Annotated in this window: 97 protein-coding genes and 2 pseudogenes (1 of these 99 only partly in view); 56 read left to right on the top strand and 43 right to left on the bottom strand. The window is 60.5% G+C overall.

The genetic code is table 11. The features are described 5' to 3' along the window. Both GWG67_RS07095 and GWG67_RS07090 read right to left on the bottom strand, forming a co-directional pair. The coding region (locus GWG67_RS07095; RefSeq protein ID WP_275168395.1) for a hypothetical protein at window positions 1–262 on the bottom strand (262 nt) is incomplete at its 3' end. A gap of 125 nt (window positions 263–387) precedes the next feature. Then, complete coding sequence (locus GWG67_RS07090; protein ID WP_275168394.1) at window positions 388–894, bottom strand: GNAT family N-acetyltransferase; 507 nt, start codon at window positions 892–894, stop codon at window positions 388–390. Between the two features lie 146 nt (window positions 895–1,040). Between GWG67_RS07090 and GWG67_RS07085 the strand changes: the two genes are divergently transcribed. Further along, complete coding sequence (locus GWG67_RS07085; protein WP_275168393.1) at window positions 1,041–1,427, top strand: hypothetical protein; 387 nt, start codon at window positions 1,041–1,043, stop codon at window positions 1,425–1,427. A gap of 13 nt (window positions 1,428–1,440) precedes the next feature. On the opposite strand, the gene GWG67_RS07080 is transcribed toward GWG67_RS07085, so the two are convergent. Next, the gene (locus tag GWG67_RS07080; RefSeq protein ID WP_275168392.1) at window positions 1,441–1,995 is read right to left on the bottom strand and encodes a PAS domain-containing protein; all 555 of its coding nucleotides are present in this window, start codon (window positions 1,993–1,995) and stop codon (window positions 1,441–1,443) included. A gap of 525 nt (window positions 1,996–2,520) precedes the next feature. On the opposite strand from GWG67_RS07080, the gene GWG67_RS07075 reads away from it, so the two are divergent. After that, complete coding sequence (locus GWG67_RS07075) at window positions 2,521–3,297, top strand: rhomboid family intramembrane serine protease (protein WP_275168391.1); 777 nt, start codon at window positions 2,521–2,523, stop codon at window positions 3,295–3,297. Window positions 3,298–3,486: 189 nt separating this feature from the next. Continuing rightward, window positions 3,487–3,915, top strand: coding sequence for a CBS domain-containing protein (locus GWG67_RS07070; protein WP_275168390.1), 429 nt, complete (start codon window positions 3,487–3,489; stop codon window positions 3,913–3,915). 17 nt (window positions 3,916–3,932) lie between these two features. On the opposite strand, the gene GWG67_RS07065 is transcribed toward GWG67_RS07070, so the two are convergent. Beyond that, window positions 3,933–4,976: a patatin-like phospholipase family protein gene (locus GWG67_RS07065; RefSeq protein WP_275168389.1), complete on the bottom strand. Its 1,044-nt coding sequence runs from the start codon at window positions 4,974–4,976 to the stop codon at window positions 3,933–3,935. A gap of 240 nt (window positions 4,977–5,216) precedes the next feature. Between GWG67_RS07065 and GWG67_RS07060 the strand changes: the two genes are divergently transcribed. Then, entirely contained in the window at window positions 5,217–6,290 is a 1,074-nt protein-coding gene (locus GWG67_RS07060; RefSeq protein ID WP_275168388.1) for a hypothetical protein, read from the top strand. A gap of 390 nt (window positions 6,291–6,680) precedes the next feature. Further along, complete coding sequence (locus GWG67_RS07055; RefSeq protein WP_275168387.1) at window positions 6,681–6,875, top strand: hypothetical protein; 195 nt, start codon at window positions 6,681–6,683, stop codon at window positions 6,873–6,875. A gap of 79 nt (window positions 6,876–6,954) precedes the next feature. On the opposite strand, the gene GWG67_RS07050 is transcribed toward GWG67_RS07055, so the two are convergent. Further along, on the bottom strand, window positions 6,955–7,947 hold the full coding sequence (locus GWG67_RS07050) for a zinc-dependent alcohol dehydrogenase family protein (protein WP_275168386.1): 993 nt from the start codon (window positions 7,945–7,947) through the stop codon (window positions 6,955–6,957). 104 nt (window positions 7,948–8,051) lie between these two features. Between GWG67_RS07050 and GWG67_RS07045 the strand changes: the two genes are divergently transcribed. After that, window positions 8,052–8,903 carry a LysR family transcriptional regulator gene (locus GWG67_RS07045; protein ID WP_275168385.1) on the top strand — a complete coding sequence of 284 codons (852 nt, stop codon included), beginning with the start codon at window positions 8,052–8,054 and terminating at the stop codon, window positions 8,901–8,903. 1,026 nt (window positions 8,904–9,929) lie between these two features. Then, a complete protein-coding gene (locus GWG67_RS07040) occupies window positions 9,930–12,392 on the top strand; it encodes a bifunctional diguanylate cyclase/phosphodiesterase (RefSeq protein ID WP_275168384.1) in 2,463 nt (820 codons plus the stop codon). Here the strand turns inward: GWG67_RS07040 and GWG67_RS07035 are convergent. The 3 genes from GWG67_RS07035 to thrS all read right to left on the bottom strand — a co-directional run bounded on the left by GWG67_RS07035 (window position 12,378) and on the right by thrS (window position 16,460). Further along, window positions 12,378–13,646, bottom strand: coding sequence for a serine hydrolase (locus GWG67_RS07035; protein ID WP_275168383.1), 1,269 nt, complete (start codon window positions 13,644–13,646; stop codon window positions 12,378–12,380). The two genes, GWG67_RS07040 and GWG67_RS07035, sit on opposite strands and share 15 nt — an antisense overlap. A 63-nt stretch (window positions 13,647–13,709) precedes the next feature. Beyond that, window positions 13,710–14,273: a nitroreductase gene (locus GWG67_RS07030; protein ID WP_275168382.1), complete on the bottom strand. Its 564-nt coding sequence runs from the start codon at window positions 14,271–14,273 to the stop codon at window positions 13,710–13,712. Window positions 14,274–14,366: 93 nt separating this feature from the next. Beyond that, entirely contained in the window at window positions 14,367–16,460 is a 2,094-nt protein-coding gene (thrS, locus tag GWG67_RS07025; RefSeq protein ID WP_275168381.1) for a threonine--tRNA ligase, read from the bottom strand. Window positions 16,461–16,646: 186 nt separating this feature from the next. Between thrS and GWG67_RS07020 the strand changes: the two genes are divergently transcribed. Then, on the top strand, window positions 16,647–17,819 hold the full coding sequence (locus GWG67_RS07020) for an MFS transporter (protein ID WP_275168380.1): 1,173 nt from the start codon (window positions 16,647–16,649) through the stop codon (window positions 17,817–17,819). A 92-nt stretch (window positions 17,820–17,911) separates the two neighbouring features. After that, window positions 17,912–18,289, top strand: coding sequence for a hypothetical protein (locus tag GWG67_RS07015; RefSeq protein ID WP_275168379.1), 378 nt, complete (start codon window positions 17,912–17,914; stop codon window positions 18,287–18,289). A 30-nt stretch (window positions 18,290–18,319) separates the two neighbouring features. On the opposite strand, the gene GWG67_RS07010 is transcribed toward GWG67_RS07015, so the two are convergent. Both GWG67_RS07010 and GWG67_RS07005 read right to left on the bottom strand, forming a co-directional pair. Continuing rightward, complete coding sequence (locus GWG67_RS07010) at window positions 18,320–18,646, bottom strand: GrlR family regulatory protein (protein ID WP_275168378.1); 327 nt, start codon at window positions 18,644–18,646, stop codon at window positions 18,320–18,322. A 170-nt stretch (window positions 18,647–18,816) separates the two neighbouring features. Beyond that, window positions 18,817–20,160: an alpha/beta hydrolase gene (locus GWG67_RS07005; protein WP_275168377.1), complete on the bottom strand. Its 1,344-nt coding sequence runs from the start codon at window positions 20,158–20,160 to the stop codon at window positions 18,817–18,819. A gap of 329 nt (window positions 20,161–20,489) precedes the next feature. Here GWG67_RS07005 and GWG67_RS07000 point away from each other — a divergent pair, with 329 nt between their 5' ends. Together GWG67_RS07000 and GWG67_RS06995 are read left to right on the top strand one after the other, a co-directional pair. Beyond that, window positions 20,490–21,857: an APC family permease gene (locus GWG67_RS07000; RefSeq protein WP_275168376.1), complete on the top strand. Its 1,368-nt coding sequence runs from the start codon at window positions 20,490–20,492 to the stop codon at window positions 21,855–21,857. Window positions 21,858–21,859: 2 nt separating this feature from the next. Beyond that, the gene (locus tag GWG67_RS06995) at window positions 21,860–23,074 is read left to right on the top strand and encodes a hypothetical protein (RefSeq protein ID WP_275168375.1); all 1,215 of its coding nucleotides are present in this window, start codon (window positions 21,860–21,862) and stop codon (window positions 23,072–23,074) included. A gap of 20 nt (window positions 23,075–23,094) precedes the next feature. Here GWG67_RS06995 and GWG67_RS06990 read toward each other — a convergent pair whose 3' ends face one another. Beyond that, complete coding sequence (locus tag GWG67_RS06990; RefSeq protein WP_275168374.1) at window positions 23,095–23,658, bottom strand: helix-turn-helix domain-containing protein; 564 nt, start codon at window positions 23,656–23,658, stop codon at window positions 23,095–23,097. Between the two features lie 355 nt (window positions 23,659–24,013). Here GWG67_RS06990 and GWG67_RS06985 point away from each other — a divergent pair, with 355 nt between their 5' ends. The 3 genes from GWG67_RS06985 to GWG67_RS06975 are packed head-to-tail and all read left to right on the top strand — an operon-like array spanning window position 24,014 to window position 26,857. Further along, window positions 24,014–25,327, top strand: a complete 1,314-nt coding sequence (locus GWG67_RS06985) for an MFS transporter (protein WP_275168373.1) — start codon at window positions 24,014–24,016, stop codon at window positions 25,325–25,327. Window positions 25,328–25,382: 55 nt separating this feature from the next. Next, window positions 25,383–25,904, top strand: a complete 522-nt coding sequence (locus GWG67_RS06980) for an MOSC domain-containing protein (RefSeq protein WP_275168372.1) — start codon at window positions 25,383–25,385, stop codon at window positions 25,902–25,904. After that, a complete protein-coding gene (locus tag GWG67_RS06975; protein WP_275168371.1) occupies window positions 25,901–26,857 on the top strand; it encodes a PDR/VanB family oxidoreductase in 957 nt (318 codons plus the stop codon). The genes GWG67_RS06980 and GWG67_RS06975 overlap by 4 nt, the downstream gene beginning before the upstream one ends. A gap of 9 nt (window positions 26,858–26,866) precedes the next feature. Here the strand turns inward: GWG67_RS06975 and GWG67_RS06970 are convergent, their stop codons facing one another. Continuing rightward, the gene (locus GWG67_RS06970; protein WP_275168370.1) at window positions 26,867–27,079 is read right to left on the bottom strand and encodes a hypothetical protein; all 213 of its coding nucleotides are present in this window, start codon (window positions 27,077–27,079) and stop codon (window positions 26,867–26,869) included. A gap of 85 nt (window positions 27,080–27,164) precedes the next feature. Beyond that, window positions 27,165–27,509 (bottom strand): membrane protein insertion efficiency factor YidD, encoded by a 345-nt coding sequence (yidD, locus tag GWG67_RS06965; protein WP_275168369.1) that lies wholly within the window; start codon window positions 27,507–27,509, stop codon window positions 27,165–27,167. Window positions 27,510–27,762: 253 nt separating this feature from the next. Between yidD and GWG67_RS06960 the strand changes: the two genes are divergently transcribed. After that, on the top strand, window positions 27,763–28,662 hold the full coding sequence (locus GWG67_RS06960; RefSeq protein ID WP_275168368.1) for a hypothetical protein: 900 nt from the start codon (window positions 27,763–27,765) through the stop codon (window positions 28,660–28,662). A 71-nt stretch (window positions 28,663–28,733) separates the two neighbouring features. Here GWG67_RS06960 and GWG67_RS06955 read toward each other — a convergent pair whose 3' ends face one another. Further along, window positions 28,734–29,189 (bottom strand): iron-sulfur cluster assembly scaffold protein, encoded by a 456-nt coding sequence (locus tag GWG67_RS06955; RefSeq protein ID WP_275168367.1) that lies wholly within the window; start codon window positions 29,187–29,189, stop codon window positions 28,734–28,736. A gap of 231 nt (window positions 29,190–29,420) precedes the next feature. Between GWG67_RS06955 and folE the strand changes: the two genes are divergently transcribed. From folE to GWG67_RS06935, 4 genes are all read left to right on the top strand, one after another. After that, window positions 29,421–30,113, top strand: a complete 693-nt coding sequence (gene folE, locus GWG67_RS06950; protein ID WP_007602630.1) for a GTP cyclohydrolase I FolE — start codon at window positions 29,421–29,423, stop codon at window positions 30,111–30,113. 27 nt (window positions 30,114–30,140) lie between these two features. Further along, a complete protein-coding gene (gene hisI, locus GWG67_RS06945) occupies window positions 30,141–30,563 on the top strand; it encodes a phosphoribosyl-AMP cyclohydrolase (protein WP_275168366.1) in 423 nt (140 codons plus the stop codon). An 83-nt stretch (window positions 30,564–30,646) separates the two neighbouring features. Next, window positions 30,647–31,720: a lytic transglycosylase domain-containing protein gene (locus GWG67_RS06940; RefSeq protein ID WP_275168365.1), complete on the top strand. Its 1,074-nt coding sequence runs from the start codon at window positions 30,647–30,649 to the stop codon at window positions 31,718–31,720. A gap of 204 nt (window positions 31,721–31,924) precedes the next feature. After that, window positions 31,925–33,100, top strand: a complete 1,176-nt coding sequence (locus GWG67_RS06935; protein ID WP_275168364.1) for a DUF2336 domain-containing protein — start codon at window positions 31,925–31,927, stop codon at window positions 33,098–33,100. 113 nt (window positions 33,101–33,213) lie between these two features. On the opposite strand, the gene GWG67_RS06930 is transcribed toward GWG67_RS06935, so the two are convergent. The 3 genes from GWG67_RS06930 to GWG67_RS06920 all read right to left on the bottom strand — a co-directional run bounded on the left by GWG67_RS06930 (window position 33,214) and on the right by GWG67_RS06920 (window position 35,237). Next, window positions 33,214–33,792, bottom strand: a complete 579-nt coding sequence (locus GWG67_RS06930; protein ID WP_275168363.1) for an Hpt domain-containing protein — start codon at window positions 33,790–33,792, stop codon at window positions 33,214–33,216. Between the two features lie 31 nt (window positions 33,793–33,823). Further along, complete coding sequence (locus GWG67_RS06925) at window positions 33,824–34,369, bottom strand: response regulator (RefSeq protein WP_007602647.1); 546 nt, start codon at window positions 34,367–34,369, stop codon at window positions 33,824–33,826. Window positions 34,370–34,457: 88 nt separating this feature from the next. Next, window positions 34,458–35,237 (bottom strand): NAD kinase, encoded by a 780-nt coding sequence (locus tag GWG67_RS06920; protein ID WP_007602648.1) that lies wholly within the window; start codon window positions 35,235–35,237, stop codon window positions 34,458–34,460. Between the two features lie 255 nt (window positions 35,238–35,492). Between GWG67_RS06920 and GWG67_RS06915 the strand changes: the two genes are divergently transcribed. After that, window positions 35,493–37,058, top strand: coding sequence for a S10 family peptidase (locus GWG67_RS06915; RefSeq protein WP_275168362.1), 1,566 nt, complete (start codon window positions 35,493–35,495; stop codon window positions 37,056–37,058). On the opposite strand, the gene GWG67_RS06910 is transcribed toward GWG67_RS06915, so the two are convergent. Then, window positions 37,045–38,433: a serine hydrolase gene (locus GWG67_RS06910; protein ID WP_275168361.1), complete on the bottom strand. Its 1,389-nt coding sequence runs from the start codon at window positions 38,431–38,433 to the stop codon at window positions 37,045–37,047. The genes GWG67_RS06915 and GWG67_RS06910 overlap by 14 nt on opposite strands. A 107-nt stretch (window positions 38,434–38,540) precedes the next feature. After that, entirely contained in the window at window positions 38,541–39,083 is a 543-nt protein-coding gene (locus GWG67_RS06905; protein ID WP_275168360.1) for a lipopolysaccharide assembly protein LapB, read from the bottom strand. A 252-nt stretch (window positions 39,084–39,335) separates the two neighbouring features. On the opposite strand from GWG67_RS06905, the gene GWG67_RS06900 reads away from it, so the two are divergent. The 4 genes from GWG67_RS06900 to GWG67_RS38930 all read left to right on the top strand — a co-directional run bounded on the left by GWG67_RS06900 (window position 39,336) and on the right by GWG67_RS38930 (window position 42,019). Then, window positions 39,336–39,746: a His-rich protein BRANT gene (locus GWG67_RS06900; RefSeq protein ID WP_275168359.1), complete on the top strand. Its 411-nt coding sequence runs from the start codon at window positions 39,336–39,338 to the stop codon at window positions 39,744–39,746. A gap of 389 nt (window positions 39,747–40,135) precedes the next feature. Beyond that, the gene (locus GWG67_RS06895; RefSeq protein ID WP_275168414.1) at window positions 40,136–40,531 is read left to right on the top strand and encodes a hypothetical protein; all 396 of its coding nucleotides are present in this window, start codon (window positions 40,136–40,138) and stop codon (window positions 40,529–40,531) included. Window positions 40,532–40,818: 287 nt separating this feature from the next. After that, entirely contained in the window at window positions 40,819–41,526 is a 708-nt protein-coding gene (locus GWG67_RS06890) for an outer membrane protein (RefSeq protein WP_275168358.1), read from the top strand. A 250-nt stretch (window positions 41,527–41,776) separates the two neighbouring features. After that, window positions 41,777–42,019: a hypothetical protein gene (locus GWG67_RS38930; RefSeq protein ID WP_342761025.1), complete on the top strand. Its 243-nt coding sequence runs from the start codon at window positions 41,777–41,779 to the stop codon at window positions 42,017–42,019. 39 nt (window positions 42,020–42,058) lie between these two features. On the opposite strand, the gene GWG67_RS06880 is transcribed toward GWG67_RS38930, so the two are convergent. Both GWG67_RS06880 and GWG67_RS06875 read right to left on the bottom strand, forming a co-directional pair. After that, entirely contained in the window at window positions 42,059–42,313 is a 255-nt protein-coding gene (locus GWG67_RS06880) for a hypothetical protein (protein WP_275168356.1), read from the bottom strand. 303 nt (window positions 42,314–42,616) lie between these two features. Beyond that, window positions 42,617–42,991, bottom strand: a complete 375-nt coding sequence (locus GWG67_RS06875; protein WP_275168355.1) for a hypothetical protein — start codon at window positions 42,989–42,991, stop codon at window positions 42,617–42,619. Window positions 42,992–43,093: 102 nt separating this feature from the next. On the opposite strand from GWG67_RS06875, the gene GWG67_RS06870 reads away from it, so the two are divergent. Together GWG67_RS06870 and GWG67_RS06860 are read left to right on the top strand one after the other, a co-directional pair. Then, window positions 43,094–43,258 carry a hypothetical protein gene (locus GWG67_RS06870; RefSeq protein ID WP_275168354.1) on the top strand — a complete coding sequence of 55 codons (165 nt, stop codon included), beginning with the start codon at window positions 43,094–43,096 and terminating at the stop codon, window positions 43,256–43,258. Window positions 43,259–43,685: 427 nt separating this feature from the next. Beyond that, a complete protein-coding gene (locus tag GWG67_RS06860) occupies window positions 43,686–45,383 on the top strand; it encodes a methyl-accepting chemotaxis protein (RefSeq protein WP_275168352.1) in 1,698 nt (565 codons plus the stop codon). Window positions 45,384–45,419: 36 nt separating this feature from the next. Here the strand turns inward: GWG67_RS06860 and GWG67_RS06855 are convergent, their stop codons facing one another. Continuing rightward, a complete protein-coding gene (locus GWG67_RS06855) occupies window positions 45,420–45,581 on the bottom strand; it encodes a hypothetical protein (protein ID WP_275168351.1) in 162 nt (53 codons plus the stop codon). A 57-nt stretch (window positions 45,582–45,638) separates the two neighbouring features. On the opposite strand from GWG67_RS06855, the gene GWG67_RS06850 reads away from it, so the two are divergent. The 7 genes from GWG67_RS06850 to GWG67_RS06820 all read left to right on the top strand — a co-directional run bounded on the left by GWG67_RS06850 (window position 45,639) and on the right by GWG67_RS06820 (window position 52,417). Further along, window positions 45,639–46,352, top strand: coding sequence for a class I SAM-dependent methyltransferase (locus tag GWG67_RS06850; RefSeq protein WP_275168350.1), 714 nt, complete (start codon window positions 45,639–45,641; stop codon window positions 46,350–46,352). A 99-nt stretch (window positions 46,353–46,451) separates the two neighbouring features. Beyond that, complete coding sequence (locus GWG67_RS06845; RefSeq protein WP_275168349.1) at window positions 46,452–48,290, top strand: PQQ-binding-like beta-propeller repeat protein; 1,839 nt, start codon at window positions 46,452–46,454, stop codon at window positions 48,288–48,290. A 74-nt stretch (window positions 48,291–48,364) separates the two neighbouring features. Further along, a complete protein-coding gene (locus GWG67_RS06840; RefSeq protein ID WP_275168348.1) occupies window positions 48,365–48,778 on the top strand; it encodes a GFA family protein in 414 nt (137 codons plus the stop codon). A gap of 181 nt (window positions 48,779–48,959) precedes the next feature. Next, the gene (locus GWG67_RS06835) at window positions 48,960–49,691 is read left to right on the top strand and encodes a Crp/Fnr family transcriptional regulator (protein WP_275168347.1); all 732 of its coding nucleotides are present in this window, start codon (window positions 48,960–48,962) and stop codon (window positions 49,689–49,691) included. 3 nt (window positions 49,692–49,694) lie between these two features. After that, window positions 49,695–49,922, top strand: coding sequence for a hypothetical protein (locus GWG67_RS06830; protein ID WP_275168346.1), 228 nt, complete (start codon window positions 49,695–49,697; stop codon window positions 49,920–49,922). A 318-nt stretch (window positions 49,923–50,240) separates the two neighbouring features. After that, window positions 50,241–50,435, top strand: a complete 195-nt coding sequence (locus GWG67_RS06825; RefSeq protein ID WP_275168345.1) for a hypothetical protein — start codon at window positions 50,241–50,243, stop codon at window positions 50,433–50,435. A gap of 353 nt (window positions 50,436–50,788) precedes the next feature. Then, window positions 50,789–52,417, top strand: coding sequence for a hypothetical protein (locus tag GWG67_RS06820; protein WP_275168344.1), 1,629 nt, complete (start codon window positions 50,789–50,791; stop codon window positions 52,415–52,417). Window positions 52,418–52,533: 116 nt separating this feature from the next. Here GWG67_RS06820 and GWG67_RS06815 read toward each other — a convergent pair whose 3' ends face one another. Next, window positions 52,534–54,549, bottom strand: a complete 2,016-nt coding sequence (locus GWG67_RS06815; protein ID WP_275168343.1) for a hypothetical protein — start codon at window positions 54,547–54,549, stop codon at window positions 52,534–52,536. 1,080 nt (window positions 54,550–55,629) lie between these two features. Between GWG67_RS06815 and GWG67_RS06810 the strand changes: the two genes are divergently transcribed. Beyond that, window positions 55,630–57,069, top strand: coding sequence for a DUF1254 domain-containing protein (locus GWG67_RS06810; RefSeq protein ID WP_275168342.1), 1,440 nt, complete (start codon window positions 55,630–55,632; stop codon window positions 57,067–57,069). A 560-nt stretch (window positions 57,070–57,629) separates the two neighbouring features. Here GWG67_RS06810 and GWG67_RS06800 read toward each other — a convergent pair. Continuing rightward, complete coding sequence (locus tag GWG67_RS06800; protein ID WP_275168340.1) at window positions 57,630–58,610, bottom strand: helix-turn-helix domain-containing protein; 981 nt, start codon at window positions 58,608–58,610, stop codon at window positions 57,630–57,632. A gap of 596 nt (window positions 58,611–59,206) precedes the next feature. Between GWG67_RS06800 and GWG67_RS06795 the strand changes: the two genes are divergently transcribed. The 3 genes from GWG67_RS06795 to GWG67_RS06785 all read left to right on the top strand — a co-directional run bounded on the left by GWG67_RS06795 (window position 59,207) and on the right by GWG67_RS06785 (window position 62,546). Beyond that, a complete protein-coding gene (locus GWG67_RS06795) occupies window positions 59,207–61,480 on the top strand; it encodes an ATP-binding protein (protein ID WP_275168339.1) in 2,274 nt (757 codons plus the stop codon). Continuing rightward, complete coding sequence (locus GWG67_RS06790; protein WP_275168338.1) at window positions 61,481–62,092, top strand: response regulator transcription factor; 612 nt, start codon at window positions 61,481–61,483, stop codon at window positions 62,090–62,092. A gap of 76 nt (window positions 62,093–62,168) precedes the next feature. Further along, on the top strand, window positions 62,169–62,546 hold the full coding sequence (locus tag GWG67_RS06785; protein ID WP_275168337.1) for a response regulator transcription factor: 378 nt from the start codon (window positions 62,169–62,171) through the stop codon (window positions 62,544–62,546). 1,126 nt (window positions 62,547–63,672) lie between these two features. Here GWG67_RS06785 and GWG67_RS06775 read toward each other — a convergent pair. Continuing rightward, window positions 63,673–64,044, bottom strand: coding sequence for a hypothetical protein (locus tag GWG67_RS06775; RefSeq protein ID WP_275168336.1), 372 nt, complete (start codon window positions 64,042–64,044; stop codon window positions 63,673–63,675). 358 nt (window positions 64,045–64,402) lie between these two features. Between GWG67_RS06775 and GWG67_RS06770 the strand changes: the two genes are divergently transcribed. Next, window positions 64,403–66,301: an adenylate/guanylate cyclase domain-containing protein gene (locus tag GWG67_RS06770; RefSeq protein WP_275168335.1), complete on the top strand. Its 1,899-nt coding sequence runs from the start codon at window positions 64,403–64,405 to the stop codon at window positions 66,299–66,301. Between the two features lie 35 nt (window positions 66,302–66,336). Next, window positions 66,337–67,578, top strand: a complete 1,242-nt coding sequence (urtA, locus tag GWG67_RS06765; protein WP_275168413.1) for an urea ABC transporter substrate-binding protein — start codon at window positions 66,337–66,339, stop codon at window positions 67,576–67,578. Between the two features lie 82 nt (window positions 67,579–67,660). On the opposite strand, the gene GWG67_RS06760 is transcribed toward urtA, so the two are convergent. Beyond that, window positions 67,661–68,680, bottom strand: a complete 1,020-nt coding sequence (locus tag GWG67_RS06760; RefSeq protein WP_275168334.1) for a helix-turn-helix domain-containing protein — start codon at window positions 68,678–68,680, stop codon at window positions 67,661–67,663. Between the two features lie 331 nt (window positions 68,681–69,011). On the opposite strand from GWG67_RS06760, the gene GWG67_RS06755 reads away from it, so the two are divergent. From GWG67_RS06755 to GWG67_RS06745, 3 genes are all read left to right on the top strand, one after another. Further along, a complete protein-coding gene (locus GWG67_RS06755) occupies window positions 69,012–69,254 on the top strand; it encodes a hypothetical protein (protein ID WP_275168333.1) in 243 nt (80 codons plus the stop codon). Window positions 69,255–69,764: 510 nt separating this feature from the next. Further along, a complete protein-coding gene (locus GWG67_RS06750; protein ID WP_275168332.1) occupies window positions 69,765–70,310 on the top strand; it encodes a helix-turn-helix domain-containing protein in 546 nt (181 codons plus the stop codon). Between the two features lie 532 nt (window positions 70,311–70,842). After that, on the top strand, window positions 70,843–71,553 hold the full coding sequence (locus tag GWG67_RS06745; protein ID WP_275168331.1) for a Bax inhibitor-1/YccA family protein: 711 nt from the start codon (window positions 70,843–70,845) through the stop codon (window positions 71,551–71,553). Window positions 71,554–71,622: 69 nt separating this feature from the next. Here GWG67_RS06745 and GWG67_RS06740 read toward each other — a convergent pair whose 3' ends face one another. The 3 genes from GWG67_RS06740 to GWG67_RS06730 all read right to left on the bottom strand — a co-directional run bounded on the left by GWG67_RS06740 (window position 71,623) and on the right by GWG67_RS06730 (window position 75,266). Continuing rightward, the gene (locus GWG67_RS06740; protein WP_275168330.1) at window positions 71,623–71,970 is read right to left on the bottom strand and encodes a hypothetical protein; all 348 of its coding nucleotides are present in this window, start codon (window positions 71,968–71,970) and stop codon (window positions 71,623–71,625) included. Window positions 71,971–72,441: 471 nt separating this feature from the next. Then, window positions 72,442–73,443, bottom strand: coding sequence for a phosphatidylserine/phosphatidylglycerophosphate/cardiolipin synthase family protein (locus GWG67_RS06735; RefSeq protein ID WP_275168329.1), 1,002 nt, complete (start codon window positions 73,441–73,443; stop codon window positions 72,442–72,444). Window positions 73,444–73,475: 32 nt separating this feature from the next. Continuing rightward, window positions 73,476–75,266 carry an ABC transporter ATP-binding protein gene (locus GWG67_RS06730; RefSeq protein ID WP_275168328.1) on the bottom strand — a complete coding sequence of 597 codons (1,791 nt, stop codon included), beginning with the start codon at window positions 75,264–75,266 and terminating at the stop codon, window positions 73,476–73,478. Between the two features lie 1,699 nt (window positions 75,267–76,965). Between GWG67_RS06730 and GWG67_RS06725 the strand changes: the two genes are divergently transcribed. Further along, window positions 76,966–78,480 carry an arylsulfatase gene (locus tag GWG67_RS06725; protein ID WP_275168327.1) on the top strand — a complete coding sequence of 505 codons (1,515 nt, stop codon included), beginning with the start codon at window positions 76,966–76,968 and terminating at the stop codon, window positions 78,478–78,480. A gap of 791 nt (window positions 78,481–79,271) precedes the next feature. On the opposite strand, the gene GWG67_RS06720 is transcribed toward GWG67_RS06725, so the two are convergent. From GWG67_RS06720 to GWG67_RS06700, 5 genes are all read right to left on the bottom strand, one after another. Next, the gene (locus GWG67_RS06720) at window positions 79,272–79,736 is read right to left on the bottom strand and encodes a cysteine rich repeat-containing protein (protein WP_275168326.1); all 465 of its coding nucleotides are present in this window, start codon (window positions 79,734–79,736) and stop codon (window positions 79,272–79,274) included. Between the two features lie 94 nt (window positions 79,737–79,830). Continuing rightward, window positions 79,831–80,316, bottom strand: coding sequence for a DUF992 domain-containing protein (locus tag GWG67_RS06715; RefSeq protein ID WP_275168325.1), 486 nt, complete (start codon window positions 80,314–80,316; stop codon window positions 79,831–79,833). A gap of 60 nt (window positions 80,317–80,376) precedes the next feature. Beyond that, complete coding sequence (locus tag GWG67_RS06710; protein WP_275168324.1) at window positions 80,377–81,099, bottom strand: outer membrane protein; 723 nt, start codon at window positions 81,097–81,099, stop codon at window positions 80,377–80,379. A 241-nt stretch (window positions 81,100–81,340) separates the two neighbouring features. After that, window positions 81,341–81,943 (bottom strand): hypothetical protein, encoded by a 603-nt coding sequence (locus tag GWG67_RS06705; RefSeq protein ID WP_342761024.1) that lies wholly within the window; start codon window positions 81,941–81,943, stop codon window positions 81,341–81,343. A 659-nt stretch (window positions 81,944–82,602) separates the two neighbouring features. Beyond that, window positions 82,603–82,830 (bottom strand): hypothetical protein, encoded by a 228-nt coding sequence (locus GWG67_RS06700; RefSeq protein WP_275168323.1) that lies wholly within the window; start codon window positions 82,828–82,830, stop codon window positions 82,603–82,605. A 401-nt stretch (window positions 82,831–83,231) separates the two neighbouring features. Between GWG67_RS06700 and GWG67_RS06695 the strand changes: the two genes are divergently transcribed. After that, window positions 83,232–84,197, top strand: coding sequence for an HAD family phosphatase (locus tag GWG67_RS06695; protein WP_275168322.1), 966 nt, complete (start codon window positions 83,232–83,234; stop codon window positions 84,195–84,197). A gap of 225 nt (window positions 84,198–84,422) precedes the next feature. Here the strand turns inward: GWG67_RS06695 and GWG67_RS06690 are convergent, their stop codons facing one another. Next, complete coding sequence (locus GWG67_RS06690) at window positions 84,423–85,424, bottom strand: transporter (RefSeq protein WP_275168412.1); 1,002 nt, start codon at window positions 85,422–85,424, stop codon at window positions 84,423–84,425. Window positions 85,425–85,757: 333 nt separating this feature from the next. Here GWG67_RS06690 and GWG67_RS06685 point away from each other — a divergent pair, with 333 nt between their 5' ends. The 7 genes from GWG67_RS06685 (at window position 85,758) to GWG67_RS06655 (ending at window position 96,833) form a co-directional block, all read left to right on the top strand. Beyond that, window positions 85,758–86,711: a helix-turn-helix domain-containing protein gene (locus GWG67_RS06685; protein ID WP_275168321.1), complete on the top strand. Its 954-nt coding sequence runs from the start codon at window positions 85,758–85,760 to the stop codon at window positions 86,709–86,711. A 167-nt stretch (window positions 86,712–86,878) separates the two neighbouring features. Next, window positions 86,879–88,612, top strand: a complete 1,734-nt coding sequence (locus tag GWG67_RS06680; protein ID WP_275168320.1) for an arylsulfatase — start codon at window positions 86,879–86,881, stop codon at window positions 88,610–88,612. A 93-nt stretch (window positions 88,613–88,705) separates the two neighbouring features. Continuing rightward, on the top strand, window positions 88,706–90,301 hold the full coding sequence (locus GWG67_RS06675; RefSeq protein WP_275168319.1) for an arylsulfatase: 1,596 nt from the start codon (window positions 88,706–88,708) through the stop codon (window positions 90,299–90,301). A 21-nt stretch (window positions 90,302–90,322) separates the two neighbouring features. Next, window positions 90,323–90,856 carry an HdeD family acid-resistance protein gene (locus GWG67_RS06670; protein WP_275168318.1) on the top strand — a complete coding sequence of 178 codons (534 nt, stop codon included), beginning with the start codon at window positions 90,323–90,325 and terminating at the stop codon, window positions 90,854–90,856. A gap of 106 nt (window positions 90,857–90,962) precedes the next feature. Continuing rightward, a complete protein-coding gene (locus tag GWG67_RS06665; RefSeq protein WP_275168317.1) occupies window positions 90,963–91,940 on the top strand; it encodes a formylglycine-generating enzyme family protein in 978 nt (325 codons plus the stop codon). A 457-nt stretch (window positions 91,941–92,397) separates the two neighbouring features. Then, entirely contained in the window at window positions 92,398–94,113 is a 1,716-nt protein-coding gene (locus GWG67_RS06660) for an arylsulfatase (protein WP_275168316.1), read from the top strand. Between the two features lie 1,136 nt (window positions 94,114–95,249). Beyond that, complete coding sequence (locus tag GWG67_RS06655) at window positions 95,250–96,833, top strand: porin (protein WP_275168315.1); 1,584 nt, start codon at window positions 95,250–95,252, stop codon at window positions 96,831–96,833. Window positions 96,834–98,243: 1,410 nt separating this feature from the next. Here the strand turns inward: GWG67_RS06655 and GWG67_RS06650 are convergent. After that, window positions 98,244–98,663, bottom strand: a complete 420-nt coding sequence (locus GWG67_RS06650) for a recombinase family protein (protein ID WP_275168314.1) — start codon at window positions 98,661–98,663, stop codon at window positions 98,244–98,246. A gap of 364 nt (window positions 98,664–99,027) precedes the next feature. Here GWG67_RS06650 and GWG67_RS06645 point away from each other — a divergent pair, with 364 nt between their 5' ends. Then, complete coding sequence (locus tag GWG67_RS06645) at window positions 99,028–100,062, top strand: calcium:proton antiporter (RefSeq protein WP_275168313.1); 1,035 nt, start codon at window positions 99,028–99,030, stop codon at window positions 100,060–100,062. A gap of 94 nt (window positions 100,063–100,156) precedes the next feature. Beyond that, window positions 100,157–101,344 (top strand): cation:proton antiporter, encoded by a 1,188-nt coding sequence (locus tag GWG67_RS06640; RefSeq protein WP_275168312.1) that lies wholly within the window; start codon window positions 100,157–100,159, stop codon window positions 101,342–101,344. Between the two features lie 1,579 nt (window positions 101,345–102,923). Here GWG67_RS06640 and GWG67_RS06635 read toward each other — a convergent pair. The 7 genes and pseudogenes from GWG67_RS06635 to GWG67_RS06605 form a co-directional block, all read right to left on the bottom strand. Further along, window positions 102,924–103,916: pseudogene (locus GWG67_RS06635) on the bottom strand (IS66 family transposase). A 248-nt stretch (window positions 103,917–104,164) separates the two neighbouring features. Further along, window positions 104,165–104,691, bottom strand: a pseudogene (locus GWG67_RS06630) (recombinase family protein). A 230-nt stretch (window positions 104,692–104,921) separates the two neighbouring features. Then, window positions 104,922–105,200, bottom strand: a complete 279-nt coding sequence (locus GWG67_RS06625) for a hypothetical protein (protein ID WP_275168311.1) — start codon at window positions 105,198–105,200, stop codon at window positions 104,922–104,924. 250 nt (window positions 105,201–105,450) lie between these two features. After that, complete coding sequence (locus tag GWG67_RS06620) at window positions 105,451–106,299, bottom strand: transporter (RefSeq protein WP_275168310.1); 849 nt, start codon at window positions 106,297–106,299, stop codon at window positions 105,451–105,453. A gap of 520 nt (window positions 106,300–106,819) precedes the next feature. After that, window positions 106,820–107,215: a hypothetical protein gene (locus GWG67_RS06615; RefSeq protein ID WP_275168309.1), complete on the bottom strand. Its 396-nt coding sequence runs from the start codon at window positions 107,213–107,215 to the stop codon at window positions 106,820–106,822. Window positions 107,216–107,408: 193 nt separating this feature from the next. Continuing rightward, window positions 107,409–107,831: a hypothetical protein gene (locus GWG67_RS06610; RefSeq protein WP_275168308.1), complete on the bottom strand. Its 423-nt coding sequence runs from the start codon at window positions 107,829–107,831 to the stop codon at window positions 107,409–107,411. Between the two features lie 174 nt (window positions 107,832–108,005). Next, window positions 108,006–109,889, bottom strand: coding sequence for a hypothetical protein (locus GWG67_RS06605; protein ID WP_275168307.1), 1,884 nt, complete (start codon window positions 109,887–109,889; stop codon window positions 108,006–108,008). A gap of 184 nt (window positions 109,890–110,073) precedes the next feature. On the opposite strand from GWG67_RS06605, the gene GWG67_RS06600 reads away from it, so the two are divergent. The 3 genes from GWG67_RS06600 to GWG67_RS06590 form a co-directional block, all read left to right on the top strand. Beyond that, on the top strand, window positions 110,074–110,313 hold the full coding sequence (locus GWG67_RS06600; protein ID WP_275168306.1) for a hypothetical protein: 240 nt from the start codon (window positions 110,074–110,076) through the stop codon (window positions 110,311–110,313). Window positions 110,314–110,873: 560 nt separating this feature from the next. Then, window positions 110,874–111,848: a formylglycine-generating enzyme family protein gene (locus tag GWG67_RS06595; protein ID WP_275168305.1), complete on the top strand. Its 975-nt coding sequence runs from the start codon at window positions 110,874–110,876 to the stop codon at window positions 111,846–111,848. Next, window positions 111,848–113,187, top strand: the 5' portion of a protein-coding gene (locus GWG67_RS06590; RefSeq protein ID WP_275168304.1) for an arylsulfatase. The gene runs 370 nt beyond the window's last position; only the first 1,340 of its 1,710 coding nucleotides appear in the window; the start codon lies at window positions 111,848–111,850; the stop codon falls past the right edge of the window. Before GWG67_RS06595 ends, GWG67_RS06590 begins: the two co-directional genes overlap by 1 nt.

The following is a 113,187-nucleotide window of genomic DNA, read 5'->3' as shown; positions in this document are numbered from 1 at the left end:
CGCCACCACCGCCGCCGGCATCACGCATCGACGAGCTGTAGCGGGGATCGGTCTGCTTCATGTAGGTGGGCGAGGTGTCGTGAGTGATGCTGACGCGGCTTCTGCCGCTCGGCGTTGGCTGCTCGATCGCGATGCCGCAGCCCTCGAAGAAAGCGGAATCGCAGCCATAGGTCCGGAATTGCGCCGCGTTGGCGCTGGTTGCGCTGAACGCGGCCGTCGTCGCCAATGCAAGCAAAGCAACTTTCGGCAATGTGAGTTTCATGGAAATTCTCCAGTCTCGTTTCGGCGAGACCAGATCGGCCCGCACAGTTCTTCGACGAGAGCTGATCGAACCCGGTTCGAGGGAATGGCTTCACGCCAGCGTGAACTGCGCCGGGGGGAGGGACGTTACGTCGCAGCGAGGTCGCGCAGCATGTAGGTTGCGTTGTCGCCGTAGGACGCGAGCTTTGCGCGTAGTTCCGCATCCGCATTGACGGGCCGAAAGCCCAGGCCTTGCCACAGCGGTTGCGTGGCATAGACCGAGACCAGTGCGAGGGTCGCAATGCCGGAGGCGCGCGCCAGCGCTTCGATATCGGCAACATAGTCGCGCGCGACCCCGCCGCGAAAGCCGGGCAGCACGGCGACGTCGTGCAAATAGAGGCAATCCGCATCGCCAGGCAGTTGCTCGAGGAAGCCGTCGAGCGGCGGAATCCGGTGCTGCATCCAGGGATGCGCGAGACCGTAGCCGACGATCCCGTCGTCCGCGACAAGCACGCGGCAGCCATCGGGATAGAGCCGCATCTTTTCCGCGAACACCTCAGGGCTTTCAGGCAGATCGGGATGAATCCGCGCTGCGATCTTGCTGATCGCCGGCAGATCGGAGGCGCGCGCGAGACGCCAATGCGGCTTGCTCATGTCGAGCCGTCGTTCCGTTTCCATCATCCCAGTTTATTCCGATGCGCCGATGCGTGCAGCGAAAAATATCTTTGCCGCCATCACAGGAATACGACGGCTCGCGCGGCGTCCTATCCATGCAAGCCCATTGCATGACAGGAGATACCATGACGTCCTCGATCCGCCTCGCGCTCACGCTCGCAATATCGCTCGCGATGGTTCCCGCTGCTTTCGCGGCGCCTCCGACCAAGACTGGCAAGACCGACAAGGGTAATGTGCTCACCGACGCCAAGGGCATGTCGCTCTATACTTTCGACAAGGATGCGGACGGCAAATCGGCCTGCAATGGTCCGTGTGCGACCAACTGGCCGGTGCTGAAAGCCGAGGCGAGCGATGCCGCCGCCGATGGCTACACCGTCATCACGCGCGACGACGGCTCGAAGCAATGGGCCTACAAGGGCAAGCCGCTCTACACCTTCGCCAAGGACACCAAGCCCGGCGACGTCACCGGCGACGGCTTTCTGAACGGCGCCTGGCATCTGGCGATGCCGTGAGCGGGGTGCACTGCTAGCGCAGCCCCTCATAGACCATCAGCCCGCGTGCGATCTGCAGCTTGCGGATCGCGCGCGGCAGCAGTTTTTCCGGCTGGTGCAGATAGCGCCAGGAGGTGAGGGCGAACGGACCAAGCGCGCCGCATTCGTCGTCGAACGGCGCTAGCACGCCTGTCACGCTGACCGGTGTATGCGGGCGGGCGTTGAACGGCAGCAGCAGCAGCTCGAGATACGCCTTGCTGCCGTCCTCGCGCGCGGCGGTGACGCCGGCAATTGCGCCGAGGCTCTCGTCGGCGACGATGGTCGTGATCTCCTCGATCTCGCGGCGGCTGGCCTCGTTGAACAGCGCCGCAAAGCTCGAATCCTTGAGGTCGCGCCCTGCGAGCGCGCAGACGCGCGTGCCGGCGACGCGGAACGGGAAGCCGAGATTGGGCTCGCAGGACAGCACGAAGATGTCGCCGAGCAGGCCGCGCACGGCGGCCGGATCGATATCGGCGCGGTCAGGGGCCCGCGCAGTGCCGCGCTTCTCGTTCCAATATGCGAAGAACTCGCGGCTCGACGGATGTTTCATGACTGAACGCTTACCCCGGGGCGCAACCTCGCGGGACAAACCTGTCCCGCTTCAGTGCAGCCGCGATCCCTGTGTTGTTGTGCAGGAGGGGCTTTGCAGCGTCCATGCCGCAGCGGCGTTTTCGGCGCCTCTGGCGCTGCCTTTGCGTCGTTAACGTTAAATTAACTATGCCCTTTCCGTGCGCCGCCCCGCTGCTATGGTGACCGCGGTCGCAAGCCTCGCCGCTTTGCTCCAGGTTCTCGGCGAGGCCTGTACACAGGCGTCAAACAGTTTGGTCACCGGCCGCGGGGAGGGGTGGGGATACTCCCGTCTCTCTGGGTACCGGAAGTCCGACACGGATAGGCAGGGCTTTCCCAGGGCCCTGCCTTTTCCTTTTGTGCACTTGCGCAGGGCGGGCAAAGACGACTATCTCGAAGGCCTGTCGTTAGGACTGTCGCTCCGATCGCGCCTGAAAGCGAAGCTGCCTTGGATTCCCCGCCAAATTCTCCGCCGCAAGGTCCTCCGTCGCAAGATGCTTCGCTGGGGGTGCCGGCCGTCGTTGAGGAGGCTCCGCGCGAGCCGATCCTGACGCTGCCCGTGGCGCTGACCGCCTATATCCTCCTGCTCGCGGTGATCCATCTGCGGGTGCTGCTGCCGCCGGAGCTCGAGAACTGGACCATCGACGTCTTCGGCTTCATCCCCAAGCGCTACGATTCCTCGCTACTCAATCTCGAGATTCCCGGCGGTGCCGGCGCCAAGGTCTGGACCTTCGTCACCTATTCGCTGCTGCACGCCAATCTCACCCATCTCGGCTTCAACGTGCTTTGGCTGTTGCCGTTCGGCAGCGCGCTGGCGCGGCGCTTTGGCGCGATCAGGTTCTTCCTGTTTCTCGCGGTGACGGCGGCGGCCGGCGCGCTCGCCCATCTCGTCACCCATGAGCACGCGGTGGCGCCGATGATCGGCGCCTCGGCCTCGGTGTCCGGCGCGATGGCAGCGGCGATCCGCTTCGCCTTCGTTCGCGGCAGCTTCCTGTCGTTCAGCCGATCGGATGCCGATACCGCCGCAAGAGTTCCGGCGCTGCCGCTGTCGCGCGCGTTGCGCGACGGGCGAGTGCTCGGCTTCCTCGCGGTTTGGTTTGGCGTCAACATCGTCTTTGGCGTCGGCGCGATCGGCGTCGATAGCGAGGCCACGAGTGTTGCCTGGCAGGCGCATATCGGCGGCTTCCTTGCCGGCCTCTTGCTGTTCACGCTGTTCGATCCCGTGCCGCGCGTGCGAAGCGATGCTGCGGATGCGTCATCACAGGACATTTCAGACCGTATTTGAAGCGGCGCTTGCGGCGCCGCCCGAATTCATCCATCATTCCCGAGAAGAATGTTCCGAAGCGACAGGCCGTTCGCGGCGATGCTTCGCAAAGCGCACGAGCGTGAAACCGGCGCTGAAACTGTTAGTTGAAGACTCGAAGAACAAGTCCGGACCGCGAACAGCGGACGGTTCCGATTCAGGGAGGCGACAATGACGGTACGTTCGATTCTCAACACCAAGGGCCACCAGATCATGAGCGTCGAGCCGGACGCGAAGCTGGCGGTCGCGGTCAAACTGCTCGGTGAGAAGAAGATCGGCGCTGTGCTGGTGATGAACCAGAGCCGGCTGGAAGGCATCCTGTCGGAGCGCGACATTGTGCGAGTGATCGGCGAACGCGGCGCCGGCGCGCTGGAGGAGCCGGTCTCTCAGGTCATGACCCGCAAGGTCGTCACCTGCAAGGAGACCGACACGGTCGCCGAGCTCATGGAGATGATGACCACCGGCAAGTTCCGCCATCTACCCGTGGTCGACAGCGGCAAGGTGGTCGGCTTGATCTCGATCGGCGACATCGTCAAGCGCCGGGTGCAGGAATACGAGTCCGAGCAGGAAGCCCTGCGCGACTACATCAAGACTGCCTGATCAGTAAGACGGCCTGATCAGTCCTGCTGCTGGTCGGCTTTGGGCGCGGTGCCCTCGGGCGCCGGCGCCAGCTCGTGGATTGCCTCCTGGATGGACTCCAGCGCGCGCTCGGCAGCGCGGGTGCCCAAGGCGATGAGGTCCTCGGAGCGGTGGAAATCGAACCAGCCGAATTGGCCGATCCGCGGAGTGATCAGCATATCGGGCGGATCGCCGGCGAGGCGGGCGCGGGTGATGCGGTCCTGCATGATGTTGAAGGCGTCGACCATCACCGAAGAGAGGCCGGGCCGGGCGCTGCCGCCGCCGAAGAACTCGCGCTTCACCGTCTTCTCGGGCGAGAAGAATCTCGGGAAGCGCCGCTTTGACGTCGGCTCTTCGGCCACGGGGATCACCGGCTCAGGTATCGCGCCGTGCGAATAGACCGTCGTCGAATAGGTGAAGATGTCGCTGGAAAGATTTGCGGCGATGACGATTTCGGCGCCGAGCGCGCGGGCGGCCGAGACCGGCACCGGGTTCACCAATGCGCCGTCGACCAGCCAGCGATCGCCGATCAGGACCGGAGAGAAGATGCCGGGCAGCGCATAGGAGGCGCGCATCGCGTCGACCACGCGGCCGCGCGTCAGCCAGATCTCGTGGCCGGTGCGGACCTCGGTCGCGACGGCAGCGAACTTGACCGGGAGATCCTCAATCTGGCTCTGGCCGCAGGCAGCCTCGAGCCGGGTCGCCAGCTTCTCGCCGCCGATCAGGCCGGAGCCGTTGAGGCGGATGTCGAGGTAGCCAAGGATATTGCGCATCCCCTGCAGGCTGCGGCCCCATTCTTCCAGCGTATCGAGCCGGCCGGCCGCATAGAGGCCGCCGACCACCGCGCCGATCGAGGTGCCGACCACGACTTCAGGCACGATTCCGTTGGCGAGCAGGGTCCGGATAATGCCGATATGAGCGAAGCCGCGCGCCGCGCCGCCGCCAAGCGCAAGGCCGATCACCGGCCGGCGGATGCTGCCCAGGCCGACTTTCTCGGCGACCTTATCGCTGTTCGAACCCCGCCCCTTCAATCTGTCCAGCACCGAAACTCTCCTACGCCGGGACCCGCCATCAGACTAGGCACCGTACTCGCGCTCCGCCAGAACCGGGCCGAAGCATGGTTTATGCCGGTTTGGGAAGCGCACGGGGCAGGAGTATGGCGAGGGACGGATGCCCCTGGGGTAATCACGCAGGCGTCAACCGGGTTCCAAAACCGGATCGCCCGTATTTCTCGGGGGTGCAGAGGCTTGAATTTGCCGCGTTTTCGGTGAAAAGCAGGTGGCATGACTCTCGGGGGTGACGGCATCATCGGATGGCGGCGCAGCGCATCGCTGCTGCCGGCCCTGGTCCTTGCTGCCTGCCTCTATACTCTTGGCCAAAATGCTGCGCAGGCGCAGCTTTTCTCCGATCGTCCACCGCCGGTGCCGCCCGCGTCGGTGCCTGATCCCGGCGGTGCCGTCAGTCTGGCGCCGCCCTCCGGCCCGGGTGCCGGACCGCCGAGCCTGCCGCCGACCCTGTTGCAGCCGACCACGCCCAGCATGCCGCCGCCCGCGGTCACGACCGTGCCGTCCGCCGCGCCGCTCAACGCGGCCGTGCCCGGACAGGGCGTGCTGTCGCTGACGGCGAAATACGGCAAGGACACCCCGCCAATCACCAGCGGCCTGGTCTGGCGCGTGTTTGCCGATCGCCCCGACGAGAACGGCACCTTCAAGCTGATCCGCGAAGACCGCAATGCCACGCCGAACATCGTGCTGCCGCCCGGCAATTACGTCGTGCACGTCGCCTTTGGTCTGGTCAGCGCGGTGCGCACCGTCAGCCTGAAGGCCGAGACCGATCGCGAATCCTTCGTGCTGCCCGCCGGCGGCCTGCGCATCGAGGGCCGCGTCGGCACCAGTCGCATTCCGCAGAACCAGATCTCGTTCGCGATCTACAAGGGCAGCCAGTTCGAATCCGGCGAGCGCGCCTCCCTGGTGCCGAACGTCGCAGCCGGCGACGTCGTGCTGCTGCCGGAGGGCACCTACTACATCATCTCGAATTACGGCGACGCCAATTCGGTGGTGCGCTCGGACATCCGCGTCCAGGTCAGCAAGCTCACCGACGTCACCATCACCCACCGCGCGGCCGTCATCACGCTCAAGCTCGTCAGCGACAGGGGCGGCGAGGCGCTCGCCAACACCGCCTGGTCGGTGTTGACCCCGGGCGGCGACGTGATCAAGGAATCGATCGGCGCCTTCCCGCGCGTCGTGCTCTCCGAAGGCGAATACCGCGCCATCGCCAAGAACGAGGGCAAGGTCTACGAGCGCGGCTTCAACGTCGTCAACGGCGTCGACGGCGAAGTGGAAGTCGTCGCGCGGTAGTGCTTGAGCGGTGATGCCGCATGCGGCCCGAAGCTGGTCTTCGTGCCCAGTGAACACTTCTCATTTAGCGCACGGATCTCCCTTATCTTATTACCGCCAGTCCCATGACGTGTGCGAAGGCGAATGCTCTCCGCTACACCGTTTGGTGTTGCGACTTGAATAGCTTTGTCAGCGCTACCAGGCAGGACCGATCAACACCGGCACCGCCGGCTTATTCCAGCCGCGCGGCGACTTCCTCAAAGCCGGTGCAAGATACCTATTTCCGATAATCAATTTCATTCGCTTTCCATCCTGCTGGGTTATATGTCGGGCATCCCTCTAATGGGGGAGGCCGGAGCAGGCTCGTGCGTCTGCGAGACCGGTAAGGAGCAGGGGACCAAGCTCGTCGGCATGTTCGAAGTGATCCTCACCAGGCGTAAGCGGTTCGGCTGGCGGTGGCAGGTGTGCGACCAATCCGGCAAGAAATTTGCCGATGGCTTCGAGCGCACCCGGCCGTCCGCCAAATATCATGGCGAGCGCGCATTGTTCTTTTTGTTGTCGCAGGCTCATCTGAGCAATCGTTTGGCGACGTCCGGCGAGGACTAGTCGCGTCGGCACGTGCGAGTGTCCGCAGCCTGGCTTGCGCTTCGGTCCATCCGGCGACGAGACTTCTCTGCGAGCGCCGTCAGATATCCACGACGAGCTTGCCCTGCGTCGCGTGATCGCGGATCAGCGCATAGGCTTCATCGATACTCTCCAGCGTGAAGTGCCGCGGATCCAGCAGCGGCAAGAGCTTGCCCGCCTCAACCAGGCGTGTGGCCTCCGCCATGATCTCTCCGTGATGCGCGCGGCCTTCGCCTGACAGCAGTGGCAGCAGCGTGAACACGCCGGAATAGGTGGCGGCGCGGAACGAGAGCGGCGCAAGCCCATGCGTACCCCATCCGAGCGCGCTCACGACATGGCCGAAGCGGCGTACGGCTTCGAAGGAGGCGTCGAGGACCTTGCCGCCGACGGTGTCGTAGACGACGTCGAAGCCGCGGCCGCCCGTATGCTCTGCAACATAAGTCGCGATGGCGGTATCGCGATCGATGAAGGTCGCGCCAAAACCTTCGATGGTGGCGCGCTGCGATGCCGAGCCGGTCGCGAACACATCTGCTCCGAACGCGCGCGCGATCTGGATCGCGATGTGGCCGACGCCGCCTGCGCCGCCATGGATCAACACCTTCTGGCCGGCCTTCAGCGCCGCGCGGTCAATCAGTCCTTCCCAGGCCGTGATGAAGATGAGGGGCAGGGCGGCTGCCTCCCGCATGCTGACATTGGCAGGCTTCAGCGCCAGCAGGTCGGCGTCGACAGCGGCGAATTCGGCGAGCGATCCCTGTACACCGCCGACGCCTCCCGTCATGCCATAGACCTCGTCGCCCGGCTTGAACCGCGAGATGTCATGTCCGGTCTGCTCGATCACTCCGGCGAGATCCAGTCCGAGAATCGCAGGCAGCGGATGGCGCGCATGCGCCGCGGCGCCGGCGTGGATCTTGGTGTCGAGCGGATTGATCCCGCTCGCGCGGATTCGCACCAGCACCTCGCGCGGACCGATCTCGGGCCTGGAGATCGTTGAGAGGCGCTGGGGCGCGTTGTGGGCCTCCAGGACGGCCGCGCGCATGGTCGATTGTCTCGTCATGATCGTCTTGCTCCGTTGATGGCCTCCAATATGCTCATGAACTTTTGCATGGGAAGGAATGAGAATGTACGATTGCCGTGCGTTTTTGTATGAGGGGGCTTCCGGTGGACTGGAGCGATCTGCGCATCTTCCTGGCGATTGCGCACGAAGGCACTCTCGGCGCGGCCGCGCGCAAGATCGGCCAGACCCAGCCGACGATGGGACGGCGACTTCGCGCGCTCGAACAGTCGCTCGGCCAAACGCTGTTCCAGCGCACGGCGGATGGTTTCGTCCTGACCGACGAGGGCACGGCTGTGCTGCGCCATGCCGAGCGGATCGAAGAGGAGGCGCTCGCCTTGGAGCGGCGTGCGTCCGGTGCGGAGACGCAGCTCGATGGCTTGCTGCGTCTGTCGTCGTCGGACTGGTTCGGGACGATAATACTCTCGCCGGTGATTGCCGCCTTCGGCAAGCGCCATCCCAAGGTGACCGTCGAGCTTCTGACCGATGCGCGCCTCTACAGCCTGCCGCGCCGCGAGGCTGATCTCGTGTTCCGCATCAAACCGTTTAGCGAGCCTGAAGTGATCTCCCGAAAGCTGCTCCACATTCCCTACGCACTCTACGGCAAGAAAGGCAGCAAGCCGCCACGCGCAGGCGACGGAAGCGGTGTCCGCGTCGTGACCATGAATACCGAATTCGCCGACATGCCCGATGCCCTGTGGCTGAAGCGCACGCTGCCGAATATGGAAATCGCCTCGCGCAGCAACAACAGGCAGGCGCAGGCGGAGCTTTGCGCGAGCGGCGGCGGGCTCGCGGTGCTGCCGCGCCCGCTCGGCGACCGCGACCGCCGGCTGGTCGCGCTCGACATCGGGGCGACGCCACCCGGCCGCGACACTTTTGTGGGTTATCATCGCGATCTCAAGCGCCTCACCCGCCTGCGCGCGCTGCTCGATCTCGTGATCGAACGATTGGCAGGGTGATGGCTCCTGACACGCTGCCGTAGCCAGGGTGTGCGAAGCGATACCCGGGACAGCTCGTGGAAGGAATCCCGGATATCGCTTCGCTCATCCGGGCTACAAGACCTTGCGGTGCCTGTCGGGCAAAACACCCAAGCTGTCAGTCAATGCACGCAGGCAAAAATATTCCACTTTACCGAAATTCGGAAACGGCGTATGTGTCGCCTACTCCGGCCCAAGGAAGAGGGGCGTATCGCGATCGTCACGAACGCGGGCCGGACGGCGGTGGACGCAGGCCACATCGGCGCGAAGAGTTTCGCAGGGCGGGAAACCGTGAGCGAAAGTGTCGCGCACACGACCGGTGTGATCGGCGTACGGCAAAATCGTGTGGTCCTGGCGCCCGGGGTCTGTGCGCCAAGTGTTGCGGTGATAAGGCGGCCCGACCGGGCACGTATATCAGCCATCCGCAAGGCGACGGGGGCAATAGTGCATCGCTCCCCGGGGAGAGCGCGATATAAGCCGTCAAACCACTGCGCAGGGAAGGCCGGATGTTTTGGCTTCACCTGTATGCCCCTGTGCAATCTTGTTACCACAATCTCGCACAGTGGACCGCGGGTGCCAGCCGGCACCCGGTCTTCCCTGCGCCCTCTTTCCATTGAGGGTGAGACGACGAAGCAAAGCTCGGGCGAACACGCCGCGAGGATGCGAAGGTGTGCCTACAAGCGAGATGTGAATTTGAGAGCGACGCTCTTGCCTACGCTCCGTCATTGCGAGCGCAGCGAAGCAATCCAGAGTCTTTCCGCGTGGGCAGTCTGGATTGCGTCGCTGCGCTCGCAATGACGCTGCTGATGCAGCGGTGCGCCAAAGCTTCGGTCTCACGCGCCTCCTACGCAACGCCTTCGCACAACCGTCATAGTCTCTAACGCCCACTAACCAACGCCCGACTTTAAACTGTCATAATCGCTGAACGGAACCCGCACTCGCGCGCTCTTTACACGCCGTTAAGCGCGGCTGCATTGGATGCGACGGGAAAGTGCGTTGGGGACTGCCATGAGTGCCGCGAAGAAAGTGTCGGGAAAACCGGCCGCCGAAATGTTCGACGACATCCCAGTGCTTCAGCGCAAATGGCGTGCCGCGTTGAAGCCGGGCGAGCGACTGCCGCGCTACGAGGACGTGATGCTCGGCAGCCTGGGACGGCTCGCCGACCACATCGCGCTGCTCAAGGGCGATGGCGCGCTCGAACTGTCGCGCAGCGGACGCTACGTGCAGAAATGGCTCGGCGAAGAGCGTTGGGACATCCCGGTCGCCGCGCTCTCGCCCGATTGCGCCACCGCGCTGTCGGAAGCCGCGGCGAACGCGCTCGCCAAAGGCCGGCCGCACCAGGCGAGCGCCCATTGCGTGCGCGACGGCATGGTCAGGACCTACGATGTGCTGGCGCTGCCAACCGCCTCGCGCTGGGGCGCGACGCTGGTCGGCGCCTACATCAACGAACGCGGCGCGCAATACAATCTCCTGGACGCGATCTTCGCGTCGACCGACGACGCGGTGGTCTCGCTGGCGACGCTGCGCGACGCGGGTGGCAAGCCGTTCGATCTCCAGATCGTGCACCACAACAGGAGTGCGGGCCTGCTGCTGAAGGCCGAAGGCGAGGGCCTGTTGTGGCGCCGGATCGGCGAGGGAGACACGCTGCTGGCCTCGCTCGAGGTCAGGGAATTCCTGCTCAAGACTGTCTCCGGCGGTCGCGGCGAGCAGCTCGAGATCGAGAGCGACGGACGGCATCTCCGGCTGAGCGCCACCGCGTTCGCCGACGTGGTCTCGCTGACGATTTCGGATGTCACAGTGTTGAAGCGGCGCGACGCCTCGTTCCGCCTGCTGTTCGACAACAACCCGATGCCGATGTGGGTGTTCGACGCCGCGAGCAAGCAGTTTCTCAGCGTCAACGACGCCGCGGTCCAGCATTACGGCTACAGCCGCGCCACCTTCCTGCGCATGAAACTGCACGAGATCTGGCCGCAGGACGAGTGGGACAGCCATGCCGAGGCGCTCGAACGCATCGGCGACGCCTATCACTCCTCGCGCAACTGGCGGCATCTGCGTGCCGACGGCAGCGAGATCGAGGTGCTGACCTTCGGCCGTCGCGTCGCCTTCGACGATCGCGACGGCTATCTGGTCGCGGTGGTCGACATCACCGAACGGCGCAAGGCCGAGGCGCGGATCGCCCACATGGCACACCATGACGGGCTCACCGATCTGCCGAACCGCGAATATTTCCAGGAGCGCCTGAAGCAGGCGCTCGACCAGGCCGCCGGAAAGCGGGTCGGCGTGCTCTACATCGATCTCGACCTGTTCAAGAACATCAACGATTCCTTCGGTCATCCGGTGGGCGATCGCCTGTTGAAGGAGGTTGCGGCCCGTTTGAGCACCGCGGTCCGCGGCGCCAATCTCGCGGCCCGGCTCGGCGGCGACGAGTTCGCGGTGATCCTGGCAGCCGACGTCTCGCCCAACGAGGCGAGCGCCTGCGCGAGCTTGCTGATCGACATGCTGAAGGCGTCCTATGAGATCGACGGGCAGGAGATGGTGATCGGCGCCAGCATCGGCATCGCCCTGTCGCCGGGCGACGGTACGACGTCGGAAGAGTTGATGCGCAACGCCGACATGGCGCTGTACCGGGCGAAGTCGGACGGCGGCGGCGTGCATCATTTCTTCGAGCGCGAGATGGATCTGCAGGCGCAGAAGCGCCGTGACATGGAGCTCGATCTGCGCCGCGCGTTTGCGAATGGCGAATTCGAGCTGCACTACCAGCCGCTGGTATCGATCGCCTCCGACCGCATCTCCGGCTTCGAGTCGCTGCTGCGCTGGCATCACCCCGACAAGGGCATGATCTCGCCGGCGGAGTTCATTCCGGTCGCCGAGGACATCGGCCTGATCACCCAACTTGGTGAGTGGGTGCTGCGCGAGGCCTGCTCTGAAGCGGTGAAATGGCCTGTCGACGTCAAGGTCGCGGTCAATCTGTCGCCGGCGCAGTTCCGCAGCCGCAATCTGGTTCAGGTCGTGATCTCGGCCCTGGCGCAGTCCGGTCTGTCGCCGAAGCGGCTCGAGCTTGAGATCACCGAGTCGATCTTCCTGGCCGAGACCGATGCCAATCTCGCCATCCTGCATCAGTTGCGCGAGCTCGGCGTCAGCATCTCCATGGATGATTTCGGCACCGGCTATTCCAGCCTCAGCTATCTCCGCAGCTTCCCCTTCGACAAGATCAAGATCGACCGCTCCTTCGTCAAGGATCTGGCAGGGCGGCCCGATTGCGTCGCGATCGTTCGCGCGATCTCGGGGCTTGGCCGCAGCCTCAACATCACCACGACCGCGGAAGGCGTCGAGACCGAGGATCAGCTCGCGTGGTTGCGCGCCGAAGGCTGTAACGAAGTCCAGGGCTTCTTGTTCAGCGCGGCGCGGCCCGCCGCCGAGATCGCAAGGCTGCTCGCCGATTTCGGCCAGCGCGCGTCACGGGCGGCGTAGCTCGGGCGGGTAGCAATCGTAGACCAGCGCCTTGAAGGCGGGCGTGATGCGGCTGCGCTCGTTCTGGGTCTGCTGCATCAGCAGGTAGACCATGTCGAGCTTGGGATCGACGCCGAAATAGGTGCCGCTGCCGCTGTCCCATTTCAACTCGCCGAGCGAGCCCGGCGGCGGCGGTTTGGCATTGCCGGGATCGGTCCGCACCGCGAGGCCATAGCCATAGCCGAAGCCGTCGCCCGGAAAATAGAAGTAATCGCGTCCGACGCCCGAGCCCGGCCCGACGTGATCGGTCGTCATGGCCTTGAACGCGGCGGGGCTCAGATAGCGCTTGCCGTCGAACTCGCCGCCATTGAGCAGCATCTGCGAGAAGCGCTGATAGTCGGTGATCGTCGAGAGCAGCCCGCCGCCGCCGGACTGCCATTCGGGATGGTCGAGGCGGTCGCGCTCGCCGGCGAGCAGGATGTTGTCGTTCGGCAGCGGCCGCGCCATCCGCGCGAGCTCGTCCTCGGTCGCCAGCGCGAATTTGGTGCTGCTCATGCCGAGCGGGTCGAAGATGCGCTGCTTGAGGAATTGGTACAGCGTCTGGCCCGAGATGATCTCAATGACACTGCCGAGCACGTCGGTGGAATGACCGTAGCGCCACAGCGTTCCCGGCTGCCGAGCCAGCGGCAGCTTTGCGATACGTTGGGCGAATTCCCTGTTGTTGAACTGACCTTCGAAGATGTTGGCGGCCTTGTAGGCCTGCTCGACCCATTTGCCGCCGATATAATCGTAGCTGATGCCGGAGGTGTGCCGCAGCAGATCCTCGATGTTGACGGGACGGACCGGGGCGACGAGATCCAGATGCAAGGTGCCGTCGGGGTTGGTGACCTCCAGGCCCACCTTGGTGTCGGCAAAGAGGGGAATGTATTTCGACACGGGGTCGGTGAGCGCGAGCTTGCCCTCGTCGATCAGCATCATCGCGCCAAGGCACGTGACCGGCTTGGTCATGGAGTGGATGGCGAAGATCGTATCGGGCGTCATCGCGAGGCCCGTCCTGGTGTCGCGCACGCCGAAAGTCTTCAGATAGACCGGCGTGCCGTGCTGCTGGACCAGCACCACGGCGCCCGGCAGCCGGCCGCTCGTCACCTCGTTGTCGAAATACGCTGTGATGCGGTCGAGTCCGTCGGACGACGGAGCAGGGAGGTCTGCAGCGCGCGCCCGCGCCATCGTGCCGGCCAGCAGCGCGGCTCCGACCAGAAATTCACGACGCTTCATCCGGGCTTCCTCCCTGGCCGGGATCAAAGCCGCAAGACGTCGAAGGCGTCAACACGCCTTCGATTAAAATCGCGTCACGATTTCAGAAAGGATCGGTCGCGGACGGTCTTCGCTCGGCTTGGTCGGATTCCCGATATGGACGAAGCCGGCGAGTTTCTCGTCCGGCTTGAGGCCGAGGCCATCCAGCACGTCGCGATCGAACGAGAACCAGCCGGTCAGCCAGCAGGCGCCGTAGCCGAGCGCGGTCGCGGCCGTGACGATGTTCATGACGCTGGCGCCGGCCGACAATTCCTGCTCGAAGGCCGGCACCTTCGGATGCGGCTTGGTGAAGCTGACGATGCCGATCACCAGCGGCGCATCCGTGAGGCGTTTGCGCTCGGTCTCGACGTCGGCCGCCGGCGCGCCGGGATTCTTCCGGGCAAACACCTTCGCGATCACCTCGCCGGCGCGCTGACGCGCATCGCCCTCGAAAATGATGAAGCGCCAGGGCGCAAGCTTGCCATGGTCGGGCACGCGCGCGCCGATGGTGAGGATGGTCTCGAGCTCGGCCGGGGAGGGGCCGGGACCGGACATCTCGCGCGGCTTGACCGAGCGGCGGGTCTTCAGGAGTTCGATGGCGTCGGGCACTGCGGTTTCCTCTTCGGCTGGTCGTCGGGCGTGCAGTCCCCACATAGGAATGCACGCCCGCAACCGAAAGCGAGTTTAGACCGATTTCAGATGTCAGGCCGCGCCGCGCGCCCGCTTAACATCCGGCGGGGTCGCCTCGTCGACGAGGGCGGCGATGGCCTCCGCCGTTGTCATCACGTTCTGCCCGTCGCTGCCGAGCCGGCGGATCGAGACCGACTGCGTCTCGGCCTCTTTCTTGCCGACCACGAGCAGTGCTGGAATTTTGGCCAGCGAATGCTCGCGGACCTTGTAGTTGATCTTTTCGTTGCGCAGGTCGATCTCGGCCCGAAGTCCCGCACGCCGGACTTGCTCCAACACCTGCTTGGCATACTCGTCGGCTTCCGACGTGATGGTGGTGACCACCACCTGCACCGGCGACAGCCAGAGCGGGAAGTTGCCGGCATAGTGCTCGATCAGGATGCCGATGAAGCGCTCCATCGAACCGCAGATCGCGCGGTGCACCATCACCGGCGGCTTCTTGCCGCTGTCGTGGTCGATGTAGAACGCACCGAACCGTTCCGGCAGGTTGAAGTCGACCTGCGTGGTGCCGCACTGCCAGTCGCGGCCGATGGCATCTCGCAGCACATATTCGAACTTCGGCCCGTAGAAGGCGCCTTCGCCGGGATTGATCTCGGTCTTGATGTGATTGTTCTGCGACTGGATCTCGCGCAGCACCGTCGCCATCACGCGCTCGGCGTGATCCCACATCGCGTCGGTGCCGACGCGTTTCTCCGGCCGGGTCGACAGCTTGACGGTGAGGTCGCCGGCGAAACCGAAATCGGCATAGGTCGACAGGATCAGTTCGTTGATCTTCAGGCACTCATCGGCGAGCTGATCCTCCATGCAGAAGATGTGCGCGTCGTCCTGGGTGAAGCCGCGCACGCGCATCAATCCGTGCATCGCGCCGGACGGCTCGTAGCGGTGCACCACGCCGAACTCGGCGAGCCGCAGCGGCAGGTCGCGGTAGCTCTTCAGGCCATGTTTGAAGATCTGCACGTGGCCCGGGCAGTTCATCGGCTTCAGCGCGAACCAGCGCTTGTCCTCGGCCTCGTCGCCGGCCGACTGCGCCGCGAACATGTTCTCGCGGTACCAGCCCCAATGGCCGGAGGTCTCCCACAGCGACTTGTCGAGGATCTGCGGGGCGTTGACCTCGCTATAGTCGCCGGCCAGGCGCCGCCGCATATAGGCGATCAGCTGCTGGAAGATGGTCCAGCCCTTGGCGTGCCAGAACACGACGCCCGGGCCTTCCTCCTGGAAGTGGAAGAGGTCGAGCTCGCGCCCGAGCTTGCGATGGTCGCGCTTTTCCGCTTCCTCGATCTGCTTCAGATAAGCGTCGAGGTCCTCCTGCTTGGCGAATGCCGTGCCGTAGATGCGGGTCAGCATCGGGTTGTTGCTGTCGCCGCGCCAATAGGCACCGGCCACCTTCATCAGCTTGAAGGCGTTGCCGACCTTGCCGGTGGAGGTCATGTGCGGGCCGCGGCAGAGATCGAACCAGTCGCCCTGGTAATAGATCTTGATCGGCTCGTTGCCGGGAATGGCGTCGACCAGCTCGACCTTGAAGGCCTCGCCCTTGTCGCGGAACACTTGTTTTGTCTTTTCGCGATCCCAAACCTCCTTCGTAAAAGGTTTGTCGCGCGCGATGAGCTCGCGCATCTTTTTCTCGATCGCGGCAAAGTCTTCCGGCGTGAACGGCTCGTTGCGGAAGAAATCGTAATAGAAGCCGTTCTCGATCACGGGGCCGATGGTGACCTGGGTGCCCGGCCACAGCGTCTGCACGGCTTCGGCCAGCACGTGGGCGCAGTCATGGCGGATCAGCTCGAGCGCGCGCGGATCGTCGCGGTTGATCAGCTCGATCCTGGCATCGGCTTCGATGGGATCGTCGAGGTCGGAGACCACGCCGTCGAGCGCCATCGCGACCGTGCGCTTGGCCAGCGACGGCGAAATGCCTTTGGCGAGTTCGAGGCCGGTGATGCTCTTGGCGTATTCGCGCCGGGCGCCGTCCGGGAAGGTAAGGGTGATTTTTTCCGGCGGGGTCACGGGCCTCAAATTGCTGAGGCTGTACTGGAAGCCGGATTCGGATTTGGGCTGCTCGGACTTGGATGGGTCCCTGGATGGGTCCTTGGATTGGTCGTTGGGCTGGTCGGTCATGGCATGTCTCCTGAGGCTCACTCCTGCGAACGAGCGCAGGTAAGCGGGAACGAGCGATATATCAGGCGATTCGGCCTGCGCAATCCGGCAATTCCAAGAAACCGGCGCGCAAAAGCGGGGGCGCTGCACGAACTATTCCGGGCAACGCCCTTTAACTGGTCGCAAGGCGGCTCTACATGCGTTTGCATGGAAAATGCACGCGTCGGCCGCTTTGCGCCAACCGCCCTGATGCTCGGAAATCTCGTCACCGGCTGCTCGGTCTTGGCACCGGCCGGCATGCTGCCCGAATTGGCGATGGGGCTCGACGTCAGCATCCATGCGGCCGGGCTCCTGATCACCTTCGGTGCCATCATCCTGTGCATCGGCTCGCCGCTGACGGCCTGGCTCACCAGCCGGATCGAGCGCCGGACGCTGCTCGCCACGACGCTGGCGGTGCTCGCTTTTGGCAATCTGGCCTCAGCCTTTGCGCCCGACTATGCAAGCCTCCTCGTCATCCGCCTGGTGATGCTCGCGGTTGGCGCGCTCTACACGCCGCAGGCCGCCGGCACGGCGGCGCTGATCGTGCCGGTGGAACGTCGCGGCAGCACGATTGCCTACATCTTTCTCGGCTGGTCGCTCGCTGCCGCCGTCGGCCTGCCGCTGATCACCTTCATCGCCAGCCGCTATGGCTGGCGCGCGGCCTATGGCGGGATCGGCGCCCTTGGTTGCGTCAGCTTGCTGCTGTTGCTGATGCGGCTGCCGGCGGGCTTGAAGGGGACGCCGGTGGATCTGAAGACCTGGAGCTCGGTTGGTCGCAACAGGACGATCCTGCTTCTGCTTGCGATCACGATGTTGCAGATGTCCGGGCAGTTCGTGGTGTTCACCTTCATGGGGCCGCTGCTCAACAAGCTGACCGGCGCAGGGCCCGATGCGATCGGCCTGGTGTTCGCTCTCTATGGCGTCTGCGGCTTCCTCGGCGTTGTCATCGCGACCCGCATCGTCGACACCTCGGGACCCTATCGCACCTCGCTTTTGTTCACCTGCCTGCTGCTTGCAGGAATCACAGGCTGGGCGCTCGGCGCCGGCACGCTCGGGTTGATGGCGGGTGCGGTCGCGATCTGGGGCCTCGGCTTTGCCTCGACCAATTCGATGCAGCAGGTGCGGCTGGTCTCGGCCGCACCGTCGCTGGCATCGGCGACCGTCGCACTGAACACCTCCGTCCTCTATATCGGCCAGGCGGTCGGCTCTGCCGTCGGCGGACTGCTGTTCGCCCGCGAGCTCCTGCATACGCTCGGCTTCGTCGCGGTCGGTTTCGTCGTGCTGGCGCTGATCCTGGTGGTCTTGACCCGGCCCCGGCCGGCAACTGCCGCCCCGGCCTGAACGGAAGCGTGTCCGTGTGCGCAAGGTGCTTGGCAAACCGCGCGCCGGGAGGCTAGAAGGCCGGTCATGGGGACCAAAGAGGGTTGACTGAAATGAGGATGATTCTGGCGGTTGCCGCGGTGCTCTATTCAGCTTCCGCTTTCGCGCAAGCCGACAAGCCACCAATGATCGGGGACAAGCCGTTGGTGCAGGTCAAGCCCAAGGGCAGCAAGGAGGCTGCGGCCAAGCCGGCTGCGGCGCCGAAGGGCAAGCCCCAATCGATCGCGGCGCGGCTCCAGGCTTGCCTCGACCTCGATGACGGCACCAAGGACCGGCTCAATTGCTACGACGCCGTGATCGCGCCGACACCGAAACCGAAGCCGCCGAAGGCCAAAGGCTACGCCGATTGCCGTTTCTTCAAGGAAGAGGACGAGCGGCTGGCTTGTTTCAACGGCTTTGCCGAAAGCATTCCGAAGCTGCCAAAAACCTGAGGCAGATCGCAAAGTCCGGCAGCCGGGCGGCTAGTCGCTGACCCGGCTCAACACGGCCCTGAAGGCAACGCCCGGCAGTTGCAGTGCGGTGCCTTCGAATTCCGCGGTGTCGCCATCCTCCCGTCCCGCGAGCGTCAGCGTGATCCGGTCGAGACCGAACAGCGCCTTGAAGGACGGGTCGTCATTGTAGCGCTCGGTCGAGATCTTGACCTTGATGCTGTCGCCTTCGCCCGTGCAGGTGCCGATGAACGCGAAAGCGGAATTGCCGCCGCGCATCTTGCCCTCCGTCACATAGACGACGCCGCAACCGGTGCCGTGAACCGTGTGGAAGTCGACCTTGTAGAGTCCCTGACGCACTGCATGTCCCCGCAGAATCCCAATGCAACTTGGCCGGCAAAGTATGATTGTTGCCAGCGGAAACAATCCGGTCGGCCCCGGGACCGTCGGCCATCAACAGCACGTCTTGTCAAGGCTCGAGAGAATTGCGGGCCGTGCAGCCAAATGCCGACGGGCGCAATATCGCAAACTTACCGGCTCGACGCGGATGGATTGGTGGAGGCCACGCGCGTGAGCGCGAGTGATGGCGTTGCCGACATCTTGACCAGGACGTCCTTGAGCGGGTCCCGCGTCCACGCTCGGGTCACATAGTCGCGATGGGTGATGCCGTCCCCGGTTTCGACGAACACCACGCTGCCCGGACGTAAGGGGCCGTCCATGTCTTCGGAGACGGTGATGCCTTTCTGCCGCAGCGTACTCATCAGTTCGCGGTCGCGCCGCGCGGTGTAGCGGGTGTAGGAGCTGACGAAGAAGCCGGAGCGGTGGCTCTCGATCCACGAGGCGAACTTGTCCATCTCGCCATAGACGGCGTCGAGCAACACGACGCCCCGGACACGGTCGCTGATGCCACCAACCTCGAGGCTCCAGGCCGTCGGCAGGAAGCCGCCGCTGTAACCGACGATCACGACCGGCATATTGGCGAAGGCGCGGGCGCTGTTGGGATCGCCAGTGAGCCGGGCCAGATGGTTCGCAGATTCGTCCAGGAAGCGCTTGAGGCCGCCGGCCTGCCAGAATTTGCCGGCGCTGGAATCGGCGGCGTCAACCGCCATTTGCGGCGCAAGCAGGATGGCGTTGGCGCCGGAATCGGTGACCTGCTGCGGCACCAGCTGTCGATCGCGGACGTCGCGCTCGAGTGTTGCGCCATTGCCGTGGAAGAACACCACGATCACGCCTGGCTTTCGCACGTCGAAATGTTCGGGCACGTGCATCAAGACGCGGTTATCGTTGTAAGTCTCGTCCTGCCAGAACACGCGTCCGGAATAGCTGCGGTGGCCGCGGCGGTCGCCCTTGGAGATGTTGAGGAACGGCGCGTCGGAGGCGGGGTTGTTGCCGAAATAGGGGAAGGCTGACGACTTCATGCTGACGAGCGTTGTCAGGTCCTCGCGGGGCGGACGCTGGTAGGGGATCTGCGGCGCGAGCGAAGCGACCTTGTAAGGCGCCTGCTCCGGCTGTGGCTGCACGGCGCGCTTGGGTGCGAAGTCCGACATCTGCCGTTCCAGAAAACCCTCGCTGGCGGATGGGAATCGCTCCCTGAACTGGGGGGCCGGGAAGCGATCCTCGAACGTGTCGTTGCTTGCGACTTGCTGGTTTGTCTTCGCAACGACCTGGACGTTGGCTTGGGCGTTGCCCTGGACGCTGGCCTGCGAGTTCGCCGCGAGCGCTGCCGGATTGGGCGCCTTGCCGCATTGAACCAGGGTCAGCGACAACGGCACCAAGGCTGAGATCAGGGCGATCCGGAGCGCACGACCGCGCGCGCCGGACGTCGTCCGGTCGGCGCGGATGTCAGCTCTCGGTTTCGGAACGGCCCCGACCATTCACCCATGACCCCAAGTCATGACCACAAGTCCATCGGCAGTCATTAAGGCAATTGAGCCGATGGGCGTTTAGGCGACGTTAAGTGTCCGGAGAAACTTCCCCACATCCGGAACGCTCAAAGGGACCACGCAATCGTGTCCTGATTGTGGGGGAGGGAAACGTGATGTCCCGGTGTTTGCGAAGCTTTATTGCCCCGGACCGTGCAATAATGGTGTTTGAGTACCGATTTTGCCCGCCTCATTTAACCCTTGTTAACCCTGCTTGAATTGACTGGACCGAACTGCACGATGCTTCCCACGAGGCGTGACGCCTGAGGTTGAGGACGGCGATGACGGCATCAGATGCGGGTACTGCACCCTGGACCGGCCGGCTAACCGGAAGCGGGTCGGGGGTCTCCGTTCTGGTCGCAACCGCCATTGTCGTGGCCGACATGATCGGGGTCGGCGTTTTCACCAGCCTCGGCTTCCAGGTCAAGGACATTCCCTCAGGGTTCTCGATCCTCTTGCTGTGGACCGTCGGCGGCATCGTCGCGCTGTGCGGGGTATTCTCCTACAGCGAGCTCGGCGCGATGTTTCCGCGCTCAAGCGGCGAATACAATTTCCTCGGCCGTGCCTATCATCCCGCCTTCGGCTTTCTCGCCGGCTGGGTGTCGGCGACGGTTGGCTTTGCAGCACCCGTCGCGCTCGCCGCGATGGCGTTCGGTGAATACGCCAAATCGGTCGTCCCCGGTGTGCCGCCGATCCCGCTTGCCATCGCCGTGGTGTGGCTGGTCTCGCTCGTGCAATTGACCGGCGTCAGGCACTCCTCGACGTTCCAGTTGATCTCGACCATCCTGAAGGTCGTGCTGATCGTTGCCTTCCTGGTTGCCGGCTTCATCGTCGGCGTGCCGCAGCCGATCGCCTTCACGCCGCAGGCGGGCGATCTCGCGCATATCGTCAGCGCGCCTTTTGCGATCGGGCTCGTATTCGTGATGTATTCGTTCTCGGGCTGGAATGCCGCAACGTACATCATCGGCGAGATGAACATGCCGCAGCGGGACCTGCCGCGTGCGCTGCTCGCGGGCACGCTGATCGTGCTCGTGCTGTACGTTGCGCTGAATGCGGTGTTTCTCCATTCGACGCCGGTCGGCGCGCTCGCGGGTCAGCTCGACGTCGCCAGCGTCGCCGGCAGCGCGATCTTCGGCAATCTCGGCGGCCGGATCGTCGGCGCGATGATCTGTTTCGGCCTGATCTCCTCGATCAGCGCGATGATGTGGATCGGCCCGCGCGTGATGATGACGATGGGGGAGGATATTCCGGCGCTGCGCGTGTTCTCGAAGCGCTCGGTGCGTGGCGCGCCGGCCTATGCCATCCTGTTTCAGCTCGCCGTCGCCAATCTGCTGCTGTTCACGCGCAGCTTCGAGGCCGTGCTCGATTTCATCCAGTTCGCACTGCTGTTCTGCTCGTTCTTCACGGTCGCCGGCGTCATCAAGCTGCGCATCACGGATCCCGACTTGCCGCGGCCCTATCGTGCCTGGGGATACCCGTTCACGCCGCTCGTTTTCCTGCTCGTGACCGGGTTCATGATGTACTATTTGTTGACCGAGCGGCCCGTGCAATCGCTGTTGGGGATGCTCGTCATGGTCTCGGGCCTGTTGATTTATGCTGTTTTCCGCAGGCGGCCGGTCGCCGCTGGCACTTCATCACATCGCGAATAGACATGTTTCGACCCATGAGAATTGCGGCCGTCGCTCTCGCCTTGCTGGCTGCGGCCGTCTCGTCCGCACGTGCTGCCGAGGCAACCTTCGACGACACCGCGCGCTTCCTCGCGGGCATGCAGCCTTCGGCGGATTCGCCGCTGGTGCCGCTCACAAAAGACCCGGGCTGGCAACGCCACGCAAAGTTCTTCGACGGCGCCTTCGCCCAGCTCGAGCAGCGCCAGCTCTCGAAGATCCGCAACTGGGCCGACGTCAATCTGGCGGCGCCCAGGCCGACCATGTTTTATTTGTTCAGCGGCCCCGACTTCCTCTACGCCAATGCCTTCTATCCCAAGGCCAGCACTTACGTGCTCGGCGCGCTGGAGCCGGTCGGTGCGGTGGCTGACCTGACGCGATTGCCGCGCGGTTCGATCGGCGCCGCGCTCTACAACGTCGAGCGCTCGCTCGGCTCGATCCTGAGTTTTTCCTTCTTCATCACCAAGCAGATGAAGGTCGACCTGCACACCAACCAGGTCAACGGCACCTTGCCGATCCTCTATGTCTTCCTCGTCCGTTCCGGCAAGACCATCCGCAATGTCGAGATGATCGCACTCGACGACAAGGGCGGCGTGCATGTCGGCAACGACAATCCCGGACCGAACGCGACGCGCGGCGCCCGGATCACCTTCGCAGGCCCCGACGGCGAGGCACGCACGCTGTACTATTTCTCGACCGATCTCTCCAATTCAGGTGCGCGCGCCGCAGGGTTCCTGAAATTCTGCGAGACGCTCGGTCCCGGCAACAGTCTGATCAAGAGTGCGTCCTATCTGCTGCACTCCGGCAACTTCACCGTCGCGCGCGACTGGTTGCTCGCCAACAGCGCGACCATCGTCCAGGACGATTCCGGCATTCCGCTTTCGAACTACAATTCGCGGCAATGGCGGTTCTTCCCGTTCGGCCGCTATCTCGGACCGATCGGCGAATTCCCCGGCCGCTACCAGGAACGCTACGCCGCGCTGTTCACGCGCGCCCAGCCGATCGATTTCGGCGTCGGCTACCGCTGGCGGATGCACGAGTCGAACTTGCTGCTGTCGGTGAAGGCACCGGGAAGCGAGACGGCGCCGGGCGCGGAGACCACCTCGTCCGCCGAGCCGTCGCCGAAACCGCCGCGTCCGAAGCGGCCACGTCCGCCCGAGCCGGTCCCGCCGCCACCCGGACGCTTTTTCTGGTCCCGTTAAGTCTGGTGCCAGGCCCGGCGTTACGCCGCCGGGCTCTGGGCGACGACGACCAGGACTTCCGCCTTCTGCCGGCCGAGGCTCCTGACCTCGTGCGGTGTCTCGCCTGAAAAATATAGGCAATCGCCCTTGCCGAGGACGAGTTCTTCGCCGTCGAGCTTGATCGCGATCTTGCCGTCGATGACAAACAGCAACTCCTCACCCGCATGCGAGGCGCGCGTCGCCGATTTGTGCGGCGGGCTCAGGAGGAACGGCTCCATCATCTTGCGGGTGCGGCCGGTTGCCAGTGGTACCACGCCAAAGGTGTCCTGAAACAGCGGGACGTTGCCGCCTTCACGGCGGAACAGCGTGTAGCGCGGCGCCGGCTCGGCGTTCGGGTCGAAGAAAGTCGCGACGTTGACCTCGAGCGCGGCTGCCATCCGCAGCAGGGCGGCGAGCGAAGGGATCTTCAGGTCGCGTTCGACCAGCGAGATATAGCCGCGCGTGAGATCACTCTGCCTGGCAAGCTGGTCCAGTGTCAGGCCCTTGGCGATCCGCGCCTGGCGAATATTGGCCCCGACGGCTGCCGCTTTGCTGACATCAAGCACGCATGAGTCTCCCGAACTGCTGATGTCTCTTTTGCAACAGATGTCGCCCGACTGCCAGTCCGTCGGGGAGGCGCTGTCGCTTCCGCCTACGCGCAAGTGTATTCCAAAGGAAAACTCATGCGCAGAAATTTAGAGCAAAGGCGCGGATATTGTAAGCAGAGACTCTGGAATATCGCATAAAATAGCACAGAAACAGTGCAGTAAGCGTGTTTTGCCGCTCCGCACGGCAATTGCCGCGTTCCGCGCCGTTGATTTCCAACAGTAAACATGATCGATTTTTACCGTCCGGGCTGCCGATGGGCTCCGTGGACAGAACCAACTGCTTCCCCTGGCGCCGGTACTTTTGGAGACATCGATGACCGTAGCAGACGACGTAACCCTGAACGTAGCGCCGGACGAGGCGGCGAGCTTGCGGCGGATCGTGTGGTCCAGCGTGATCGGCACCGCCGTCGAATGGTACGACTTCCTCATCTACGGCACGGCGACCGCCCTGGTCTTCAACAAGGTCTTCTTCGCTGCCGGCAATCCCACGCTCGCCACCATCGCGGCCTTCGGCACTTATGCGGTCGGCTTTCTGGCGCGACCGCTTGGCGCCGCGATCTTCGGTCACTACGGCGACCGGGTGGGCCGCAAGGCGATGCTCGCGATCACGATCATGGTGATGGGCATCGGCACCTTCCTGATCGGCCTGCTTCCGACCTATCAGCAGATCGGGATCGCCGCGCCGCTGCTCTTGATTGGGCTGCGATTCCTTCAGGGCATTGGCCTCGGCGGCGAATGGGGTGGTGCGGTGTTGATGGTGGTGGAGAATTGTCCGACGCACCGCCGCGGTCTGCTCGGCAGCATGGTGCAGGTCGGCAATCCCATCGGCAATCTCGCCGCGATCGGCATGTTTGCGCTGGTGGCGAGCCTGCCGGAAAGTGAGTTCATGTCCTATGGCTGGCGCATTCCGTTCCTGATCTCGATCTTGCTGGTCGGCGTCGGTCTCTACATCCGCCTCAACATGGATGAGACCGTGGCCTTCCGTCAGGTCCAGGCCAAAAAGGAGGTCGCAAGTCTGCCGCTGGTCGAGATCTTCAGGCATCACCGCCGGCCTTTCTTTACCGCGGTCGGGCTGAAAATCTCGGAGATCGCCTACGCCAGCATCGGCGGCGTGTTCGTGATGTCCTATGCCACGGCGAATCTTGGCTTGTCTCGTACGGTGGTGTTGAACGGCGCCTTCGCGGCATCGCTGGTCGCGCTGCTCGCGATTCCGCTGTTCGGTTGGCTGTCCGACATCGTCGGCCGCAAAAAGATGTTCTATGCAAGCTGTCTGTTTTCGGCGCTGTTTGCCTTTCCGCTGTTCTGGCTGCTCAACACCCGCGATCCCACCATCGTCATCTGCACCATCGTGGTCGCGATTACTTTCGGGCAGATGGTGATGTTCGGTATCGGCGCGCCCTGGTACTCCGAGCTGTTTTCCGCGCGGCTGCGCTATAGCGGCGCCTCGCTCGGGTTTCAGGTCGGGGCGGCCATCAGTGGCGGATTGACGCCGCTGATTGCGGCGGCTCTGATGGCCTGGAGTGGCGGCGCCACCTGGCCGGTTTCGCTGCTGCTGATTGGCTGCGCCGCCATCACGGCGACCGCGACCATGTTCGCGCCGGAAATGGCGAACAAGGAACTGACCTGATCCCGCGGCGCGCCGCTGCTGGTGGCGCGCCATCACTTCGCATAAGGATTTTGTCATGCTCGATGAGATAGGCGCCGGCTCGGCTGATAGCACAGCACGCCTCGGCTGGACTGGCCTAGTCCGCTTCCTCCATCTCGCTCCACGCGCGTTCCTGCCAATGCGCGCGATGGAGCAGCTCGTTCTCGTCGCCGGCCAAGGGATCGAGGGCGACCGCTACATGATCGGGCGCGAGGAAGGATATTATTCGCACAAGCCCGAGGAGGGCCGGCAGGTCACCCTGTTCGAGCTCGAAACCTTGATCGCGCTCAAGCGCGACGCGGGAATCGAACTCGGTCCCGAAGAGCATCGCCGCAACGTGACGGTCGAGGGCGTGCCGTTGAATCATCTGGTCGGCCGCCGCTTCTGGTTAGGTGAGACCTTGCTGGAAGCAACCCGATTATCGATTCCATGCCGGCATATCGAGGAGATCACCGGCAAGGCGATCTTCGATCCGCTCATCAACCGCTCGGGCCTGAACTGCAGGATATTGCAAGGCGGCATCGTCAGGGTCGGCGACACCGTGCGGAACGCGGCATGAGCGTACGGCCCATCACGACGATCAAGACGGTTGTCGCCGGCATCGAGGGCGCCGGCGCGGGCATCAAGGTGTTCACGCTGGCCGATCCCGACCGTTGGGCCCTGCCGCCGTTCAAGCCTGGCGCCCACATCGACCTGCATCTGCCGAACGGTCTCGTGCGGACCTATTCGCTGTGCAACGAGCCCGCCGACAACTCGCGTTACGTCATCGCGGTCAAACGCGAGGCCGATGGGCGCGGCGGTTCGCGCGCGCTTCACGACGAGGTTGGCATAGGCGACGTCATCGGCGTGTCACTGCCGCGCGGCGGGCTGGAGCCGGGTGCGGACATTGCGCGCCATGTGTTCGTCGCGGGTGGCATCGGCGTGACGCCGTTCTTGTCGATGGCCCGTCACCTCCTGCAGATTGGCAATGCAGACTTTGTGCTGCACCTCATCGTTCGCGAGGAGGTGCCGCTTGCCGCACACCTCGCGCCGCTGATGGAAGCGGGGCGTGTCGTCGTGCACCGCACGTCCTGCGCCGGGCGTCCGGATCTGGCGTCGCTGGTAGGAGAGGTTGGGGTGCAGACGATGGTGGCCTGCTGCGGGCCCGAAGGCATGACCGAAGAGTTCGAGGGCGTGACCGCAGCCTGGCCCGCAGCCAACGTTCACATCGAGCGCTTCGTGGCGCCGCCACCGGTGATCGACCCCGACGCAAAGCCTTTCGTGCTGTCGCTGGCACGTACGGGGACGGAAATCCCGGTTCGCGCCGGCCAGACCATGCTGGCCGCCTTGCAGGAAGGAGGCATCGACGTATCGACGTCCTGCTGCGGCGGCATCTGCGGCGCCTGCAAGGTCGGCTGGATCGAGGGCAAGCCCGTGCACCGCGATCGCGTCCTGTCGCCCTATGAGCGCGAACGCTTTCTCATGATCTGCGTCGCCGGATCAGACGCCGACCGGCTGGTGCTGGACCTCTGAAGTCTAGCCCTACCAGTGCACGCTCTGGCTCGGCACGATGAATGCCGTCGTGCTGGGCGGCGTGCCAGTGCTCGTCGCCAAATACCAGCCGGAGCCGACGACGAGCATTAGCAGAGCGATGATGGCGATCATGTCGAGGGTTCTGGGATCGTGGCCTCGCGAACCACCCCGCGAATCCGGTCTAGACCTGACGTGAAAATGAGGGCTGATTTTCCAGCGCATTGTTGTTTCCTCCCGCGGGAGCATCACATCAACGCGAGGGGAGAATTTCGGTTCCACTCAGGGTAGCGACGCCTAAGGAGCCGCATCAGTCTTGGGATGCGTTGACGCCGCGCCAGCGGCCGTAGCGCCAAGGCGAGTACCAGTGTGCGCCCTGTGGCGCGGTGAGGGGCACGTTGTCGATGCCCGAGGTGCCGAACGGGTTGCAACGGAGCAGGCGCGCGAGCGTCATCCAGCCGCCGGCCCACAGCCCGAACCTTTCGATCGCCTCGTCGCCATAGACCGAGCAGGTCGGCAGGTGCCGGCAATTGTAGCCAACCAGCGGCGAGAGCGTGTGGCGGTAGAGCCAGATCAGCGCACGGCCGAATTTGCGCGGAAGCCGGAGCGCGCCCGCGACGGGATTGGAACAGTGCTCGCAGGCTGATTGCTTCATGGGCGCTTGCTGAGATCCTGGGCGAGGTTCTGCGCGGTTCCGGTGCAGGGAACTGTAAGCTGTTGTTTGTACGTCATATTTTGCATGCTTTTTGGGAGCAGTGCAGCAAGTGCCTATGGACGAGCTGTATTCCCCCGGATACCATTTTTGTGACGTTCATGTGAGACTCATTGGAACGTCAGAACGGGGGCTTGGCTGAGTCGGTTCGCTGTAAGGCTTGGGTCAAAGCTTGGGACTTGGGGAAGGGACCAGTTTGAAACTTCTGAAGGCGCTCAAACTTCGCGGCTGGTTGCTGGTGGGAACCGCTGCTTGTGGAGTCGTGTTGGCTGGCGCCGTCGCGACCCTCGGGTCGTCGGCTCGGGCCGGTGCTGCCCTCGAAGAGCGCAAGCTGCCGATGAAGTTCGGCTGGGTCGCCTGCGAGCCGAATTGCCGCGGTTGGGTCAGCGCGGTCGGCATCATCACCGCCGATACGCCCAGGGACTTCGAAGAGTTTTCCCGCGGACGCCAGCTCGGCGGCGCCACCGTGGTGCTCGATTCCAGCGGCGGTTCCGTCAACGACGCGATCACGCTCGGCCGGCGCTTCCGCAATCTCGGACTTTTGACCACCGTCGGCATCAGCGTTCAGAGCCGCGGCGGGCAGACGGTTCGTCCGACGGTCGCGCCTCAGGCCTATTGCGAATCCATGTGCGTATTCCTGCTGCTGGCCGGCAAGAAGCGCTACGTGCCGGAAGCGGCCCATGTGCGGGTCCACCAGATCTGGATGGGCGATCGCGCCGATGATGCCAAGGCGGCGAGCTACAGCGCGCAGGACCTGATGATCGTGGAGCGCGACATCGGCCGGCTCGCCAAATACACGTTCGACATGGGCGGTGCCGGCGATCTGCTGTCGCTCGCGCTCAGCGTCCCGCCCTGGGAAGATTTGCACGAGCTCGATGCAGGGGAGCTCAAGCTCACCAATCTCGTGACGACGGATCTCGTGGCCGACGTCCTGCCGCATGTCGACATCTCCGCGCCGGCAATGGCGGAGCTTGCACCGAAGACCCAGGCGAGGTTCGGTGCGGAACCGGAGCAGCCTGCCAAATCGACCAAGACGGCGGAAGCGCTGGTCCCGACGGGCAGCGTGGCCACGCCGGTTGCGGCGTCGCAGAAGTAGCCTCGAATTGCCGATTTCATTTCGGGCCCAGCGACGAGCCCGGAATCAGCATCCAGAATCAGCCTCCGGAATCAGCCTTGCGCCGCAGCCGGCTGCTTCGCCTTCGCCTCGATCTGGCCGATGGCATCGACCACGGCATCGAAGGTCAGGAGCGTCGAGGCGTGGCGCGCCTTGTAGTCGCGGACCGGCTCGAGGAACTTGATCTCTTCCCATTTGCCTTCAGGAGGCGCGCCGTTCTCCTTCAGCATCTTGCGAACAGTTTCGCGTAACTCGCGGAGTTCGCTCGCAGTCGATCCGACGATCTGACTTGCCATGATGGATGAAGATGCCTGTCCCAGCGCGCAGGCCTTCACGTCATGGGCGAAGTCGGTGACCTTGTCGCCCTCCATCTTGAGGTCGATTTTGACGGTCGAGCCGCACAGCTTGGAATGGGCGGTGGCGGTGGCATCCGGGTCCGACAACCGTCCGAGCCGCGGAATATTGCCGGCCAGTTCGATGATCCGCTTGTTATAAATGTCGTTCAGCATGTGATGGAGTCCAGCAGGATCGGCCTTGGCGTGCGCCGTCCACGGCCCTATATAGGGTCGGAACTGGCGGAAAAACAGTCCAGCGCTGCGGCAGTGGTGTGATCCAGAACCGTGCTGTCGGCGTTCTAACTTGCAGATCTTTTCGCCGAAACTGTTCTCTCAGGCGTCCGGCGGTTCGCCGCCCCGTCTGCCGGTGACACTCCGGCCGCAAGGCCGTCGAACGGAGTAGACATGGACGCTACCATCAAATCCATCCGCCCCAACAAGCCCTCCGACCGGCAGCCCGAGAGCCGTCCGGCGGAGCTTGATCCTTCCGAATTCCTCGCAGCCGCCGTCCGCGCCGACCAGCCGCGCCCCGCGCGCGCCGAGGCCGAGCAGGCGGTTAAGACGCTGCTCGCCTATATCGGCGAGAATACCAACCGCGAGGGTTTGCTCGACACGCCGCGCCGCGTGGTCGAGGCTTTCGACGAACTCTATCAGGGCTACCACCAGTGCCCGGCCGAGGTGCTCGATCGCACCTTCGGCGAGACCGCCGGCTATGATGATTTCGTCCTTGTGCGCGACATCGAGTTCACCTCGCAATGCGAGCATCACATGATGCCGTTCTATGGCAAGGCGCACATCGCCTACACGCCGGTGGAACGCGTGGTCGGCCTCTCGAAGCTTGCGCGCCTCACCGACATCTTCGCCCGCCGGCTCCAGACCCAGGAGCACATGACCGCGCAGATCGCGGCGGCGATCGACGAGATCCTCAAGCCGCGCGGCGTTGCCGTGCTGATCGAGGCCGAGCATACCTGCATGTCGGTGCGCGGCGTCGCCAAGCATGGCGCCTCCACCTTCACCAGCCGCTTCACCGGCATGTTCCGCGACAATCCGGCGGAGCAGGCTCGTTTTCTGTCCCTGGTGCGAGGCCTGCAGCGCTGACCTCGCGAACAGACCGGCGAGGGCGTTGTGTCCGCTCACTCTCATGAAACCGAGGAAGGTCTCGCCTTCCTTCCCAGGTTCGATGCGGCCGGCCTCGTGACCGTCGTTGCGACCGACGTCGCCACTGGCGACGTGCTGATGGTCGCGCACATGAACGACGAGGCGCTGCGCAAGACCATCGCGACCGGCGAGGCCTGGTACTTCAGCCGCTCGCGCAATGCCTTGTGGCGAAAAGGTGAGACCTCAGGTCAGACCCAGCGTGTGGTCGAGATCCGCACCGATTGCGATCAGGATGCGGTCTGGCTCCGTGTCGAGCAGATCGGTGCCGCGTGTCACACTGGCCGCCGCTCCTGCTTCTACCGCAAGGTCGAGGCCGAAGACGGCGGCGCCAGGCTCGTCTTCGTCGATGCGGACAGGCTGTTCGATCCGGACGCGGTGTACAAGAAGTAGTCCTTCCGTCATGCGGAGCTGTCGGCCCGGATTAACCTCGCATTAACCATACCTGTCCCACGGTGAGACGACAGGGCGCCGAATTGCCGGCGCCCCTCAACGCCGCGCGGGGCGGGCATTTCATCATGTCGGTCGACAATTCCAGTGCCTCTCCGACGGCGGTTCTCGATCCGTCGCGGGCACGCGTCGCCGGTGCGATCAAGCAGGCTTCGAACGTCGGCGGCGTCAGCTTCCAGTACATGCTGACCACCGCCAAGATGGAATCGGATTTCGATCCCACGGCGGGGGCGACTACGTCATCGGCGCACGGGCTCTACCAGTTCATCGACCAGACCTGGCTCGGCACGGTGAAGGAAGCGGGCACCCAGCTCGGCTATGGCAATTATTCCGACGCCATCACCAGGACGTCGTCGGGCACCTACACCGTCGATGATCCCGCGATGAAGCGGTCGATCATGAAGCTGCGCGACGATCCGGAGGCCGCGTCCAGCATGGCGGCTGCGCTGACGCAGTCGAACAGCTTCAAGCTCACCGGCCTGCTCGGCCGCAGGCCGTCCGACAGCGAACTCTACATGGCGCATTTCATGGGCGTCGGCGGCGCCGCGAAACTGATCGCCAATGCCGAGGACAATCCGCAAGCGGTCGGCGCGCGGTTGTTTCCCAACGCGGCCTCCGCCAATCGCTCGATCTTCTACGCCAAGGACGGCCGCGCGCGCAGCGTCTCCGAGGTCTATTCGGTGCTGGATGCACGCTACGCCAGCGCGGCAAATTCGAAAACCACCCGCAGCGCGATGGCGATGTATGGCGGCACGCCGTCGACCGCGCAGGTCGCGAGCGCCAACGGCGTACACCCTGCCGCGCCGCTGATCGACAATGCCGCGTATCTCCAGACCTTTCCGAACACACGCGCGGTGACGCCGGTCAGCGCGACAGCGCCAATGACGGTCGCGGACAATGCACCGAGCACGCCGGTGTTTCGCTCGATCTATCAGCCCGGCGACACCACCCAGCCGGTCTCGACGACCGTGCAGAAATTGTGGGGCAACAATGCCTCGCTCACCTCGGTCGCGACCTCGGCCGCATCGGCGACGCCCGACGTCCGGCCGCCGCAGCCGCTTGATCTCTTCAGCGATCGCAGCGGCACGTTCTCAAGCTAATACGCACCCCGTGTCTCGGACGCGTCGCAGCGTGAACGCTGCTGCGCACGTCCCGGCGCGTGCCGGGTTGCCTTTGTTCCCTTAACAAAACGTCAATAAAACCAGCCAGTTATGGTGAACGCTTTGTTAAGCGTCGTGGTTTATTTTGTGTTGCAGGTGACAAGCCGTCACCGCTTCGTCTTCGTTGCGTAAGCCGGAAGCACCATGATCGTTCGGCAGTTCATCAATTGGATCAGGACGGCGCCCGCTGGCGAGCGGGCTGAGGCAACGCGGGCGTTGGCCCGGGCCTGGCTGATCTCAGACCTTTCCCATGACGACCGTGTTGCCGCTGAAGGCGCGCTTCTGATGCTGCTCGACGATGCCTCGCCGCTGGTGCGGCAGGCGATGGCCGAGGCGTTTGCGCGCAGCACCGAGGCGCCGGCGTCGATCGTGCGGGCGCTGTCGGCGGACCAGCCGACCGTCGCGTTGCCCGTGCTCGAACATTCTCCGCTGCTGATCGACGCCGATCTCGTCGACATCGTCGCGACCGGCAACGACGAGGTGCAGTGCGCGGTCGCGCGCCGCATCGCGCTGCCGGTATCGGTCTGCGCCGCCATTGCCGAAGTCGGCTGCGCGGCGGCAGCGCTCGAGCTGATCGAAAATCCTCATGCCGAGCTTGCGCCGTTCTCCTGGGATCGCATCGTCGAGCGTCACGGCCATCTCGCCGCGATCCGCGAGGCGATGCTGGTGCTGGAGGATCTGCCGTCCGCAACGCGCGCCGCGCTGGTGGCAAAACTCTCGGAGACGCTGGCTCAATTCGTCGTGGCCCGGAACTGGCTGAGTGCCGACCGCGCCGAGCGCATCGCGACCGAGGCGCGCGACCGCTCCACCATGAACATCGCGGCGCGCTCGCGGGGCGAAGACATGGAAGGTCTGGTGCGGCACCTGCGCATCACCGGCCAGCTCACCGCGGGTCTCATTCTGCGCGCGCTGCTGTCGAGTAATCTCGACCTGTTCGACGCGGCGCTGGCTGAGCTCGCCGAGTTGCCGCTGGCGCGCGTGTCCGCGCTGCTGCACGATCGCGGCGGCAACAGCCTGCACGCGCTGCTCCGTCGCGCCGGGCTTCCCGAGACGACGTTTGCGGCCTTCCAGGTCGCCCTTGATGCCTGCCACGAGCAAGGCTTCGTCGACAGCGACGACAATGCGGCGCGGCTGCGCCGCCGCATGGTCGAGCGCGTGCTCACCCATTGCGAGACCGACCGCGGCGCGACGGAGCCGCTGATGGTCCTGCTGCGCCGCTTCGCCACCGAATCCGCCCGCGAAGAGGCAAGGCTGTTCTGCGACGAGCTGGTCGCGGACGACGCGGTCGATCCGGTGTATAGCGAGCTGATTGCGGCGTAGTTCGAGCCGGTCCCGAAAACTCCGTCATTGCGAGCGTAGCGAAGCAATCCCGAATCCCATCGCGGGAACAGTCTGGATTGCTTCGCTCCGCTCGCAATGACGAGAGGGAAAAGCTACCCCGCCGGCGCGATGCTGGGCGCCAGGATCACTTCGAGATGCTCGGGGCGGTCGCGGTTGGCGTGGGCGAGATAGTCGTCGGCGACCTTGCGCAGGCGCCGGCCGAGCTCGGCGGAGACGCTGATGCTGTCGAGTTTGGTATTCTCGTGCACGATGGCGAGGATGGCGTTGATGTGGTGCGTGAACAACTCGGCCGGCACCTTTTCGAGATCGGGCGCGTGCTCGATGACGCGGCACAGGCTCTCGGCTATGCCTGCCGCCGCCGGATAGCCGAAGGTCGCGGCATCGCCCTTGATGTCGTGCGCGGCGCGAAACAACTCGTCGCGCCTGTCCTTGGTGAAGCCGTCGTGTCGGATGGCGACGTAGGCGGCCGATAGCCGGTTGATCTCGGTCGCCATCCAGTCCTTGAACTCGCCGGCGAGGCCCGCGAGCGCCTGTTCGGCGCGGCCGATCGGATCGTCCATGTCCTTCTCTTCGACACGGCGCAGGACCGACCGCAGCGGGTTGGGCTGTGTGATGATTTGATGCGTGGCGAAGGCCGTGATCTCGATGTCTCTTGCGCTGTTCTTCGCCATGGTATCGGCCTCGATCGTGAGAGACGTTGCGCTAGATGGTGGAGCGGGCCTTGTCGAGCAGCGAGGGCTGCTGCAGCACCTCGTGCTTTTCGCCGACGCGGCGCTCGGGGCCCATATAGGCGGAGTTGATGTTGCGGCGCCGGTCCGGGCCGAAATAGGTCTTGGTCTTGATGAAGGGGCGGGGACTGGCGACCACGTTGAGGATGCGCTGGTAGAGCCCCTTGGCCGAGATCGGTTTGGCCAGGAATTCGGTGACGCCGGCATCGCGCGCCACCGTGACGCGGCGTTTCTCGGAATGACCGGTCAGCATGATGATCGGCGCGTAGGGATTGCCCTTGGATTCCGGCTGCCGGATCATCTGCGCCAGTTCGAGCCCGTCGAAGATCGGCATCGCCCAGTCGGTGATGACGATGTCGGGCACATAATGGCTGTACATTTCCAGCGCCGTGGCGCCGTCCTCGGCCTCGTAGACTTCGCGCGCGCCAAAGGAATGCAGCAGCGTCCGCAGGATGCGGCGCATGTGCGGATTGTCGTCGCAGACGAGGAAACGCAGCTTGTTGAAATCGATGCGGAACATGGAGCCCGGGCCGGAGCGGTCAACTTTCGTTAACCATATCTCGCCGGGGGTTAATGAAGGGTTGCGATCTGCAGTCCGGCGAGGCGGCTCAAGAGCCGAACTGTTCGCGCAGAATGCGTTCTTCCAAGCTGTGACCGGGGTCGAACAGCATGCGCATCGAGATGGTCCTGTCGGACAGCACCTCGACGCGGCGAACATCGCGCACCTCGTCGTGGTCGGCGACCGCCGCCACGGGGCGCTTGTCGCCCTCCAGCACCTCGATCACGACATAAGCCGTGTTCGGCAGCAGCGCGCCGCGCCAGCGTCGCGGGCGGAAGGCGCTGATCGGCGTCAGCGCCAGGAGCGCGGCGTTGATCGGCAGGATCGGACCCTGGGCGGACAGATTGTAGGCGGTCGAGCCGGCCGGCGTTGCCACCATGATGCCGTCGGCGATCAGCTCGGACATGCGCTCGCGCTCGTCGATCAGGATCCGCAGGCGCGCGGCTTGGTAGGTCTGCCGGAACAGGGCGACCTCGTTGATGGCGTGATGCAGGTGGACGCGGTCGTTGGCGTCCGTCGCGCGCATCAGGAGCGGGTGGATTTCGGATTCCTGCGCCGCCTCGAGACGGGCTCGAAGATCGACGGTCGAGTACTCGTTCATCAGGAAGCCGACGGTGCCGCGGTGCATGCCGTAGATCGGCTTGCCCGTATGCATGTGTTGATGCAGCGTCTGGAGCATGAGCCCGTCGCCGCCGAGTGCGACCACGATGTCGGCGTCCTTCGGATCGCAATTGCCGAAGTCCCTGGTGAGCTGGCCGAAGGCGGCTTGCGCCTCGCTGCTCGGGCTGGCGACGAAGGCGATCCGGTCGTATCGCGCTGGCTTGGTCATGGCTTCCGGGCAGGGCCGCTGGCTGGAGAAAGTTCCGCCGGGCTCGTCTAACGATCTCGACCTCGATTGTCGAGGAGGACCGCCCTTCAAAGGAGACTGGCAACTGGCCATCTCGGCCTGAAGACAAAACCGGGTCGATTTATGCCTAACCAGGCCCTTCAGGCGCGGCCGGGCCTGTGATCCCCCAAACCGTCGCAATTCCGAGCTAGCCTCACCGTCCGCACCGGTTCTTGCAGCCGGGCAGGGAGAACGATCATGAACATGAAGATCCCGGCACTCCGCCGTGCGACGCTGGTGCTGGCGGTGTCGGCTTTCGCGCTCGCAGGATTTGCGCGCGCCGACGATCCGCCGCAGCCGCGCGCAGAGGTGGCGGCGGCAGCCGGACAGAAGGGCGGACGCGGCGGCGCACAAAGCGCGTCGCAGAATGCATCGTCATCCGCCGAGCCGCACCGTCTTCCGCCGGATTCAACCACGAAGCAGACGCTCGATCTTCCCGGCCGCACCCTCAATTTCGCGGCGACCGCCGGATCGATCCGCGTGTTCGAGGGCAAGGGCGAGCCGGTGGCCGATATCGCCTATACATCCTATGAACTCGACGGCGCCGATCGTGCGACGCGCCCGGTGACGTTCCTGTTCAACGGCGGGCCCGGAGCATCCTCGGCATGGCTCCAGTTCGGCGCGGCCGGGCCGTGGCGGTTGCCGCTCGATGGCGAAGCACTGTCGCCGTCCGCCTCGCCCGAGGTGAAGCCGAACGCGGAGACCTGGCTCGATTTCACCGATCTCGTCTTCATCGATCCCGTCAGCACCGGCTACAGCCGCTTTGTCGCGACCGGCGATGACGCGCGCAAATCGTTCTACTCCGTCGACGGCGACGTCAATTCGATCGCGTTGGTGATCCGCCGCTGGCTGGAGAAGCATGACCGGCTGACCTCGCCGAAATACGTCGCCGGCGAAAGCTATGGCGGCATTCGCGGGCCGAAGGTGGTGCGCCAGTTGCAGCTCCAGCACGGCGTCGGCGTCAGGGGATTGATCCTGGTGTCGCCGCTGCTGGACTTCCGCGAGTTCACAGGCACCAGCCTCCTGCAATATGTCGCGACGCTGCCGAGCTATGTCGCGGTGGCGCGCGAGGCGAAAGGCCCGGTCAAGCGTGCCGATCTCGCCGACGCCGAGGCTTACGCACGCGGCGAATTCCTGGCCGACCTCGTCAAGGGCGAGGCGGACAGGGAGGCGACCAATCGTCTTGCCGATAAGGTCGCCGAACTCACCGGCATCGACCAGGCGGTCAGCCGCCGGCTCGCCGGCCGCTTCGATGTCGGCGAATTCCGCCGCGAGTTCGACCGCAAGAACGGCAAGGTCACAGGGCGCTACGATGCCTCGGTGCGCGGCTTCGATCCCTATCCGGATTCGAGCAGCTCGCGGTTCGGTGATCCCTCCGGCGATGCGCTGCAGGCGCCGCTGACGAGCGCCGCGGTTGAGCTGCTGACACGCAAGCTCAATTGGCGGCCCGATGGCTCCTACGAGGTGTTGAACGGCGCCGTCGAGGGTCACTGGGATTTCGGGCGCGGCATCAACCCGCCGCAGTCCGTCTCCGAGCTGCGCCAGATCCTCGCCACGGATGCGAAGCTGAACGTGCTGGTCGCGCACGGCCTGTTCGATCTCGCCACGCCCTATTTCGGCTCCAAGCGCGTGCTCGACCAGTTGCCGGCCTTCGCAACACAGCGAGTCAAGTTCGTCGTCTATCCCGGCGGCCACATGTTCTATTCGCGCGACGGCTCGCGCCAAGCCCTTCGGAGCGAGGTCGAGACTCTCATTCGGGAGTAGGCCGTCGCTTGCGCGGCTTGTATCTCCGCGCGATCTCGCGCGCCACGACGGCCGCAGGCTTGACGTTGGCGCCCGCGATCCAGACGTCGCTGATCCTGCCGCGCTTGTCGCGGACGCGGCGCACCGGCTCGCCGTGGCTGGAGTAGCCGGCGGCCCAGGCGAGCTTGCCGGTGTCGCGGCCGGTGACCTCGATCTCGGCGGCGTCCATGAACGGGTTGTTGAACTGGGGATTGGCGACCAGCACGCGGTTGCCGACCGGCACGAGGTCGTTCGCGCCCCAGATCGTCCACCAGCGGCCAGTCCAGTCGCGCACGCGGCGGTCGGGTGCACCACGGGACTGAAAGACGCGCAGGATCTGCATCGCGCCGTCCATCCAGAACGGTGCCGCGCCGTCGATGGAGTTGCTGAGGATGCTGATCGCGAGCTCGCAAGCGGGGATGGAGCAGGTCCGGGAGATGTAACCTTGAAAGCCGCCGCCATGGCCGAACCAATCCCAGCCGTCGGTTTTGCCGGCGTTGACGCCGAGGCCGTAATAGGCCTCGAAGCTTTGCGGCACGCGCCAATGGTTTCGCGTCATCTCGCGGCGGCTCGCGACCGATAGCACGCTCTTCTTCGCATTGGGCGCGAGCTGCGCGTAGAAGCGGGCGGTATCGGCGGCGGTCGCGATGAAGCCGGCGGCGGAGGCCATCGCGTGCGCGGGATTGTCGCCGGGGATCACGCATCGCTCCCCGTACGGCAGCTTGCGGGTGTGGCCGCGCGCGAACGACGCGCCCTTAGGAAGCGGTGCATCCGGCTCGGTCTCGCGCAGGCCCGCGGGTTCGATGATCTCGCGCTTGATCCAGACCGGGTAGGGCTCCTTCGTCACGGCCTCAATGACGAGACCGATCAGCCCAAAGCCGTGATTGGAATATTTGAAGCGTGTGCCCGGCTCGATTGCGGTCGGCAGCTTCAATTCCGCGAGCAGCTCCTTGGCGCTCAGATATGGACGGCTGTCGATGAACTGGCCGGAATCGGCGCCGTCGCGCGTCAGTCCCGCGCTGTGCGAGAGCACTTGCGCGATCGTCGTTTCGGCGACGCGCGGATGCAGGCCGGCGACATATTGGCCAACGGAATCGTCGAGCCGGAGCTTGCGTTGCTCGCGCAGCTTCATGATGCCGGCCGAGGTGAAGCTCTTCGAGTGCGAGGCAATGCGGAAGCGGTGGCGTGGGGTGAGCTTCTCGCCGGTGTCGAGATTGGCGAGGCCGAACGCATGCTCGGCAACGACCTCGCCGCGATGGACGAAGGCGACCATGACGCCCGGCTGCTGGATTGTGGTGTGCTGGAATTCGATCCAGGAGCCGATGTAGTCGATCGCGGATCGCAGCCACTTGTCCATTGCGCACCGATTTGCGAGGGAAGGATTGGTGGGCAAGCTAGCCGAGAACGCAGAACGGGCACAACCCTGCGGTTGTGCCCGTTCGCCTCATTCGAAAATGCGATGCGCTAATAGACGAGGGTCGCGCCGGTCGGCTTGTCCAGCGCGGCGGCGAGCGAGCGATATTCGGAGCTGTCGGTGCCGGCGAGCGAGGCGAGCTTGTTCAGGTGATACTGCGCCTGCTCGCGGTTGCCCTGCTCGAGCTGCCAGAGGCCATAGTACTGCCAGGTGCGAATGTGGTTCGGATCGTCCTTCAGCGCCAGCTCGTAATAGACCTTCGACGACTGGTAGTCGCCGAGCTTGCGATAGGAATAGCCGATCAGATTGGCGACGTCGGCGACGTCGTCGCGCTTGAGCGACTTCAGCTGGCCGATCGCGCCGGTGTAGTCGTGATTGTCATAGATCGTGGTGTAGGCAGTGCGATAGGCGGCGAGGAATTTCGGATCGCTGATGGAGGAGCTCTTCTTCTTGCCCTTTTTGGTCGAGGTGTCCGACGCCGGCGGAGAGGAGGGGGTGTCGCCACCTGCGGCATAGGCGCTGGTCAGAGCCGGCCCGGCCGCCAATGTCATGGCGACAAGTCCCGGCACAAGAAGCGTTGAGAGTTTGCGCATCGAAGTTCTCCGGTATGGAACGTGGCGATCCTACACGATTGCCCAAAGACCGGAACACCCATCAGGCAAAAACATTCCCAGCATCCCGGCCTATTCGTCCTGCGGCCGGATGACAAACTTGTCATCCAGATGAACGGAAGCCTGCTGCGGGCTTCAGATTGGGTTCAGTGCGTGCCCCCTAGGCTCCAACCTACGATCAAAGGGTTGGCGAGAGGGCGCCCGCCTCAAGATCCTTCCAAGAGGAGATCAACCATGTTGAAGACCATTTCCGCAGCCTTGCTCGCAGCTTCCGTAATCGCAGCCCCGGCCTTCGCAGCCGAGACCGGCAAGACCACGACGACCACGCCGGTGATCAAGGCGGACCAGAGCCAGACCAAAGCATCGACCACCGCCGCGAAACCCGACGCCGGCCTCAAGGCGGACGCCAAGACTTCGGACGCCAAGACTTCGGACGCCAAGACTTCGGACGCCAAGGCCGACGCCAAGGTGGATGCCAAGGTGGACTCGAAGTCGAAGGCGATGAATGCCAACGCCGCGGTCACACCCGACGAGCACAAGACCGTGCGCACGCATCGCCACCACCACAAGCATCTCTCAGCGAAGAAGTCGCTGAAGACGCAGCCGGACGTGACCAAGCCGGCGACGATGGACAAGCGCAGCTAACCACTGATCCTGCGCGGCGGCGTCCTAGCATTGCCCCCGCCGCCGCGTGAGGAATTCAGGCCGGCCTGTTCGTCACGCCTCGCGCGAAAGCTCGAGGTGCTGGCGGCGGGCCGGTACGACCATGATGAAGCCCGCGAGCAACCTCCCAGGTTTGGCGGCCGCAACCAAAACCTCGAAAACAACCCCATGCACAGTAGCCGATGCTAGATAAATCAATGGTTTGACGGATGGGCTCATCTGCGGATTTTACGAAGCCGTTTGACTTGTCGGGCAAAACACCTGTAGACAGGCATCATTGCAACCTTGGGGCTGGAACGTCTCCGAGACTGATCGAGCGGAGAGCGTAAGCGGTGCGGCGACTAGCGGAACGCGCAGTGAGCTTGGCGTTGATGCTGGCACTGCCGCTGGCGCTCACGGGATGTTTCGGCAGCGGCGGTGATCGTCCGGCTCTGATGGAGGGGACCCAGGCCGGAGGCCCACAACCGTTCCCGGATAATTTCCGCGGCGACACGCTGGCCTTGATGCGCAGCTATCTGAACAACCCCGTCGGCGTGCGTGACGCCAGTATGGCCGAGCCGGTGCAGCGCGAGGTCGGCGGCCGGCAGTTCTATGTCAGCTGCCTGCACTTCACCCCACGCGAGACCGACGGCACCTACAAGGCCATGAGAGAACGCGCCGTGATTTTCGTCAACGGCCGGGCGGACCGCGTCGTCGATCGCGCCAGCGAGCTGTGCGCGGGCGCGGTTTACGTACCCTTTCCGGAACTTGAAAAGATGACGCGGTAGCGCAAAGCCCACCTTCATCGCCGGGTGATAGAACAGAGCCCGCCGGAGTTGCGGGATCACATTTCGGCGAGCTTTGAACGGGGTGGTTTTGCGTTGCGACTAATCGGTACGGCAGGTTGCAGCCGACGGAAAAAAACCGTCGGCACCAGCCTGCGGGACGGAACAAAACGGCGTTGTTGCCGCTCCGTCACAGTCACGAACGATCAACGTTCCGGCATCGCCGCGAAGCAACCCAATTCACGCCACGTTGTTTCCTGAGTGTCGTAATTGAAAGAACGGGGATGATCATGAAGAGGATTTTGCTGGGTGCAGTTGCCCTGCTTGCGCTGGCCGCGCCGGCTGCCGCAGCCGACATGCAGGCGCGCACCTACACCAAGGCTCCGGCCTACACGCCGCCGCAGGTAATCTACAACTGGACCGGCTTCTACATCGGCGGCCATGTCGGCGGCGCCTTTGCCGGCGACAGCAGCTTCCAGTCGAGCGACGCGCGCTTCCTCGGCGGTGTCCAGGGCGGCTTCGACTACCAGTTCGCGCCCAATTGGGTCATGGGCGTCGAGGCCCAGTATTCCTGGCTGCCGACCAACAATAGCGGTGCCACGTTCCCGCTGGGCACGCAGGTGACCTCCAATACCGACCAGCTTGGCTCGGTAACCGGTCGCATCGGCTACACCTGGGGTCCGGCGCTGCTTTACGCCAAGGGCGGTTATGCCTGGCGCAACGGCGGCCTTGGCGTCAATATCGCCGGCGTCCCGCAGGCCTTCACCGCCACCGGCAACAGCAAAGACGGCTACACTGTCGGCGCTGGCCTCGAATACATGTTCGCGCCGAACTGGTCGGCCAAGGCCGAGTACCAGTATTACAACTTCGGCAGCACGACGATCACCTCCGGTCCGGTCGACGTTGTCGGCGTCCGCGGCCGGGAGGACGAGCATGCCGTCAAGGTCGGTGTGAACTACCGCTTTGGCTGGGGCGGTCCGGCAGCCTCGCGCTACTGACGCGCCACCAATGACCACGAACTGACAAAGGCCGGCTCTCGCCGGCCTTTCGTTTGCCCGGCCCTCGTTGGCGAGTTTTGTTTGCATTGCGTCAACCATCTGGCGCGTCATTTGCAAGCAAACGTTCCGGCGGGCGCTTTCTCACGCGCGTCATGGAGCTCGGGTAAAGCAAAAATAATTTTTGCCGCTTACGGAACTCGCGCGCCGGAACGCGTTATATGACGATTACCGGGCTGGTGGGACGACGGACATGCGTATCTTGGTGTCGGCAGTGGTGCTCTCGTGCTTCGTCGGTTTGCCGTGCGCTGCCCAAACAATCCTCAAATCCGAGCCTCTGATGCTGGCACCCTATGAGGTGGCCTTCGTCAAGGATGACTCGTGCTCTTCCGGCAAGGTGCTGAAGGTCACCGGCGCGATCCGCGGGCTGCATCGCCGGAAGGCCTGCGTGGCTTTGGCTGGCGAGCAGGCCTCGCTCGCGACCGCAACGCCCTGAGATTTTCCTGAGCTCTGGCTTCCCGGCTTCGAGCTGTCCTCAGGAATTGAGCTCAAGCTCCATCCTGGCCTGGCGATCGGCCTCGGCTTTGTTCCGGGCCGGGTCCTCACCCTGTGCGGCCCGGCACGGCTTGATCTCATAATCGTTGTCGAGCACCCGGCGGGGCCCGGGACGGTTGTCATCCGCGGAGATGTCCACGACGAGGCCACTTCGCTGCGCGAGCCTCCAGACGTCGGCCTCGTCAGGATAGGCCTTGCTGATCTGGGCGTCGTTGCAGAACAGGGCGTAGGGCATTCTTCCCGCTCCCGGAAAGCGCATTAACGACTTTGCGGGGGAGGGGTTCCGTTCGTCGGTCGATCACGCGGCCGTGATCGAGGTCGCCGGGGCCTGAGTCCTTAACGAGTCCTGAATCCCGAAAAAAAGAATCCCCGGGACTCGTTTGGCGGAATCAGGGGATGTTTTCGGGCATGACGACCGACCTGAAAACCTCTTGCGGGCACATGCTGCTGCCCCTCACGCTGGCCCTTTTCGGCGCCTGCGTGGCCAATCTCTGGCTGGTGTGGTCCTGGCTGTAGCCCGCGACGGGAGGCCCCGGCTTTACTTGTCAGCCGGCGGACGGGGGGAGGCGTCGCCGATGGCGGCGCGCAGTTTGGTCAGGGTTGCCGCGCAATATTCCTCGCGCTCGCGCTCGAACCGCTCCTGATGCTTGCGGAAATTGGCGATGCGGGCCTGCATCTCGGTGCGGACGTCGTGGCTCGCCATCCGCGGCGGAGGCAGAGGTAAGGGCTGCGGCGGAGCGGCCTGAAGTGGCTCGGTCTCGACGACGGTGTTGGCGGGGACGATCTGCACCGACACGGCCACTGCCGCCGTCGGGATCTCCGGTGGATGCAAGTCATCCTTTTTGCCGGTTACCGATTGGACGAAGGCCATTGTCTGCGCAATCAGCGCGTCGCGTTCCGCGATCCACTTCATGGTGCACCCCTGTTGGGGCTATTCCAGCAAAGCTGGCCAGCCGAATCAAGAAGGTGTTGGGCGGGGGATTGCATATTTTTCCCGACCGCCCGACAGTGGGGAATGGATGCCAAAGCAGACCATTCGACCGAAGCGGAGGGCCTGAGACTCGTCCGCGCGTTCCTGTCGCTGCCGCCCGACAAACGGGCGGAGGTGATCGCGATCGTTGAGGAGTTGGCCCGCGCCAAACGCCGTCCCGAGGAGGGCGCCGACGTCTCGCCGGTGTGAGCGCTAGCGCTCCCGCGGATTGAGGTTGGGCTCGAACGGGGCCCCGACCACCCGAACTGGCGTCGGAGCGATCATGCCGATCGCCGACGCTTCTGCCTGCTGCTTTGCCGGAGCCGGTTCGAACAGCGCAATTGCTCCAGCCAGTGCGCTACAGCACAGCGTAACGGTCGCCAGCAGAAATATGTTTCGGTTTTCTTCCCTGATCCGCATGGACCGACAACGACTGACGCCGGCGACCGATTCCGGTTTCCCACGCCAGGCTCGCACCCCGAATAGTCCGAAGCTTACGCGAAGCTTACGGCGAAAGCCTAAATAGTTAGTTTTCCGTAAGACTACACGGGATGTTTGGCATCAAATCTTAACGTCAGCTGGTTCCAATGCACGGTGCTGGGAATATGCGCCGGCGGAAATCACTGGGGCGGCTGCAATGAGCGTTTTGAACAATCTGAAGATCGTGTGGAAGGTCGCGCTGATCGTGGCCGTGATGGGCTTTGCCATGGTCGCCGTCGCGGGCTTCGGCACGCGCGAACTCTCGGCGACTGTCGACGGCTTCGCCGAGCTTTCCGCCGCGCAATCCTCAGCGCTCAACTTGACGCGAGCCCAGCGCCGCGCCGAGACCTATCATGCCGCGCTCTATGCGGTCTTCACCGAGGCGACGGAGGCGGGCAACGCCAACCGCCTCAAGGCCGCGACCCAGAACCGCGATGAAATCCGCCAATACCTCGACGCAGCCGAGCAGGACGATCCCGCGCGCGCGAGCCAGATCAAGAGCATCGGCGACCAGCTGAAAGCCGTATTCGCCGGCTGCGATCCGGTGCTGAAGGCAGGCTCGCTCGCAAGCAGCCCGGAAGAGAACGCGAAGGCATCCGAACGCGCGCACAAGGAGTGCGACCCGGTGATGGATGCGGCCCTGGGGCGCATTGCCCAGTTCGTGGGCGAGACCGCACAGGCGGTTGCCAAGCGCAAGGACGCCATCAACCGCGACGCCAGATCCGCAACCTGGACCGTGATCGGCGTCAGCGCCGGCGGCCTGATCCTGGGTATCGCGATCGCGCTGTTCATCGGCCTCAACGCGATGTCCCGGCCGATTGCCCGCCTCAAGCTCGCCATGGAGGGCCTTGCCCGCAACGATCTCAAGACCGAAGTGCCCGAGAAGGACCGTCGCGACGAGATCGGCGACATGGCCAGGACGGTCGAAATCTTCAAGACCAACGGGATCGAGGTCGAGCGCCTCAAGGCTGCGCAGGTCGAAGTGGAGAAGCAGGCTGCCGATCAGCGCAAGCGCGACATGGTCAACCTTGCCGACGGCTTTGAGCGCGCGGTCGGCGAGATCATCGAGACGGTGGGCTCGGCGTCCACCGAGCTCGAAGCGTCGTCCTCGACGCTGGCCACCACCGCGCAACGTGCGCAGGAACTGACCTCCGTCGTCGCGGTCGCCTCGGGCGAAGCCACGGTCAACGTGCAGTCGGTTGCGACCGCCACGGAAGAACTGTCCTCTTCGGTTAACGAGATCAGCCGGCAGGTGCAGGAATCCGCGCGGATGGCGGGCGAGGCCGTCACCCAGGCCCGCACCACGACGGAGCGCGTCAGCGAGCTCTCGGTTGCGGCGACGCGCATCGGCGATGTCGTCGAACTGATCAACACCATTGCCGGCCAGACCAACCTCCTGGCGCTCAACGCCACGATCGAGGCGGCACGTGCCGGCGAGGCCGGCCGCGGCTTTGCCGTCGTCGCCGCCGAGGTGAAGACGCTGGCCGAGCAGACGGCGAAGGCGACCGGCGAGATCAGCCAGCAGATTTCCGGCATCCAGACCGCGACCCAGGAATCCGTCAACGCGATCCGTGACATCTCCGCGACGATCGAGCGGCTGTCGGAGGTGTCCTCGACCATCGCCGCGGCCGTCGAGGAGCAGGGCGCCGCAACCCAGGAGATTTCGCGCAACGTGCAGCAGGCCGCCCACGGCACCCAGAAGGTCTCCACCAACATCGCCGACGTGCAGCGCGGTGCGGCCGAGACCGGCTCGGCCTCCTCGCAGGTGCTTTCCACCGCCAAGATGCTGGCGACCGACAGCAACCGGCTGAAGGACCAAGTCGGGAAATTCCTCCACACGGTGCGCGCCGCTTGAGTCAGCGCGGCGGCTTTCGTCCGCCGCGCTACGCACTCATCGCGCCAGCAGAAATCCCATGGCGAATGCGAACAGCACGGCCGCCATGACGACGGCCGCCGCCGCGCCGGCGGCGATCCTGGCCTTCTCTTTGGCTGTGGTGGGGCGCATCGGGGCCGGACGCGACAGATGACGCAAGCAGGTTCGCTTGCGGACCATTTCGGACCGCTCGCTTTGTCTGTATAGTGCGGCTGCGCCGGAATTCACATCCCCTCCATGATCGCCAAGCGTCCACCCGTGCTCGCCCATGAGCGGTTCGCCGCCGACCGCGACAATTTCGCGGGACTCGATCTCGCTGCGCGGTTCGAGCGGATCGAGCAGACCAACCTGTGGGGCGCAGCCAGTTCGGTGTCGGGCCTCGGCTCCGAGGATCCCGCGACCGCCGCGATCCGCGAGGCGCTTCCTGCACTGCTGCAACGGCTCGGCGCGCACTCGCTGCTCGATGCGCCCTGCGGCGACGCGGGCTGGATCGGCCGCATCAAGCTGGATCTCGACTATACCGGCATCGACATCGTGCCGTCGCTGATCGCGGCCAACAGCGAGCGCGCGGCCCGGGGAGAACTCGTCGGCCGCTTCCGCGTTGCCGACATCACGCGCGATGCGCTGCCGAAGGCCGATGTCATTCTTTGCCGGGACTGTCTGGTCCATCTGAGTTTCGACAACATCTCTCGCGCCATGGCGAACTTTCGCGCCAGCGGCGCGCATTTCCTGCTGGTCACGACGTTTCCCGAATGGGACGGCAATCGCGATTGCGAGGACGGCGACTGGCGGGCGCTGAACATGGAGAAGGCGCCGTTCGACTGGCCGGCACCGCACGCGCTGATCAACGAGCGTTGCGAGGAAGGCAATGGCGGCTGGCGCGACAAGAGCCTCGGGCTGTGGGCGATGGATGAACTGCCGGATCGTGTCCTCACTGTCCCGGGGACGTGACGGACGCGGGCTGAACGTCCGTTGCGTCAGTGATTGCCGTCGCGCTATACTTTGGGTTGCATGATGCCGCGCATTGCGGTGACGATGCCGGAGCACGCCATGAGACCGAGTGTTGTCGTGGTCGCCATGCTGGTCTGGTGCTGCGCGCCCGCGCTGGCGCAGCAGGACGGCGCTGCGCTCTACGCAAGCCACTGCGCGCAATGTCACGATGGCGGTGATGGCCAGAGCCGTGTGCCAGGCCGCGGTGCCATGCAGGCGATGTCGTTCGATCATGTGCTGGGAACGCTGACTTCCGGCAGCATGGCGGCGATGGCGAAGGACCGCAGCGACTCGGAACGGCGCTCGATTGCTGCCTTCGTCACCGGCAAGGCCGCGGTGGGCGACAATGCAGTCGATGCGGAGGGACGCTGCACGCAGCAGGTCAACTTCTTTCCGCAACCGCTCGATGGTCCGCGCTGGAATGGGTGGGGTGTCGACGCTGGCAACAGCCGCTTCCAGCCGGCCGACATGGCCGGCCTGACCGCGGAAGAGGTGCCGCGCCTGCGGCTGAAATGGGCTTATGCCTTTCCCGGCGCCTCGGTGTCGTTTGCGCCGCCGACCATCGTGGGCGGTCTGCTGTTCATCGGCGGCACTGACCGCAAGGTGCACGCGCTCGATGCGCGAAGCGGCTGCACGCTGTGGACGCTGCCGACCGATGCCGCGGTGCGCGCGGCGATCAGCTTCGGGCCGCTTCCCGGCACCGATCAGTTCGCGATCTTCTTCGGTGACTTGCGCGCCAATGCCTATGCGGTGAACGCACTGACTGGCGCGCTGATCTGGAAGACGAAGATCGAGGAGCATCCGGCAGCGCGCATCACCGGAGCACCGACGCTGCATTCCGGCGTGCTCTATGTCCCGGTCTCCTCGCTGGAGGAGGCCGCCGGTTCGCAGGCCAGTTACGAATGCTGTACTTTCCGCGGCAGCGTGGTCGCGATCGAGGCAGTGACCGGCAAGCCGGTGTGGCAGGCCTACACGATCCCCGAGGTGCCGCACCCGACCGGCAAGAATGCAAGAGGCACGCAGCTGTTCGGCCCGTCCGGCGCGGCGGTGTGGTCGGCACCGACGATTGATCCGAAACGCAACGCCGTCTACGTCGCGACCAGCAATTCCTATTCGAATCCGCCGGCCGCAACCGCCGATGCGGTCCTCGCTTTCGAGCTTGCGACCGGTAAGCTGCTCTGGAAGCAGCAAGCGACCCCGAGCGACGCCTTCATCGTCGCGTGCTTCGGCGCGGACAAGACCAATTGTCCTGAAGATCACGGGCCTGACCACGATTTTGGCCAGTCGCCGATCCTCGTGACCTTGCGTGACGGCAGGCGCGTTCTCGCCATCGCGCAGAAGTCCGGCGTCGTGCACGCGCTCGATCCTGATGATGGCGGCAAAATCCTGTGGCAGACGCGGATCGGGAAGGGCGGTGCGCTCGGCGGCAGCGAGTGGGGCTCGGCCGCCGACCAGGATCGCATCTATGTCGCGAACTCCGACGTGCGGTTCCTGCGCGATGGTACGCGGCGGCTCGATTCCACCCAGGGCGGTGGCCTGTTCGGCCTCGACCTCGCCAGTGGAAAAATTGCGATGGAAGTATCTCCTGTCGCCTGTGGCGATCGCCTCCAATGCAGCCCTGCGCTCTCGGCTGCCGTGAGCCTGATCCCCGGCGTCGTGTTTTCCGGCGGCGTCAGCGGCTTCCTGCGCGCCTACGCGACAGCCGATGGAAAGCTGTTGTGGGAATACGACACGGCGCGAGACTATACGACGGTGAACGGCGCCCCTGCGCATGGCGGCGCGATCGACGGCCCCGGGCCGATCATCGCTGGCGGCATGCTCTACACCAATTCCGGCTACGGACAATGGGGCGGGGTCGCCGGCAACGCACTGCTGGCGTTCGAGGTTGCGAAGGAGTGAGGGTCCGTCCTGGATCGCCCTGCGCTCCAGCCGAGCGACAGAACCCGTCAGCCAACTGAGAGGAAGGAGTTTCGATGATCGGCGCGAGATGTCGTTGCGGCGCGCTCACACTGTCGCTTCCGGGACCGTCCGGCCTCGTCGTCGCCTGCCACTGCATTGACTGCCAGCGTCGAACCGGCGCGCCGTTCGGAGTCGGTGCGTTCTATCCGGCGGAGGGCGTTGCGATCTCGGGGGCGTCGAAGGAGTACGTCCGGACAGCCGCAAGCGGCGGCCAGGTCCGTAGCTATTTTTGCCTCGAGTGCGGTTCGACGGTCTATTGGAAGGCGGACAATCTGCCTGCGATGATCGGCGTTGCCGTCGGCGCGATCGCGGCTCCGAACTACCCGGCCCCCATCCGATCGGTTTTCGAGCAGTCGAAACATGCCTGGGTGGAGATATCAGGTGCTGAGCACTTCCACCAAGGCAGCGCGCCGAAGCATTCGAAGTGAGAGTTGCGCGTCAAATTTTGCGCCAATGCTTCGCGGCGGGATGAATTAACGCCGTTCCCGTTCGGTTCCCGCCGAGAGGCGTTGGAATTTGCGGCAGCCCCTCTGCTTCGCGTGAGACAATAGCTAGCGGTCCGGATTGGAACGAACGTCACAAAAACTCGTTTGCCGACCGGAGCTAACGATGAATAACGCGAAAATTTTCGAACCTTTCTTGAAGCGGTTGCGGGTCAGCACCGAAATTGATGAAGAGGACGAGGTCGCTATCCGTGATCTGCCAATCACGGTGAAGCGGATGGCTGGCGGTCAGCCGGTCGTTTCTCTCGGAGATCGACCTTCGGCATGCTGCCTTGTCGTTGATGGCTTCATCCTGAGATCCAAGATCGTCGGCAATGGCCACCGCCAAATCATGGCCTTTCACCAACCCGGCGACATTCCCGATCTGCAGGGTCTCTTTCTCCATGTGATGGACCATGACGTCAGCACCCTTGGCGATAGCGTTCTCGGCTTCATTCCGCATGCAGCGGTGCGTTCGCTGATAAGAAAGCGGCCCAACGTGGCTCAAGCGCTTTGGCGCGATACACTGACTGACGCCGCGATTTTCCGGGAGTGGATTTGCAACGTCGGTCAACGCGAAGCCACAAGCCGCGTGGCGCACCTCGTGCTTGAGCTTTACACCAGATTGAAAGCGATCGGCCGAGCGGACGGCCTGTCCTTCGATTTTCCGGCCTCGCAGGCACTCCTCGCCGACGCCGTTGGCACGAGTGTGGTTCACATGAATCGGGTCGTTCAGCAGCTGCGTGCTCAGCGCGTGTTGGACTTGGAGCGGGGACGAATATCGATCCTTGATGAAGCCAGGCTGCGCGAAATAGCAGACTTCGATGTGCTTTACCTTCATCTCAATCCTTCGCTGTGAGCCATGAAGTTTTACTTCGACATCAAGGACGACTTCTTTGCTGCGGTCGACGAGGATGGGATGGATTTGCCCGGCCCGGAAGCCGCCGAAAAAGAGGCGATCGCTATGGCGACCTCGATTGCCAGAGACGTCGCGTCGGCAAAGGGGACGCAGGTCCTTATTACAGTCAGGAACGAGAAGCACCCGCTGCTCGAGTTGAGTGTGACAGTCGCTCGGAAAGCTCTGACGTGATTGCGTCGGAAATCGATTCTAGGCGTCGTTAACCCCTACGGACGTTCAAGAGACCCTTGGGCCGCTGCTAACGATGAAATGGCTGAAGGACGAGCATGGGTCTGCCACGAGCGCAAAGGTGATGGGCTTGGTTATTTTAGATGTTCCTGTTTGTGAGTGACAGGACCATCGTGATTCAAACAATCGTATACCGCGCCTGATTTGCGGGGCGTTGCAGTTTAAGTGGGCTCATTGCAACGAAGTTCTTGCGTGCGGTTGCTCACAGATGGCGCGATGGCCGTATGGCACTGATGTCCAACTCTCAAAAGGGGACCGGTAATGAGCCGCGACTGGACCATTCGGTGGAAGGGCCTGATCTTTGCTGGCCACGGCGTGATGCTTGCACTCGTCGTGAACAAATTTGTTTTCGACGGACCAGGTTGGAGCAAGTTCCCCGTGATGCTCTTCCTGGCGGTAGTCTTTGGCGTGATCGGCCATCGCATTGGACGAAAGCAAATGCGCGACAACGTTTGACGTATACGACTTCTGGACCCAAGCTTCACGGTGAGGACAGTTGTAATGCACCACGGCTGCCCCGTCGTTGAAGCTGGTGCATCGACAAATAACCGAAAGTTTCGACTACCCTGGGTAGGGCCCGCTAAGTTGTCGATTCCGGCGGCGAATGGTGCCGGCTGAGGGGATTGAACCCCCGACCTTCGGTTTACAAAACCGCGTGTCTGTAAACAGGATATCTCTCGACGAACCAAGAATGGCAAAATTTGTTGACGGTATAGGAGGTTAAACGGACAGCCAAAGCGACCGCTTGTGGAATGGGCCTTGGACCTCCATATCGTTGTAGCCCCGTGTATCCCCAAAAGGCTAGGAAGATGGCGAACAGGCGCTACGCGTTGACCAAGGAGTTGCTGAGCGAGGCTAGTGCCAAGCGCGACGTGAGCGCCGAATGTCAGTTCGCCATCGATAATCCAAGGGGTCTAAGCATCCGTGTCAGGGGCGGAGAGGTTGCATACTATGTGCAGGCTCGCACGCGCGTCCCCGGCCAAAAATCCTCAGTTGTAAAGCGGCGGCTTGGGGCGGCAGGAGATTTCACCTTCGCCCAGGTAAAGAAGATCGCTACTGAAACGATTTTCGCGATCAAGAATGGGCGCGATCCGGATGCAGTCATTGAAACAAGGCTTATGGGTGGAGACGAGAAGTCCGTCGCTGTCGCAGTAGATCGCGCTGAAGCTTTGAAGGGCGAACTGTGGACGTTCGAGATGCTGATCACTCAGTATGCGCAACGTACGAAAAGCTCGAAAAATGGTGGTCGCAATGAAGCACCCAAGCTGCGACTTGCACCTTCGTCAATCACCGAGATTGAGACGCGATTGCGGGATCGGCCGGAGAACGCTGACCTCAAGAAGCGTTTCGTCAAGGAGCTTCGGCTTGAGGATCTTGAAGAGGTTCGCGACCTGATTGAGGCCAGTGGTTCAGGTCCTTCAGCTGCCGCAAAATATGCTGATCTTGCCAAGCGGGTTCTACGCTGGGGACTCAAGCAAAAGCGTCGCTTCACCGGTCTCGAACCGACTGCGACCTGGTGGGAGGCGTTATCCCACGAGTACGAGATGGAGGATCGCTCAGGGCGCTATCTCACCCCGGCGCAGATCGGGATGCTCATTGCCCTTCTGGAGGCCGTCAGGCCTTTGGGAGGCAATAACAACGACGCAGTGCTGGGGGCTCTGCAGGTTTCATGGATGATCCCTCAACGGAGCTCCGCGCTGGTGAATATGCTCGCCTTGCGCTCCGATCGCTGGGTTCCTGATCCCGCCCCGGAACGTGTCGGTTGGCGCGTCTATACCTGGAAACCGGACGAGGTGAAAAACAAGCGCGAAATCAAGCTGAGCGTTCCGCCTATCGCGATCGAGATCCTCGAAAGAGTTGCGCGGTACTCGAAACAACAGTTAGGCGCAGTATCGACCTGGGCGTTTCCGCAGGATCGCAACAAGTACCTTGTGCGCGCTCTCGCCGCTAAACAACGTAACGACAATCGCGTACCGGCCCACCTGGATAAGGCGATTACCCCTTCCTCCCTCAATCACGCGCTTGATGCCCTGGCAGGTCGCAAACCGGGATGGCCGGATCTGCTTACTGTTGTCGGGCTGCCGAACCGGATTGGCCCTCATGACGAGCGTCGGTCGGTCACGAGTTTCTTTGAGAATTTCGGGGAAGGTGCATATGCATCCGCGCTTCTGGATCATCGCGTGAGCGGCGCAGACAAAATGTCGCGCGAGGTCGCTGCCATTACCCAGACCGTCTACAGCGCCGCCGACCGCGTCGTGTTCAAGGCCGAAGGCATGCTGATGTGGATGGAAGCGGTGTTGCCGGCCTACGAAGCTGCAAAGAAGGACCCCCGCTTGGCGAAGGCAGTCGAAATGCGAAAGGCCGCGTTGGCGACGAGGTTACCGGACGAAAAGACGAGAGGGCGAGCCAAGGCGCGTTCCGCGAGGGCGCTTGCCTAAATCCTTCCGGTGTGGGTGTAGTCGCCAGGCGCGGGTGATCTTTCCATCCCTGATCCAGAAGTGGGCACCACATTTTCCGGGGCACCCACAAAAATGGATCTTTCAATTCATCTCGTTCAGTACCTTTGGACCTTGCCCATGCGCGGCGGCTTTACCGGGCCCGCTACTCCGTAAATGACCGTGATGCCCGAACCTCCACCCCATGTCGAAGTGGGACGAAGAGGGTCAGGCGCGGCGGCTCCGTTGAGATCATTCCAGTTATTAGCCGCCCAAACGTTGCCGGCCGCATCAATCGATACATCGGTCAGCATTTGGATGCTGCCGCCTCTGAAAACGTGGATGGCATCGCCAGTCTTCATACCCGCCGGATGACTCGTGGTGTTGTCACCCGCCATCAACACGACACCACGGCCCCAGAAATTGCCGATCCAGACGTCGTCGTTACCGTCAATATTCAAACCCCACGGCACACTGACTGCTTTGTTGCCGGTGAAGCCCATCGGAGCAGGCTGGGAGCCGTCGGGACGGATCATGTTGACGACGCCGGTGACCATCTTGGGGTTGGTCTCGAGGACCTTGAGCATGTGTCCCGCGGCGATCTTGAATTGCTCCATGATAGACGCGCCGTCGGGAATGACCGGCGGGGGGAAGTCGAGCGACATATTGCTGGCCACCCAAGCGTTCCCCTTACTGTCGAGCGCGAGAGCACGAACACCAATCCCGGCGCGGAATGTTTCCGTTTTAGAGGGATCACCGGCGTCAAACCGGACGACGGTGTCCGACTGAGAGTTGCTGACCCAAACCCGATTTTGGCCATCGACGACGATGTCGAAGGGAGACTTCAGACCGGCGACTTTGACGATCCGGCCGTCCTTCACCCGCCCACCAGGAAAGTGCAGCAACTGATTGTCGGAGCCATCTGCAATCCAGACATCACCGCCTGCCGAGACGCCGATGCCCATGAGGCCAAGAAATTTCTCCTTGAAAGGAAAGTCGCTCTCCATGGCGCTGGGGCGACCGTCGAGATCCATCACGAAAATCTTTCCGTTAAAACTCGTGGTCCAAACCCTATCCTGCGTCACAGCGGTGCCCCAGCCGACTCCATCAATACCCATCCCGGTGAAGCCCGTGATTGGTGGCGAGAGCGCGGTTCCGGCGGGCGAGAGTTTGGCCACACCGCCGCCGGTACTTTGATTGACGCCAGACTGCGAACCGGCCATCCAATTTTGTCCACTCCAAAGATTGCCCTCGGGGTCGAACATCAGACGACCGGCCGAGTAAACCCCGCCGCCTGCGAAGCAAAGCGAGAGAGCGAAGTCATCGGGGACGTAAGCCAAGTACGGCACGAACGGCGCCTTGCGTCGGGCGCCGTCCTTGGGTTGCGGGTAGGCTTCATCGAACAACGCGTAAAGTGTCTTTGGGTCTGCCCAGGGCTTGCGGGCGATGCTTACCATCGCTTCGAGCGTGGTCTTCGGCGTCACGCCGCTGCTGGTGGTGGCGGCCTTGAGGAAGCGGGCTCGCCAATCATCATTACCTGCGGTCGCAAACGCCGCAATCAGCGAGCCTAGAGTGTTTAGGCTTGCAAGTGTGGTGGTTTGCGTGCTGTTGAGCGGATCAAGGAGCACCTTGCCCCATGCCCCGGTGGTCGGATCAACCAAGTTTGGAGCATTTCCAGCGGCGATGCGTAAACCGAGTGGATTGCCAGAAATGGAGTCGCCCTTGATAAATTGGGCGGCAGTAAACGCCGACGCGACGGTAGTCATCTCGTTGATGACGACCTGCGCGGGAGGATTGTTGCCCAGCACACTCAACAGAGTGGTCGCCGGATTGTCGCCGCTGCCGGTTTTAGTACCTGCGCCACCTTTAGCAATCACATACAGGACTACGTCCTTGCCGGGTGTTTCGTCAGTTCGAAGCTCAAATCGGCCGTCACTGTCCGATCTTGCCTGAGCCAACTGCTTGGGTTCGCCCGCACTCGCACCCCACAGGGTGATGGTCGAGCTTACGAACGGTCCACCGCCGGCCTGGACCTGGCCCGCGACGCGCACCGAAGCGGCAGCAGTCTCGCAGGCACATGCGAGTGCGAAGGTCAGGATCGCCAGAACCAAGGGCACTTTGGCAAATTTGATCACCGGAGGCTCCCCTTTTCCAAAGTTGCTCAACGCAGTCACCGGCAATGAGCGGGGTGTATATTCGAGCTTGTTATTGTCTCTTGCCAGGCCTCTTGTTCGATAATGCCTCTCGGTAATCGCGACTATGCGAAAACGGCCAAACGTAATTCCTGGTATCGAATTCGCGGCCGCGGCGAGCCAATCTGCGGTTGCTAGGATTTTTCCCACGGCCGAATTTGAGTAGTCATTTCAACACTGCTCGAAGGGTGAACGCATCCCATTCACTCTGGGGGCGAGTGCGAAGCATTATCTAGCGGAGATGAAAGTGCCTTGGAGCAAAGTCTTCGCCTTCGAAGATCCGCACCTCTACCAGCCGCGATCCGGGCTGGAGACTGGAAAAGGTTTCCCACGAAAGAGGACAATTCCGCGCCGAATTGACTCAAATGGTGATGAACAAATTGTGGATGCGGCGCTTTAGCGAGGAGTTGCCGCGCGTCCACAAAGGAGCAATCAACTCCGGCCGCAAGGTAATTACCTTTCCTACGGAACGTCAGCCGGAGGTGTACAATCGTGGAAGGCTGCTGTCGTTTAGTTAAATGCAGGCATGCTGCTGTGGATGGAAGCGATGTTGCCGGCCTACGATGCTGCAAAGAAGGACCTACGCCTGGCGAGGGCGGATGAATTGCGAGAGGCACCTTGGAAAATGGTGTGGCAGATGAGAAGACGAACGGGCGAAAGGCGCGTTCGGCGACGCGGTTGCCTCGGCTTAGGCTACCGAGGTCATGATCCAGAGGCGGCGGCCCCCTCGATAATGATCCCGTCTTTTGGTTGGCGGACGCCGCGCGGAAGCGCTCGCGCTCCTTCATCTTGACCTTCGCCGGGCCCGGACGACTGATGAGAGCGCTGAACCAGTCAAAAACCAGTTGTTGAGATATTCTCCGGGCATCGCGCGAATCTCGAGTTCACACTCCAGGGTCATTCGCGCCACCAGAAGCGAGCCTGAGCTCGCCGATTTCGCATAGTCAGCACTCCAAAACCCTGGTTATTGTGCTTCCTGTCCGAACGTCATTGACGAGGCGAGAGACGGAAGGAAGTTGTTAGATGCTTACAAAACGGGAGTTGCTCCGCTCTGCTGCAATCGCGGGGCTCGCGTCCGCTACGTTGGTATCCACTGACGTGCATGCCCAAAACAGACCGGAATGGCCGAGTATTTTTGAGGCGAAGGACATCGCCGAAGAAGGTTTCATCTTCGGCTTGCCGCTCGTGATGAACTATGCGGTGATGCAGGAATTCGCGGTTGATAGGAATTCGGGGCAGTTCAAGGCGCCTTTCAACGAAATCAACAACCAGCATCGCGTCGCTACCCCGGAGGACACCGCTGTCATTACCCCGAACAGCGACACTCCTTACTCGTTGCTCTGGCTGGATCTCCGCGCTGAAGCAATCGTTGTCTCGGTCCCGATGACTGAAAAGGACCGTTACTACTCGGTCCAGTTCATCGACGGCAATACCTACAATTTTGGCTACATCGGCACACGAGCCACTGGGAGCGCGGCGGGTGACTATCTGCTGGTTGCTCCGGGCTGGAAGGGTGAAACGCCCAGCGGGGTCAAGCAGGTCTTTCAATCAACGACCCCGTTCGCGCTCGCGATTTTCCGTACTCAGCTCTTCAATCCTGGCGATATGTCGAACGTCGAGAAGGTTCAGTCCGGGTACAAGGCGCAGCCGCTTTCTGCATACCGTAGACAACCCGCGCCGCCCGCCGCGCCCCCGATCGACTTTCTTCCTGCCACCACGGCTGGCATCAAAGGTAACTTTTTCCAATATCTCGACGCGGCGCTGCAATTTGTCCCCGAGACAGCGAGAGACAAATCGATCCGTGCGAAACTTGCAAAGATCGGCATCGGGCCCGGCAAGACTTTCGCGTTCAAAGATCTATCGGTCGAACACAAAGCCGAAATCCTTCTGGGGATGAAGCGGGGTGAGGAGAAGGTAGACTCATGGCTATCCGCCGGAAACAAAAACATCGACGGCTGGAATGTTGGTTCGTTCTTTGGCGACGAGACCTTCTACAACGGCGATTGGGTCATGCGAGCGGGCGCTGCCAAGGGCGGTCTATACGGCAATGATGCTGTCGAAGCCATGTATCCCTATACCCGAGTGGACGCGAGTGGTGAGCCGCTCGACAGCAGCAAGCACAACTACACAATCACCTTCGCGTCGGGCCAGCTGCCGCCAGTAAATGCGTTCTGGTCAGTTACGATGTACGATGGCAAGAGCCAGCTACTGGTCAAGAACCGGCTCAATCGGTACCTCATCAACTCTCCAATGATGTCGACAATGAAAAAGGACGCGGACGGCTCCCTGACGCTGTACATTCAAAAGGACAGTCCCGGCGCGGACAAGGAGGCGAATTGGCTCCCTGCGCCCGATGACAGGATCTATCTCGTGATGCGCCTGTACTGGCCAAACCCTATGCCGCCGTCGATCCTGCCAGCTGGCGAAGGGACGTGGAGGCCGCCCGGTGTGAAGCGTGTCTGATGGAAGTCATGCGTCGATAGAAAATTATCTGCTGCGGGTCGAAATGCGAAGAACTCAGCGCAGGGTGGCCGCTTTTTTCTTCAGCGAGGAGATAGGCTACTGACAGCCCCTTGGCGTTATGACGGAATGAAACACACTTGGTACGTCACTTTCGAAGTTCCGCCGGATGGCACGGTCTCGAGACGGCGACATCCCCGCTTAACCAAGACGTTTGAAACCGAATCAGAAGCCAAGGAGTTTGCACGAGCCAAGTTGAACGGCGGATTGATCGTTACGGCAGGGACTATCCTCCCGCACCAGCCAAGAGCGTCAATCCCGTCGGAGAATATTCCGGTCTGGCTCGAAGCTGACCAATTACATGACTAACCATCGGACAGTAAACCGGGATCTTGAAGATGTCGGAAGCCAAAACGAATCCGTCACCGCAACGTTGCTGATGCCCGACTGCGCGTCAGAACAGGCCGGGGATCAACATCGCGGCAGGAGGGGAAAGCTGGAGATGGCGCTAGTCGCCTCCTTCAAGGACGTTGCACTTACCAGATGAATTCTGCTGGGAGCGCTCACGCCACATCGGCCATCCGTAGGCTCGGTCGCGCGGTGGCTCGGAACAACGTAGCCGAAGGTGTTTCCCCAAACATCGCGCGGTAATTCACCGAGAAGCGCCCCAGCTCCCAGAATCCGTGCTCCATGGCAATTCTTGTCACCGTTGTCGTGGAAGAACCGGCTTGCAAGAGTGCACGGCGAACAAGGTGCATTCTCCTCAGCGCGAGGTAGCGGATAGGACCCATACCGAGATGTATTTCGCAGGCGGCGCGAAGGCTGCGCTCCGCAGCTCCGATCGCTCCGCATATGTCTCCTAAATAAAGCGGCACGTTTGGGTTAGCTTCGAGATATTCATGGAATTTTGCGATTATCCGAGCCTGACGCAGGCCGCAGTTAATGGATCGACTAGAGGCGCTCTCGGTGAGACACCTGACCAATAGATGGATGAACTGGTTCTCCAAAGAGCGCGCCGCCTCGTTGACGATAAGAATCTCGGGCGCGTTCGCAGCGATTTGGCCCACTATCTCATGCAGGTTCAGCAGCCGCGACATCATAGCAGCATCTGGCCGAACAAGCTGCCTTTGCGAAGAGCTCGAAAACAAATCGCAACCGGCTATGACTTGGCAAGCAGCATCAAGTCTGGGCATCTCAAGAGATATCGATCCTAGACGAAACTCGGCCTCGGTCTGCTGGTGTATCTCGTCACTGTCATTGACGATAATGGTCCCAGACGAAACGTCCATCCCGCAGTGCCGCATACTAGCTGGGGACGATGACGTCAGGAATGTAAGTACGCTGCGTCCGGGCTTGATGAACCCGGAGTTGATCGTGGGCAAATTGTGGAAGAAGCGTTGGAGCAATAGCTCGCCTAGGCGAACCTTGGTCAGTTCCCCTTTGAAGGAACTGCCGGACGTGGGTAGCACCTCGAAATTCGCAGTCGTGATCGCGGCCTGGTAACAAAGTGGATCTTCAAAACTGAGGGTCGCACTCCGATCCATCTTCTCCTCCGCAGTTTTCGGCACACGTGTTGAGTGTGGCGCGTGTTTCTTATCGGACGGTTCGGGTTAGCGGCTCGGCCGCGGGCTCCAAATCAAGCGATCTGGTTGGCCACCCTTTTGCTTCAAGGTTTGAGGGGGTCGGGGAGGGTTATGGGCACGGAGCCAGAGCAGCCGATCAAGCTGACAGCGGACGAGTGCGACAAAGTCGCCGACGCACTGGCCGACCAAGCTGCCGGTCTGCCGGCCGGTCAAAAACAACTTGAAATAGTGAATTTGGCGCATTGCTGTCGCCATCTTGCGAGATGAAGCGTTTGGTCGCCCGGAACGTGAATTGATGGATCAAGAGTTGTCTTCGCGCCCGCTGTGGAGTGCGGGTGTGCCGCCGCCGCAGCGAAGGTATCTACGTGAGGAAGATATTCGGCCAAACCGCACCGCTGAATTGGACCAAGGTCCCACATTGGCAGAGCCGAAGGATATGGGGCGCTGGGCTCTATCCAATGCGGCTTTGTCCCGCCACGGCCCCAAGCCGAGTTCACGACTCGACAGTTCCCGAATGAATGCTCTATTCTCGCCCAAGTTTCGAATGGACGAGCTCCGTGAAAGCCTGCGATCGGGGTGGTTGGCCGGCTGCTAGGTACGCGCGCTTTTGGCGCGGCGTATTTTTGCTGATTTTTTTCGCGCCTTGGATTTTCATCGCGCAATCTCAGGCTGAAGATGCATCGCGGCGGGTCTTAGTTCTTCACTCATACAATTATACGTTCCCGGCTACTGCAATGGTTTCGGATGCGGTCCGGAAGCGCTTTCTGGAACGTTCTGCCGAGCGGATCGAAATCGACGCCGAATATTTGGATTTGGCCCGACGTCCGGATGAGGCCCACGCCTCACGAATGGCCAATTTCCTTCGCGAAAAATACGACGGCGTACATTTTGACCTCCTGTTCGTGATCGGCGTCTCGGCGATACCTTTCATCCTGAAGTATCGCGACGTGGTCGGCCCGGCGGTTCCCGTCGTATTCTCGGATGTCACCCGGTCGACTTACGAAGCGCTGCAGCTGCCGCCGGACATCACCGGCGTGATCAATAACTCCTACCCCGGAAAGACACTTGAGCTTGCAGAAAGGCTTCAGCCCCAGGCACGTCGCTTAGTGGTGATTAGCGGGACCGATACCGTTGATCTCCGCTGGCGTGAAATCGCACGCACGGCGATCGAAAGCCAAAATGCCGGGCCTGAGGTGCTCTACTGGTCCAACCTCACATACGCGGAATTGCTCCGCGATGTTTCGCAGCTGCCAAGAGACAGCATTGTCATGATTCTTACCTTTTTCGCAGATCGCGAAGGCAAACGCTTCATCCCAAGAGATGTGGCTGCCGCTGTGGCGAAAGCTTCCGCCGCTCCGGTCTACGGGATCTTCGATACCTATATCGGCGCCGGGATCGTTGGAGGGTACACAGACACATTCGAATCTCTGGGCATAACTGCCGCTGACATGGCGCTTGATATACTTTCGGGTACCGAGGTGACAAAGGTACCTCCAAAATCCAATCCCAAGCCCGCCTTCCGTACTGACGCGCGGGCTATGAAGAAGTGGGGCCTCAAAGAAAGTGACCTTCCGCTCGGCAGCATTGTGCTCTTCAAGGAGCCGACTCTCTGGAGTGAGCATCGCTACCTCGTACTGAGCACGATCTTGATTGTCGGATTGCAGGCATCCTTCGTCGTCGCATTGCTGTTCCAACGACGCCGGCGCCATCAAGCTGAAATCTCGCTCAAGGAAAGCGAGGAGCGAATGAGCTTCACCGCGGCTTCGGTAAATGTGGGCCTATGGCAGTTTGATGGAAGTACCAACGAAATGTGGACGACTGAGCATTGCCGAGCAATGTTCGGACTCGTGGGTGACCTGCCGCTTACTCGCGATGCGTTTTTGGAGGTCGTACACCCTAACGACCGCGATGTCGCACTCGCCGCGATCCGCCAAATTAGGAATCCCGGGGAACCTGCCGTAACGCGAGTTCGTGTTATATCAGAAGGGCGGGTCCGGTGGATCAGCATCCGGACGCGTGTGCGCCCAGACGATCATGGAGCTCCGAACCGATTTAGCGGAATCTTCGTTGATGTCACCGAACAGAAGGCCGTCGAGGCCGAAGCGGAGTTGCAACGACAGGAAGTCACGCACTTGATGAGGGTTTCCGTTCTGGGTGAGCTCTCCGGCGCGATCGCGCACGAAGTCAACCAGCCACTCACGGCGATCTTATCGAACGCGCAGGCGGCGCTCTATCTGCTGGCTGACGATCCCCCCAACGTCGCGGAGGTTGGAGACGCGCTGCAGGATATTGTGCAAGATGTTAACCGGGCGGGCGAAGTCATTTATCGGCTGCGAAGCCTGCTGAAGAAGGGCCAGGCGGAACTGGAATCTGTCAGTATGAACGCATTGATCGATCAGACGGTCGCGTTGCTTCGGAGCGAAATGATCGATCGCCGCATTGTGGTCAACATGGATCTTGCGGCCGCTTTGCCTCATCTCTTAGGCGATGCCATCCAATTGCAGCAGGTTCTCTTAAACCTTCTCGTGAACGCAATGGACGCGATGGCTTCAACCGAGGGGACGCGGATGATCACGGTATCCAGCCGGGCAACGCAGGGATGCATTGAGGTTTTTGTCAGAGATCGGGGACCAGGGATTGAGGTTGCCCAGGCAGGCCGATTGTTCGAGCCGTTCTTCACCACAAAGAACCATGGCCTTGGACTTGGATTGACGATCTGCTCCAGCATCATTGAAGCGCATGGAGGAAAGATTGTCGTGGCCAATGACAGTACTGGTGGCGTCGTCGCCACCATATTGCTCCCAACGCAAGAAGTCCTTGCGGAGGCTTGAATGAAAGATCCGGCGTTCACGATTTTTCTTGTTGATGATGACACGAGGGTGCTGAATGCGTTGTCGCGGCTGTTACGGGCGCGAAACTTCAGCCTCAAGGCATTCACGTCTGCGCCGATGTTTCTGGCCGAACACGATGGGTCGGTACCCGGCTGTGCGATCCTCGATGTGTCTATGCCGGGATTAAATGGGCTAGAGTTGCAGCAGACCTTGACTGCAGCAGGTTCGCAAAGGCCAATCATCTTCCTAACTGGCAAGGGCGACATACCGACCAGCGTCCGCGCGATGCGTGCGGGTGCGATCGACTTCCTGACCAAGCCGGTTAAGGAAACAGAATTGTTGACTGCGATCGCACGAGCCGAGAAACAGGATGCGGCGACCCGTGCCGCTATCGTTGAGATCGACGAGATCAAGGTACGGCTCGCGATGCTGACACCGCGGGAGCGCGAGGTTCTGACCCAGGTAGTCGCCGGCCGCCTCAACAAGCAGATCGCGGGGGACCTCGGTACTGCGGAGAAGACGATCAAGGTGCACCGCGGGCGGGTGATGATGAAACTCGGGGTACGCTCGGTAGCGGACCTCGTAAGGCTGACGGAAAAAGCGCGGATCTAGTGCCGAGTGGTACCAAAGTGATGTTGGTCCAAGGGCCAACTCGACAGCCCACAACCCTGACGCCGATAGTGTCGCCATGGGAGACAACTCGGGCTGCATCGCGATTGTGGATGACGACCCTTTCGTGCTGAGGGCTCTCGAGCGCTTGTTAAGGGCTCGCGCGCTCAAGGTTAGGACATACACCTCCGCTCGGGACTTTCTGACCAGCCTGCCGCTCGGAGTACCAGTGTGCCTGATTGTCGACCTGCAGATGCCCGAAATGAGCGGCCTTGAGCTTCAGCACCAACTCACTCGCTCAGGGATCTGGATTCCGACCATCGTCATCACGGCTCACAACGAGGCCAGCGCTCGCGAACGCTGCGAAGCCGCTGGGTGCGCGGCTTTCCTTACCAAGCCGCTGCAACCTGCGTCCCTGCTGGTCGCCATCGAAACTGCGACGAACACCAAGATGTAAGCTTCGCCCATAGACCGTCGGCGACCTTGGTGTACAGAGGTAAAAACGGGCTACCCGACTTCTGTTTTAAGGGTCAGGAGCGCCAGTTTGCCCAATCCCGCAAGCTTTCGGTCCGTCCCTATCAACCGGCATTCAGTTGGGTTGCATCAACGGCAGTGATGGGCCGGAATTAGAGCCACATTGGACAAGCTATTACGTTCGCGCCATACTGCCGCAGCTATCAAAGCGGCCGGCTGGGATGACAATGTTCATTTTCCGAGCTCGAGCCAAAGGGACGGCGCAAGAGCTGGGTTTTGCCGATGTGGTTCGATCGTACTGTTGCCTGATGCTAGTGCCGGCTTTGGTATGTGTCTCCGGTCCCGTCCTGGCTTGGCTCAGGATCCTAGCGACAGCAATGGTGGATCCGGACCGACTTCGTGGCCTAATGTTTATTTGGACTAGAGAACGAACTACGCCACGGTGCCCGCCAATACACTTTCGATCGGCTTCAGCGGTCCTTCGCTGTCAACCGCCAGCGCGGCGCTTCGAATCCGCTCGGATCTGTCGAGTTCATCGCGACTTGCGAGCTTTCCGGCACCATCGTCGCCATCGACCCAAAGCATCGCACTTGACATTCCGCTGACGGTCGATGTTAGCGACGCCGTTTCATTGTATGGCGGTTTCACGGCGAGCGCTTTGCAAAGTGGTACGTCTGACTGGTCGTCCCTTGCGATCTCTAGCTGGAACGTGGGTTTCCAAGCTGACCTTTATCAGCAGAATAGCGGATCGATACCAACGATTACACTGCAGACCACCATCACGAGATCGGGGCCGGATTCGGCCCAACAACTGGAAATTCACGGGCCGCCCGGGCGTTCAATAGTTCGGCGGAGCGCAACTGCTGAACCTGGCGACAGTGCCATCCTTTACTCAGCCAATTGTACGGTTCGACCTCGTCTGGATGGACGATAACGATAATCGCCTGTTTGGCATCACAGCCCAGATTGCATGGACACCAAAGCCTGCCTATCAGCTGACGATTAGAACGCCGCTATACTTCGTCAGAAACTGAGGCGCCGGGCGGCGCCATCTTGTCGACGACACGGCGCGGCGGATACCGGCCGCCTGAGGTCAATTGGGCAATGACCTATTGACAGACATGTCGAAGGCCGTCAGGCCCCTTGAAATAGGTGCCGGGGCGGCAAACGATGCCATTACGAGTGGCATAGGTGTTCCAGTTGCCGTGCCAGCCCATCTCGCCGGCATTGGCGTAAGAGTTGCCCCATCCGCCAACCGTAGCACCTGCTGCCGCAGCGACGGGCTGGCTATTGGCGCGCCGCGTTGATTGTCGATATCGATAGCCGGTGGTAGGGGTCGCCCCAGTCCCAAGTCCCGTGCAGCTTGCGAATTCAGCTTGGCACATGTCTGGATTAGAGAGGGCCGATTGTGCCGATGCAGCAGAGCCGGACAGGGCTGATGCCACAATCACGGTCGCGCCCAGAACCCTTAGATTCATCATGGCTTGCTCCTAGTGATCGCACGTGGCGCGAGATTGCCACCTGAAGAGGGTACCAACAGGTGCGGGCCTGGCTATGCTACTTCGGCTACTGCGCTGCAAAAAGGGCTTCGCTTTGTGAGGAACTAGCTCTCTCCGCATGCTGAGGGAGCGACAGCACCGGCCACAATCACATCAAGCGCACTCTTATCCTGCTCGTGCACTCGTCTCGTCGGCCATCACGGGCGTCGTCTTAGGTCGGACGAGATGCCCGGACGCGCGAAACCGAAAGTTTTCAGATGAAGCAAACGTTGTTGCCGAACTAGCATAGTGGCGAGAGGCAGGCTCCCCTAATCTAGTTTCAAAGTAGCGGTGCGCCTGTATGTTCACGTTCCGAACGTCGATAACGCTTGCTGTGGCGTCTTTTGTGGTCGCGCTTGCAGGTTTATTGATTGCGATTCAGGTTCGATCTCTGCGCTTGGCAACGCACGAAGCGGCTTCAGCCTATATGGACGCAGCAAGCGCCAAGGCTTTGGGCCGCTTGCATAGTGAGTTGAGCTCCATCTCTTCAATTGTGAACGTGCTTGCTACTAGTTCGAGCGTAGCGGATTCGGATGACCGATCCGAAACGGGCAGGGCGATCCCCCTGTTCAAGGCCGCACTGCACGAAATGCCGCAGATGGACAGCATCTACGTCGGCTTTGCGAATGGCGCCTGGTTACAAGTGCGGCGCACCAGCGATCTCACTGAGGACCAGCGCGCAAAGCTGCGAGCACCGGCCAACGCTGACATCGTGATTAATCTCGTACGGCCCACGGCGGCAGGCGAGCTGCCGATGCGCCGGGTGTTCCAAGATCGGCAGGGCAGCGAAGTCGACGAAATCGATTTCTGGAAATACGGCTACGATGCTCGGACGCGGCCTTGGTACACCCAGACCATGAAGATCGGCCGGACCTTTGTCACCGAGCCGTATCTTTCCTTCAATCTTGGCGCACCAGTGATGACTGTGGCTGCGCCCTTGCAGGGCAAGGTCACCGGGGTACTCGCGGCCGATCTTAAGCTCGATAGCTTCAGCGCTTTCGTCCAGGCCCAGCGCCCAGGACCACATGGCACCGCAACGATCTTCGACCAAGCTGGCTCCCTGATCGCCCATCCTGACTTTGTGGAATTACTCGATAATGCGATGATCGATCCCGCGCGATCGCAGCTACCCAACATCGGCGAAATCAAAGATGAACTCGTTGCCTCTGTGCTGCGGATGTCACGCAATCTCGGCGTGGACGAAGGTTCGGTCGAAGATAACCGGGGGCACGGTTATCTTTTTAGATTGACGAGTTTCACCTTGAGCGATGGCTACAGCGCCAGCATATTGCTGGTGGCGGCGCAGGATGATTTTGTCCAGAATGTCAGGAAGGTACAGTTCACGGGCTTGATCTTGGCGATCGTCGTTGGCGCGGCATTCATCCCGATGGTCTGGATTTTCGGCAATCGCATGGCGCGTTCCTTAAACGCTATTGCTGCGCAGGCCGGAAAACTTCAGAATCTGGCTCAGCCTGATCCAGTGCCAGTAACATCCTACATTGCAGAGATACACGATCTAGGCAGTACCGTGAATTTGGCGCAGCGTGCGATATGGTCGTTTGCGCATTTCGTTCCAAAAGAGATAGTGCGCGGCGTGCTGGACAACTCCATCTCCACTAGGCTCGGAGGGATCAAACAGGAGATCACGTTGATCTTTACGGACGTTCAGGGCTTCACGACGATCGCGGAATCGGTCGACCCCGACTTGTTGATGCAACAGACCTCGCGCTACTTCTCGGCCCTAAGCCAAGCCTTCCTCGCCGAAGGTGGTACAATCGACAAGTTTATCGGTGACGCGGTGATGGTATTCTGGAACGCGCCCGCTGCGCAACCTGATCATGTCGCTCGTGCCTGCCGTGCGGCACTGGCAGCCAGAGCTGCCGGGGAGCGACTCAACGCTGAGTTCGCGGCGGAAGGGTGGAAGCCATTCATCACGCGGTTCGGTATTCATGTTGGAGAGGCCGTCGTTGGAAATGTCGGATCAACTGAGCGAATGAACTACACAGCTCTCGGCAACACAGTGAACCTTGCTGCTCGGCTCGAAGGACTCAACAAGCAGGTCGGTACGACAATCCTAGTGAGCGAAGCCGTCTACTCGCGCGTTCGCGATCAATTTAGATTTAGGGCCCTCGATGCGGTCATGGCGAAGGGGATGTCCACTGAAACGCGCATCTACGGGCTCGATGGAGCGTCCGCATGAAATTCGCTTCGATCTGGCGCGGCCTGCTGTGGGCGATGCTCGCTCTTTCTGGTCCGCTGGGTCATGCTTCCGAAGAGACCATCAAGGTGGGCATTCTGCATTCGTTGTCCGGAACCATGGCGATCAGCGAGTCCGTTCTCAAGGATACGGTTCTGATGATGATTGCGGACCAGAACAAAAAGGGGGGCTTGCTGGGGAAAAAATTGGAGCCAGTAGTCGTAGACCCTGCTTCGAATTGGGAAGCTTTCGCCGAAAAAGCTCGCGAGATGCTCACGGTGGACAAGGTCGCCGTCGTATTCGGCTGCTGGACCTCCGTGTCCCGAAAAGCGGCAACACCCGTTTTCGAACAGTTGAATGGCCTGCTCTTCTATCCCGTTCAGTATGAGGGCGAGGAGAGTTCGCGTAACATCTTCTACAGTGGCGCCGCGCCGAGCCAGCAGGCAATTCCGGCGGTTCGGTATTTAATGAGCAAGGAGGGCGGCCAAGTTCGCAGATGGGTATTGCTCGGCACCGACTATGTCTATCCGCACACCACCAACAAGATCCTGAGCGCCTATCTGTACAGCGAAGGCGTAGCTCCCGAGGATATCACGACGATCTACACGCCCTTTGGGCAATCAGAGTGGCGCGAGATTGTCGGAAGGATCAAGGCGTTCGGTTCGAAAGGGAAACGGACGGCTGTCATCTCGACCATTAATGGAGACGCCAACACCTCTTTTTACCGTGAGCTGATCGCTCAACAGGTCAGCGCTACGACCCTCCCTGTTATGGCGCTCTCGATCGGAGACCGCGAATTGCATCAAATCGGCGCTGACAGGCTGGCTGGTCAAATGGCGGCATGGAACTATTTTCAGTCTATCAAGTCGCCAGAAAACGACGCGTTTGTCAAAATGTGGACCGACTTCAACGGGCAGCGTGACAGCATGACAAATGATCCGATGGAAGCCACTTTCGTCGGTTTTCGAATGTGGGCCCAGGCGGTCAGCCAAGCCGGCACTGTTGAAGTGAACGCCGTCCGTCAAGCGATGTACGGTCAGCGAGTGAAAGCGCCCAGCGGCTTCGAGGTTGTGATGAACACCAATCACCATCTGTCCAAGCCTGCCATGGTTGGTAAGATAAATTCTGCAGGAACGTTCGACGTAGTTTGGCGATCGATCTCACCAATCAAACCGTCGGTTTGGAGCCGATACATTCCCGCAAGCGCGAGACTGACAGCCGACTGGAGTTTTCCCTGGGTTTGCGGGGGGTGCGCCGAACCCACATTCAAGGACTGGTGAGAAGGTCTCGTTCGCACTTATCGTCGGATTCGAATGAGCTTATCCGATTCCGCCGCGGAGCAGCGCGACGCCCAAGCTGACGTCAGTCGCTAAAGGACACGGTCGCTGGGGAGGTCAGATGATCAAAGCCATAGTTGTCCGCCGCGAACCGACGCAACGTGATCGAGGGCGGTTCTCCGAACATCGTTCGGTAAGCCGCCGCAAATCGCCCCAGTTCCCAGAAGCCATGATCGGTGGCAATCTTTGTGACTGTCGAGCATGAAGGATCAGCCCTGAGCAGCGCGCGACGGACCAGATGCAATCTTCGCAGAGTCAAATAGCGGATGGGTCCCATCCCCAGATGTTCTTCGCAGGCCACTCGAAGTGTTCGCTCGGCCACGCCGATCGCGGTGCAGATATCAGCTAAATACAACGGCTGCACGGGATTTGCTTCGAGGAATTCCTCGAACCGCGCAACTATCCGCCCGTGACGATGGTTGGCGCCTTCTACTTTCGACGTTAAGCCCTCAGTGAGGCACTTGATCATAGTGTACGTTATGTTGTGCTCTAAGGCCCGGGCCACCTCTGGGAGTTCGAGAAGGTTTGGTGTCGCGATGGCCATCTTGCCAATTAATTCGTGCTGTTGTTGCAATTGCCGCATAAGGACCGAACTTGGCCGGACCAAATATTCCAACTCCACTCCAGAAAACTCATCACCCGCGATAGCCCTGCACGCGGCCTCGAAATCGCCAGGGGCCAGTGACATCGCTCCAAAGCGGCAGTCCCCTTCGGTTCTGTGATGCACTACGTCGTAATTGCAGACAACGATTTCGTTGAGCGAAAGATCTCTGCCGCGATGGAGAAACGTCGGCTGCTCGCCGGTAAGAAAGGCGATAACCCTTCGACCAGAGGTGATCTGGCTCGTGTAGACTTGCGGCAGCGTAACGTCGAAGCGCTGCATCATTAGCCGATTGAATGTCACCTGGGTCAGTTCGGCGCGGAAGTCCCCCTTTTTTGTTAGCAGCAGCTTGTTGTCCGACCCTCGGATAGACTGCTGGAAAGGGAATGGATCGTCAAAATTGAAAACACGACTCCAGGCCATAGGCTGCTCAACACTTTCCATTGCTAAATACGTCCGGAGATCTAATTTGTGCTCCCTGCGAAGTATTTGATGCCGCATTAAAAATCTTATTAGCGGCCGAGAGAGGACTTCGCTTTTGCGTGAGTTCAGCAAGCTATCTTTGCCTACACGCAAAACGTGCGGACAAGTTAAAGCTGGGAAGGACGTTGACTATGCAAAAACGGCGGGAAAAGGCGGTGGCGCCGGCTTTAAGAAGCGATGCGATCCATCGGGTGCTATGCCGCCTTACATGCTGAGTAAGCTAGTTTGAGCCGCGGAGGAACATTCGCTTCATCTGGCCAAGGGTCCCGTAAGCTTCCAGGCGCTCATTCCGATGTCCGCATGGCATGCCTGCAGCTTCCTGACAGAGGGCTTGCGCCAATTCGTCGCACTGCTCAGCGCTAAAGCATTGGTCTTGCTGATGCATCATAGCCTCGCGGTCAATTTCGTTGATTCCGATGGCGCTTTTCCTGGACATTTCCGTTCCGATTTGATGCTTTATGTCACGGTTGAGTCACATGGACTATGCGACTGCGGCGGTTTGCTCCAAATTCCCGATTCTGCCGAATTTGCATAGACTTTCTGCCGGTCATTCACGAATATCGTCTGCTCTACAGCCTTCGCGTGTGGCGTTTGTGGGGGTCAAAATGCCCTGGAGCAAAGTCCTTGTATTCAACGATCCGGCTCAATACGCGACGAGCGTACGTTCCGCGGAGATACAGATTTTCCCGACGACCAAAGGGGATTTTCGGGCTGAGTTGACTCAAGTTACATTGAATGAACTGTGGATGCAGCGCTTTGCGGAGTGCTTGCCACGCGTGCACAGGGGTACGATTAGCCCAGGCCGTCAGGTTTATACTTTTCTGACAAACGAACAGCCCGAGGTGCACAGCCGGGGACGACTATTATCGCTGGGGGAAATGTGTGTCCACGATTATGACGTGCAACATGTCAAAACCTCCGGGGATTATAGGTTTGGGGGGTCTCCCTAAGACCAGAGGCGCTGGCTACGACCTGGAGGGCATTGGTCGGATCCGAATTCAATCCGCACAAGGGCGCGCGGTTCATACGGCCGAATTCTGGATTAATGAGCCGATTCCTGAACCTTCATGCGATTGCCGGAGGGTTGGCGAAGAGCGCGCCCGACCTCTTCACACAGCCGGAAGTGGCTCACGCGATTGAGCAGCATCTGCTGCACGCGCTGATAAACTGTTTAGCTGATTGTGAGGCCTCCAACATTGGAACAGGTTTGCTGCGCCACGGAATCATCCTCGGACGTTTCGAAGAGTATTTGGAAGCGAATCCAAATACTCCGTTGCATTTGAGCGAAGTTTGCGCAGCCATTGGGGTGGCAGAGCGAACGCTTCGCGCCGCATGCGAGGAGCATCTCGGGATGGGACCCATTCGATATCTGACGTTGCGGAGAATGCATCTCGTCCGCCATGCCTTGCGGCAAGCCGCTCCTGATGCAAAGACCGTTACCCAAGTGGCGACCGCGCACGGGTTTTGTGAATTGGGGCGGTTCGCTGTAGCTTATCGGCAGATGTTTGACGAATCACCAATTGCAACCCTTCGCAAAACACCAGACTCTTGGCAGGAAAAGGTAAGCCGTCCCTTGAAGCTAGTGTCGTAAGTTCGTCAAAGGCTCTACCGATGGATTTGGAAGAGCCGTCGGGCCGCAGGCGGTGCGCTGTCGATCAGTTTCCCAATACGGTGTGCCCACTGTACAGGTTATTGCCGGGAATACTCAGGCTGCCGTTTGCCCATGCCCAGCCGAGTTGCCACCAATCTAGAAGCCTTACCAATTACAAGGTGGTGCGCCCCTGAAGGTTCGCTCCAACAGCTAACGATCAGACAAAGGGCGCGCGAGGCCTATTCAGTCGCGTCATCTTTACGCGGATTTTGAACCGCCTGTGCCCCGTTCAGCAACTATTCCGAATGCAAAATTGGCTTCTAACGGCGGTCGCCTTTGCGCGCGCAATCGTTTGGTTTGCCGAACTCGCATAGTAACGCGCAGCCCCCCGCGCTAATTTGATCAGTCAACAGGCCGCGGCATGATTGCACGCATTCAGGACGAAGTGCTCCGGTCTAGCGCGAGATTTACGAAGACTCCGTCATAAGCAGCCGCCGAATTTCTCGCGCGAGGATCAACAAGGACGCGACCTATGTCGAATTACGACGGAAATGCACCCGCTGCCCCCCTTTCTCCGAACGCTACAGCGATTGACGTCGGCCTCCGCGCTTTCATGTTACGGGTCTACAACTATATGGCTGCCGGGGTTGCTTTAACGGGCGTCATGGCGCTGCTGACCTATCAGTTCAGCGGTCCGGAATTACTTCAAAGTCCGCTGATGTGGGTGCTGATGCTGGCTCCCCTGGCGCTGGTGTTCTTCATCAGTGCACGAATCAACACGATGTCGGTGGAAACCGCGAGAGGATTGTTTTTCCTCTATGCGGCGCTTGTCGGAATCTCCCTGTCGACCATCTTTCACATCTACACGGAGTCTTCGATCACACGGGTGTTCTTTGTCTCGGCCGCCGCCTTTGGTGCGCTTAGCATGTGGGGTTACACGACCCGGCGCAACTTGTCGGGTGCCGGCACCTTTCTTTTCATGGGCTTGATCGGCATCATTGTTGCCAGCCTGGTGAATTTGTTTCTGAGATCTAGCGGGCTGGATTGGATGATCTCCGTCATCGGTGTCGGCGTGTTCGCAGGTCTCACAGCGTACGATACCCAACGGATCAAGGAGATGTACGAAGGTGGCGATGACAGAACGTCGACAGGCCGCAAGGCGGTGATCGGCGCACTGTCGCTTTATCTAAACTTCATCAATCTGTTCATGATGATGCTGCGCCTCATGGGCGGCCGGCGTTAGCATCTGGACTAATTGGCGTGCGCGGCGCCCAGATCCCTCAAACGTCTCACGGGAAGAATTCATTGGGAATCAGGAGGGTGTGCAACTAAGCCGAGCGAGAGGCCCTGAGTTGTAGATGAGAAACAGGTCGCCCGTATAATGGAAGTCTTCTCCAACGAATTCCTTTGTCACAAACTTGAGCTGGATCTTGTTATTACTGGTAACACGGAGAGGGAGTTTATTATTTGCCATGATCAGCGACATCCCGTCCCTGCCATCCAGCGTGACGTTCAGGTCGACTGGTTTTGGTTGAATGGCCGGATCCAGCATCTGTTGAACGATTTGACCTTTGCATAAAAATTGCTGGCCTGCGGCATAGCTTGGCCCGATCATCGTCATCAGCATGGCCAGGCTAACCGCAAATTGAATTGCTTGCATTTTAGCATCCCTAAAATTCGAAGATCGTCGTGACTGGAAGATGTAAGCCATTGCTGATCGCGGGCTTGCCGAATGGCCCGATCTCGACGAGCAGGGGGCCGCTTTTAGTACAGATGGTCCAATACACCGCAGTGATGGCCGATTTGCCACGTCGAGTGTGGACCGATGCGTAGAAAGCAGTATGCAAATCCGGCCATTTCCGGCTTTTGCACCTCCGTGACGCTACACCGAAACGTTGAAAGTGACTCGCGAAGGCCGAGCCACAAGTTGCGGCGTCGCTGATCGTGATAACTGCGCCCGGAGCAAGCGCGCAGGCCGACCGGGTGACGCTGCGCCACCGACGAAGTGTGGGCTGCCTGATATCTGGCGGCACGTCTAATGGTCTAAAGGCAGTATCGAGCCTGACGTTCCGCTTGGCATGCTAGACCGAGTCAGCGCACGCCGAGCACTGCTTTGGAAAAGCGCGGCCAGCTATTTCTTGCTGCTGCCATCACCGTGCCCCAGAACCAACGCCGCCCCATCCTGGCCGTGCTTTTTCAGATCGGCCAAAATTCCGAGATCGGACAAATCGAGCCTATGCGAATGTTTCCAGTCGCGCCGCGAGACCTGGACCAACCGTTTGATCACAGGCTTGGATTTGGTCGCGATCGCCAGCTCGCGTCGCGAGTCGAAACTTCCCGGGCTCAGATTGATTGATCCGACAATTGCTTCTTTCCCATCCGCAATCAGAATCTTGCCGTGAAGCTTAAGCCCCTGCAACAGATGCACCTTCGCTCCAACGTCGTGCATGATGCGCAAGCCGCCGATCCCTTCGGCGAGCTTCTTGCCGCCTAGCTTATGTGGAGCTCGAGCCATGATCTTGACGCGAACGCCGCGGTTCACAGCACGTACCAGCCTTTCTACAATCACCGTGTCCTGATAACGTTCATTTTGCAGCCAGAGCGTCTTTTTCGCTTTATCGATCACATTCGCGATACGCTCGCGCCCGTTGTTCGGACACCAAATTAGGTGCGACTTCGGATCTGGCTTGAATGGTTTGCGGGTCCAATCAGCGTCGAAACACCGTACCATTTCCCGAACTTCGCTCTTCTTGGTCGTCGTGACCGCATAGTCTCTGGTTTCCGTGAGATCACGAGGCTCCCAATTCAGGGACTCTACAAAACCGATCTTGTCGTCGATGACCATTGATTTTTGATGCGTTAACGCGAACGCCGCGCTGCTGTCCCGCACTTCGACGCCCGCTGCCAAAAGTGCCTTTCTAGCCTTCGCGTTTTCACTCTTCCCGTTGCGCCTTGCGGGATTCAACATGACACGGACATTGACACCGCGTTCCTTGGCTGCGATCACCGCTTTCAATAGGGTCGGTTCGGTGAACAGAAACATCCTGATATTTAAGGAGCGCCTGGCGGCGCTGATCGGATCCAGAATTGCCGAGATGGTATCGTCCGGAAGAACGATAAGTCTGTGGGGCATGGTGTTGCTCCGTACTTTAGCCGGCTCGATAACTAGGCCGCGTTTGCTGATGCCGATGCCGGTTCGTATTGAATTCGGTGCAGCTCGGCATAGACGCCGTTGCGCGCGAGAAGTTCGCTGTGAGAACCCTCCTCGGCAACCACGCCATCCTTTAGAACGACGATTTTGTCTGCCTGGCTTATCGTGCTGAGGCGATGAGCAATCATGATGACGGTGCGGCCCTTCATCAATTGTCGTAGCCCCTCGATCACGAGGCGTTCGGATTCGGTATCGAGCGCGGCGGTCGGTTCATCCAGGATCATGATCGGACTGTTCCGAATTACAGCCCGGGCAATACCGATCCGTTGCCGCTGACCGCCAGAAAGAGTGTCTCCTCGTTCTCCGACGACGGTATCGTAACCGTGGGGCATACGGCTGATGAACTCGTCGGCGTTGGCAATTGTCGCCGCCGCGATGATTTCTTCGTCGGTTGCTCCGGGACGCCCGTAGGCGATATTTTCGCGAATGGTCCCGCGGAACAGGACCGTCTCCTGCAGGACGAATCCGACCTGAGACCGCAGCGCCGCCAACTTGAAAGTAGCCACGTCGTTTCCATCGACGAGAATGCGGCCACCGCTGGGATCATAAAAGCGCGGGAGCAAGCTCAGAATGGTAGATTTTCCAGACCCGGTAGGGCCGACAATGCCGATGACTTGGCCGGGTTCGATGTTGAACGAAACGTCCCGAAGTACCTGAACTTCGTCGCTATAGCCGAACGCGATATTCTCGAAAGAAATGGCGCCCTTAACGCGGCCTGGATCCACTGCCTCGGGATGTTCGCGAATGACAGCGTCGGCCAGGAGGATTTTCTGGATGCGCTCGAGCGCGACAGTTGTCTGTGCAATCGCGCTCGTCATGCTGGCGAGATCTTTCACAGGCTTGAAGAACTTTGCGAGATAGGCGAGGTAAACAGTAAGCGCGCCGGTTGTCATCACCCCCGCGACAATCAAGCCCGTACCTCTCCACAGTACGATTGCAGTGCAGAACGCAACTACGATGCTGACCATAGGCGACAGCAGCGATTTTACCTGCCGAGCCTTCAGAGCGGCCTCGACGGTAGCGTGACTCGCAGCCTCAAGATGAGCGGTCTCAAGGTCCTGTCGTCCAAATGCCTTCACAGCGCGCACGGATCCGAGGCCCTCTTGAACTACTGCGACAAGCTCGCTCTGCTTGATTCGGACGATACGCGTGACCTCCTTTACAGCTTTCTTGAAATGCATCACGGCCGTCAGGAGGAAGGGCGTCACTGCAAGGGCGATCAGGGTGAAGTCCCAGTCTAGCCAAAACATCAATCCCACCATGAAAATGATGGTAATGACATCAACGACGATGCTTAGCGTTGACGAAGACGCGAAACTCTGGATTGTCGCGACGTCACTTGTAATGGTTGACATTAGCGTGCCCGTCTTGGCGGTATCGTAGAAGCGGAGCGACAATCGATGCAGGTGTTCGTAAATCCGGATCCGCAGATCGTTCGCAACCCATTGTCCGATGCTGGTGGTGTAGTAATTGTCGATGTATGTGGCGAGCGCGCTTATGATTGCGATGACCAGCGTCGCGGCGCCCGCGAACATGGCCACACCGAGCGTGTGGCGTCCGAAGCCATAGTCATGTGCCCATGCCAGCCAGTCGGGCAATCTATGCTTTCCGAGTGCGTCGTCGAGCACGAGCTTTAGGGGCCAAGGCGCCGCCAGACTGGCCGCAATCTCGAGCAGCATCGCTGCGAAAACAATAGCGAGCCAGCCGCGATAAGGTCGGAGCAATCCGAGCACGAGACGCGTCATTTTGCTGTCCCCATCAGCAAGAGTCGTAATCATGCGGGCCGAGTGCTTGAGTGAATGTCCGCCGGGAGGATGTTCGCCGGTGCTGCAGCTAGGGGCTATGCAGAATCGGCCGTTCGCCGAAAATCGGCATAGTGCCTACCTGAGTTGGCAAAACCTCAGGAGGCGCCTTCCGCCCGAGAAGCCCAGCCGTCAATCCAGCCTGTGTCATTGCGTCTGCCGAAGTTGCATAGACGTCGTACGCAGAGCGTGGCTAACTGGCGTAGCGGTCCGGAAGTGTTCTGACCCGCTTCGCAGGGGGCGCTTGCTACCAAGAGAAAAGCGCACTGACATGAGCTTTTGTTAGCGATCGAGACTGCCGCTGGCGCCTTCGTTGAGGGCAGCTCTTCGGCAAAAAAGCGCTACTTCTAGGAGAATACGAAATGCCTTTTTCAGTGGCTATGATCGCTCTGAGCACACAACTGGTTGTGGCGGTAGCGGACGGTGTGCCGGCGTTTGACATGGCAAGAAGCTGCAAGCTCGATTTGGCTGCGACATCCGGACTGTCCGATACCCAATCGCTCCGGGCGTGCATCAGGGATGAACAGGGAGCGCGAAAGCAATTAGCCCAGCGATGGTCGACGTTCCCGGCCTCGAGCAAAGCGGAATGCATTCCCCAGGAGTCGATCGGGGGCACTCCCAGTTACGTCAGCTTGCAAACGTGCCTGCAAATGAACCAATGGGACAAGTAGACTTCTTTGAGTTCGGGTTGACGAGTATAGCGCACCGTCGACAGCGCGTTGAGATCGGCGGCAGTCTCGACATCGGCCGCTGCTGAAAAGCCATCACGGGGCAGTTTTACTCGCTTGTTAGTGAGAGACAGGTACATTCGCCGCGAATTAGAGCAACGGTAGGACATAGTCGCTACACGGAAACCCGCCGGAAGCGTGCGCGCACCGAACTCACGTCATCGAATTGCTTGCTGTGGTCGCAAATCGGCGTCGATGTCCTGTCGTGTCTCCGCCCAAATCGTATGGAGATAAACGTGATGCAAAGAACCAGCGGAATCCGCATGACCCAGCTTAGTGCGGGCGAGTGTGGTACTTGGACCAGCCCAAGCCTAGAAGTTCAATCACCCAGTGCGCTCCTGGGAAGTATGCGGAGGTTGAGGGCGGCGGGTGTGCCCTGCACAGGATGCGTTTCCAGGATGGGCGATATGCCGGCGCGATAGGATCTGAAGCATGAACGGGGGCCGGAAGAATTTCTAAGCGGCTCATCCGCCTCCCGGCGGATAAGAGCGTGCTTGCTTGATTAGACTTTGTGGCAAGCAGACGCTCGTAGCTCCGGGCTTACTTGTTCGGAGCATGGACCGGCGCGTGCCGAAATCGCATAGACGCGCAAACGAACGTTCGTAAGGTCGTGTCGTCGTAGTGCGAGAGGTTTCAGATGTACGCAAGCAGCCGAACAACTTTCGCATCAACGCTGCTTGCGGGCAGCATGTTCGGCGGACGCATTCGAGGGCATCGGCCGTGGCGAATCGCTTTCAAGCCGATGTACTGCTGGGTGAAGCCGGTTCGCGCGATAGCACGGCGTTTTGAGTATACCGCAACAGACGATATGGCACTGATCGCCCCGGGTGCCTTTCGGCACCGCTGGTCCTAGTGCACTGCTCAGTTCTCACGCGGAAACAGGATCAATTGTCCGGGCTCAGAAAGGTGCTCCCATGAAGATCTCTGCTGGATTGCGCTTTACGTCCTGTGTGGCGCTACTAGCCGTAATGGGGTCGACGACCGCGTTTGCGCAGCAGCGCAACAAGCCCAACGTCGTCTTTATCCTGGCTGACAATGTCGGCTACGGCGACCTCGGATCGTACGGCGGAGGCCAGCTGCGCGGAGCTCCGACGCCGCGCCTCGATGCGCTTGCCCAAGAGGGACTCCGTCTCACGCAGTTTTTGGTCGAACCGGCCTGCACGCCCTCCCGTGCGGCACTTATGACGGGCCAGTACTCGATTCGCAGTGGGCTTTCGCTGATCGCCATTGAAGGCAGCCCCTATACACTTCCTGCAAACGCCTTCACGATGGGGGAATTGTTCAAGAACGTGGGTTATGCCACCGCGATCTTTGGGAAATGGCATCTCGGAAGCGCCCCCCAAAGCCTGCCGACGGCGCACGGATTCGACGAGTTCTACGGTATTCCGCCTGACATTAGCTGGGATGCAGCAACATACCCCGCAACGATCGCTCTCACGCATTCGATCGACGAGCCTTATGATGCGTTGCTGAGAGCAGGGCCCCATATCGTCGAGGGGAAGGCTAAGGGGTCCTTGCAGACCGTCAAGCCATTCACCGAAGAGGTGCGCGCCAACATCGACAATGAGCTGGTGGACAAATCAGTCGATTTCATGCGGCGTCAAAAAGCCGCCGCGATGCCCTTCTTCCTCTACCTTCCCTTTTCCATGGGGCACTTTCCGAACCTGCCTTCTCAGCAATTCAAGGGCAAATCGCGGATTGGTAACTATGGCGACAAGCTGATGGAAGGCGATTATCACGTCGGCGAGATTCTCGACACGCTCAAGGAACTTGGACTCGAGGACAACACGATTGTCGTCTTTGCTTCCGACAATGGCCCGCAAGGACAAACCGCGCGCGAACACGGCAATCAGGGGACGCCCGACATGGGCAGTTCCGGGCCGTTCCGCGGTGAATTGGGCGAAGTGACCGAAGGAGCGATACGGACAGCGGCGATCATCCGCTGGCCTGGCAGGGTCAGGCCGGGAACGACTACATACGCCATGTTCTCCATCATGGACTTCCTGCCGACGTTCTCACATATCGTGGGAGGCACGATGCCAGCGGACCGAGCGATTGACGGCATCGATCAGTTCGATCTCCTGATCGGCGCTGCGGCCACGGGTCGTCGCGAAAGCATGTTGAGCTTTATCGGAGGAGAGCTCGTCGCCACGCGCTGGAAGCAGTGGCGCATTTACTTTACCGACGTTCACCCCACCGGTATCGGCCCGCAGCGGCAGCCGGGAATGTTCTCCGCCGGTGCTCCAATGGCCGGTTACCCGAAGATTTTCAACATTGAGATGGATCCTCACGAGGACCTCATTGTGGCTGCGATGTTTGGCTGGGTGTCGGGGCCGGCGCTCAAAACTGTCGAAGACTACAAGGCAACGACAAGGCGATATCCCAATCCGCCGGCGCCGAACATCACACAATTTGGCAGTGGCGGCTGATCCGGAGCGGCATCATCAAGCGGATAGCGGAACACCGGCGCGACACCAGCGGCCAGACGGAAGCCGATGCGCAGCGCAGGTCTGCCGGTCCATCGTCATCCGGGCGCCGGTGAGCGCGCCGAGCGGTGCGGCAATCGGCCGGATAGGTCGTCGCAGGATATGCAAAGCTGGCATTGTCACGGCAACGAGCATTCAGAACTCATGCACGTAGCTCCACGGGGAACCGCCACCGAGAAAGATGAACGAAGTTTATCCCATGTTGTAGCGCAAGCTTCCCCTCGATGGCCTGATCGCGAGCACCGCCAGAAGGGTAGCCAGCGTGAACACATCGATAAACGTCAGACCCTCGATCGAAGATCAACATCTGACTGTGGAGGAGTGCGACGAACTCTCGCAAATCCTGATTCAAGACGCCGCAAGCATGCAGGATGGACCGCAAAGACGGAAGCTTTTGGAATTGGCGGAGTGTTACGGGGCCTTGGCGCGCCTTAAGAATCTGGTTCTTGGAAAGGTGTATTGATCGTGTGCCGGGTAGGCACGGTTTTCCCTTCCGAGCAAACCAATACTGACTTGTCTAATCGTCAAACAGTCGGTTTCGTCTCGCGCCATTGGAATTCTGAACAGCCCGAACGGTCCGGTGCGAGAGCAAAAAAAAGCTCGGGTCGTTTCTTCCGGTTCGTTGTCGGACACGGAAGTCCTTCTGCGCTGTTTGGGCCAGCGATCTTCGGGAGACCGTCAGGCTGATGGGGATAGCGACCTGGCAGGTCAATAAGGCTTTGATCGACGAAGTGCTATTGAGACGACATGGTCTCGACCCTCTGAATGGCTTCCACGCAACCCGCAGAGGCTGTCGATTTATTAGACAGCAGACAAGCGGCAATTCGACCTTGGCCGGGCACTATTTTTCCACACGTTCCGGTTATCTCGGCTTTGCACGCAATCACAGCGTCTTTCAGAACGTCTGCCGTTGTTTGCACACTTGTCGCGGCTTCCCCGAGTTCAAATGCGCATTTGGGGCTGATCTTGTCTTCATGGGCTTGCATGCAATAAATCATGCGCCCTTCACCAGGCGTCACCGATTTGCAGTATTTCTTGATTTCGCTTGCGCAGGCGCTCTCAAGCTTTGCCACCCTGGCGGTCAGCTTTTCCAAAAGGGCCTTTCCCACGTCGGTCTGCGCGGACGCGTTGCCAGCCGACGAAATGGCCAGGCACAGGAGAGCCCCACGGATGATGATTAATCTGACTGTCATTCTCATCGATACGTCCTCTGATGACTGGCTCCGAACCGCGCCATCGTTGAAATGGCTGCGGGCTCGTGATGAACACTGAGGGATGCTCCTTGTCTGTAATTCATTGCGCTAAGGAAAGCGTGAGGCTTGAAACTCCAAGCGACAAATTGATCCCGACCGAGCCCTCGAGGGAGAGCGGCTGCAAGGCGATCGAACGCCCCGTTCCGCCGAACAGCAGATTGGCGCCGACCCCGACGCCTACGCCAACGGCGCCACTCGCGCCCACATAAGTGCCGGATAGCGCTCCGCGTCGTGGACCTGCCGTGGGGGCAAAGACGCCCCAAGCCATCGCCCCGCCTGCCGTGATCCCGATATCGATACCGATAGTGCCCATTACGCCGAGATATGCTTCTTGCGGATAAGGGCCATTGGGTGCGAAGCGGCATGCCATCCGCTGGCGTGATCCAAAGATCAAGCCGATGGAAGGCGCCATTTTGCACGTGAGGGTACCCACGCTAACTCCGGGAGCCGGCTGCTGGGCAACCGAAGGTGATACGACCACTGCGGCGAGCCCCACGAGCAACAGCGTGAACAGACATTTGAGCATGACGAAATCCCGCGTTGCTGCAATTACTCGATGTGGGCTCAGCCAAGGGTCGAAGGCGATTCAGAACTTATAGCCAAGGCGAACCGTGACCTGGTTGTTGCTCAGCTCTTGCTTAAGCCCAATGATGCCAAGATTGAGAACCGGTATCGGATACACCAAGGATCTGGATTGATACTGTGAGTAGCGATACTCGAGGCCTGTGAACCAGTTGTTTGTGATGGCGTAGTCCACTCCGGCGCCGGCCGTCCAGCCCACCCGCGTGCCGTCGCCGCCGACCGAAATGCCGGTAAAAGGAATCGAGGTCTCGATGGATGCGAACGCCGCTCCACCCGTCACATAGAGCAGGGCGCGGTCGGCAGCGTAGCCGAGCCGGCCGCGTATCGAGCCGCCCCATTTGCTATGCGCCGTGAGGAAATCGCCGGTGATGGCGGTGTAGCGTATTACGCCGACCGTCCATCCCTGAAAATCGCCTTCCACGCCCAACACAAACTGACCCGCTTGGTAGTTATAGCCAGTGAGAATTCCATATGTCAGGCCATCCTTACGCGAGCCGGATGTGAGCAGGAATGGAGCCCCAAACAAATGTGCGCCGGTCGTGTATTGGGGGTTCGTTTGTATCCACCCCAGCTCTCCACCAACGTAGAAGCCTGTCCATGAAAACGCAGGCGCATAGGCGACCGGTGCGAGCGGCTCCAGTCGACTTGGGAGGTCGGCAGCAGATGCCGATGCGCTAACGGCGCCGGTCGTGGTGGCGAGGAGAGCGATACGTGACAAACGCCACATGAGCCGGTCCTTATGAGTTGAAGCCGCCAAGTTTTACCGACGGAATTCTGGAGGAGCATTCGGGGAAGCCGAGCGGCTGTCAGGATTGAGCGCCCGCGGCAAGGGGCGCCGAGCTCCGAAGGCAAGAGGGTCTGTTCTCGGAGGTGCGTCTTCAATAGCAAGGCGGGTAAGGGTAGTAGCCGCAGGCCGGAGGGGGCGGATAGGAACGATAATATGGGGCGGCATAAGCTGCCGCCCCATATTATGCGGCAGCCCCTACAGCGCCCGCGTACATTGCGCCGCGGAATGCTGAACGGCGAGCAACTCCGGCAAACGATAGCGGCGTCAGCGGTCGCCCGATAATATCGATGAAGATCGCTGCCGCTCCGTCGGCGCCGGCGAGATCACCTTCCAGCGTCTGCACGGTGAACGTCAGCTTGTCACCCTCGAGCTTCGGGCTCTTCAGCACCACGACTGCATCCTTCACTGAGCCGTCCTTCGCTAAAACGGACACTGTCGCATTGGGCGGGTTCTTGGCGAAGCTGTCCTCTCCTGCGCCCCATTCTGCAATCACGTCGGCGGTGGCCTGGTGACCGGCAGCTCGTATCGGGCGATCGGCGAAGATAATCGAGCTCGGCGTGACGCCAGTCAGAACCAAGTTATCTCCCTGCAGTGATGCACCGCGGGAGTTCATTACGAACAGGGACGGGACGATTTCGGGTTTGGCAGGCGCGCTGGGGGTGCCGATCGTTTTGATTGGGGACGATGATGGACCTGCCTGCCCAAATGCGCTGGCGATGCCTGTGAACGCGATGGAAACGCCCAAAAATCCTGCGAGCGCGGCGGTCTTGGTCTTGCTCGTCATATCGCCCCCTTATTCGTCAACGTTCTCGGACGTCTCGCTTCCAGAATTGTCGGAAGGCGTCCCGTTACTCGGGGCGACCATGGAAGAGCGTTGTGCGTTTGGCTATGCAATTCCGGCGACCGGAAAGGTAATTCTCTCTGCCGGCCAATTCTGACGCGGAATCTGGGGATGAAGGCTCTCGCAAGACCACGTGCTCCACATCGTGAAGCTTAAAAATTGCGGTCAAGAGCAATGTCATTTGAATCCGGCCGAGAGCCGCTCTTGCTTGGGCATGACGGCAATGGCCTCAATGATGCTATTTGAGGACTTGCTTTGCAGTAGACGATCACCTCATGCTCGAGCTCTTTTGATCTCGCTATATTGTAATGCTTCTTGGCGAGGCCGTTGTAGCATCCGCATATGCGGTGAGGTCCGTTTGCGCTTCGCATGCGAGTTTTCCGCCAAAAGCATTGTTGTCACGACAAGGAGCATCTTGCGCATTGTTGGCCTCTCTGAAGTGTTAAGGCAGTCCGGTTGTCGGCGTCGAGATCACAATAAAATGGCCTGTCTGCAACTCGGTTCGCTTCGTGGCATCGACCTACGCGGCCCAAGATCGCGTGCGACAGGACCGACTTGATCACCCTCACGGATGAGGAAGTTCATCAAAAAGTTCTGCTCCCTCAGAATTGGCCGGGTTGAGCAGGAGGGCTGGGCCAGTCTACGCGGAAGTTATTTGGGTTGCGCCGATCAAACAGATCCTGTCGAGCGACCATGCTAGATCTCACGCGCAGAGCGGACCGAGTATCGCGAATTGTCACGGTGCGTTCGTGCCCGTCTTTGGCGATGGCCACTGACGGCAGCGCATGTTCAAGGATGAGAATGATAGCCAGCGAGCGGGCGGTGATCATGAGCAATCCTACAATCCTGCAGTCGGCCATGGAGTGGTTGCTGTCCTCGCCTCCAAAGCGATCGTGCCTGGAGGTGGTTTATCGCAGTGGCTTGCCGCAGTCTGAAGTTCAACACTCAGGCGCGCTATGCAATTCCGGAGAAATTTAATTCATTCGATTTTGCGGCAGTTCCATGTGAACGCGCGCGTAGGGGAGACATATTTCGGAAAGGTTGAGCAATGTCGAGCTTCCTCCTTCATTGCTCGTAAACCCGTGTATTCCGAAGATTCGCCGAAACTGCATAGACGGTGAGCATCCAAGTCCATCAAGCTTTGACTAGACGGCTGCTGTCATCAATTGGCTTTTGGAGGTGAGCTATGAGGCGCAAATGTTGGCGCGCCATTGCCGGCGCGATACTGTGCGTGGCGCTGACTCTCAGCTGGCTGCCGCGCGCGTCTGCCCAAGATGACCCATTGCCGTCATGGAACGATACTTCGACTAAACAAGCCATCGTCGATTTCGTGCGTCGAGTTACGACGTCCGGAAGTTCCCAGTATGTGCCGCCCGCCGCACGTATCGCGACCTTCGACAACGATGGCACGCTTTGGGTTGAGCAACCAATGTATGTTCAATTGGTATTCGCCCTCGAGCGGGTAAAGGCTTTGGCGCCATTGCATCCGGAATGGCGATATACCGAGCCTTTCCAGTCGGTTCTTGAGGGCGACATGAAAGCACTGGCGGGGTTCAGCGAGCGGAGCCTCCTCGATCTGATCATGCAGACCCATGCCGGGATGACCACTGACGAGTTCTCGAAAATAGTAATGGATTGGCTCGGCTCCGCGCGCGATCCGCGCTTCCGGCGGCCATATACTGATCTGGTCTACCAGCCAATGCTTGAGTTGCTCTCTTACCTGCGGGCGAACGGCTTCAAGACCTTTATCGTCTCGGGCGGTGGAGTTGAGTTCATGCGTCCATGGACAGATAAGGTTTACGGGGTTCCTCCCGACCAGGTCGTAGGCTCATCCATCAAGACCAAATTCGAGATGCGCGACGGAATTCCTACGCTGTTTCGTTTGCCGGAGTTGAACTTCATCGACGATAAGGCGGGCAAGCCCGTCGGCATCAACGAAGCCGTAGGCCGCCGCCCAATTGCTGCATTCGGAAACTCAGACGGAGATCTCGAAATGCTTCAATGGACTACCATCAGCGACGGCTTGCGCTTTGGGGCTATCGTTCATCACACCGACGCAGTGCGCGAGTACGCCTACGATCGGCAGTCGCATTTCGGGCATCTCGACATTGCTTTGGACGCCGCTGCTACGAATAGGTGGACGGTGATCGATATGAAAAAAGACTGGAAAGTGATCTTTCCCTTCGATACGCGCTGAAAACACTGCTGGTTCATTCTATCTGCACTGCATTCTATCTGCACTTCATTCGGCATCAGGCGCGATTGCAGCCACGAACGTCAAATTGGCGATGGCCCCGGCCGTTGGGTGTAATTCGCCGGCCCGGTAGCGCTTCCGGCATGGCGGCCAAGCCCGTCCGATCGAGCGATTAGAAGGAAAGTAGAAGGCGCGTTGGGAGGCGAAGGCCTCGGCGGCTTTGCGGCCCTACTTCGTCACGAGATGCCGGGTCGCTTTCGCATCAATTGCCGCAGTTGGGGAAATTGCAAACGTCAGCCAGGTATTCCAACCAGATGGCCGGTTGGCCGCATTGAATTCCCCATACGCCTTAATGTTTAAGTACCCCTGCATGTCGCCGACGGGAAAGATGTATCCCAATTGGGGCCCCACGCCGAGAACGCGGGATCTGAAGCCACCAAGCAGTGGATGACCGCCAGTATCATCTGAGACTTGCTGATAGGCGTAGCCAACGAAGCCCACAAAAGCCTGTTTCGTAAGAAATTGGGCTGTGCTCCAGTCGAAATGAAAATCGATCCCGCTTTGAACCTGAGTGTCGGGGTTCTTGAAATTGTAGGTAAACCCTGCAACTCCGGAAATCGTCACGCCGGAAGCCGGGTTCAGATAGGTGTAGCCGCCGCCGGCATCGATCGCGCCGTGGCCGATACCAAGGTTCGCGATGCGACTTGGATCGTAAGCGCCGACGGGAATGTCGCCCGTTATATACGTCATGTAATTGTTGACACCCGAATTCCATTTGAGCGTGATCATCGGATAGAGGTCGCCGACAGACGTGATTGAATCTCCGATACTCCCCATCCGGGTTGCCGCAAATCCTCCCACGTTAGCTGTCAATGTTCCGTCAATGGTCGCGGCTGACCGGCCGAATATGCCGGTTACTCCCATCGCCAACTGACCACCAAGGACCGGCGTGCCGAAAGTGTAGGTTGGGTTGAGCAACAAGAGATCGGCTTGCGCATTCAGGCTCGCGTTGAGGCTGACATTGACAGTCGGTGCCAATCTGCCGACCTGAATCTCTCTTGCCGCAGCGACGGAGCCGGAGGCTGCAACACTCGTGTGGTAGTAGACGGTTCCCATTGACCAGCCCGGCGCGCCCTGCGGGACTGCCGGCAGACTGCTGACCTGGCCAGGCAGCCAGAACGAAATGCCGCTTTCGTCGGCGCGGGACTGTTGGCTCGTGAGGATCAGCATCGCACAGATCGCACCGGTACCGAGCTGGAAGTCCCTGATCGAACGATCACGCCGCATCTGCCCGCTCCTCGATACATGCTTATCCTATGCTATCTGCGGTTCGGCCTTAAGCTATGCAAAATCGGCAAAAACAACAAACTGTGCGTGGTTGATGTACCGGCGCAACACTCGGAGTAAAGCGCGAGTCGCGTAGCGGAGCTCTCAGGGCACCAAAAAGTCGCGACGAAGCACAATCGGCTTCCGAAGCTGCATAGGCAGGTCGTTGCCAATCTACCATGCTGTAGCCCGGCTGGGCTCGCGGCGGTGGCGGCCATCTCGAACGAGACGATTCGGATGATCCAGAACGGAACGGCGATCTTCGTTAGTCCCGATGCCTACGGTGCGGCGATTGGAGCAGAAAAGGTCGAGCTTTTTGTAACAGGTGATGGAGAGTTCAAGGGGCAATTGACCCACTTGAAAATTGGTCGCCTGCACGTGCTGAGAGGAAGAGAGAACCTTCCCCGCATCGCCTTTATCGCCTTGCCGTCGGCCCATGTGCATATCTCGTTTTCGACAAGCCGGACGCGGAGCATGGTCTATTGCGGCGTGGCCTTGAACTTCGGCGACCTGGTGTTCCATTCCCTTGAACAGCGAGCACACCAGCGCACGACTGGAGGAGCCGAGTGGTGCCTTATATCTCTGCCGCCAGACGAGCTTACCGCATGCAGCAGAAGGTTGATCGGCGAAAGTATCAGAGTGCCATCAGAATCCTGTGACGTCATGCCTGCACACGACGCCACCGCAGCGTTTCTTGCCATCGTTTCGAAGCTGTGCGATCTCGCTGAACTGGTGGGAGAAGTATTCTCAACAGCGGGCGCCGCCTCGCTTGAGCGCGAGTTGCTCAGCGCGCTTGTCAAATGCCTGTCGATCAAGAATGGGGGTAGACCCTCGAACTCCAGGCGGCGCCACTCGGACATTATGGTTGGTTTCGAGGACTGCTTGGCTCGACAAAAAGAGCCTCATTTGAATCTGTCGGAGCTCTGCACCACAATCGGGGTGCCGGAGCGCACCTTGCGACTTTGCTGCGCCGAATTTCTGGGCGTTAGTCCAAGCCGTTACTACCTGTTGCAGCGATTGAATAGGGCGCGATCAGCATTGCGTTGCGCCGATCCGGCATCAGCCAGTGTTTCAGAGATTGCGCGAAATCATCACTTTACCGAACTCGGGCGCTTCGCGGTGGCTTACCGCGACGTCTTCGGAGAGACGCCGTCATCAACGTTGCGCCGCGTCTCCAGCAAGGAGGAGTAATTCAAGCGCTGTGCCGAATTCGCATAGCGCGATCGAAGAAACTTCGGACAGACTAACCTCCACGGAGAGCGGAGCCCTGTGAGTGGGGCAGCTCCTCTTCGCTTCTGCACCCCACAGACTTCGAGAAGTCTGCCGATCAAGTATCGTGACAGCTAGGAGCCGGAGTTATGAAGATCACTAGAAACTTCAAACGTATGCTGGTGTCAGCAACCGCCTTGGCGGCAGTCAGTCTGCCGGTAATCTCCCTGCCTGCCTTCGCACAGGCACCAGCCGGAAAGCCCAACATCCTCTTCATCATGGGCGACGACATTGGACTATACCAGCCAAGCATTTATCATCGCGGATTGATGGTTGGCGAGACACCCAATATCGACCGCATCGGCAACGAGGGTGCGATCTTCACGCATTACTATGCCGAGCAAAGTTGCACGGCCGGAAGGAACGCTTTCTTCACTGGAATGCATCCGTTGCGCACAGGTATGATTCCTCCGCAGTTGCCTGGCAGCCCGTCCTATCTACGACCCGGCACACCGGCACTCGCAAAATTCCTGCTGGATCTCGGCTATAATACCGGCGAATTTGGCAAAAACCATCTCGGCGACCATACCGATGCATTGCCGACCGCGCATGGATTTCAGGAATTCTGGGGCTATTTGTATCATCTCGACGCGATGCAAGGCGTGAGCTTCCCGGACCTCAACAAGTCTCCTACTCAACAGACCGTTGCTCCGCCGTGCAAGAACACGCCGATACCTGGGTTGCAGGAGGTAAATGGTGCGGTTGATCCGAAAACGTCACCAGTTTGCCTGACACCGCCGCGACCAGTCTTGTCGTGCAAATCGTCCGATGGCACCGCAAAGAACATGACGTGCAGCGATCAAGGTCCCCTGACGCTTGAGCGCTCGAAGAGCGTCGACGAGGAAATCTCGGCGAAGGTCGTTGACTTCCTCGATCGCAATGACCCGAAGAAAACCAACAAACCCTTCTTCGCCTGGTACAATCCGGCACGCATGCACATTACGACCGTGCTGAATGAGAAGTACGCGGGCATGATTGGCGAAGCCGGCGGCAAGGATTGGGGCCTTAACGAGGCCGGCATGAAGCAGCTGGATGATAACATCGGCACTGTGCTTAAGAAGCTCGAGGACATGGGCCAGCTCGACAATACGATCGTCGTGTTCACGACCGACAATGGCGCCGAAACCATCACCTTCCCGGACGGCGGCACTACCCCATTCAAGGGCGGCAAGCTTAGCACTTGGGAAGGCGGCATGCGTGCACCTGCACTTATCCGTTGGCCGGGAGTGATCAAGCCAGGCACGATCAAGAACGATATTTTTGCGTCGCTGGATTGGATGCCGACGCTTATCAATATTGCGGGCGGCGCCAAGGGTGATGGTTTGAAGAAGCGCATCGAGGCCGGGCAATATCCCGGCATCGTCAAGACGACCTTGGATGGCGTCGATCAGACCGAGTACCTCTCCGGACGTTCGGAAAAGTCTGCGCGCGACACATTCTTCTACTATTCCGGCAAGGACCCCTCGGCGGTTCGGTACAAGAACTGGAAGATCTACTTCACGATGGTATCTGACGCTCCATCCGGCTTTATTGCTGGCGCGCTTCCCTACCACTGGGCACAGGTCGTCAATATCAAGCGAGATCCGTTCGAGACGTCGATCGGTGCGCAGTTCAAGACCCTCATGGGCCAGGGTGGCACGATCGGCTCACCTTCGACGGCCTACGTTTACGACTGGAACATGTTGCCCATCGGTCAGACGCTGTGGCTGAAGGAATTGGAGACCTACGTCGAATATCCGCCGCTCCAGGATCCTGCAAGCTACAACCTCGACCAGGTTATCCAGCAGCTCAAGCAGGCCAAGACTGCTGGACGGAGCGATTAGCGAACGGTTAGTGCTCGATTGAAACACAATTAGCGGCCGGCCGCGAAGGGCCGGCCGCATGTTCCAGAAATTCCAGGAATCACAGGACGTAGAATGGGCTTCAGCAAGATCATCCGACCAAGCCTGATCGCACTCACCACCTTGGCCGCCGTCAACACTTCTGTTCGAGCGCAACAGCCGCAGAAGCCCAACATTCTCGTTATTATGGCTGACGACATCGGTTACTGGAATATCAGTGCTTACAACCGAGGTATGATGGGATATCGGACGCCCAACATCGATCGTATCGCCAACGAGGGCGCAATTTTCACCGACTATTATGGGCAACAGTCCTGTACAGCCGGTCGTGCTGCTTTCATCACCGGGCAGAGCCCGCTCCGCACGGGCCTTTTGAAAGTTGGGCTGCCTGCAGCCAAGGAAGGGCTCTCCGCGAAAGATCCAACGATCGCGGAGCTCTTGAAACCGCAGGGTTACGCAACCGCACAATTCGGCAAGAACCATCTAGGTGACCGCAACGAATTTCTGCCGACCGTGCACGGCTTCGATGAGTTTTTTGGAAATCTTTATCATCTAAATGCCGAGGATGAACCAGAGCATGCGGATTATCCGGCTAATCCATCGTTCCGGGCGAAATTCGGTCCGCGCGGAGTCATGAAGTGTTTTGCTACGGCAACTGCGACGCCCGGCGACGATCCCCGATTTGGACCTCTTGGCAAACAGCAGTGTGAGGACACCGGTCCTCTTACCAAGAAGCGCATGGAGACGATTGATGAGGAATTTCTAAAGGCATCGACAGATTTCATCGATCGCGCCAATCGGGACAAGAAACCGTTCTTCGTTTGGTTCAATCCCAGCCGCATGCATATCTGGACGCGCCTTAAGAAGGAATCGCAAGGCAAGACGGGTTTGGGCATCTACCCCGATGGTATGGTCGAACACGACGGGCAGGTCGGCCAGTTGCTGAAGAAACTCGACGATCTCGGCATTTCTAACAACACGATCGTCGTCTACACGACCGACAATGGCGCTGAAACTTTCAGCTGGCCTGATGGTGGAACCACGCCGTTCAAAGGCGAGAAGAACACCAATTGGGAGGGCGGCTACCGGGTCCCCGCGATGATCCGTTGGCCCGGCTTCGTCCCGGCGAAAACGGAAATCAACGAGATTTTCTCCGCCGAGGATTGGGCGATGACACTGATCGCTGCGGCCGGCGAGCCCGCCATCAAGGAAAAGCTGCTTCAAGGCTATGAGGCGGCGGGCCAAAACTTCAAGGTTCATCTTGACGGCTATGACCAGCGCGACCTGCTGGCGGGAAAAGGTCCCGACAAACGTCGGGAATTCTTTTACTGGACCGATGACGGCGACCTCGCCGGGCTCCGCTTCGAGCAATGGAAAGCAGTCTTTCTCGAGCAGAAGGCCGAAGGTTTCAGCGTTTGGCAACAACCGATGATTCAGCTCCGCCTTCCCATGCTGTTCAACTTGCGCTCCGATCCGTTCGAGCGGGCCCAACATGAATCCGGCGACTATGTCCGATGGTTTATCGAGCATGCGTTCGTGGTCATGCCCGCGCAGCTAGTTGTCGGGCAGCATCTGGCGACTTTCGCGCAATTTCCGCCTCGGCAACGACCTGGTTCGTTCTCTGTCGAACAGGCGATGGAGAAGCTGAGGCTGCCGCCGGCCAACAACTAGCAAATCTCGGGAGCTTAGGTCATGACCAACATCGCCGTCCTGCCACAGCAGTCCAGCATCTGGTGGGTTTTCCTCCTGCAAGGGTTTGCCGGCGTCATCCTAGGCCTTATGCTTGTCACCCAACCCAGCGCGACGATCCTCGCGCTCACAACGTTTTTGGGATTTTACTGGCTCATAACGGGCTTGCTTGCGTTCGTCCAAGTTTTTATCGATCGCTCAACGCCATGGATATGGTCGTTGCTCAGCGGAGTGGTTGGCGTTCTCGCAGGTCTTTTCGTTCTGCGACACCCGCTCGTTGCTGCCCTGACTGTGCCGACGGTGCTGGTGCTCATTCTCGGCGTTCAAGGACTTCTCATGGGCACTCTGCAGATCATTGCCGGCCTCAAGGGTGGCGGCATCGGGCCGCTTATCTTGGGAGCGATCAACGGCCTGGTCGGTCTTCTGCTACTAGGGTCTCCCATCGCAGCCGCATTGGCCGTGCCGGTTGTCTTTGGTGCGCTGCTCCTCATTCAGGGAGCGGGATTGGTAATCCTGGCCTTTCGAGTTCGTAGCTAAGGCTTTCTTTTCTCTTCGGGGTTTACGGATTTTGCCGAATTCGCATAGTGCGCACGGCGCAGGGTGCGCATTCTGCTGCTGAAGTGACCGTCAAGACGGAAGTCACATGAATTCTGCCCGCCAGTCTGATCTCAGGCGCCCCCTTGAAGACCCGCCGCATCCAGAGATGGTGCGCGTACCAGGCGGTACGTTTCGGATGGGCTCGGACAAGCATTATCCGGAAGAAGCTCCCGCCCACCGCGTCACCGTGGACGGTTTTTGGATGGACCGGACCCCTGTAACCAATCGCCAGTTCCGCGACTTTATCAACGCGACCGGCTACGTCACCTTCGCCCAGATAACTCCTGAAGCGAAGGATTATCCGAACGCATTGCCGCAGATGCTCAAAGCTGGCTCCCTTGTCTTCACTCCGCCCAAAGAGGCGGTGGATCTGCGTTACTGGGGTGAGTGGTGGACCTTCGACTTCGGCGCCAACTGGCGGCGGCCGTACGGACGCCACAGCAATATCCGTGGCCTCGAAGATCATCCCGTCGTCCACGTCGCATTACGCGACGTGGACGCATACGCAAAATGGGCCGGGAAGGATCTGCCAACCGAAGCCGAGTGGGAATTCGCCGCGCGAGGCGGATTGAGCGAGGCGGAGTTCGCGTGGGGAGACGAACTGACGCCTGCTGGCAAACACATGGCAAACACCTGGCAGGGTAACTTCCCGCATGAGAACCTTTTAGCCGATGGCTTCGAACGTACCTCGCCGGTGACCGCGTTTCCACCGAATGGCTACGGCCTCTACGACATGATTGGGAATGTCTGGGAGTGGACGGCCGATTGGTATTCGCCGAAGCACGACGCCGATGCGCCGAAGGCTTGTTGCATTCCGCAGAATCCCCGCGGCGGCGCCGAAGACGAAAGCTACGACCCACGTACCCCAAACATCAGCATTCCCCGGAGAGTGCTTAAGGGAGGCTCGCATCTGTGCGCGCCGAACTACTGCCGACGGTATCGCCCGGCAGCCCGTCACGCCGAGCCGATCGATACTTCGGCGAGCCATGTTGGATTCCGGTGTATCTCCAGGACGAAATCCTGATGTAAAAGGCCGTTGCCTAGCTTGCCATCTGCCGATGTCTCAGATGCTTCTCGATGTAAGCGCTATTGCAACGCTCGTGTCGGTTCATCTTAGCGTTCTCGACGAGCAAAATGTTTCTCGGTCTAGGTATTTTCCAGTGTGCTGCCTCCCTTGTAGAGGGAGGCTAACGTTTTTAGCGTGTGGCGGCGCTCAGGTTGATCCCTCGGCCGCCAACAGTGCGGTGTCGCATTCGTCCTTGGCTCTTAGCTGACATGCCGCGACTGTCGAGGTTGAGTCCAAAACGCATATGCGTGCATTCGAAGCGGCTGCCGTTTGTGCATAGTCGATCGCTGGAAACACAGTCAAAGTGCGGCGTCGGCATCAGCGTGTCGGATCGCAAGATCTGATGTGCCCTGCGCGATATTCGTTGGGTTGAGTTAAAGCCCGTTAGCCACCGCGAACAGGAAAAAGGACTGTCATGAGCGACAAAAAGGCGTCCGAGAAGTCAGAGCTCTCTAGCGGGCCGAGCAGCGCAGGATTGAAACGCCGCGAGTTGCTGTTGAGCGGCAGCTCTCTGGTCGCGGCCTCCGCACTCGCAGCCGTCGGGTTGACGAACCCTGCCCAGGCGCAGCAGGCAACGACAGCGCCCGCAGCTGCGTCTGCCGGACAGAAGCCCAACATCGTCGTCATCATGGGCGACGACATCGGCATCTGGAATCTTGGCGCTTATCACCGCGGCATGATGGCCGGCCGGACTCCGAATTTGGACAAGATCGCCGCCGAGGGCATGCTGTTCACCGACTACTACGCCGAGGCGAGTTGTACGGCCGGCCGCGCCAACTTCATCACTGGCGAGCTGCCGATCCGCACCGGTATGACTACGGTTGGGCAAGCCGGCGCTCCCACTGGTCTGCCGGCTCAGGCGGTAACGATCGCTCAGGCGCTAAAAGGAATGGGCTACGCGACCGGCCAATTCGGGAAAAATCATCTCGGTGATAAGAACGAGTTCTTGCCAACCGTTCACGGCTTCGACGAATTCTTCGGCTACCTCTATCATCTCGACGCGATGGAAGATCCAGCTCATCCCGCCTATCCGCAGGATTTGCTGAACACCGTCGGTCCGCGGAACATGATTCATTCATATGCCACCAGCGTTGACGACGCGACGGTAGATCCACGCTGGGGCAGGGTAGGCAAGCAAAAGATCGAGGACGCCGGAACGCTCTATCCGAAGCGAATGGAAACTGTGGACGACGAAATTCGCGACTTCTCGCTGGCTTTCATCGATAAGGCCAAGGCTGAGAACAAGCCGTTTTTCCTGTGGCTCAACCCGACCCGCATGCACATCGTCACCCATCTGTCGCCGAAATATCAGGCGTTACGCAACTCCAAGAACGGCTGGACGATCCATGAAGCCGGCATGGCGCAACTCGACGATGACGTCGGTATCGTTATGAAGAAGCTCAAGGACATGGGGGTCGACGACAACACCATCGTCATCTTCACGACCGACAACGGCACCGAAGTGTTCACCTGGCCTGACGGCGGACAGACGCCTTTCGCGCAGAGCAAAGGCACGGTGATGGAAGGCGGCTTCCGCGCGCCAGCAATGATCCGGTGGCCCGGCAAAGTGCCGGCGGGCAGGGTGGAAAATGGCATGATCTCCGGCCTCGACTGGTTCCCGACACTTCTTGCAGCCGCGGGCAATCCCAACATTGCGGAAGAATTGAAGAAGGGAAAACAGATCGGCGACGCCACGTTCAAATGCCATCTCGATGGTTACAACCAGATGGATATGATCACCGGTCAGGGGCCGTCGAAAAGGCACGAGATCTGGTACTTCGGCGAAAGCGAACTCGGCGCGGTTCGCATCGATGACTACAAGTTTCGTTTCATCGACCAGCCCGGGGGCTGGCTGGGTGACAAAAGCAAGCCCGACGTACCCTACATAACCAACCTCCGCCTCGATCCGTTTGAGCGCACGGGCTGGCCGAACAATGGGACCAAGGAGGGCGCGCAGCAATATTTCGATTGGTTCAAATACGAATTCTGGCGCTTCGTATTTGTCCAACAACAGGTTGAAAAGCTGGCGATGACTGCGATCGAGTTTCCGCCGATGCAGAAGGGCGCGAGTTTTAATCTTGAGGCTGTGAAAGCGAAGATCGCTGCCGCCCAAGCAGCGATCGCCAAGTAAATTGAGCTTCGTTAACTAACTTGTACGGGTGCCCCCGATAGCGAGGCACCCGTCGTTTTTTTGATTAAGCTAATCACCTGCGGGCGTCCTGTGGCAGAACGGGTTGGTCCACAACATGCGTATTTGGCCTTTCGAGCGGAGGTCTGTTTACGACGTTGATCCGGACGTCGCACGACTTGCTCAACGATCCAGCGGGCCTAAGCGGGATCGACATTCATCGTGAGCTTATGATCGAGTTCTGAGCGTCGTCTTGTCTTCACCGGTGTCGTCCTGTGGCGCACGATGCAGGCTGGCGAAGGGGCTGCCAAGTACTTCATTGCACGCAACCGAGAAAAGACGCTGCTTCCCGACTCGTGGGTGGTAGCATCTGTGCAACTGGTGACGACGCGCGCCTTCGGACAAGATGTCTGCTCGTCTCAGTCATCAGCGAGAGAGGGGGAGGGAATGGAACAAGCTGGGCTGAACAAAGCTCATGGCCAGTACACTTTGTACGTCCGGGTTTGGTCTGTCCGTTCCTCTGGATATGTAGCCAGTCCAAGGAAAACCCGGTAGCAATCCTAGACCTAAAAAAGGCGAGCAGTCCGCGCCGGATACGGCAAAGCGCTGTCAGACGCTCCGTCCGCGCGTCGCTCAAGAGCGCTGATCCCGAATCTGTGCAGACTGCATCTGCTCACCGTGCACTAAGCCGAAGCTCTCGCTCATTCACATGCTTGCACGGCGCCTGGGATGAATGATTCTGCCACGTGATCCCTTGAGCCCAAGCGCCAAGGCTGGGGAGAACCCGATCCGCAGGAAATGGTTCCCTGACCGACTTTGTGAATGTCAGGCAAATTTCTAAGCAATAACAAGGTACTAGGCCGCTGCCCATGTTCAGCAAAAAGTGATATTTGTGCAACATCCGTCCAAAAACGCGCCATTCCGACCTCATCCGAGGCACTCTGTCATTGATTGATCGGAGGTCTTTGCCTCATATCGTGAGTGCGACGGAGGGGGGCATCCCGAGGTCGTCCCGTCTTAGGTGGTTCGCTTAAGTAGACCATCGTTACGAGGATGCGTTGATTTCCAACGTCTTTTCGCGGGTAGCTCAACGGCCTTTGTACGAGGGATTGTACGGGGCTTCAACTTGGAGGTTTAACATGAAGTTCAAGGGCCTTTTGCTCGGTTCCGCGGCAGCTCTGCTCGCCGTTGGTGGAGCACAAGCGGCTGATCTTCCCGTAAAGGCCAAGGCGGTCGAATACGTGAAGATCTGTTCGCTCTATGGTGCTGGGTTCTACTACATCCCGGGCACTGACACCTGCATCAAGCTGGGTGGTTACCTGCGCGCTGAAGTCGCGCTGGGCACCAACAGCGTCTACGGCATTTCCAACGGGTCTCCCGGTGGTGCGCGTAACCGCCTGAGCAACTACTACACTTGGCGCGCTCGTGAAGATCTCAACATCGACACGCGTACTGCCACCGAATACGGCGTCGTTCGCACGTTCTTCGATGCGACCTTCTCCTGGACCACCGGCAGCTATCAGGGCACCGGCTCCGGCTTCGGCGGCACTGCCTATTCCAGCACGGTGGCCATCAATAACGCTGGTGCGACCCCGGCGCTGGTTGGCACGACGATCAACCCGACCGACGGTGGTACCTCGGGCGGCTCGCTCGGCGTGTACTATGCCTTCATCCAGTTCGCTGGGTTCACGATGGGTAAGGCCGTGTCGCAGTTCGACGCGCCCTGGACCAACTATCCTGGTAACAACATCGACAGCCTCGTCGGCGGCAGCGGCACGGTCACTGGTGTCAACCAGTTCACCTACACCGCTGACTTCGGTCAGGGCATCACGGCGTCGTTCTCGGCGGAAGATAGGGCGGCTTACTATGATGCCGGCAACCTCAATCTGAGCAGCATCGGTGCGCCTGGTGGTGCGGGTGCTATCGCCGGGCTTACCCTTGGTGCGGTGGGTGCCAACGCCATCGGCGGTACGCGTTCTCCGAACCTCGTCGGTATGGTGCGTGTCGACCAGGCTTGGGGTCTGTTCCAGGCGTCGGTTGCTGCGCATGACAACCACGTTGCCTACTACGGTGCGACCGAGCCGACTGGCCACCCCGACGACAAGTGGGGTTGGGCGGTTCAACTCGCTCTGTCGATCAAGAACATCCCGACTGGTGCGGGTGACGTGATCAACATTTCGGGCGTCTACACGGACGGCGCGACCCGCTACAACTTCCAGAACCTGGCGGGTAGCTCGTACGTCATGTACGGCACCTCGGGCGCCGGTGCTTACGGCAGCGTCGCTGCTGTGAGCGCTCCGGACACCGTGTTTATCAATGGCGGCCAGCAGGAGTCCATCAAGACTTGGGGCTTCCGCGGTGCCTACACCCACAACTGGGATCCATACTGGAACACCGCAATCTACGGTGCTTACGCTGCAGCTCAGTTTGGCGGCGGTGCCAAGACCTTCCTCTGCGGTCCCACCGGTGTCTTCACGGCGGTCGCAGGGTTGACCTCGTGTAACCCGGACTTCAACGTCGGTCAGGTGGGCTTGATCACCCGCTGGACCCCGGTCAAGAACCTGACGTTCTCGGCTGACTTCAACTGGACGCACGTCGACCAGAAGTACGCTGGCGTCGTGGCCGCGGGAAGCAACTTCGCGGTTGCCAAGCCGGCCGCATTCTACGAGCTGAAGGATCAGGACTCGCTGACCCTGCTGCTCCGCGCTCAGCGGAACTGGTAAGTTTGGCACTAAGGACCTAACCTCCAAGAGCCCTCGGCGGGAAACTGCCGGGGGTTTTTGCGTTCGGTGGCAGTGACGAGGTCTCGCTGAGGGGCATCAGGCTGAGCAGGACAGCTAAGCCTGCTCTCCCCGCAGCGCGGTGAGCCGAATCGTCTCTCGACGATTTCTAGGCTAAGCGTCTCGTCGAGCCAAAAAGATGTTGCCTTGTCAGTCGCTTGTGACTTCATCATAGTGGTAAAAGAGACTTTGAAACGGCCATTGGCCTCAACTCAGGTAGTTGAGATGCCCCTGTAGATGGCGCCGTCCCACAAACGCAGCTCGTAGAATCGTCCTTTGACGTCGCGTCGAACAGCTGCATCCGCCAGACGATTCCCCGGAGTAGACCCGCTGCTTGAAAGCGTGAGCTGCGTCACGATCTTTCTGAGACTTAGGGCGATGGAGTAACGAGTGACGTAAAGGTCGCCGTCGTCACCCAAGCGGACGATGTCTCCAACCAGATTTCGAAGCTCGTCCTTCCGCGAGGGCTCGGCTGAGTCCAGGAGCGCAGGGTGGGCCAAAAACTGCCAAACGTTTGCTTCGAAATCTTGGTAGGACCATGCCGTCCGCGTGCACCCGTTTTCATCGAGCACCTTCGCACAGACCAGGCTCTTGTAAGGGTTACATCCAAAGGCTCTCGGCAGAAAACTGCTGGGGGTTTTTCCATTGGTGCCCCGCAGATTAGGACAACCTAAGATTGCGTTCCCTGCAGCGCGGTTGAGCCGAAACGTCTCTCGACGATTTCTAGGCTACGCGTCTCGGCCTGGGCTGGGCCGGCCATGATGATTGTGGAATGCGGGTGGAACGAACGTAGGAACGCCGGTCGCTTCGACCCAAAAAGATGTTGCCTTGTCGGTCGCTTGTGACTTCATCATAGTGATAGAAGAGACCTCGAAACGGCCGTAGGCCTCAACTCAGCTCGTTGAGATGCCCCTGTAGATGTCACCGTCCCACAAACGCAGCTCGTAGAATCGTCCTTTGACGTCGCGTCGAACGGCTGCATTCGCCAGACGATTCCCGGGGGTAGACCCGCTGCTTGAAAGCGTAAGCCGCGTCACGATCTTTCTGAGACTTAGGGCGATGGAGTAACGAAGGACGTAAGGGTCGCCATCGTCGCCCAAGCGGACGATGTCTCCAACGAGATTTCGAAGCTCGTCCTTCCGCGAAGGCTCCGCTGCTTCCAGAAGCGCAGGGTGGGCCAAAAACTGTAAAACGTTTGCTTCGAAATCTTGGTAGGACCATGCCGTTCTCGTGCAGCCGCCTTCGTCGAGCACCTTCGCACAGGCTAGGCTCTTATAAGGGTGACTACTAAGAAACCGGACTTCGCTCCCGCAGTATGCGCATGTGGCAAGTCCATCGAACAGGTTTGCTAGATCATTTCCCTTTTCGCCCGCGGCCGGTCATCAAATTTTGTTGGCGGGCGGCCTGAGCTTTTTGGAAGGTATCTTCGTCTATCACGGCGGGATAGTAGTCCGGCACGGGCGGACCCGTCGGAATCCCCTTGCTTCGCCCGCCGGCATAACTCTTCGGCTGATACTCCCCTAAGACCGCGCGGTTGCGGAGCATGCTATCTATCGTGGTGTGGTCCCATTTGAGCGATGATCCGAACGGAGGGATGCCCTGCTTCTCGAGAAAGTTGGTTATTGCGTAGCTGCCCAACCCGCCAATCGAAAGTTCAAAGATCTTTCGAATTATCTCGGCTCGATCCTCGAGATAGACGAAGCTCCTGCGGTCCTCGCTCAGTTCGAGCCAGCTAGGACACGCGGAAATTTTCTTGCTTTGTGTGATCGTCATAGGGGGACGCCGTTCTCCATCGTCAATTTTATGTCGAGAGCAGAAAGTCGGGCGAAATGTGGCCGGGCGCAAGCCTTATCAAACTGGTTCCGATCGCTAGTGCAAAATGTGGCGTCTGGCCGAGCCGAGCGCCATTGGGAGCCTTTGCACAAGTATGATGCGATCGGACGTCTCAGCCGAAACTGCATAGTGGGTGGCGAAAATACCAATCACGATCCAGAACAGCCCAGCTGGGTGCGGGGGAGAACCGGATGCGTGTTAATTACCAGATCCAGAGCAACCATCAGCGGACATTGCTTTCTGACGCGGGCTGCGCGTCATGACTGTAGCGAGTACGCCGCGGTGGAGCTGGGCTTGGCCCGCGATGGCGTGGCTGCTGCTCGCGATGGCCCCCTTCATCGGTACCTGGGTCATCGTCGGTGGACTCGCCGGAGCCGTGTTGCTGGGTACCGTTTTTGCAGCCGTTTACCATGCCGAGGTGGTTGCCCACCGTGTTGGTGAGCCGTATGGAACACTTGTTCTTGCCTTGGCTGTAACAGTAATTGAAACGGCCCTGATCGTTTCGGTTATGGTCGCCGCGCCGGCCGAAAAAGCGGCGTTAGCTCGTGACACGGTCTTTGCTGCCGTCATGATCGTGTGCAATGGCATCGTAGGCGCGTGTCTATTGTGGGGCGGCATTCGTCACCACGAACAGGGATTCCAGGCTCAGGGTGCGAGTGCGGCGATGGCGGTTCTCGTCGCGCTCACCGGCCTAACGATGATTCTTCCGAATCTCGCGGCACAGGAACTCGGCCCCCTGTACAACACGCCGCAACTCATCTTCGCCGGCCTTGTATCGCTAGTGCTGTACTTCGCATTTGTCTTCATCCAGACGGTACGCCACCGTCATTATTTTCTGCCGGTCAAGCCACCAAGCAACGACGACCATGTCGCGCTGCCCGACAATAGAGCGACCGCGCTAAGCGCAGGGCTTCTCCTGGTTTCGCTTGCCGCCGTGGTCGCTCTCGGCAAGATTCTGACGCCTTCGATCGAACGGGGAATCAGTTATCTCCACGTGCCGGAATCAGTCGTCGGCATCATCATCGCTCTGCTGGTTCTGCTGCCGGAAGCGGGAGCAGCAATCAAAGCGGCGCGAAACAACAGATTGCAAACCAGCTTGAACTTAGCGCTCGGCTCGGCGCTCGCCACGATCGGTCTCACGATCCCTGCGGTAGCGGCAGTTTCAATTGCGCTCGGATACCGTCTGGAGCTTGGGCTGGATGCGAAGGAGCAGGGGCTTCTCGCCCTGACTCTGCTTCTCGGTGTGATCACTCTCGGCACGGGGCGAACAACCGTGCTTCAGGGAATCGTGCATCTCGTCATGTTCGCGGCGTATTTATTTTTTGCCGTTGTGCCATGATGAAACGCAATCCTTCCGGACTATCATCCATTCGATCATTGCAGAGACGCGTCTTCGTCGCGGCTTGGCAGGGGAAGAATCAATAGGACTTGGAATGTTGGCTGACACTCATTCGCCTGTCCTTCTGGTTCTGGTCATGGCCGTCGCCGGACCTTTGCTTGCTGAGCTTCCGATCGGATTTCGCATTCCAGCGGTAGTGCTTGAAGTCGTGTTAGGCGTCATCATCGGCCCGCAAGTTCTTGGCTGGGTGCGATTCGACGGCGTCTTGGCCTCTATGTTCGCCTTCGGAATGGCGGCTACGCTCTTCATGGCGGGCATGGAGCTCGAGTTCGAAAGAATTCGCGGACGGCCCTTGTTGCTTGCGATGGGCGGGTGGGGAATGTCAGTCTTGCTTGCGGTGTCAGCGGCAGCCATCCTTCGTGCGAGTTCGCTCCATGATCCTATGATCTTGGCATTGGCTCTTGCCACAACCGCGCTGGGTACGCTGCTACCCATTTTGCGTGATGCAAATCAACTCGACACACCGTTCGGGCGTTTTTTTATCGCCGCAGGGACAATGGGCGAACTAGGACCGATTGTCGCAATGTCGTTGCTGCTTAGCCAGCAGTACACGACTGTCCAGGAGTTTGGTTTCCTGGTGGCATTCCTTGTGGTCGTAGTTTTGGCGGCCGCAATCAGCTTGGGGCTACGTCCGCCCCGTGTTGTCGCCCTCCTGGCTCGCTCGCTGCATGGGAGCTCCCAGCTTCCAGTTCGCATTACTCTGCTACTGTTTGCCGCCTTCTTCGTTCTGTCGGAGCGCTTCGGGTTCGAGAGCATATTGGGAGCCTTTGCTGCGGGATTGGTCGTGGGGCTGGGTACACAAGGGCCGGACGGAAAAGCACCGCGGATGAAAATTGATGCCATCTTCTTCGGGTGGTTCATCCCGTTCTTTTTCGTCGGCACGGGTATAAAATTCGATCTCGCGTCAATAACCGGTAGCGTCGTCACGATGTTGCTAATACCGGTCGCGCTCGTGCTTTTTCTGCTGGTGCGAGGCGCGCCGGTATTTCTGTATCGCAGGGATCTGAAGCCCGCAGAACGGATACCGTTTGCGCTTTACAGTTCGGTCGCCTCGCTTTCATTGGTCGTGGTCATCACCGAGATCGCCGTTCGTGCAAAAACCATGAGCCAGCAGATGGGCTCCGTGCTGGTGGGAGCTGCAGTTTTGTCGGTGTTGCTGTTCCCGACCATCGCCGGGCAGCTTCTTCATAGGCGGCCCGACGAGCCGCCCAGGCGCCGGTAAAGGCTTGCACCGGCGATTTGACCAGCGACGATGTGAACCCGTCGGCATTGCGCTGCGGATGCCGGGCATCGAGGTGACAGCGCTGCAGCCACATGCTGAATGAATAGCCGCGGCTCTTCTTCATGCATTTCTGCGCCGAGGACCATGCCATCTATTCGCTGAAGACCTGAGCGGCGCTCCACGAGGTCGCGAATACAATGCGCCGATGCAAGGGAAGGAACCGCACGGGATATCGAAAAGAGCAAAAAAGAGGTGTGTTCGCGTGATGGTTCGCAGAGGAGCTTGTTGCTTTTAATGTCTCGAACGCTCGCCTTCAGCTGACGCTGGCAAAAAATGCGCCAATGATCCCACCTACTCGATCCATAGGCGGAATATTCGGGTATGTTCGTAGGGACACAAAGCTTGGGCGATCACGATGACAGCAAGCCAACTCGGCGAACTGAGAACGTTTTTCTTCGATGTCCTGCCCTTCTAGTTGAGATCGGAACGTTTCTGCTATGCATTCGTGTGCCGGAGGCACTTGGGGAAGAGTGTCCGACTACTCCTCAGTAATTCTTCGAGATGCTCATCCGACCGTTAATCTTGGAGGTCTGTATGGACGTATCACCCCCCGACAGAGCTCGTGGCGGAAAACGGTGGACTGGCGGCGACGATACCAGGCGTCTTGAGCTGGCTTCTCAGGGCAAGTCTATTGTGAACTCGCATGTACAATGCAGCGCAGCTACTCCAGCGTTCAGAGCCGACTGCGCACTTTGATCAACCAATCGGGTCGTGCCAACTGCCCACGTCCTCGCTCGGAACCAAAGCGGTTTCCGGCGGTCGATCTCTCCTGCGGCGCGCTTTCCCAAGCATCCCACGAAGTCTTGTCCACTTTATGGTTCGATATCAAAGGGCACCATAGCATCATAAGGCGATCGGAACCCTCGCTGCTTAAACCGGAAGTGGAATTGTTTTTGGGTGCAGTGATACGGGAGGCACTAATTTGCCTGCCACCAGACAGCCCCCCGACGTGGAAGAGATTGTCACTGTCTCGAATACGCGCGAATGATGCCGGGGTAGATTCTGGCGTAGCGAGAAACCTGATAAGCGCCCTTCACTATCATGGTTTTTTGGACTTATTTGTCGGATATGTAGGTTACAGTGGGTCCTTCCAATTGGACATCCATGCCGCTCGATTCGGCCGCTCCGCGCTCCTGAGGGCAACTCGAAAGACGCTGGAAGCCAGTGCACGGCGCGGAATAAATCTGAACAATCTTTATACGCATTTCCCAAGTCTTCGTTAAGGGGCTTTGATAATCGTCGACTTGGAGCACAGGCTCGCGACCATCGCGCTGACGATCCTGCCACGGGCTCAGATTGTTAAGAGCCGCGCGTATCCACAAGGGGACCCGGTGATCACGCTTCTACGTTCAGCGTGCATTTACTTTCACTACGAGCGATGCGGCGTGCGAATGGCCCATTAACAAACTCGATCGATGCGCTATGTTGTGCTGTTCAGAAACCGTGTGCGCCGCCAAGTCGTACGCATCCGGTGACGACCCCTGGTTGGGTCGCCTTGGGCATATAGGTGATTTTGCGCTCAAGCAGCGTGGGCGATGCTCTTGGGGCTCCAATTCCAGGGCAGAAGTTCGTGGATGCGCTTGGCGGGATGATCCGGCAGGCGGGCCAGCACATCGGCGAGCCAAGCCTGAGGATCGATGTCGTTGAGCTTCGTGGCGACGAGGGTGTAGATCGCAGCCGCACGCCGGCCGCCCTCATCGGAGCCGGCGAAGGTCCAATTTCTTCTGCCCACGGCGACAGCCCGCAGCTCGCGCTCGGCGGCATTGTTCGACATGCACAGGCGCCCGTCATCGAGGAAGCGAGCAAATGCATGCCAGCGGCTGAGACAGTAATTGATTGCCTTCGCCGTATCGTTGCTCCTGGAGAGCTTGGCGCGCTGTTCGCGTAACCACGCCTGCAACTCGACGATCAGAGGGCGGCTACGCTGCTGGCGCACGCGCGGCGCTGCTGCGGAGCAAGCCCGTTGATCTCACGTTCAATGGCGAACAGGACATCGATGCGTTTGACAGCTTCGGCCGCAATCGGTGCCTTGCTGAGCCGTGCGAGATCAAAGAACTTGCGCCTGCCATGCGCCCAGCATGCGGCCTCGACGATTTGGTCTCCTTTGCGATTGGGCTCGTAGGGCGTGCTGAACCCGGCGTAGAGGTCGGCCTGCATCAGTCCGGCATACCCGGTCAAATGCTGCTCCGGATGCTCACCGCCACGATCGGGCGAGTAGAAGAACACGGCCGCCGGCGGATCGGGGTCGGCGAACGGGCGGTCGTCGCGCACATAGGTCCAAAGCCGGCCTTGCCCTTGGCCAGGACTGGTGCTGTCGTATCGTTCCGCGTGGATACGCTCGGCCGCAGACATGGCTCACGACCCGGGGAGCAGTCACTCTGGGGTCACGGGTCTTTAGGGTCGCTGAGACTACCTCAAACTCGGTCCTAGGAATGATGAAAGGCACCTCGACGGTGACATGCTCGTTGACGGGTTTCTGCTGCTGGGTCCTGGAATCCCGCTTATTGAACACCCACTCGCCAATATAGACGGTGTTGGTAGAATCCCGTGGACGGTCGCGACGCCGAAGCGGGCACCGCGACGGGTGCGGTAGCCGCGCTCGTTGAGCCAGGAGGTTGGTTCTTCACGCCCAGCGGTCCAGACATGCTGTCGCCCTGGCGATACAAGCGGAAGATTAACTTGATCGTCTCGGCCCTCCACGGGGTCGATGGTCAGCTTCGTCTTGATACGGGCGCCTCTTTTGTCGACCTCGATGGTCTTCTATCCGAGCGGGATGGGCGAGCCGTTGTAGAAACCCTGACGAGCATTCTCGACCATGGCCTTCCGGACGTGTTTGCCGTTCTCGCGGGACTGGTACTCGTCGAACAAACCGATGATCTGCCGCATCATGACTTGCGCAGGATCATCGCCCAGCTCCTGGGTGATGGAAACGAGCCGCACGCCCGCCTTCGTAAGCTTGCGGATGTACATTTCCATGGTGAAGCCATCGCGAAAGAAGCGGCTGAACGAGTAGGCAACGATGACGTCATAGGGATGATCATCGTCGCAGGCGCGCTCAATCATCTTCTGAAATCGGGGCGATTGTCATCGGTTGCCGTTGCACCCTGTTCGACGAACTGCGCTACCAATCTCCTACCCTTGCGGTCGCAAAAGGCCTCGACTGCGCGAATTTGACTCGGAATCGTGAGTTCGGCTTCTGTCTGTCGGGCCCGAAAATACCCGCAGGCACGCAGCCCGACATCCTCAAGGATAGAATTCGGCTCGTGATGCCCACTTGATTTCTTCATCTTAGTCTTACACCTACTTTGGATGGAGAATTGTGGCATCTGTTGAAGCCAAAGAAAAGCCCATGGTTATCGCGGATCGCGGGAGCGCTTTACTGCGAAATGTCGATACGCATACTCCTTAGGGGGCCTGCCAGCCGACCAAGTAAAGAACCGGAGAAAGTGCGGTTTGAGGGGGGCGAGGATACGATCAGGCCTTGCCGGCGCGAGGAAAACCTCGCGCCGGCGCCCTTTTATTGGGCCCGCATCTCGATGCCCTCGGCCGTCACCAGCACGAGGCGCAGCCTGGTTTCGTCGTCGACGAAGAACCGCAGCCAGTCATCACGGCCGATGCTCCCGACCAAGCTAGGCGGGAAGCCGTCGTCCTCGAGCTTGCGGAAAGCCACGCGCCCGGCCACCAGCCCGTCGTGGACGCTCAGCCAAGAGTCCGTGGCCTCGCTGTCGATCCAAACGTCGATTGAAATCCTAGCACTCGCCGAGCATGTCGAGCTGATGCAGATCCTTGCGATCATGTGAGACATCGAGAATCGTAGAGTTTAAAAACTAACATTACTACGACAACGCAGAGAATGGCTGAGGCAAAGCAATTTAAGAGGGTCTGTCCATTGTATCTCGCTTTCCCGCTTATACCGATTTCACGCGCGGTTGGGGCCCATGCCAACGCATAAGTGGTGTCGCGGCCGCCTGCTTCCTCATTGGACTCATCGAGTCAATATCGACGGGGTGGATGCAGCCATCCACGATGAGACATCGCGGAGAGTGCTACCACGTGACGTTCAAGCGGAGCTGTCCTTTGAAGTTGTAGACGGGATAGTCCTTAATGATGGGCACTCCGACCTCGATCGACGCCGCGATTTGATCGGAGATCTTCTTTCCAAACCTGACATCGAGCGGAAGGAATAAGCGGCCGGTTTGCCCGGTGACCGGGTCGCCGAAATTGTATCGGATATCTTGGCTCGGAAAGAATGTGACGAACCAGCGCTTCGGAAGTCCGACATTCAAAGTAGGACCAAATTGGAGGTTGCTGATATTCCGCCTGGTCGGATCGCCGGCCACGCTGAAGTCGTACCGGAAGATCGGCTCAAAATAACTCGCCTTGCTGAGCTCGGGCAGCGCGACGCGAAAGCCGATGATCGGCATAGTACGCCACTTGCCCGATCCAAGAGGATCCGCGCCGGTGGGCGTGATCAGACGCAGGCCGAAGCCGACCGCCCAGCGCGTGTCGAGGTCGTGGATGACCGCAGCCTGGACGTCGACGTCTCCGAGGCCGGACAGATAGTCGCCGTTTGGATTACTCGCATTGATGGTGTTCCTGGCGAGCAGCGGGAGATCGATGCGGCTCACCACCGTCCAGGTCGGGGACAAATAGAACGCGTGGTCGTAACGAAGGTTAAGCGTGTCAGTCGTGACGTCGCGCGTGCTTCCGGGGGCGGTCCGGTATTCGTACTGCAACTGGAGGAGGTTGGTAGGTGGACGGAAAAAGTCCAGGCCGGTATTGTCGGCCGTCGCGGCGGATGACGTCTGCGCCGACGCTATCGGCGACCACGATATCATGGCGAGCGCGCCGAGCACGAGACCTCGTTGCCGAGCATAGTTCAGCCAGTACTTCATCCGCAGCAGCCGCCGGATCACCGCAAGGGTGGGGCGGTGATCGCTGCAAGCCACGAATTGCGGCGCGCCGACGACGGGCAGCTGAAAGGTCGGCAGATTGTCGAGAATGGTTAGTGACCAATGCAAGACCGGGGGCCGTCGCGCAATCCTCGGTGTCGAACCACGTCTGAGCACAACGCTCGCCTTGCCGGACAGGCGTGGGCCTGCAGCAGCCGTGGCGACTAAGCTTGCGCACTCTCCGGAATTTGGGTGGGCAGCCTTCGTGACCTTTGCTCCGGGTCGGACTTCAGCGATGTATCATCGGAAAGTCTTGGCGAGCTCGCAAGGCGAAAGTCTTGCAGGAGCGCAAGGCAGGAGAGCTGGGGCCCCGGCATAAGTAGGGTACGCCGGAGCCACCGTTGCCGATCCCTCTTGGAGGAAAAGAGATCAGATCAATCAAGCGATCGCCGCACGGACGGATCTTGTGAGAACTCGATGGGGCAGCGGCCAAGCGTCCATCGGATGTTTGTTCTGCGGCAGACTAGCAAACGTTGACGGTCTGCCGGACGTAAGCGTAGCCGTTCCAGACGTTCTGAGTCTGATAGCATGACGAGCCGTAGGCTGCGGCTGCACCAAGTGCTGCGCCCGTTGCAACGCCGGCCGCTGCAGCGCCCCAGCCGTAGCCTCCGCGGTAATATCCTCCACGATAGTATCGTCCACCGGCCCATCGCGTGCCGCCACCGTGCCAGCCGGGACGCCCATGCGCGTGCCAGCGCGCTCCGCCACCATGGAAACGTGCCGCACCTCCGTGGAAATGCGCTCCACCACCGTGGAAATGAGCGCCGCCACCTATGCGGCGCGCTCCTGCGGCGTTCGGAAGTGCGGTTGCTGCAGCAGCAACGAAGCCTAGGGCAAGCAAAGCTTTAGTGGAACGCATTGTATTCTCCATTGCAAGATACAACTCAGCGGGGAATGCGTCGCGACGGGATTCGTTCCCCATCCACGTTGCTCGTGGAGATGCTTCCTTGCGGAGGACTGACTTGCGGAGAACGATACCCCCGCGTCGCCCGTCGCGCCGATCGCGACAAGGTCGGAAATCGAGGCGCGCACCCTCAAAGAACTGGAAGTTCTCAATGGACGACGTCAAGGAGCGTCACCAGCGAACCGCAAAATTGAGCGGTCCATCGGATTGAGTGTAGGTCTTTCGACATGAGCAGCTGCGGCGCGAGCTTCGGATGGATCGGCTTCGCCGCAACCGTGCGAACATGTTCGTACCTTGAACATCTCCCTTCTTGGAGCAAACCTGCGACGGCTGATCTGCCGGTTTGGCCGGTGGGATGGGTCCAGAAAACAAACCGATCAAGGGAGAGGATGATGTTGAATGCAAGAACACTGAGCACTTTAGGCCTGCTTGTGCTGGCGCTTGGCAGTGCCCGTCCAGCCGATGCTGCGCCAAAGAAAGATACCGACGCAATCCGTGCTGAATGTTTCAGACAGGCGAACGAAGCTGCCTCGGCTGCTGCCGGCAGCATGACAAGCGGAGCCACGGCCATGCGAAACTCCGCAGGCTATTCCGCCTACCGCGATTGCGCGCGTAAGAACGGGATTCGCCCGTAACCGTGCCCAGTCCCTTCACGGCTGACAGAGGGCCGCCGACAGGCGGTCTTTTGCCGGCGCGAACCAAAGCGAACAGGCCGCGTTTGACCGGATTGAAAGTTCTGCCCGGGTCAATGTGACCGCGCCTTGCGCAGGCCAGTCGTGAGAGCGTCAACAACTTGATCAGCCGCGCCATTGCGGCGAAGAAAACCTGCGGGATCGCTCGCCAATGGTTCATGTCGCGACAGCTTTGCAAGTGCGACCTCAGCGTCGTCGCGACGATCCAGTTCTGCATTCGCGATCGCGATCAATAACTGGCTGAACCCCGTATCGCTCAACGCCGCCTGTTCGGCTACATGCAGCATCTGCTCATACTGGCCTTGGATATACAGATCAACAGCGATGAAATGAAAATACCAGGGCGGAGGGCTCAACGAGCCTTCTATCGCCCGCTTGAGCAGTGGGACGCCCTCGGCAAAGTTTCCTCGGATCGAGAGCCGCCAACCGAACTGGCCGAGCGCATCGGGATCGTTCGGATTGAGTCGGATCGCTTGTCGGCTAATGCGATCACTTTCTTCATAGCGGCCCAAAAAATGATAAGTCGCGGCAAGGGCTTTCAGCGCAAGGGGACTATTTTGCTGGAGCTTGACCGCGCGCGACGTTGCTTCCAGAGCTTCGGCGTATTCCTTTTGAGTATTGCCGGCCCCGGTGTAGCCCAGGCGTCCCGCGTGAACATGCAGCCATCCGAGCATCGCCCATGCGTCACTGTATCGGGGATCCCGTCGAACGGTTTCCTTGAGACACTCCATGACAGGAGCGAAAAGCGCATGCGAGAAAGTGCGCTGATATTCATAAGCCCGCAACACGCAGTTGTAGCTTGCCATGCTGCGCGGGGACGGGCTGTTGCGAATGTCGTTCCGCAGCACGCCCGACGGTTGGCCGATGAGACCCGCAATTTCGCCCGCGAGTTCCTTTTGAGTCTCCATGAGCAATCGGGGATCGGCCGATCGGGTGTATGTTCGCGCCCAAACTATCTCCCTGTTGCTCGCGTTTGATACAGTTGTCGTCACCCGCACTTCGTCGGCATTAGTTTGCACGCTTCCGCTGATGGCGTAGACAACGTCAAGGCCGTTGCCGAATTGCGCGGCGGCTGAACTCGGGGGCTGGCCGCCACCTGTCGGCGAGGTGAAAAGCCGAAAGCCTTCAAACTGAATCAGATTGCTGGTCAATTCTTGACCAATGCCCGCGGCGAAATGGCGCGCACTTTCTCCAGGGCTCAGTGCCTCAAACGGCATGAGGAGGACCGCAGGCTCGCGCGAGGATACAAGCGGGGGCGATCGTGGCATCCAAATCCACAGCGCGGCGAGCCCAATGGACAGAATGGCCGCCGAGGCGGCAGCGATCAGCACTCTCCAAGAGAGGTCGGACCTCCTTGGATCGCGGACGCGCTTCGCGCCGTTCACTTGCGCAGTATCAGCAGACATCAACGGCGGTACGGGCGAGCGGGCGAACCACCCGAAATAAGGAACATACGATCCCTTGGGGACGACAATACGCACGGCATCGTCTCGTCCGGCGCCTACATAGTAGCTGTCCAAGTCTCGCCGCAAGCGGCGCGCCTCGAGACGGACGACCGGATCAGCTTGAGGATCGAACGTCTCCTTGCGGCCGAATACGGCCAAGGCAACAGTATAGCCCTTCAGGCTATCGCCACGGCCGGCAAGCGTCTCCTCAACAATAAAGCGAAGGAATGCGCGACGACGCTCGCTGGCTTGGAAGTGCTGGCTCGAGAGAATGCATTCCAACTCGGCACGTATCTGTGTTGGCGGGACCTCTGCGTCCTCGCCGGCCACGAAGTCCGCAGAACCGCTTCCCGGCTCAGGAGACAAGGGTACATCACGCATTAGACTGGCGAGCCCATAATTGCTCGACGGAACGATAATTTCTATCAGCGCTTTATGCAACTCACAAGCGAGCCGTTTGCCGCGCCCATGGTCCGTTTTGATTTGGAGCAAGGATCCGTCCCACCACGCTCAAACAAAGCGCAGTTGGCCTCGACTAAGGCACGGCGTCATTAGCGTACTGTGGTTCAGCCGGCCTGCACTCATACGGTGATAGGTGCGAACATGTTCGTACCTTGACCCCGCTTGCACAGCGAGTGAGCTTGGCGATGCATGGTGCTTGCACGGTTTTCGTTCCATGGAAGAAGTCCGCTCGATAGTGGCCCGCTTCCCGCAGCGCGAACTCGAAATTCGGCGCCGCTTTATGCGTGACGCTCAGTTCAGAGCAGTTTGCGCGGATCATGAGGAGGCGATGAGAGCGCTTCGGCATTGGCAACACGCAGCTCGCGTCGGAGACCCCGACGGGAACCGGAAGGCAGCGGAGTACGAACAGATCGTCGCCGAACTGGAACAGGAGGCCCTGGCCTATTTGAACTGACCCACGATACCTGCGGCTTGCGGACTTACCACTACGAATTTGGTCCCACTGGAGATGAGTATGACAGTGAAGGTTTTCGTCAAGCTTTCCATATCAAGTCTCGTCGCGCCTGGGATCTTGCATGCCTGCCCCAGACACAGGGACAGCGGCTGATCGATCTTCGAAGTCACCGACGACATCTACCATGCGCGGAATTCAGCCCTGTCGGACATGACGATCATTGAGCGAACATGACGACCATTGAGCGCAGCGAAGGAATCACATCGATCCGCTCTATTTCGGCGGGACCGACACTCGACCTGTATCGCTCGAAGGGCGGCACCCGTCGAGGCGGAAATCCAGCGAGGACGACGTCGGATTGGGCAAGGTGTAACGGCATCGCGAAGCTGCCTACCCTCGACACTGCAGTCACGGCACGGTAGGCGCGATGCCCATTGCGCCCAAAACACGATGGACCAAGGCTCAATTAGGCGAATCGTTGGGCCTGGTTCTCCCGCTCCTGGCCAGTCTTTCATCGAATGGATTGCGAGGAGCGCTCTTGCAGATATGGAGTATCCGACGTGAACATTGCGCAAGCACCGATCGCTGATATTGACGACAGCAGTCCGCCAAACTCGGTCTTCATTCCGGGCGGAACGTTTGGCATGGGATCGGATCGGCACTATCCAGAGGAAGCTCCGTCCCACAGGGTGAACGTCGACGGCTTTTGGATCGACCGGACGCCGGTGACGAACCGGCAATTCAAAGAGTTCGTGCGCGCCACCGGCCACGTCACGTTTGCCGAGGGCGCTCCGAATCCAGAGGACTATCCGGATGCCCTGCCGCACATGATCTTCGCAGGTTCGCTCACCTTCACGCCTCCGGATCATCCTGTCGACCTTCGCGACTACGGTCAATGGTGGACCCTGCTCAAGGGCGCAAGCTGGCGCCATCCCTACGGCCCGAAAAGTAACATCAAGTCGCTCGATGACCATCCTGTCGTCCACGTCGCTTATGCCGACGCCCTCGCCTATGCCCGGTGGGCCGGCAAGGACTTGCCGACGGAAGCGGAGTGGGAATTCGCCGCGCGCAGTGGACTCGATGGAGCCGAGTACGCCTGGGGTGACGAATTCGCTCCGGGTGGCACGCAACAGGCCAATACGTGGCAAGGCCACTTTCCCTTCGAGAACAGGTGCGAGGACGGGTATGAGCGCACCTCGCCCGTGACGGCCTATCCGCCGAACAGCTATGGCGTCTTCGACATGATCGGCAATGTCTGGGAGTGGACCAGTGACTGGTGGGCCCCCAAGCATCGCGCCGACGCAACGAAGGCCTGCTGCATTCCGCAGAACCCGCGGGGCGGCTCCGAACATGACAGCCACGATCCGTCGCTGCCGCTGAGCCGGATTCCACGCAAGGTGATCAAGGGCGGCTCGCATCTCTGTGCGCCGAACTATTGCCGGCGTTATCGACCGGCCGCGCGCCATGCCGAGCCGATCGACACGTCTACCAGCCACCTCGGGTTTCGCTGCGTCACACGTGCAGGGAGAAAGTGATGACTGAGAAGAAGACGACAGAAGACCTCAGCCGCCGCAAACTGCTCGCGGCCTCCAGCTCGCTTGCCACGATTGCGGCATTCTCGGCCATGGCACCCGTCCAAACAGCGCAAGCCCAGGCGACCACCCCGCAACCGTCGTCCTCCGCCGGTGGAGCGAAGCCAAACATCATCCTGATCCTGTCGGATGACTTTGGTTACGGTGACTCCGGGCCGTACGGCGGTGGTGAAAATCGCGGCATGCCGACGCCGAGTATCGATCGTCTGGCGGCCGAAGGACTGCAGTTCATGTCCTTCTACGCGCAGCCGAGTTGCACGCCCGGACGAGCGGCAGTGCAGACCGGCCGTATCCCAAATCGCAGCGGCATGACCACGGTGGCATTCCAGGGCCAGGGAGGTGGTCTTCCCGCGGCGGAATGGACGCTCGCCTCGGTTCTGAAAACCGGAGGCTACAAGACCTTCTTTACCGGCAAATGGCATCTCGGCGAGGACGACTACGCAATGCCGAACGCTCAGGGCTATGACGAGATGAAGTATTGCGGGCTGTATCATCTCAACGCCTACACCTACGCCGACCCGACGTGGTTTCCCGATATGGATCCAGAACTCAGGGCGATGTTCACGAAGGTCACCAAGGGCGCGTTGTCCGGAAACGCAGGCGAGAAGGCGAAGGAAGACTTCAAGATCAACGGCCAGTACGTCAACACACCGGACAAGGGCGTGGTCGGCATCCCCTTCTTCGACGACTATGTCGAGAAGGCCTCGCTCGAGTATCTCGATCGCAACAAATCCTCGGGCCCCTTCTTCATGAGCATCAATTTCATGAAGGTGCACCAGCCCAATATGCCGGCGCCCGAATTCCAGGGCAAATCGATGTCGAAGAGCAAGTTCGCCGACTCGGTCGTGGAGAACGACACGCGTATTGGCCGCATCCTGGACAAGGTGCGGTCGCTCGGCCTCGACAAGAACACCTATGTATTCTGGACGACCGACAACGGCGCCTGGCAGGACGTCTATCCGGATGCCGGCTATACGCCGTTCCGCGGCACAAAGGGCACAGTCCGCGAGGGCGGCAACCGCGTCCCCTCCATCGCATGGGGACCTGGCATCAAGGCCGGCACGAAGAACTCCGACATCGTCGGCGGCCTCGATTACATGGCGACGTTCGCAAAGCTCGCCGGCGTGAACCTGCCGGAGAACGATCGCGAGGGTAAGCCCATCATCTTCGACAGTATCGACATGTCCCCGATCCTGTTCGGAACGGGAAAATCCGAGCGCAAGAGCTGGTTTTATTTCACCGAGTCCGAGCTCACGCCTGGTGCTGCTCGCGTCGGAAATTA

Origin of the sequence: Bradyrhizobium sp. CSS354 (assembly GCF_029051725.1) — a bacterium.
GTDB lineage: Bacteria > Pseudomonadota > Alphaproteobacteria > Rhizobiales > Xanthobacteraceae > Bradyrhizobium.
This window is presented reverse-complemented; position numbering and strand designations above follow the sequence as displayed.

What these genes read in the sequence shown, in the direction of transcription:
- GWG67_RS06800 (WP_275168340.1), bottom strand. Translation starts at nt 58,610, where the DNA reads ATGGATCGGAGTGCGACCCTCAGTTTTGAAGATCCACTTTGTTACCAG.
- GWG67_RS06890 (WP_275168358.1), top strand. Translation starts at nt 40,819, where the DNA reads ATGAAGAGGATTTTGCTGGGTGCAGTTGCCCTGCTTGCGCTGGCCGCG.
- GWG67_RS07070 (WP_275168390.1), top strand. Translation starts at nt 3,487, where the DNA reads ATGACGGTACGTTCGATTCTCAACACCAAGGGCCACCAGATCATGAGC.
- GWG67_RS07080 (WP_275168392.1), bottom strand. Translation starts at nt 1,995, where the DNA reads ATGAAACATCCGTCGAGCCGCGAGTTCTTCGCATATTGGAACGAGAAG.
- GWG67_RS06620 (WP_275168310.1), bottom strand. Translation starts at nt 106,299, where the DNA reads ATGAAGTACTGGCTGAACTATGCTCGGCAACGAGGTCTCGTGCTCGGC.
- GWG67_RS06840 (WP_275168348.1), top strand. Translation starts at nt 48,365, where the DNA reads ATGATCGGCGCGAGATGTCGTTGCGGCGCGCTCACACTGTCGCTTCCG.
- GWG67_RS06735 (WP_275168329.1), bottom strand. Translation starts at nt 73,443, where the DNA reads ATGCCCCACAGACTTATCGTTCTTCCGGACGATACCATCTCGGCAATT.
- yidD (WP_275168369.1), bottom strand. Translation starts at nt 27,509, where the DNA reads ATGAAGCAATCAGCCTGCGAGCACTGTTCCAATCCCGTCGCGGGCGCG.
- GWG67_RS07020 (WP_275168380.1), top strand. Translation starts at nt 16,647, where the DNA reads ATGGAAAATGCACGCGTCGGCCGCTTTGCGCCAACCGCCCTGATGCTC.
- GWG67_RS06900 (WP_275168359.1), top strand. Translation starts at nt 39,336, where the DNA reads ATGTTGAAGACCATTTCCGCAGCCTTGCTCGCAGCTTCCGTAATCGCA.
- GWG67_RS06850 (WP_275168350.1), top strand. Translation starts at nt 45,639, where the DNA reads ATGATCGCCAAGCGTCCACCCGTGCTCGCCCATGAGCGGTTCGCCGCC.
- GWG67_RS06895 (WP_275168414.1), top strand. Translation starts at nt 40,136, where the DNA reads ATGCTGGCACTGCCGCTGGCGCTCACGGGATGTTTCGGCAGCGGCGGT.
- GWG67_RS06875 (WP_275168355.1), bottom strand. Translation starts at nt 42,991, where the DNA reads ATGAAGTGGATCGCGGAACGCGACGCGCTGATTGCGCAGACAATGGCC.
- GWG67_RS06870 (WP_275168354.1), top strand. Translation starts at nt 43,094, where the DNA reads ATGGATGCCAAAGCAGACCATTCGACCGAAGCGGAGGGCCTGAGACTC.
- GWG67_RS06745 (WP_275168331.1), top strand. Translation starts at nt 70,843, where the DNA reads ATGTCGAATTACGACGGAAATGCACCCGCTGCCCCCCTTTCTCCGAAC.
- GWG67_RS06845 (WP_275168349.1), top strand. Translation starts at nt 46,452, where the DNA reads ATGAGACCGAGTGTTGTCGTGGTCGCCATGCTGGTCTGGTGCTGCGCG.
- GWG67_RS07055 (WP_275168387.1), top strand. Translation starts at nt 6,681, where the DNA reads ATGTTCGAAGTGATCCTCACCAGGCGTAAGCGGTTCGGCTGGCGGTGG.
- GWG67_RS06715 (WP_275168325.1), bottom strand. Translation starts at nt 80,316, where the DNA reads ATGCTCAAATGTCTGTTCACGCTGTTGCTCGTGGGGCTCGCCGCAGTG.
- thrS (WP_275168381.1), bottom strand. Translation starts at nt 16,460, where the DNA reads ATGACCGACCAGCCCAACGACCAATCCAAGGACCCATCCAGGGACCCA.
- GWG67_RS06985 (WP_275168373.1), top strand. Translation starts at nt 24,014, where the DNA reads ATGACCGTAGCAGACGACGTAACCCTGAACGTAGCGCCGGACGAGGCG.
- GWG67_RS06910 (WP_275168361.1), bottom strand. Translation starts at nt 38,433, where the DNA reads ATGGACAAGTGGCTGCGATCCGCGATCGACTACATCGGCTCCTGGATC.
- GWG67_RS06820 (WP_275168344.1), top strand. Translation starts at nt 50,789, where the DNA reads ATGGCGAACAGGCGCTACGCGTTGACCAAGGAGTTGCTGAGCGAGGCT.
- GWG67_RS06825 (WP_275168345.1), top strand. Translation starts at nt 50,241, where the DNA reads ATGAGCCGCGACTGGACCATTCGGTGGAAGGGCCTGATCTTTGCTGGC.
- GWG67_RS38930 (WP_342761025.1), top strand. Translation starts at nt 41,777, where the DNA reads ATGCGTATCTTGGTGTCGGCAGTGGTGCTCTCGTGCTTCGTCGGTTTG.
- GWG67_RS06750 (WP_275168332.1), top strand. Translation starts at nt 69,765, where the DNA reads ATGAGCCGATTCCTGAACCTTCATGCGATTGCCGGAGGGTTGGCGAAG.
- GWG67_RS06975 (WP_275168371.1), top strand. Translation starts at nt 25,901, where the DNA reads ATGAGCGTACGGCCCATCACGACGATCAAGACGGTTGTCGCCGGCATC.
- GWG67_RS07000 (WP_275168376.1), top strand. Translation starts at nt 20,490, where the DNA reads ATGACGGCATCAGATGCGGGTACTGCACCCTGGACCGGCCGGCTAACC.
- GWG67_RS06830 (WP_275168346.1), top strand. Translation starts at nt 49,695, where the DNA reads ATGAAGTTTTACTTCGACATCAAGGACGACTTCTTTGCTGCGGTCGAC.
- GWG67_RS06705 (WP_342761024.1), bottom strand. Translation starts at nt 81,943, where the DNA reads ATGACGAGCAAGACCAAGACCGCCGCGCTCGCAGGATTTTTGGGCGTT.
- GWG67_RS06675 (WP_275168319.1), top strand. Translation starts at nt 88,706, where the DNA reads ATGGGCTTCAGCAAGATCATCCGACCAAGCCTGATCGCACTCACCACC.
- GWG67_RS06725 (WP_275168327.1), top strand. Translation starts at nt 76,966, where the DNA reads ATGAAGATCTCTGCTGGATTGCGCTTTACGTCCTGTGTGGCGCTACTA.
- GWG67_RS06855 (WP_275168351.1), bottom strand. Translation starts at nt 45,581, where the DNA reads ATGGTCCGCAAGCGAACCTGCTTGCGTCATCTGTCGCGTCCGGCCCCG.
- GWG67_RS06970 (WP_275168370.1), bottom strand. Translation starts at nt 27,079, where the DNA reads ATGCGCTGGAAAATCAGCCCTCATTTTCACGTCAGGTCTAGACCGGAT.
- GWG67_RS06615 (WP_275168309.1), bottom strand. Translation starts at nt 107,215, where the DNA reads ATGCGTTCCACTAAAGCTTTGCTTGCCCTAGGCTTCGTTGCTGCTGCA.
- GWG67_RS07035 (WP_275168383.1), bottom strand. Translation starts at nt 13,646, where the DNA reads ATGAAGCGTCGTGAATTTCTGGTCGGAGCCGCGCTGCTGGCCGGCACG.
- GWG67_RS06690 (WP_275168412.1), bottom strand. Translation starts at nt 85,424, where the DNA reads ATGCTGATCCTCACGAGCCAACAGTCCCGCGCCGACGAAAGCGGCATT.
- GWG67_RS06785 (WP_275168337.1), top strand. Translation starts at nt 62,169, where the DNA reads ATGGGAGACAACTCGGGCTGCATCGCGATTGTGGATGACGACCCTTTC.
- GWG67_RS06720 (WP_275168326.1), bottom strand. Translation starts at nt 79,736, where the DNA reads ATGAGAATGACAGTCAGATTAATCATCATCCGTGGGGCTCTCCTGTGC.
- GWG67_RS06835 (WP_275168347.1), top strand. Translation starts at nt 48,960, where the DNA reads ATGAATAACGCGAAAATTTTCGAACCTTTCTTGAAGCGGTTGCGGGTC.
- GWG67_RS07005 (WP_275168377.1), bottom strand. Translation starts at nt 20,160, where the DNA reads ATGGTCGGGGCCGTTCCGAAACCGAGAGCTGACATCCGCGCCGACCGG.
- GWG67_RS06660 (WP_275168316.1), top strand. Translation starts at nt 92,398, where the DNA reads ATGAGCGACAAAAAGGCGTCCGAGAAGTCAGAGCTCTCTAGCGGGCCG.
- folE (WP_007602630.1), top strand. Translation starts at nt 29,421, where the DNA reads ATGGACGCTACCATCAAATCCATCCGCCCCAACAAGCCCTCCGACCGG.
- GWG67_RS06730 (WP_275168328.1), bottom strand. Translation starts at nt 75,266, where the DNA reads ATGACGCGTCTCGTGCTCGGATTGCTCCGACCTTATCGCGGCTGGCTC.
- GWG67_RS07015 (WP_275168379.1), top strand. Translation starts at nt 17,912, where the DNA reads ATGAGGATGATTCTGGCGGTTGCCGCGGTGCTCTATTCAGCTTCCGCT.
- GWG67_RS06980 (WP_275168372.1), top strand. Translation starts at nt 25,383, where the DNA reads ATGCTCGATGAGATAGGCGCCGGCTCGGCTGATAGCACAGCACGCCTC.
- GWG67_RS06755 (WP_275168333.1), top strand. Translation starts at nt 69,012, where the DNA reads ATGTCCGCATGGCATGCCTGCAGCTTCCTGACAGAGGGCTTGCGCCAA.
- GWG67_RS06810 (WP_275168342.1), top strand. Translation starts at nt 55,630, where the DNA reads ATGCTTACAAAACGGGAGTTGCTCCGCTCTGCTGCAATCGCGGGGCTC.
- GWG67_RS06775 (WP_275168336.1), bottom strand. Translation starts at nt 64,044, where the DNA reads ATGATGAATCTAAGGGTTCTGGGCGCGACCGTGATTGTGGCATCAGCC.
- GWG67_RS06770 (WP_275168335.1), top strand. Translation starts at nt 64,403, where the DNA reads ATGTTCACGTTCCGAACGTCGATAACGCTTGCTGTGGCGTCTTTTGTG.
- GWG67_RS06640 (WP_275168312.1), top strand. Translation starts at nt 100,157, where the DNA reads ATGTTGGCTGACACTCATTCGCCTGTCCTTCTGGTTCTGGTCATGGCC.
- GWG67_RS06925 (WP_007602647.1), bottom strand. Translation starts at nt 34,369, where the DNA reads ATGTTCCGCATCGATTTCAACAAGCTGCGTTTCCTCGTCTGCGACGAC.
- GWG67_RS06760 (WP_275168334.1), bottom strand. Translation starts at nt 68,680, where the DNA reads ATGGAAAGTGTTGAGCAGCCTATGGCCTGGAGTCGTGTTTTCAATTTT.
- GWG67_RS06790 (WP_275168338.1), top strand. Translation starts at nt 61,481, where the DNA reads ATGAAAGATCCGGCGTTCACGATTTTTCTTGTTGATGATGACACGAGG.
- GWG67_RS06995 (WP_275168375.1), top strand. Translation starts at nt 21,860, where the DNA reads ATGTTTCGACCCATGAGAATTGCGGCCGTCGCTCTCGCCTTGCTGGCT.
- GWG67_RS06920 (WP_007602648.1), bottom strand. Translation starts at nt 35,237, where the DNA reads ATGACCAAGCCAGCGCGATACGACCGGATCGCCTTCGTCGCCAGCCCG.
- GWG67_RS06650 (WP_275168314.1), bottom strand. Translation starts at nt 98,663, where the DNA reads ATGACGATCACACAAAGCAAGAAAATTTCCGCGTGTCCTAGCTGGCTC.
- urtA (WP_275168413.1), top strand. Translation starts at nt 66,337, where the DNA reads ATGCTCGCTCTTTCTGGTCCGCTGGGTCATGCTTCCGAAGAGACCATC.
- GWG67_RS07050 (WP_275168386.1), bottom strand. Translation starts at nt 7,947, where the DNA reads ATGACGAGACAATCGACCATGCGCGCGGCCGTCCTGGAGGCCCACAAC.
- GWG67_RS06685 (WP_275168321.1), top strand. Translation starts at nt 85,758, where the DNA reads ATGATCCAGAACGGAACGGCGATCTTCGTTAGTCCCGATGCCTACGGT.
- GWG67_RS06700 (WP_275168323.1), bottom strand. Translation starts at nt 82,830, where the DNA reads ATGATCACCGCCCGCTCGCTGGCTATCATTCTCATCCTTGAACATGCG.
- GWG67_RS07090 (WP_275168394.1), bottom strand. Translation starts at nt 894, where the DNA reads ATGAGCAAGCCGCATTGGCGTCTCGCGCGCGCCTCCGATCTGCCGGCG.
- GWG67_RS06930 (WP_275168363.1), bottom strand. Translation starts at nt 33,792, where the DNA reads ATGGCGAAGAACAGCGCAAGAGACATCGAGATCACGGCCTTCGCCACG.
- GWG67_RS06935 (WP_275168364.1), top strand. Translation starts at nt 31,925, where the DNA reads ATGATCGTTCGGCAGTTCATCAATTGGATCAGGACGGCGCCCGCTGGC.
- GWG67_RS06600 (WP_275168306.1), top strand. Translation starts at nt 110,074, where the DNA reads ATGGAAGAAGTCCGCTCGATAGTGGCCCGCTTCCCGCAGCGCGAACTC.
- GWG67_RS06905 (WP_275168360.1), bottom strand. Translation starts at nt 39,083, where the DNA reads ATGCGCAAACTCTCAACGCTTCTTGTGCCGGGACTTGTCGCCATGACA.
- GWG67_RS06880 (WP_275168356.1), bottom strand. Translation starts at nt 42,313, where the DNA reads ATGCCCTACGCCCTGTTCTGCAACGACGCCCAGATCAGCAAGGCCTAT.
- GWG67_RS06710 (WP_275168324.1), bottom strand. Translation starts at nt 81,099, where the DNA reads ATGTGGCGTTTGTCACGTATCGCTCTCCTCGCCACCACGACCGGCGCC.
- GWG67_RS06915 (WP_275168362.1), top strand. Translation starts at nt 35,493, where the DNA reads ATGAACATGAAGATCCCGGCACTCCGCCGTGCGACGCTGGTGCTGGCG.
- GWG67_RS06645 (WP_275168313.1), top strand. Translation starts at nt 99,028, where the DNA reads ATGGCGTGGCTGCTGCTCGCGATGGCCCCCTTCATCGGTACCTGGGTC.
- GWG67_RS06655 (WP_275168315.1), top strand. Translation starts at nt 95,250, where the DNA reads ATGAAGTTCAAGGGCCTTTTGCTCGGTTCCGCGGCAGCTCTGCTCGCC.
- GWG67_RS07040 (WP_275168384.1), top strand. Translation starts at nt 9,930, where the DNA reads ATGAGTGCCGCGAAGAAAGTGTCGGGAAAACCGGCCGCCGAAATGTTC.
- GWG67_RS06740 (WP_275168330.1), bottom strand. Translation starts at nt 71,970, where the DNA reads ATGCAAGCAATTCAATTTGCGGTTAGCCTGGCCATGCTGATGACGATG.
- GWG67_RS06955 (WP_275168367.1), bottom strand. Translation starts at nt 29,189, where the DNA reads ATGCTGAACGACATTTATAACAAGCGGATCATCGAACTGGCCGGCAAT.
- GWG67_RS06680 (WP_275168320.1), top strand. Translation starts at nt 86,879, where the DNA reads ATGAAGATCACTAGAAACTTCAAACGTATGCTGGTGTCAGCAACCGCC.
- GWG67_RS06670 (WP_275168318.1), top strand. Translation starts at nt 90,323, where the DNA reads ATGACCAACATCGCCGTCCTGCCACAGCAGTCCAGCATCTGGTGGGTT.
- GWG67_RS06665 (WP_275168317.1), top strand. Translation starts at nt 90,963, where the DNA reads ATGAATTCTGCCCGCCAGTCTGATCTCAGGCGCCCCCTTGAAGACCCG.
- GWG67_RS07060 (WP_275168388.1), top strand. Translation starts at nt 5,217, where the DNA reads ATGACTCTCGGGGGTGACGGCATCATCGGATGGCGGCGCAGCGCATCG.
- GWG67_RS06625 (WP_275168311.1), bottom strand. Translation starts at nt 105,200, where the DNA reads ATGATCGCAAGGATCTGCATCAGCTCGACATGCTCGGCGAGTGCTAGG.
- GWG67_RS06610 (WP_275168308.1), bottom strand. Translation starts at nt 107,831, where the DNA reads ATGGCCGTGGCTCCGCTTGTCATGCTGCCGGCAGCAGCCGAGGCAGCT.
- GWG67_RS06860 (WP_275168352.1), top strand. Translation starts at nt 43,686, where the DNA reads ATGAGCGTTTTGAACAATCTGAAGATCGTGTGGAAGGTCGCGCTGATC.
- GWG67_RS07085 (WP_275168393.1), top strand. Translation starts at nt 1,041, where the DNA reads ATGACGTCCTCGATCCGCCTCGCGCTCACGCTCGCAATATCGCTCGCG.